The 113,816-nt window shown below is 71.6% G+C and carries 105 protein-coding genes, 1 tRNA gene and 4 pseudogenes (1 of these 110 running past the window's edge); 67 read left to right on the forward strand and 43 right to left on the reverse strand.

Translation table 11 applies throughout. The features are described 5' to 3' along the window. The first annotated feature begins 305 nt into the window (after positions 1–305). Positions 306–2,078 carry a VCBS repeat-containing protein gene (locus tag AB0903_RS01725; protein ID WP_366697907.1) on the forward strand — a complete coding sequence of 591 codons (1,773 nt, stop codon included), beginning with the start codon at positions 306–308 and terminating at the stop codon, positions 2,076–2,078. 272 nt (positions 2,079–2,350) lie between these two features. Here AB0903_RS01725 and AB0903_RS01730 read toward each other — a convergent pair whose 3' ends face one another. The 7 genes from AB0903_RS01730 to AB0903_RS01760 form a co-directional block, all read right to left on the reverse strand. Continuing rightward, positions 2,351–3,565 (reverse strand): acyl-CoA dehydrogenase family protein, encoded by a 1,215-nt coding sequence (locus AB0903_RS01730; RefSeq protein ID WP_366697909.1) that lies wholly within the window; start codon positions 3,563–3,565, stop codon positions 2,351–2,353. Positions 3,566–3,572: 7 nt separating this feature from the next. Beyond that, a complete protein-coding gene (locus tag AB0903_RS01735) occupies positions 3,573–4,592 on the reverse strand; it encodes a phosphotransferase family protein (protein WP_366697911.1) in 1,020 nt (339 codons plus the stop codon). 353 nt (positions 4,593–4,945) lie between these two features. Beyond that, positions 4,946–5,860: an MBL fold metallo-hydrolase gene (locus tag AB0903_RS01740; protein ID WP_366697913.1), complete on the reverse strand. Its 915-nt coding sequence runs from the start codon at positions 5,858–5,860 to the stop codon at positions 4,946–4,948. 98 nt (positions 5,861–5,958) lie between these two features. After that, positions 5,959–6,255 (reverse strand): hypothetical protein, encoded by a 297-nt coding sequence (locus AB0903_RS01745; RefSeq protein ID WP_366697915.1) that lies wholly within the window; start codon positions 6,253–6,255, stop codon positions 5,959–5,961. A gap of 202 nt (positions 6,256–6,457) precedes the next feature. Next, the gene (locus AB0903_RS01750) at positions 6,458–6,766 is read right to left on the reverse strand and encodes a DUF202 domain-containing protein (RefSeq protein ID WP_366697917.1); all 309 of its coding nucleotides are present in this window, start codon (positions 6,764–6,766) and stop codon (positions 6,458–6,460) included. Continuing rightward, positions 6,751–7,140, reverse strand: coding sequence for a DUF202 domain-containing protein (locus AB0903_RS01755; RefSeq protein ID WP_366697919.1), 390 nt, complete (start codon positions 7,138–7,140; stop codon positions 6,751–6,753). Before AB0903_RS01755 ends, AB0903_RS01750 begins: the two co-directional genes overlap by 16 nt. Before the next feature lie 57 nt (positions 7,141–7,197). Continuing rightward, the gene (locus tag AB0903_RS01760) at positions 7,198–7,737 is read right to left on the reverse strand and encodes an NUDIX domain-containing protein (RefSeq protein ID WP_366698381.1); all 540 of its coding nucleotides are present in this window, start codon (positions 7,735–7,737) and stop codon (positions 7,198–7,200) included. 105 nt (positions 7,738–7,842) lie between these two features. Here AB0903_RS01760 and AB0903_RS01765 point away from each other — a divergent pair, with 105 nt between their 5' ends. The 6 genes and pseudogenes from AB0903_RS01765 (at position 7,843) to AB0903_RS01790 (ending at position 13,277) form a co-directional block, all read left to right on the forward strand. Next, positions 7,843–9,498 carry an FAD-binding dehydrogenase gene (locus tag AB0903_RS01765; protein ID WP_366697920.1) on the forward strand — a complete coding sequence of 552 codons (1,656 nt, stop codon included), beginning with the start codon at positions 7,843–7,845 and terminating at the stop codon, positions 9,496–9,498. A gap of 464 nt (positions 9,499–9,962) precedes the next feature. Then, complete coding sequence (locus tag AB0903_RS01770; RefSeq protein WP_366698383.1) at positions 9,963–10,628, forward strand: molybdopterin-dependent oxidoreductase; 666 nt, start codon at positions 9,963–9,965, stop codon at positions 10,626–10,628. Then, on the forward strand, positions 10,570–11,268 hold the full coding sequence (locus tag AB0903_RS01775; RefSeq protein WP_366697922.1) for a cytochrome b/b6 domain-containing protein: 699 nt from the start codon (positions 10,570–10,572) through the stop codon (positions 11,266–11,268). Before AB0903_RS01770 ends, AB0903_RS01775 begins: the two co-directional genes overlap by 59 nt. A gap of 19 nt (positions 11,269–11,287) precedes the next feature. Next, positions 11,288–11,502, forward strand: a pseudogene (locus tag AB0903_RS01780) (GntR family transcriptional regulator); the annotation flags it as partial. Positions 11,503–11,559: 57 nt separating this feature from the next. Beyond that, positions 11,560–12,648, forward strand: a complete 1,089-nt coding sequence (locus tag AB0903_RS01785) for an S-(hydroxymethyl)mycothiol dehydrogenase (RefSeq protein WP_366697923.1) — start codon at positions 11,560–11,562, stop codon at positions 12,646–12,648. Further along, complete coding sequence (locus AB0903_RS01790; protein ID WP_366697924.1) at positions 12,648–13,277, forward strand: MBL fold metallo-hydrolase; 630 nt, start codon at positions 12,648–12,650, stop codon at positions 13,275–13,277. The genes AB0903_RS01785 and AB0903_RS01790 overlap by 1 nt, the downstream gene beginning before the upstream one ends. Here AB0903_RS01790 and AB0903_RS01795 read toward each other — a convergent pair. The 5 genes and pseudogenes from AB0903_RS01795 to AB0903_RS01815 all read right to left on the reverse strand — a co-directional run bounded on the left by AB0903_RS01795 (position 13,250) and on the right by AB0903_RS01815 (position 17,450). Further along, a complete protein-coding gene (locus AB0903_RS01795; protein WP_366697926.1) occupies positions 13,250–14,194 on the reverse strand; it encodes a pseudouridine synthase in 945 nt (314 codons plus the stop codon). The genes AB0903_RS01790 and AB0903_RS01795 overlap by 28 nt on opposite strands. Before the next feature lie 37 nt (positions 14,195–14,231). Then, the gene (locus AB0903_RS01800; protein ID WP_366697928.1) at positions 14,232–14,558 is read right to left on the reverse strand and encodes a multidrug efflux SMR transporter; all 327 of its coding nucleotides are present in this window, start codon (positions 14,556–14,558) and stop codon (positions 14,232–14,234) included. Beyond that, complete coding sequence (locus AB0903_RS01805) at positions 14,558–15,256, reverse strand: TetR/AcrR family transcriptional regulator (protein ID WP_366697930.1); 699 nt, start codon at positions 15,254–15,256, stop codon at positions 14,558–14,560. The genes AB0903_RS01800 and AB0903_RS01805 overlap by 1 nt, the downstream gene beginning before the upstream one ends. Positions 15,257–15,884: 628 nt before the next feature. Further along, positions 15,885–16,245: pseudogene (locus AB0903_RS01810) on the reverse strand (hypothetical protein). Between the two features lie 14 nt (positions 16,246–16,259). Continuing rightward, complete coding sequence (locus tag AB0903_RS01815) at positions 16,260–17,450, reverse strand: transcriptional regulator (RefSeq protein ID WP_366697932.1); 1,191 nt, start codon at positions 17,448–17,450, stop codon at positions 16,260–16,262. A 144-nt stretch (positions 17,451–17,594) separates the two neighbouring features. On the opposite strand from AB0903_RS01815, the gene AB0903_RS01820 reads away from it, so the two are divergent. The 3 genes from AB0903_RS01820 to AB0903_RS01830 all read left to right on the forward strand — a co-directional run bounded on the left by AB0903_RS01820 (position 17,595) and on the right by AB0903_RS01830 (position 19,025). Further along, positions 17,595–18,191 (forward strand): hypothetical protein, encoded by a 597-nt coding sequence (locus AB0903_RS01820; protein WP_366698385.1) that lies wholly within the window; start codon positions 17,595–17,597, stop codon positions 18,189–18,191. Positions 18,192–18,375: 184 nt separating this feature from the next. Further along, positions 18,376–18,603, forward strand: coding sequence for a hypothetical protein (locus tag AB0903_RS01825; protein WP_366697934.1), 228 nt, complete (start codon positions 18,376–18,378; stop codon positions 18,601–18,603). Beyond that, the gene (locus AB0903_RS01830; RefSeq protein WP_366698428.1) at positions 18,600–19,025 is read left to right on the forward strand and encodes a hypothetical protein; all 426 of its coding nucleotides are present in this window, start codon (positions 18,600–18,602) and stop codon (positions 19,023–19,025) included. Before AB0903_RS01825 ends, AB0903_RS01830 begins: the two co-directional genes overlap by 4 nt. A gap of 20 nt (positions 19,026–19,045) precedes the next feature. Here AB0903_RS01830 and AB0903_RS01835 read toward each other — a convergent pair. Together AB0903_RS01835 and AB0903_RS01840 are read right to left on the reverse strand one after the other, a co-directional pair. Beyond that, positions 19,046–19,188, reverse strand: a pseudogene (locus tag AB0903_RS01835) (IS30 family transposase); the annotation flags it as partial. A 176-nt stretch (positions 19,189–19,364) separates the two neighbouring features. Continuing rightward, positions 19,365–19,452 (reverse strand) — tRNA-Leu (locus AB0903_RS01840). A gap of 186 nt (positions 19,453–19,638) precedes the next feature. Between AB0903_RS01840 and AB0903_RS01845 the strand changes: the two genes are divergently transcribed. From AB0903_RS01845 to AB0903_RS01855, 3 genes are all read left to right on the forward strand, one after another. Then, positions 19,639–20,964, forward strand: coding sequence for a M20/M25/M40 family metallo-hydrolase (locus AB0903_RS01845; protein ID WP_366697936.1), 1,326 nt, complete (start codon positions 19,639–19,641; stop codon positions 20,962–20,964). Between the two features lie 270 nt (positions 20,965–21,234). Then, the gene (locus AB0903_RS01850; protein WP_366697938.1) at positions 21,235–21,468 is read left to right on the forward strand and encodes a chaplin; all 234 of its coding nucleotides are present in this window, start codon (positions 21,235–21,237) and stop codon (positions 21,466–21,468) included. A 143-nt stretch (positions 21,469–21,611) separates the two neighbouring features. After that, a complete protein-coding gene (locus AB0903_RS01855; RefSeq protein WP_366697940.1) occupies positions 21,612–22,376 on the forward strand; it encodes a chaplin in 765 nt (254 codons plus the stop codon). Between the two features lie 176 nt (positions 22,377–22,552). On the opposite strand, the gene AB0903_RS01860 is transcribed toward AB0903_RS01855, so the two are convergent. Beyond that, positions 22,553–22,741 (reverse strand): DUF5703 family protein, encoded by a 189-nt coding sequence (locus AB0903_RS01860; protein ID WP_100106356.1) that lies wholly within the window; start codon positions 22,739–22,741, stop codon positions 22,553–22,555. A gap of 47 nt (positions 22,742–22,788) precedes the next feature. On the opposite strand from AB0903_RS01860, the gene AB0903_RS01865 reads away from it, so the two are divergent. Further along, positions 22,789–23,448: a hypothetical protein gene (locus AB0903_RS01865; protein ID WP_366697942.1), complete on the forward strand. Its 660-nt coding sequence runs from the start codon at positions 22,789–22,791 to the stop codon at positions 23,446–23,448. Positions 23,449–23,520: 72 nt separating this feature from the next. On the opposite strand, the gene AB0903_RS01870 is transcribed toward AB0903_RS01865, so the two are convergent. Then, positions 23,521–26,145 (reverse strand): helix-hairpin-helix domain-containing protein, encoded by a 2,625-nt coding sequence (locus tag AB0903_RS01870; protein WP_366697944.1) that lies wholly within the window; start codon positions 26,143–26,145, stop codon positions 23,521–23,523. After that, positions 26,142–27,125, reverse strand: a complete 984-nt coding sequence (locus AB0903_RS01875) for an aldo/keto reductase (protein ID WP_366697946.1) — start codon at positions 27,123–27,125, stop codon at positions 26,142–26,144. The genes AB0903_RS01870 and AB0903_RS01875 overlap by 4 nt, the downstream gene beginning before the upstream one ends. Before the next feature lie 131 nt (positions 27,126–27,256). Between AB0903_RS01875 and AB0903_RS01880 the strand changes: the two genes are divergently transcribed. From AB0903_RS01880 to AB0903_RS01890, 3 genes are all read left to right on the forward strand, one after another. Then, positions 27,257–28,306, forward strand: a complete 1,050-nt coding sequence (locus AB0903_RS01880) for an LLM class F420-dependent oxidoreductase (protein ID WP_366697948.1) — start codon at positions 27,257–27,259, stop codon at positions 28,304–28,306. A gap of 234 nt (positions 28,307–28,540) precedes the next feature. Continuing rightward, the gene (locus tag AB0903_RS01885; protein ID WP_366697950.1) at positions 28,541–29,326 is read left to right on the forward strand and encodes a ferritin-like domain-containing protein; all 786 of its coding nucleotides are present in this window, start codon (positions 28,541–28,543) and stop codon (positions 29,324–29,326) included. Position 29,327: 1 nt separating this feature from the next. Further along, positions 29,328–30,854 (forward strand): hypothetical protein, encoded by a 1,527-nt coding sequence (locus AB0903_RS01890; RefSeq protein ID WP_366697951.1) that lies wholly within the window; start codon positions 29,328–29,330, stop codon positions 30,852–30,854. Between the two features lie 42 nt (positions 30,855–30,896). Here AB0903_RS01890 and AB0903_RS01895 read toward each other — a convergent pair whose 3' ends face one another. Continuing rightward, on the reverse strand, positions 30,897–31,889 hold the full coding sequence (locus tag AB0903_RS01895; protein WP_366697953.1) for a magnesium and cobalt transport protein CorA: 993 nt from the start codon (positions 31,887–31,889) through the stop codon (positions 30,897–30,899). Between the two features lie 68 nt (positions 31,890–31,957). Here AB0903_RS01895 and AB0903_RS01900 point away from each other — a divergent pair, with 68 nt between their 5' ends. The 5 genes from AB0903_RS01900 to AB0903_RS01920 all read left to right on the forward strand — a co-directional run bounded on the left by AB0903_RS01900 (position 31,958) and on the right by AB0903_RS01920 (position 36,623). Then, positions 31,958–32,659, forward strand: coding sequence for a histidine phosphatase family protein (locus tag AB0903_RS01900; RefSeq protein ID WP_366697955.1), 702 nt, complete (start codon positions 31,958–31,960; stop codon positions 32,657–32,659). A 114-nt stretch (positions 32,660–32,773) separates the two neighbouring features. Beyond that, entirely contained in the window at positions 32,774–33,364 is a 591-nt protein-coding gene (locus tag AB0903_RS01905) for a DUF3090 domain-containing protein (protein ID WP_366697957.1), read from the forward strand. Beyond that, on the forward strand, positions 33,328–34,155 hold the full coding sequence (locus AB0903_RS01910) for an SCO1664 family protein (protein WP_366697959.1): 828 nt from the start codon (positions 33,328–33,330) through the stop codon (positions 34,153–34,155). The genes AB0903_RS01905 and AB0903_RS01910 overlap by 37 nt, the downstream gene beginning before the upstream one ends. A gap of 102 nt (positions 34,156–34,257) precedes the next feature. After that, positions 34,258–35,487 (forward strand): cysteine--1-D-myo-inosityl 2-amino-2-deoxy-alpha-D-glucopyranoside ligase, encoded by a 1,230-nt coding sequence (gene mshC / locus AB0903_RS01915; RefSeq protein WP_366697961.1) that lies wholly within the window; start codon positions 34,258–34,260, stop codon positions 35,485–35,487. Positions 35,488–35,657: 170 nt separating this feature from the next. Then, complete coding sequence (locus AB0903_RS01920; protein WP_366697963.1) at positions 35,658–36,623, forward strand: superoxide dismutase; 966 nt, start codon at positions 35,658–35,660, stop codon at positions 36,621–36,623. 48 nt (positions 36,624–36,671) lie between these two features. Here AB0903_RS01920 and AB0903_RS01925 read toward each other — a convergent pair whose 3' ends face one another. Further along, complete coding sequence (locus tag AB0903_RS01925) at positions 36,672–37,700, reverse strand: PAC2 family protein (protein WP_366697965.1); 1,029 nt, start codon at positions 37,698–37,700, stop codon at positions 36,672–36,674. A 268-nt stretch (positions 37,701–37,968) separates the two neighbouring features. Between AB0903_RS01925 and AB0903_RS01930 the strand changes: the two are divergent. Further along, positions 37,969–38,461, forward strand: a pseudogene (locus AB0903_RS01930) (fuconate dehydratase); the annotation flags it as partial. A 217-nt stretch (positions 38,462–38,678) separates the two neighbouring features. On the opposite strand, the gene AB0903_RS01935 reads toward AB0903_RS01930, so the two are convergent. The 5 genes from AB0903_RS01935 to AB0903_RS01955 all read right to left on the reverse strand — a co-directional run bounded on the left by AB0903_RS01935 (position 38,679) and on the right by AB0903_RS01955 (position 44,495). Further along, positions 38,679–39,350 carry a FadR/GntR family transcriptional regulator gene (locus tag AB0903_RS01935; RefSeq protein ID WP_366698387.1) on the reverse strand — a complete coding sequence of 224 codons (672 nt, stop codon included), beginning with the start codon at positions 39,348–39,350 and terminating at the stop codon, positions 38,679–38,681. Between the two features lie 134 nt (positions 39,351–39,484). Continuing rightward, positions 39,485–41,110 (reverse strand): glycerol-3-phosphate dehydrogenase/oxidase, encoded by a 1,626-nt coding sequence (locus AB0903_RS01940; RefSeq protein ID WP_366697967.1) that lies wholly within the window; start codon positions 41,108–41,110, stop codon positions 39,485–39,487. A gap of 12 nt (positions 41,111–41,122) precedes the next feature. Beyond that, entirely contained in the window at positions 41,123–42,649 is a 1,527-nt protein-coding gene (glpK, locus tag AB0903_RS01945; RefSeq protein WP_366697969.1) for a glycerol kinase GlpK, read from the reverse strand. A gap of 52 nt (positions 42,650–42,701) precedes the next feature. Beyond that, positions 42,702–43,496: an MIP/aquaporin family protein gene (locus AB0903_RS01950; RefSeq protein ID WP_366697971.1), complete on the reverse strand. Its 795-nt coding sequence runs from the start codon at positions 43,494–43,496 to the stop codon at positions 42,702–42,704. A 234-nt stretch (positions 43,497–43,730) separates the two neighbouring features. Then, a complete protein-coding gene (locus AB0903_RS01955) occupies positions 43,731–44,495 on the reverse strand; it encodes an IclR family transcriptional regulator (RefSeq protein ID WP_366697973.1) in 765 nt (254 codons plus the stop codon). A gap of 239 nt (positions 44,496–44,734) precedes the next feature. Here AB0903_RS01955 and metH point away from each other — a divergent pair, with 239 nt between their 5' ends. The 3 genes from metH (at position 44,735) to AB0903_RS01970 (ending at position 51,167) form a co-directional block, all read left to right on the forward strand. Next, the gene (metH, locus tag AB0903_RS01960; RefSeq protein WP_366697975.1) at positions 44,735–48,244 is read left to right on the forward strand and encodes a methionine synthase; all 3,510 of its coding nucleotides are present in this window, start codon (positions 44,735–44,737) and stop codon (positions 48,242–48,244) included. Between the two features lie 109 nt (positions 48,245–48,353). Continuing rightward, complete coding sequence (locus AB0903_RS01965; RefSeq protein ID WP_366697977.1) at positions 48,354–49,055, forward strand: HAD family phosphatase; 702 nt, start codon at positions 48,354–48,356, stop codon at positions 49,053–49,055. A gap of 510 nt (positions 49,056–49,565) precedes the next feature. Then, entirely contained in the window at positions 49,566–51,167 is a 1,602-nt protein-coding gene (locus AB0903_RS01970) for an ABC transporter substrate-binding protein (RefSeq protein ID WP_366697979.1), read from the forward strand. A gap of 135 nt (positions 51,168–51,302) precedes the next feature. On the opposite strand, the gene AB0903_RS01975 is transcribed toward AB0903_RS01970, so the two are convergent. Continuing rightward, positions 51,303–51,974: a response regulator transcription factor gene (locus AB0903_RS01975; RefSeq protein WP_366697981.1), complete on the reverse strand. Its 672-nt coding sequence runs from the start codon at positions 51,972–51,974 to the stop codon at positions 51,303–51,305. Positions 51,975–51,987: 13 nt separating this feature from the next. After that, positions 51,988–53,013: a RecB family exonuclease gene (locus tag AB0903_RS01980; RefSeq protein ID WP_366697983.1), complete on the reverse strand. Its 1,026-nt coding sequence runs from the start codon at positions 53,011–53,013 to the stop codon at positions 51,988–51,990. 144 nt (positions 53,014–53,157) lie between these two features. Here AB0903_RS01980 and AB0903_RS01985 point away from each other — a divergent pair, with 144 nt between their 5' ends. The 3 genes from AB0903_RS01985 to AB0903_RS01995 all read left to right on the forward strand — a co-directional run bounded on the left by AB0903_RS01985 (position 53,158) and on the right by AB0903_RS01995 (position 56,128). Further along, a complete protein-coding gene (locus AB0903_RS01985; RefSeq protein ID WP_366697985.1) occupies positions 53,158–54,402 on the forward strand; it encodes a site-2 protease family protein in 1,245 nt (414 codons plus the stop codon). An 18-nt stretch (positions 54,403–54,420) separates the two neighbouring features. Then, entirely contained in the window at positions 54,421–55,308 is an 888-nt protein-coding gene (locus AB0903_RS01990) for a tRNA (adenine-N1)-methyltransferase (RefSeq protein ID WP_005319518.1), read from the forward strand. Positions 55,309–55,546: 238 nt separating this feature from the next. After that, positions 55,547–56,128 (forward strand): hypothetical protein, encoded by a 582-nt coding sequence (locus tag AB0903_RS01995; protein WP_366697987.1) that lies wholly within the window; start codon positions 55,547–55,549, stop codon positions 56,126–56,128. A gap of 4 nt (positions 56,129–56,132) precedes the next feature. On the opposite strand, the gene AB0903_RS02000 is transcribed toward AB0903_RS01995, so the two are convergent. Further along, on the reverse strand, positions 56,133–56,444 hold the full coding sequence (locus tag AB0903_RS02000; RefSeq protein ID WP_366697989.1) for a ferredoxin: 312 nt from the start codon (positions 56,442–56,444) through the stop codon (positions 56,133–56,135). A 264-nt stretch (positions 56,445–56,708) separates the two neighbouring features. On the opposite strand from AB0903_RS02000, the gene arc reads away from it, so the two are divergent. From arc to prcA, 5 genes are all read left to right on the forward strand, one after another. Beyond that, positions 56,709–58,475 (forward strand): proteasome ATPase, encoded by a 1,767-nt coding sequence (gene arc / locus AB0903_RS02005; RefSeq protein WP_366697991.1) that lies wholly within the window; start codon positions 56,709–56,711, stop codon positions 58,473–58,475. Between the two features lie 257 nt (positions 58,476–58,732). After that, positions 58,733–60,244 carry a depupylase/deamidase Dop gene (gene dop / locus AB0903_RS02010; protein WP_366697993.1) on the forward strand — a complete coding sequence of 504 codons (1,512 nt, stop codon included), beginning with the start codon at positions 58,733–58,735 and terminating at the stop codon, positions 60,242–60,244. Between the two features lie 120 nt (positions 60,245–60,364). Further along, the gene (locus AB0903_RS02015; protein WP_366697995.1) at positions 60,365–60,583 is read left to right on the forward strand and encodes a ubiquitin-like protein Pup; all 219 of its coding nucleotides are present in this window, start codon (positions 60,365–60,367) and stop codon (positions 60,581–60,583) included. A gap of 145 nt (positions 60,584–60,728) precedes the next feature. Continuing rightward, positions 60,729–61,574, forward strand: a complete 846-nt coding sequence (prcB, locus tag AB0903_RS02020) for a proteasome subunit beta (RefSeq protein WP_366697997.1) — start codon at positions 60,729–60,731, stop codon at positions 61,572–61,574. 44 nt (positions 61,575–61,618) lie between these two features. Then, on the forward strand, positions 61,619–62,467 hold the full coding sequence (prcA, locus tag AB0903_RS02025) for a proteasome subunit alpha (RefSeq protein ID WP_366697999.1): 849 nt from the start codon (positions 61,619–61,621) through the stop codon (positions 62,465–62,467). Between the two features lie 74 nt (positions 62,468–62,541). On the opposite strand, the gene AB0903_RS02030 is transcribed toward prcA, so the two are convergent. Next, positions 62,542–63,591, reverse strand: a complete 1,050-nt coding sequence (locus AB0903_RS02030; RefSeq protein WP_366698001.1) for a LacI family DNA-binding transcriptional regulator — start codon at positions 63,589–63,591, stop codon at positions 62,542–62,544. 157 nt (positions 63,592–63,748) lie between these two features. Here AB0903_RS02030 and AB0903_RS02035 point away from each other — a divergent pair, with 157 nt between their 5' ends. From AB0903_RS02035 to AB0903_RS02085, 11 genes are all read left to right on the forward strand, one after another. Beyond that, positions 63,749–65,032: an MFS transporter gene (locus AB0903_RS02035; protein ID WP_366698003.1), complete on the forward strand. Its 1,284-nt coding sequence runs from the start codon at positions 63,749–63,751 to the stop codon at positions 65,030–65,032. 9 nt (positions 65,033–65,041) lie between these two features. Continuing rightward, the gene (gene pafA, locus AB0903_RS02040) at positions 65,042–66,403 is read left to right on the forward strand and encodes a Pup--protein ligase (RefSeq protein ID WP_366698005.1); all 1,362 of its coding nucleotides are present in this window, start codon (positions 65,042–65,044) and stop codon (positions 66,401–66,403) included. Between the two features lie 152 nt (positions 66,404–66,555). Next, positions 66,556–67,497 (forward strand): FKBP-type peptidyl-prolyl cis-trans isomerase, encoded by a 942-nt coding sequence (locus AB0903_RS02045; RefSeq protein WP_366698007.1) that lies wholly within the window; start codon positions 66,556–66,558, stop codon positions 67,495–67,497. 65 nt (positions 67,498–67,562) lie between these two features. Then, on the forward strand, positions 67,563–67,937 hold the full coding sequence (locus AB0903_RS02050; RefSeq protein WP_366698009.1) for an FKBP-type peptidyl-prolyl cis-trans isomerase: 375 nt from the start codon (positions 67,563–67,565) through the stop codon (positions 67,935–67,937). A 126-nt stretch (positions 67,938–68,063) separates the two neighbouring features. After that, positions 68,064–69,023 carry a WYL domain-containing protein gene (locus AB0903_RS02055; protein WP_366698011.1) on the forward strand — a complete coding sequence of 320 codons (960 nt, stop codon included), beginning with the start codon at positions 68,064–68,066 and terminating at the stop codon, positions 69,021–69,023. A gap of 16 nt (positions 69,024–69,039) precedes the next feature. Continuing rightward, positions 69,040–70,044: a WYL domain-containing protein gene (locus tag AB0903_RS02060; RefSeq protein ID WP_366698012.1), complete on the forward strand. Its 1,005-nt coding sequence runs from the start codon at positions 69,040–69,042 to the stop codon at positions 70,042–70,044. Continuing rightward, positions 70,041–70,313, forward strand: a complete 273-nt coding sequence (locus AB0903_RS02065; protein WP_366698014.1) for a hypothetical protein — start codon at positions 70,041–70,043, stop codon at positions 70,311–70,313. Before AB0903_RS02060 ends, AB0903_RS02065 begins: the two co-directional genes overlap by 4 nt. Before the next feature lie 44 nt (positions 70,314–70,357). Next, positions 70,358–70,555, forward strand: a complete 198-nt coding sequence (locus AB0903_RS02070; protein ID WP_366698016.1) for a hypothetical protein — start codon at positions 70,358–70,360, stop codon at positions 70,553–70,555. Positions 70,556–70,708: 153 nt separating this feature from the next. Next, entirely contained in the window at positions 70,709–70,993 is a 285-nt protein-coding gene (gene tatA / locus AB0903_RS02075) for a Sec-independent protein translocase subunit TatA (RefSeq protein ID WP_366698389.1), read from the forward strand. A gap of 73 nt (positions 70,994–71,066) precedes the next feature. Continuing rightward, positions 71,067–72,017 (forward strand): twin-arginine translocase subunit TatC, encoded by a 951-nt coding sequence (tatC, locus tag AB0903_RS02080; protein WP_366698018.1) that lies wholly within the window; start codon positions 71,067–71,069, stop codon positions 72,015–72,017. A 178-nt stretch (positions 72,018–72,195) separates the two neighbouring features. Beyond that, positions 72,196–75,024, forward strand: a complete 2,829-nt coding sequence (locus AB0903_RS02085) for a DEAD/DEAH box helicase (RefSeq protein WP_366698020.1) — start codon at positions 72,196–72,198, stop codon at positions 75,022–75,024. A 143-nt stretch (positions 75,025–75,167) separates the two neighbouring features. On the opposite strand, the gene AB0903_RS02090 is transcribed toward AB0903_RS02085, so the two are convergent. Genes AB0903_RS02090 through AB0903_RS02105 form a run of 4 tightly spaced genes read right to left on the reverse strand, consistent with a single transcriptional unit; the run spans position 75,168 to position 78,122 of the window. Further along, on the reverse strand, positions 75,168–75,563 hold the full coding sequence (locus AB0903_RS02090) for a nuclear transport factor 2 family protein (RefSeq protein ID WP_366698022.1): 396 nt from the start codon (positions 75,561–75,563) through the stop codon (positions 75,168–75,170). 44 nt (positions 75,564–75,607) lie between these two features. Beyond that, positions 75,608–76,576, reverse strand: coding sequence for an ADP-ribosylglycohydrolase family protein (locus tag AB0903_RS02095; protein WP_366698024.1), 969 nt, complete (start codon positions 76,574–76,576; stop codon positions 75,608–75,610). 23 nt (positions 76,577–76,599) lie between these two features. Continuing rightward, positions 76,600–77,082: an ABA4-like family protein gene (locus tag AB0903_RS02100; RefSeq protein ID WP_366698026.1), complete on the reverse strand. Its 483-nt coding sequence runs from the start codon at positions 77,080–77,082 to the stop codon at positions 76,600–76,602. After that, positions 77,079–78,122 (reverse strand): hypothetical protein, encoded by a 1,044-nt coding sequence (locus AB0903_RS02105; RefSeq protein ID WP_366698028.1) that lies wholly within the window; start codon positions 78,120–78,122, stop codon positions 77,079–77,081. The genes AB0903_RS02100 and AB0903_RS02105 overlap by 4 nt, the downstream gene beginning before the upstream one ends. 174 nt (positions 78,123–78,296) lie before the next feature. Here AB0903_RS02105 and AB0903_RS02110 point away from each other — a divergent pair, with 174 nt between their 5' ends. Beyond that, a complete protein-coding gene (locus tag AB0903_RS02110; protein WP_366698030.1) occupies positions 78,297–78,932 on the forward strand; it encodes a MerR family transcriptional regulator in 636 nt (211 codons plus the stop codon). 712 nt (positions 78,933–79,644) lie between these two features. Here the strand turns inward: AB0903_RS02110 and AB0903_RS02115 are convergent. Both AB0903_RS02115 and AB0903_RS02120 read right to left on the reverse strand, forming a co-directional pair. Beyond that, the gene (locus AB0903_RS02115; protein WP_366698032.1) at positions 79,645–80,496 is read right to left on the reverse strand and encodes a siderophore-interacting protein; all 852 of its coding nucleotides are present in this window, start codon (positions 80,494–80,496) and stop codon (positions 79,645–79,647) included. Between the two features lie 91 nt (positions 80,497–80,587). Next, positions 80,588–81,493: a 5'-3' exonuclease gene (locus AB0903_RS02120; protein WP_366698391.1), complete on the reverse strand. Its 906-nt coding sequence runs from the start codon at positions 81,491–81,493 to the stop codon at positions 80,588–80,590. Positions 81,494–81,821: 328 nt separating this feature from the next. On the opposite strand from AB0903_RS02120, the gene AB0903_RS02125 reads away from it, so the two are divergent. Next, positions 81,822–82,415: an XRE family transcriptional regulator gene (locus AB0903_RS02125; RefSeq protein WP_366698393.1), complete on the forward strand. Its 594-nt coding sequence runs from the start codon at positions 81,822–81,824 to the stop codon at positions 82,413–82,415. A 10-nt stretch (positions 82,416–82,425) separates the two neighbouring features. Then, on the forward strand, positions 82,426–83,172 hold the full coding sequence (locus AB0903_RS02130) for a helical backbone metal receptor (RefSeq protein WP_366698034.1): 747 nt from the start codon (positions 82,426–82,428) through the stop codon (positions 83,170–83,172). Here the strand turns inward: AB0903_RS02130 and AB0903_RS02135 are convergent. Beyond that, a complete protein-coding gene (locus AB0903_RS02135) occupies positions 83,069–84,253 on the reverse strand; it encodes a TDT family transporter (RefSeq protein ID WP_366698036.1) in 1,185 nt (394 codons plus the stop codon). The two genes, AB0903_RS02130 and AB0903_RS02135, sit on opposite strands and share 104 nt — an antisense overlap. Before the next feature lie 70 nt (positions 84,254–84,323). On the opposite strand from AB0903_RS02135, the gene AB0903_RS02140 reads away from it, so the two are divergent. Next, the gene (locus AB0903_RS02140) at positions 84,324–85,244 is read left to right on the forward strand and encodes a LysR family transcriptional regulator (RefSeq protein WP_366698038.1); all 921 of its coding nucleotides are present in this window, start codon (positions 84,324–84,326) and stop codon (positions 85,242–85,244) included. Positions 85,245–85,382: 138 nt separating this feature from the next. Here AB0903_RS02140 and AB0903_RS02145 read toward each other — a convergent pair whose 3' ends face one another. From AB0903_RS02145 to AB0903_RS02155, 3 genes are all read right to left on the reverse strand, one after another. Then, positions 85,383–86,081, reverse strand: a complete 699-nt coding sequence (locus tag AB0903_RS02145) for a gamma-glutamyl-gamma-aminobutyrate hydrolase family protein (RefSeq protein WP_366698395.1) — start codon at positions 86,079–86,081, stop codon at positions 85,383–85,385. A gap of 36 nt (positions 86,082–86,117) precedes the next feature. Then, positions 86,118–87,593, reverse strand: coding sequence for an ethanolamine permease (eat, locus tag AB0903_RS02150; protein WP_366698040.1), 1,476 nt, complete (start codon positions 87,591–87,593; stop codon positions 86,118–86,120). Positions 87,594–87,785: 192 nt separating this feature from the next. Further along, on the reverse strand, positions 87,786–88,538 hold the full coding sequence (locus AB0903_RS02155; protein WP_366698042.1) for an FCD domain-containing protein: 753 nt from the start codon (positions 88,536–88,538) through the stop codon (positions 87,786–87,788). A gap of 78 nt (positions 88,539–88,616) precedes the next feature. Here AB0903_RS02155 and AB0903_RS02160 point away from each other — a divergent pair, with 78 nt between their 5' ends. Genes AB0903_RS02160 through AB0903_RS02175 form a run of 4 tightly spaced genes read left to right on the forward strand, consistent with a single transcriptional unit; the run spans position 88,617 to position 93,173 of the window. Continuing rightward, a complete protein-coding gene (locus tag AB0903_RS02160) occupies positions 88,617–89,981 on the forward strand; it encodes a glutamine synthetase family protein (RefSeq protein ID WP_366698044.1) in 1,365 nt (454 codons plus the stop codon). Between the two features lie 8 nt (positions 89,982–89,989). After that, entirely contained in the window at positions 89,990–91,357 is a 1,368-nt protein-coding gene (locus tag AB0903_RS02165; RefSeq protein WP_366698046.1) for an aldehyde dehydrogenase family protein, read from the forward strand. Positions 91,358–91,363: 6 nt separating this feature from the next. Continuing rightward, complete coding sequence (locus AB0903_RS02170; protein ID WP_366698048.1) at positions 91,364–92,146, forward strand: 3-oxoacyl-ACP reductase; 783 nt, start codon at positions 91,364–91,366, stop codon at positions 92,144–92,146. 31 nt (positions 92,147–92,177) lie between these two features. Further along, positions 92,178–93,173 (forward strand): DUF2510 domain-containing protein, encoded by a 996-nt coding sequence (locus tag AB0903_RS02175; protein WP_366698050.1) that lies wholly within the window; start codon positions 92,178–92,180, stop codon positions 93,171–93,173. Between the two features lie 31 nt (positions 93,174–93,204). On the opposite strand, the gene AB0903_RS02180 is transcribed toward AB0903_RS02175, so the two are convergent. Continuing rightward, entirely contained in the window at positions 93,205–94,407 is a 1,203-nt protein-coding gene (locus tag AB0903_RS02180; protein WP_366698052.1) for an amino acid deaminase/aldolase, read from the reverse strand. 1,170 nt (positions 94,408–95,577) lie between these two features. Here AB0903_RS02180 and AB0903_RS02185 point away from each other — a divergent pair. The 3 genes from AB0903_RS02185 (at position 95,578) to AB0903_RS02195 (ending at position 98,584) form a co-directional block, all read left to right on the forward strand. Then, positions 95,578–96,552 (forward strand): hypothetical protein, encoded by a 975-nt coding sequence (locus AB0903_RS02185; protein ID WP_366698397.1) that lies wholly within the window; start codon positions 95,578–95,580, stop codon positions 96,550–96,552. Beyond that, positions 96,549–97,736: a type VII secretion-associated serine protease mycosin gene (mycP, locus tag AB0903_RS02190; protein WP_366698054.1), complete on the forward strand. Its 1,188-nt coding sequence runs from the start codon at positions 96,549–96,551 to the stop codon at positions 97,734–97,736. Before AB0903_RS02185 ends, mycP begins: the two co-directional genes overlap by 4 nt. Before the next feature lie 83 nt (positions 97,737–97,819). Next, positions 97,820–98,584, forward strand: a complete 765-nt coding sequence (locus AB0903_RS02195; protein ID WP_366698056.1) for an SseB family protein — start codon at positions 97,820–97,822, stop codon at positions 98,582–98,584. Here the strand turns inward: AB0903_RS02195 and AB0903_RS02200 are convergent. Then, a complete protein-coding gene (locus AB0903_RS02200) occupies positions 98,575–98,955 on the reverse strand; it encodes a DUF1844 domain-containing protein (protein ID WP_366698058.1) in 381 nt (126 codons plus the stop codon). The genes AB0903_RS02195 and AB0903_RS02200 overlap by 10 nt on opposite strands. 379 nt (positions 98,956–99,334) lie before the next feature. Here AB0903_RS02200 and infC point away from each other — a divergent pair, with 379 nt between their 5' ends. The 9 genes from infC to AB0903_RS02245 all read left to right on the forward strand — a co-directional run bounded on the left by infC (position 99,335) and on the right by AB0903_RS02245 (position 109,671). Continuing rightward, positions 99,335–99,973, forward strand: a complete 639-nt coding sequence (gene infC, locus AB0903_RS02205; protein ID WP_366698399.1) for a translation initiation factor IF-3 — start codon at positions 99,335–99,337, stop codon at positions 99,971–99,973. A 118-nt stretch (positions 99,974–100,091) separates the two neighbouring features. Continuing rightward, positions 100,092–100,286 carry a 50S ribosomal protein L35 gene (gene rpmI, locus AB0903_RS02210; protein ID WP_100106297.1) on the forward strand — a complete coding sequence of 65 codons (195 nt, stop codon included), beginning with the start codon at positions 100,092–100,094 and terminating at the stop codon, positions 100,284–100,286. A gap of 101 nt (positions 100,287–100,387) precedes the next feature. After that, complete coding sequence (rplT, locus tag AB0903_RS02215; protein ID WP_018103794.1) at positions 100,388–100,771, forward strand: 50S ribosomal protein L20; 384 nt, start codon at positions 100,388–100,390, stop codon at positions 100,769–100,771. Between the two features lie 288 nt (positions 100,772–101,059). After that, positions 101,060–101,911 carry an RNA methyltransferase gene (locus tag AB0903_RS02220; RefSeq protein ID WP_366698061.1) on the forward strand — a complete coding sequence of 284 codons (852 nt, stop codon included), beginning with the start codon at positions 101,060–101,062 and terminating at the stop codon, positions 101,909–101,911. A 97-nt stretch (positions 101,912–102,008) separates the two neighbouring features. Further along, complete coding sequence (locus AB0903_RS02225; protein WP_366698063.1) at positions 102,009–103,130, forward strand: ATP-binding protein; 1,122 nt, start codon at positions 102,009–102,011, stop codon at positions 103,128–103,130. Between the two features lie 153 nt (positions 103,131–103,283). Beyond that, positions 103,284–104,405 (forward strand): phenylalanine--tRNA ligase subunit alpha, encoded by a 1,122-nt coding sequence (pheS, locus tag AB0903_RS02230; RefSeq protein WP_366698065.1) that lies wholly within the window; start codon positions 103,284–103,286, stop codon positions 104,403–104,405. Further along, positions 104,405–106,918: a phenylalanine--tRNA ligase subunit beta gene (gene pheT / locus AB0903_RS02235; RefSeq protein WP_366698067.1), complete on the forward strand. Its 2,514-nt coding sequence runs from the start codon at positions 104,405–104,407 to the stop codon at positions 106,916–106,918. The genes pheS and pheT overlap by 1 nt, the downstream gene beginning before the upstream one ends. A gap of 812 nt (positions 106,919–107,730) precedes the next feature. Next, complete coding sequence (locus tag AB0903_RS02240) at positions 107,731–109,089, forward strand: transcriptional regulator (RefSeq protein ID WP_366698069.1); 1,359 nt, start codon at positions 107,731–107,733, stop codon at positions 109,087–109,089. A 51-nt stretch (positions 109,090–109,140) separates the two neighbouring features. Then, entirely contained in the window at positions 109,141–109,671 is a 531-nt protein-coding gene (locus AB0903_RS02245) for an NUDIX hydrolase (RefSeq protein WP_366698071.1), read from the forward strand. A 123-nt stretch (positions 109,672–109,794) separates the two neighbouring features. Here the strand turns inward: AB0903_RS02245 and AB0903_RS02250 are convergent, their stop codons facing one another. Then, a complete protein-coding gene (locus AB0903_RS02250; protein WP_366698073.1) occupies positions 109,795–110,655 on the reverse strand; it encodes a 3-hydroxybutyryl-CoA dehydrogenase in 861 nt (286 codons plus the stop codon). Positions 110,656–110,828: 173 nt separating this feature from the next. Here AB0903_RS02250 and AB0903_RS02255 point away from each other — a divergent pair, with 173 nt between their 5' ends. Beyond that, entirely contained in the window at positions 110,829–112,103 is a 1,275-nt protein-coding gene (locus AB0903_RS02255; RefSeq protein WP_366698075.1) for a family 10 glycosylhydrolase, read from the forward strand. A gap of 25 nt (positions 112,104–112,128) precedes the next feature. On the opposite strand, the gene AB0903_RS02260 is transcribed toward AB0903_RS02255, so the two are convergent. Both AB0903_RS02260 and AB0903_RS02265 read right to left on the reverse strand, forming a co-directional pair. Further along, positions 112,129–112,320, reverse strand: coding sequence for a DUF1918 domain-containing protein (locus AB0903_RS02260; RefSeq protein ID WP_366698077.1), 192 nt, complete (start codon positions 112,318–112,320; stop codon positions 112,129–112,131). Positions 112,321–112,402: 82 nt separating this feature from the next. Continuing rightward, positions 112,403–113,299 carry a DMT family transporter gene (locus tag AB0903_RS02265; RefSeq protein WP_366698079.1) on the reverse strand — a complete coding sequence of 299 codons (897 nt, stop codon included), beginning with the start codon at positions 113,297–113,299 and terminating at the stop codon, positions 112,403–112,405. Here AB0903_RS02265 and AB0903_RS02270 point away from each other — a divergent pair. After that, positions 113,298–113,816, forward strand: the beginning of a protein-coding gene (locus AB0903_RS02270; RefSeq protein ID WP_366698081.1) for a PLP-dependent aminotransferase family protein. It continues 918 nt past the right edge of the window; the window shows 519 of its 1,437 coding nt (coding positions 1–519); its start codon is at positions 113,298–113,300; its stop codon lies beyond the right edge, outside the window. The two genes, AB0903_RS02265 and AB0903_RS02270, sit on opposite strands and share 2 nt — an antisense overlap.

Raw genomic sequence — 113,816 nt, forward strand, 5'->3', positions numbered from 1 at the left:
GGGGGGCCGCGCCGCCCGCCCCCCCCGGGGGGGCGCCCCACCCCCCCCGCGACCGCGATCGCCGCCCGCATACCGCGTCCGGCCCGTCCCGGCAACGTCAAAGGACTTGCCCGTGGCGGACATCTGGATGAAGATCTACTTCACGACCCTGGGGAGGGGCGCCACCGTCGGTGGGGGTTCTGGTTCAGTCGTGCCGCGCGCTGAGGACGTATCGCCGCAGGCCCGCCGTCGACGCCACATATCCGTGGTTCTTTCCGGCATGCGCCGCACTCCTCAGAAGGTCTTCCCTTCCTACTGGAGGCAGCATGCCCACCTCTGCAAGACCCGGGCCCCGCCTGCGCCGGAGAATCGCCACGTCGGCGGTGCTCGGCTGCGCCGGGCTACTGGTCAGCAGTTCGATGACGATCACAGCACACGCGGCCGGGACCGACAGCGGCACTCCCGGGACGGTCGAGCCCCGTGCGACCACCACCGAGCGGCCCGTCTTCTCCGTGCCCGGCCGCTCGGCGACCGTGGGCAAGGACGACCGGGCCCAGGCCCGCGTGGCCGCCGCCGTCGCACCGGCCCAGCGGGCCGACTTCGACAACGACGGAGCCGGAGACCTCGTCTACCGCACCAACTCCGGCCATGTGTGGGCCGACTGGGGCCACGGCGGTACCGCCGTCATCGGCAGCACCGAGTCGCAGGTCAAGGACCTGCTGCTGCCGGGCGACCTCACGGGGGACGGCAGGGCCGATCTGCTGACCCTGACCGCCACCGGCGCGCTCCGGCTGCACAACGGTGAATTCGCCACCTACGAGGGCGGACTCAACGGGTACACGACACTGAGCAAGGGCTGGCAGGCGTACAACAAGCTCGTCGTCCCCGGCGACCTGTCCGGCGACGGCAAGCCCGACCTCCTCGCGCGCAGCACCGCGGGTCTGTTCCTCTTCCCGGGGACCGGCTCCGGTTTCGGTACGGGGATCAAGGTCGGCGGGGCGGGCTGGGGACAGTTCGACCAGCTGGTCGGCGCGGACGACCTCACCGGGGACGGCCTGGCCGACCTGGTGACCCGCAACTCCTCCGGCCTGTTCGTCTACCCGGGGAACGGCAGCAGCACCGGCTACCCGTTCCAGGCGCGGATACAGATCGGCGGTCCGGGCTGGCTCCAGTACAACCAGCTGGTCGGCGGCACGGACTACAACGGCAACGGTACGGCGGACCTCACGGCCCGCTCGTACGACGGCACGCTGTACTTCTACGACGGCACCGGCACCGGCACGTTCCAGGGCCGGGTGTCCATGGGCAAGGGCTGGGGCGTGGTGACCCAGATGGCCGCCGCGGGCAACCAGCCGGGCTTCGGCAAGCAGGGCATCATGGCCCGCACCGGCGACGGCACGCTGTACTACTACGACGGCACCGGCACCGGCCGACTGTCGGAGAAGTTCCTGGTCGGCACCGGCTGGGACCGCTCCGCCGTGCGGCTCACCCACGCGTCGGCGCTCCGGGACGACGGCGTCTCGGACCTGATCGCGCACAGCACGTACGACGGCCGCCTGTACAACACCGCGCAGTACGCCGAGTACGACGAGTACCTCGCGGGCGGCTCGAAGCTGTACAACCGGGTCGTCGGACCCGGCGACCTCAACGGCGACGGCAAGGGCGACCTGATCGCCCGCAGCTCGACCGCGCTCTACTTCTACGCCGGCAACGGCGACGGGCTCTCCATGAAGGGCCGCGTCCAGGTCGGCGGCAGCGGCTGGAGTCAGTACGACAAGCTGGTCGGTTCCGGCGACTTCAACCTCGACGGGCGGGCCGACCTGATCGCCCGCAGCTCCGCCGGCCTCTTCTTCTACGCCGGCACCGGCAGGGCGAGCACCCCGTTCGCCGCCCGGGTCCAGGTGGGTGGCAAGGGCTGGAGCCAGTACAAGACCCTCTCGGCGCCGGGTGACATCAATGGTGACGGCATCGCCGACCTGCTGGCGTCCAGCTCCGCGGGGCTGTTCTTCTACGCCGGCACCGGCAAGGCGTCGACGCCGTTCAAGGCGCGGGTGCAGATCGGCGGCGGTGGCTGGAACCAGTACCCCGACCTGCACTGACCGGCGCGGCGCGGCGATCGGACGCCGCGCCGCCGGGTGACCTCACCGCCCCGTCCCGCCATCGGCGGGGCGGGGCGGCGTGGTCACGGGCGATCGGGGGACGCGCGAACGCGCGGGACCCGGGCCACCCCGGCGGGCGCGGTACGCCACCCGGCGTGCGACACGGCGTCCGGGGCGGTGCCGGGTCCGGGAGCGGCGGAGTGGGGAGCAGCCCGCCGCTCCCGGAAGCGGCGGGGCGGGTCCGGTACCGCGCGGCCCTGTGGGCCTGCGGCTCACAGGTACCGCTTCAGCTCCCGCCGTGCCAGCGACCGCTGGTGAACCTCGTCCGGACCGTCCGCGAGCTTCAGCGTCCGGGCCGCCGCCCACAGCTCCGCCAGCGGGAAGTCCTGGCTGACACCGCCCGCGCCGTGGACCTGGACCGCCTTGTCGAGGATGTCCACCACCGCCCGGGGCGTCGCGATCTTGATGGCCTGGATCTCGGTGTGCGCACCGCGGTTGCCGACCGTGTCCATCAGCCACGCCGTCTTCAGCACCAGCAGCCGCAGCTGTTCCACCGTGACCCGTGCGTCCGCGATCCAGTTCTGCACGACGCCCTGCTGGGCGATCGCCTTGCCGAAGGCGTCGCGGGACACGGCCCTGCGGCACATCAGCTCGATGGCGCGCTCCGCCATGCCGATCAGCCGCATGCAGTGGTGGATGCGGCCGGGACCCAGCCGCGCCTGGGCGATGGCGAAGCCGCCGCCCTCCTCACCGATCAGGTTCGCGGCCGGTACCCGCACGTCGTGGAACACGACCTCGGCGTGACCGCCGTGGGAGTGGTCCTCGTAGCCGTAGACCTGCATGGCGCGGCGGATCTCGACACCGGGGGTGTCGCGCGACACCAGGATCATGGACTGCTGGCGGCGGATGTCGTCGCCGTCGGGGTCGGTCTTGCCCATGACGATGAAGATCCGGCAGAGCGGGTTCATCGCACCGGAGATGTACCACTTGCGGCCGTTGACGACGTAGTCGTCGCCGTCACGGTCGATCCGGGTCTGGATGTTCGTCGCGTCGGAGGAGGCGACCTCCGGCTCGGTCATGGCGAACGCCGAGCGGATCTCGCCGGCCAGCAGGGGCTCCAGCCACTGCTTCTTCTGCTCGTCGCTGCCGAACTGCGTCAGCACCTCCATGTTGCCCGTGTCCGGGGCGGCGCAGTTCAGCGCGGTGGGGGCCAGGTGCGGGCTGCGGCCGGTGATCTCGGCCAGTGGCGCGTACTGGAGGTTCGTCAGGCCGGCGCCGTACTCGGAGTCCGGGAGGAAGAGGTTCCACAGGCCCTGCCTGCGCGCCTCCGCCTTGAGCTCCTCGACGATCGCGGGGGTGTCCCACGGCGACGCCAGCCGCGCGCGCTGCTCGTGCTCGATCTGCTCGGCGGGGTGGACGTGTTCGTCCATGAAGGCGAGCAGCTTGGCACGCAGCTCTTCGGTACGGGCGTCGAATGCGAAGTCCATGGGGTACTCAGCCTTCCTGGAGGGTGGTCAGACCGTGCTCGATGAAAAGGGGGACGAGATCGCCGATCCGGTCGAATCCGGCACCGACGGTCTGGCCGAGGGTGTAGCGGTAGTGGATGCCCTCGAGGATCACGGCGAGCTTGAACCAGGCGAACGCCTCGTACCAGGAGATCGCCGAGGTGTCCCGGCCGGAGCGTTCGGCGTACCGCTCGATCAGCTCGGCCGGGGACGGGTGGCCCGCCGCCCCGGCGGTGGTGCTGACGGGGGAGTCGGGCAGCTCGAGCCGCTTGCTGTACATGACCAGCAGGCCGAGGTCGGTCAGCGGGTCGCCGAGGGTGGACATCTCCCAGTCCAGGACCGCCTTGATCCGGTCGTCGTCACCGATGAGGACGTTGTCGAGGCGGTAGTCGCCGTGGACGACGGCCGCGGCCGGCGAGACCGGCAGCGCACGCCCCAGGGCGGCGTGCAATGCGTCGACACCGGCCAGTTCGCGGCCTCGCGAGGCCGCCAGCTGCTTGCCCCAGCGCCGCAGCTGCCGGTCGAGGAAGCCCTCGGGCCGGCCGAAGTCGCCGAGGCCGACCCCCTCGGGGTCGACGGCGTGGAGATCGACGAGGGTGTCGGTCAGGGAGAGCACCGCGGCGCGGGTGCGCTCCGCGCCGAGCGGCGCGAGCTGCTCCGCGGTGCGGTACGGGGTGCCCTCGACGAACTCCATGACGTAGAACGGCGATCCGACGACCGACTCGTCCTCGCAGAGCACCACGGGCCGGGGCACCGGGACGGCGGTCGGCGCCAGTGCGCTGATCACCCGGTGCTCGCGCTTCATGTCGTGGGCGGTCGCCAGCACGTGGCCGAGCGGCGGCCGGCGGACGACCCACCGTGAGGTGCCGTCGGTGACGGCGTAGGTGAGGTTGGACCGGCCGCCCTGGATCAGCCGGGCGCTGAGCGGTCCGCCCACCAGCCCGGGCCGCTCACGGTCGAGAAAGCCGCGCAGCTGCTCGGGATCGAGACCTGGGGGGACTGAGCTCATGACGGGCACCTCCGGGGGCGGTCCTGGGAAACGCGTTCATGATGACCGACCAGTCGGTATGTCGTCCAGTGGCCCGGTCGAAGCGAAGTCCGGATCACACCCGCCCGGGACGCGTCGGCGGGCCCGGGCCCACCGACGCCTCCCGTGAAAGAGCCCTCCCGTCAGGCGTGACAGGCCCCCGCGGCCCTCCCGCCGAGGGGTGGCGGCAACGTGCCGTGTCGTCAGGGGTGGCCGGCTGCGCGGCCTTCTCGCCAGGGGTGGCAGGGGCCACGTGCCGTGTCGTCAGGAGTGGCGCGGGCCACGTGTACTCCCGTCGACGGTGCCCGTCAGGGGTGGCGGCCACAACTCGTCCGTCAGGCGTGGCAGGCCACCGGCACACCGCCGTTCATCGCCGCCATGTCGGCGAACACCGTCGCGGCGTCGAGCGGCGACCCCTCCGGCAGACCCTCCAGCTCCGCGTAGGCCCGGTGCAGGTTCGCCACCAGCCGCTCGCTCTCCCTCAGCTCGGCGAAGTCTCCCAGGTCCGTCGCCTGTGCCGTCTCCAGCGGGGTGAGCCCCTTTGCCCGCCCCGCCTCCGCCACGTCGGCGACGAACCGCAGATAGCGCTCGGTCGCGTCGTACGCCGAGGGGTCGGTGACCGGCCCGTGGCCCGGCACCACCGTCTCGGCGCCGAGCGCCCGCAGTACGTCGAGCGCCCGCAGCGAACCGCTCAGCGAGCCCATCGGAACGAACGGCGTGCCGCCCTGGAAGATCAGGTCGCCGGTGAAGACGACGCCCTGCCGGGGCAGGTGCACCACCGTGTCGCCGGTCGTGTGGGCGACCGGCCCGGGATGGACGAGCCGGACCTCCACATCCCCGACATGGACGGTCATCCGGTCGCTGTACGTGACGGTCGGCGCGGTGATCCGGATGTCCCCGAAATCGGTCTCGGGCCAGAGCAGGTGGAGCTGGCGGCCCGCTGCGAGCAGCTCGTGGCGGCACGAGTCGTGCCCCACCACCACCGCCTCCGGCTGGAAGACGCCGTTTCCGTACGTGTGGTCGCCGTGGTGATGGGTGTTGACGACGAGGCGGGGGAGCGGGGCGCCGGTGGCCAGCAGTGCCTCGCGCAGCGCCAGGGTCCGCCGTTCGGTGGCCGCGGTGTCGACGAGCAGGGTGGAGTGTCCGTCGCTGACGAAACCCGCGTTGTTCAGGCACCAGCCGCCGTCCGGCTGGACGTAGGCGTGCACGTGCGGCGTGAGTTCGACGGTGTAGGGCTCGTCGGTGGACACTGCGGCTCCTCTGGGTGGTCGACGCCGAATCGGCCCTCACACCCTGCCGGTCGACCCGCCGCGGGGGAAACCCCGGGGCGCGCCTCGGGGTGGTCGGCTCAGTGGTCGTCCCAGTGTCCTTCGTGCTCCGCGTGGCGGTGCCCGTCGTGCACGTAGTCCACGTGATCGCCGTGCACCACGGCGGGGTGGCCGCATCCGGCGCCGTGCACGTGCGTGTGCCCGCTGTGCGACACGTGCTCTCCCGGCTCGCACTCGTCCCAGTGGTCGGAGTGCTTCCGGTGCAGATGCCCGTCGTGCGCGTAGTCGACGTGGTCGCCGTGCGGCACCTCGGCATGGCCGCAGGCCGGGCCGTGGGCGTGCTCGTGCGCGGCGTGTTCCTGGTGGGCGACGGTCATGGCCCTCCCCTCTGGTGCAATTCGTGCCGTTGTGTCCGTTCCAGGGTAGTCGGCGCCGGTGTGCCGGGCCCTGCGCCGCGCACCGCGCCTCGACGGCACGCACGTCCGAGGCGTCACGGCCCGCAGCCGCAGCCGCAGTCGTCCGGGCCGTGCCGGTGTCCGCATCGCGCCACGAAACGGAACGCCGGGCCATGTCGTCACATCACACGACGATCGCGACCGCGAAGGCCGCCAGGGCCAGGACGCACGCCGCCGCGGCGATCGCACCGCCCATCGGCATGGCCGACGGCCGGGCCCCCGCCATCGCCCCGATGCGCCGGTGCGCGACCGCCAGAAAGCCCAGCCAGGCGGCCACGCTCAGCACGACCGCCGCCGCTGTGTCCTGCGCCGCCTGCCTGGCGGCGAGTACCGCCACGACCGTGCAGGTCAGGGTGGTTCGGCGCCACGCGAGCCGCGTCCGCTCCGGCTGCAGGCCGGGGTCGCGGGCGGGGCCGGTCACACGTCGCCCCATGCCACGACCACCACCATGGCGACCGACACCACCGCGACCGCGACCGCCAGCAGCGCGGGGAAACGGGACACCGGGAGGTCCTCACCCCGACGCATCGCCCGCTCGCACTTCACCCAGTGGTTCACGGCCCGTACGGCACACGCCGCCCCGGCCCCGATCAGGGCGAGGGCCAGCCCCGCCCGCACACCCCAGCGCAGGTCCGGCAGGAACTGGTCGACCGCGAAGCCGCCGCCGATGAGCGCGAGCGCCGTACGGATCCAGGCGAGAAAGGTGCGCTCGTTGGCGAGCGAGAACCGGTAGTCGGGTGTCTCGCCCTCGTTCCGGATCCGGGCCGGCGCGAACCACAGCCGCAGGCTCTGTACAAAGTCGCTCACGCCACGCACCCTACGCGGCCGGCCCGGCCGGGCCTCGGCGTCGTGCCCCATGCGGCCTCAGTCCGACCGGTGCGCCCTGAGCCGCTCGTAGGCGGCCAGCCCGTCCGGCACCCAGTCCCACTCGCGCAGCCGTGCCTCGAGCTCGGCCTCCGTGACGAACCCGTGCCAGGCGACCTCCTCCGCCTGAGGGGCCACGGGAAGCTCGCAGCGGACCTCGTAGACGTACGACCACCACGACGGCCGGGGGGCGCCGCCGTCTCCCTTGTCCTTGTCCTCGTCCTCGTACAGGAACTTGAACAGTGGCACCGGCCGTGGGAGCCCGCGTACGCCGAGCTCCTCCTCCGCCTCCCGCAGGGCGGCCTCGTCGTAGCTCTCACCGGCACCGACGACCCCGCCCACGAACATGTCGTACATCGACGGGAAGACCAGCTTCGTGGCCGTGCGCCGGTGCACGAAGATCTGCCCGGCCGCGTCCCTGACCAGGACGAACGCACAACGGTGGCGCAGGCCGCGCGCGTACGCGTCGCCGCGCGCGGCCCGTCCGACCACCCGGTCGTGCTCGTCGACGACGTCGAGGATCTCCTCCGCGGAACGCATCTCCGTCATGGGCCCATCCAAGCACCGCCGGCCGCCGGCATTGACGAGTTACCCACTCGTAAGGAAGATCGGGTCCCACCGGGCCCGACCGACGAATGGAAGACCATGGCGTACGACGCTGATGTGATCGTGATCGGGGCGGGACTCGCCGGCCTCGTGGCCACCGCCGAACTCGTCGACGCCGGACGCAAGGTCATCGTCCTCGACCAGGAGCCCGAGCAGTCCATCGGCGGACAGGCGCACTGGTCCTTCGGCGGTCTGTTCTTCGTCGACTCGCCCGAGCAGCGCCGTATGCGCATCAAGGACAGCCACGCCCTGGCCCTCCAGGACTGGATGGGCACCGCCGGCTTCGACCGGGAGGAGGACCACTGGCCGCGCAGGTGGGCCGAGGCGTACGTCGACTTCGCGGCGGGCGAGAAACGGGCCTGGCTGCACGGTCGGGGCGTACGGTTCTTCCCCGTCGTCGGCTGGGCGGAGCGCGGAGGCTACGACGCGAACGGGCACGGCAACTCCGTGCCGCGCTTCCACATCACCTGGGGCACCGGCCCCGGCCTGGTCGCGCCCTTCGAGCGCCGGGTCCGCGAAGGGGTCGCGAAGGGGCTCGTACAGCTCCGGTTCCGGCACCGGGTCACCGGCCTCGGCGGCAGCGCCGGCGACATCGACACCGTCACCGGCGAGATCCTTCAGCCGTCCGACGCGGAGCGGGGCGCGGCGAGCACCCGCGAGGTGACAGGCGCCTTCGAGCTCAAGGCACAGGCGGTCGTCGTGACGTCCGGGGGCATCGGCGGCAACCACGACCTCGTACGCGCCCAGTGGCCGTCGCGGCTCGGCACCCCGCCCAGGAAGCTGCTCTCCGGCGTTCCCGCGCACGTCGACGGCCTGATGCTCGGCATCGCGGAGCGCGCCGGCGCGTCCCACATCAACCGCGACCGGATGTGGCACTACACCGAGGGCATCGAGAACTGGAACCCGATCTGGGCCAGGCACGGCATCCGGATCCTGCCCGGCCCGTCCAGCCTGTGGCTGGACGCGCGCGGCAGACGGCTGCCGGTGCCGCTGTTCCCGGGCTTCGACACCCTCGGCACGCTCGACCACATCATGCGCACGGGCCACGGCTACACCTGGTTCGTCCTCGACCGGAAGATCATCGGCAGGGAGTTCGCCCTGTCGGGCTCCGAGCAGAACCCGGACCTGACGGGCAAGTCCCTCCGCGACGTCTTCGTACGGGCGAGGGCGGACGTGCCTGCGCCGGTGCAGGCGTTCATGGACAAGGGTGTCGACTTCGTCGTGGAGAAGGACCTCGCCGCACTGGTGCGCGGCATGAACCGGCTCACCGGCGACGACCTGATCGACGAGGCGGAGCTGCGGCGCGAGATCACGGCGCGGGACCGGGAGATCGTGAACCCGTTCACCAAGGACCTCCAGGTCACGGCGATCCGGGGCGCCCGCAAGTACCTCGGCGACAGGCTGATCCGTACGGCCCCGCCGCACCGCCTGCTGGACCCGAAGTCGGGCCCGCTGATCGCCGTCCGCCTCAACATCCTCACCCGCAAGTCGCTCGGCGGCCTGGAGACGGACCTGTCGTCGCGCGTCCTCGACGCGTCCGGTGCGCCGCTGAGCGGCCTGTACGCCGCGGGCGAGGCGGCGGGCTTCGGCGGCGGTGGTGTCCACGGCTACCGGTCGCTGGAGGGGACGTTCCTCGGCGGCTGCCTCTTCTCCGGGCGCGCGGCGGGGAGGGCGGCGGCCGGGGCGGTGGGGTAGCGGGACGACGGGCATGGCCGCCGCACCGGGCCGTTCTCCTCCCCGCCCTTTCCCGCCGGCCCGGTGTGCGCTCCTCCGCGCGGGGGCCCCGCCCGGATCCGCCACGGGGGCCCGCGTCCCCGCACCCCGCGTCTCGGTCACCGGCGGGCAGGCCCCGGCCCGCACCGCCCCCGAGCGACGCGCGGGCCCCTGCGGGCCCGGGGCCTGCCCCGGGCCCGCAGGGAAGGGGAGGGGACAAGCCCGCCGCAGACGGATCCCGCGCCCGCCCCCAGGTGTGACGAAACGCTGACGGACCTCTCACGCCCCTGGCGGCCCGTCCACCCAGGTGCTCGAATCGACGCGTGACCACAGACCGCCCCACCGACCCTGACCCCGGCCCCGCTGCGGACGCGGATCCCGGCCCCGCCGTGGACGCGGACGCGGACCACGCCGGCAAACCCTTCGGCCGCCGCCTCGTCCTCGGCATGCTCGGCCTCGGCGCCGCAGGAGTCGCCGCCGCGCCGTCGCTGCAACGCGGTCTGGAGGGCTTCCTCGGGGCCGCCGCGGACAAGGACCCGACCGGGCTCACGAGCCTGCTCCCGAACGGGGGCGGCTTCCGCTACTACTCCGTCGCCTCCTCCGTCCCCCGCAGGACCGCCGAGAACTACCGCCTCACCGTCGACGGCCTCGTGAGGCACCCGGCCACGTACAGCCTCGCCGACCTCCGCGCCCTGCCGCAGACCCGCGTCGTGCGGGACGTGCAGTGCGTCACCGGGTGGCGGGTGCCGGACACGCCGTTCGAGGGCGTGCGCCTTTCGGACCTGCTGGATGCCGCCGGCGTACGGCCGACCGCCCGTGCGATCCGGTTCACCTGCTTCGACGGCACGTACAGCGAGAGCCTGACCCTCACTCAGGCCCGCCGCGACGACGTCCTCGTCGCGCTGCGGATGCAGGACAAGCCGGTCAGCCATACGCACGGCGGCCCGGTCCGGCTCTACGTGGCGCCGATGTACTTCTACAAGTCGGCGAAATGGCTCTCCGGGATCACGGTCACCGAAGCCGTCCGCCCCGGCTACTGGGAGGAGCGGGGTTATGACGTCGACGCCTGGGTCGGCCGGTCCAACGGCCGTACCGACTCCCCCACCGTCTGAGGTGCCCCCGCCGTCCGAGGTGCGCCCGCCGTCCGAACGGACCGGCCGCAGACGCCGGTTCAGCCGCGGTGAGCGCTGGGTGCACCGCACCACCGCCGCCCTGATGCTGCTGTGCATCGCGACGGCCGCCGTGCTCTACGTGCCCCAGCTCGCCGAACTCGTCGGCCGCCGCCACCTCGTGGTGACCGTGCACCAGTGGTCGGGGCTGCTGCTGCCGGTGCCGTTCCTGCTCGGGCTGGCCTCCCGCCCGTTCCGCGCCGACCTGCGCCGGCTGAACCGTTTCGGGCCGCACGACCGGGCGTGGCTGCATGCCGTTCGCCGCCGCCGGCACGGTCCGGACGCCCGGCCGGCGGGCAAGTTCAACGCGGGGCAGAAGATCTACGCGGCCTGGATCGCCGGCGCGGCACTGGTCATGCTCGGGACGGGACTGCTGATGTGGTTCACCTCGTTGACGCCTCTGGTGTGGCGTACGAGCGCGACGTTCGTGCACGACTGGCTGTCGCTCGCGGTCGGGATCGTGGTCGCCGGGCACATCGCGATGGCGCTCGCCGACCCGGAGGCACGCCGTGGCATGCGCACCGGGTCGGTCGAGCGCCGGTGGTCGCGGGAGCGTCATTCGCGATGGCTAGAGGACGAGTGACAAGAGCAGGACGAAGACGAACGAGATGTTCGCCCGGCTCGGTGACGTCGTCGCAGAGGTGCTCGCGGGCCGCACCCACCACCACGTGATGTTCGACGACCCCGACCCGGCGGCGGTCACCTTGCATGTACGGGTCGCCGAGGCCGTACGCGAGGGCGACGCCGACCGGGCCGAGCGGCTCACCCGGAGATCGCCGTCGGAGCCCTCCAGGAGCTGGACGTCCTCGCACCCTGACGTCACGGGCCATAGTGGGTGGCGACGTCAACTGCGCGAGGAAGGGCAGGTACTGCTATGCCGCAGCAGGTGCAGGGTGTGATCGCACCCGGAAAGAACGAGCCGGTACGGGTGGAGACGATCACGATCCCCGACCCGGGCCCGGGCGAGGCCGTGGTGGAGGTGCAGGCATGCGGTGTCTGCCACACCGATCTGCACTACAAACAGGGCGGAATCAACGACGAGTTCCCGTTCCTCCTCGGCCATGAGGCCGCGGGTGTCGTGGAGTCGGTCGGCGACGGTGTCACCGACGTCACGCCCGGGGACTTCGTGATCCTCAACTGGCGGGCGGTGTGCGGCCGGTGCCGGGCGTGTCTGCGCGGCCGGCCCTGGTACTGCTTCGACACCCACAACGCCCGGCAGAAGATGACCCTCGCCGACTCGGGCACCGAACTGTCGCCCGCGCTCGGCATCGGCGCCTTCGCGGAGAAGACCCTGGTCGCCGCGGGCCAGTGCACCAAGGTCGACCCGGCGGTCTCCCCGGCCGTGGCCGGCCTGCTCGGCTGCGGGGTGATGGCCGGCATCGGCGCCGCCGTCAACACCGGCCAGGTCGGCCGCGGCGACTCCGTGGCCGTCATCGGCTGCGGAGGCGTCGGGGATGCGGCCGTCGTCGGCGCCCGGCTTGCCGGTGCAGCGAAGATCATCGCCGTCGACATCGACGAACGCAAGCTCGAGACGGCGAGGCGGATGGGGGCCACCCACACCGTCAACTCCCGAACCCGCGACGCCGTCGAGGCGATCCGCGAACTCACCGGCGGCTTCGGCGCCGACGTGGTGATCGAGGCCGTCGGCCGCCCGGAGACGTACGAACAGGCTTTCTACGCCCGGGACCTGGCGGGCACCGTGGTCCTGGTCGGCGTCCCGACGCCCGAAATGAAGCTCGAACTGCCGCTCCTGGACGTCTTCGGCCGCGGCGGCGCGCTCAAGTCGTCCTGGTACGGCGACTGCCTGCCCTCCCGGGACTTCCCGATGCTGATCGATCTGCACCAGCAGGGCCGTATCGACCTGGGCGCGTTCGTCACCGAGACCATCGGACTCGGGGACGTCGAGAAGGCGTTCGCCCGGATGCACGAGGGCGACGTCCTGCGATCGGTGGTGCGGTTCTGATGGCCGCCCGTATCGACCACCTGGTCACCTCCGGCACCTTCTCGCTCGACGGCGGCACCTGGGACGTCGACAACAACGTCTGGATCGTCGGCGACGACCGCGAGGCCGTCGTCGTCGACGCCGCCCACGACGCGGAAGCCATCCTCGCCGCGCTCGGCGGCCGTACGCTGCGCGCCGTCGTCTGCACGCACGCGCACAACGACCACATCGACGCGGCCCCCGCGCTCGCCGCCGCCACCGGCGCGCCGATCCTGCTCCACCCGGACGACCTGCCGCTGTGGAAGCAGACCCATCCCGAACGCGCCCCCGACGGCGACCTGGCCGACGGCACGGTGATCACCGTCGCGGACACCGCCCTGACCGTCCTGCACACCCCCGGCCATGCCCCCGGCGCCGTCTGCCTCCACGCCCCCGGCCTCGCCACCGTGTTCACCGGTGACACCCTGTTCCAGGGCGGTCCCGGCGCGACCGGCCGGTCGTTCTCCCACTTCCCGACCATCGTCGACTCCATCCGCGACCGCCTGCTCACCCTGCCGCCGGACACCGTCGTCCGTACCGGCCACGGCGGCACGACCACCATCGGCGCCGAGGCGCCGCACCTTCAGGAATGGGTGGACCGGGGCCACTGAGCCAGGCTCAGCCGGCTCTCGAACCGGCGCCGCTCCCCGGTGACCGGGTCGGTGAACTCCAGGGCCCTCGCCAGCAGTTGCAGCGGGCGGGAGAAGTCCTCCGGTGCCTCGGGCAGCACGACCGGGAACAGCGGGTCGTCCAGGATCGGCAGCCCGAGGCCGTTCATATGGACCCGCAGCTGATGGGTACGGCCGGTGGCCGGCAGCAGCCGGTACCGGCCGATCCCGTCGTCCACCCCGAGCAGCTCGACCCGGCTCTCGCTGTTCGGCTCTCCCGGCTCCTCCCGCGCCGCGAGCACCCCGCGCTCCTTGACGATCCGGCTCCGCACGGTCCGTGGCAGCGCCACCGCCGGGTCGTGGGGCGCGAGCGCCTCGTACTCCTTGCGCACCCGCCGGTCGCGGAACATCGTCTGGTACGCGCCCCGGTCCCCGGGCCGTACGACGAAGAGCACCAGGCCCGCCGTGAGCCGGTCCAACCGGTGCGCGGGCTGGAGCGCGGGCAGCCCCAGGTCGCGGCGCAGCCGGGCCACGGCCGTCTCCTTCACATGGCTGCCGCGTGGCGTGGTGGCGAGGAAATGCGGCTTGTCGGCGACCACGATGTGCTCGTCGCGGTGCACGATCCCGATCCCGAACGGCACCGGCCGCTCCGCGGGGAAGTCCCGATGGAACCAGAGACACCGTCCCGCCGTGTACGGCTCGTCCCCGCCGACCGGGCCGTCCGCGGCCACGAAGCGTCCGTCCCGCAGCATCGACTCCACCCGCGCCGGGCCGATCGCGGCCCCGTACCGGTCCAGCAGATGGTCACGCACGGTGGGCCAGCGGCCGCCGGGGTCTTCCGGCAGCCGCAGCCTCACGGGATCGATGCCGTCGCGCTGGGGGAGCGGGGCTTCGACGGCCGCTCTGCTTCTGCGTCTCACCGAGGCGATCGTATGCCCATGCGAGAGCGTGCCCGCATCAGTGCTCCATCCCGCCGCCGACGTACATCACGACGACGCCGATGATGACGAGGGCGATCCCGATGAGTGTGGCCGGCTTGACCGGTTCGTCGAAGAGGACGACGCCGCCCAGGAACGCTCCCACCGTGCCGACACCGGACCAGACCGCGTACACCGGGCCGACGTTGAGCGTCTTGAGCGCCTGCGCCAGCATCACGAACGCGACACCGTAACCGACGACCACCAGGGCGGTCGGGCCGAGGCGGGTCAGGCCGTGCGAGGCACGGAGCGAGAGGGTCGCGATCACCTCGGAGACGATCGCTCCCGCGACCAGCAGTACCCCCATCAGTGCACCGCCCCGTCCGTGTCCACGGGATCTGCGCCCTTGACGCCCGCGTCGTCGTCGCCTGCGGCATGGCCGCCTGTGCCGACGGGGCCCGCGTGTGCGCTGCCGCCGGGACTTGTGCCGGCATGCCTCGCGCCGCCGGGGCCCGCGCCGGCATGCGCCGTGCCGACCCGCCCCGTGTCGATGAGTTCGCGGACCATTGTGCGCAGTTCGGTGTGCGCCGCGCCTCGGGGTGGCGCGAGGCCGAGCAGTCGCGCGGTCCACCAGCCGTCCACGGTCATGCGCACCAGGGCGCTGACACCGGGCGGCAGCCCGTCCGTGTCCAGCCGTTCCTGCCACTCGCGGTAGTGGCGCTGCAGGACATCAAGCACTTCCGGCCCCGCGGCCGCGGCGAGCAGCGCCATGGGCATCGCATCGGGGTCGGCCCCGCCGTGCTCGGGCGACTCCTGCGGGATCGAGGCGTCGAGCCAGGCGGTGGTGAACGCGCCGGGGGGCGCTCCCGGGCCCGGCAGCCCCGCCTCGAACCTGTCGACCAGCCGCTGCACCACACCTGCGACCAGCGCGTGCTTGCTCGGGAAGTGGTGGAGCAGACCACCCTTGCTCACGCCCGCCTCCGCTGCGACGGCGTCCAGCCGGACGGCGTCCACACCGCCGTTCACCAGCAGTCGCTCCACAGCATCGAGGAGTCGATCGCGCACCGTTCCGCCTGTCTCTCTCGTCCGATCCACCGACCGACCGTCTGGACGGTCTGGTGCAACGTAACACCTGTGCGGCCGCACTGCGGAACCATCGGTTCGCCTGGGGTGTCCCGGGAAACATTCCGGGCCGGGGAGGACAACCGCGTCCTGGACGTCACACGGTACGGCTGCGGGCTCCTCCCGTCGGGTCGGACTGGTGGATGTCCCGAAGCCGGCGAACGTCCGGCACCACTCGCCGGGCTGCGCGACGGCCCGGTACGGGCACTCGCGTAAGGACGGAGCGGGGAAGCTCGCCGCCCGCCTCCGACGCGGCCCGGCCTGTCGCCCCTGGTTCGACCTGGGGATTCGCCGGGCCGTTTGTGGCGCGGGCGGTCACACCACTGCCCGGGAAACAGAAAGACCCCAGATGAACCGGGGTCTCAGCCGGTGCCCGAGGGGGGACTTGAACTCTCCACTCCGGCACCAGCTCATAGGCGTTCTGACCTGCGGGAATACCTGTCGTGGCAGGGGTTCGGCAGTCCTGCTCTTCCTGTCTTTTCCTGCTGCTTCAGGCCGCCTCAGGACGCTCGTTGGTTACCCGTTGGTCACGTGCTCAACCTGGCCGGGACGGGCGATCTCGCCCGCTCGATCAGGCATTCTCGATGGCCTCGAAGATGTCGGCGTCGGTCTCCTGCTGCCACTTAGGCAGGTCGGGCCAGTCGGCCACGTATCCCGGCTTGGGGTCCTCGAAGTGCTTGAACATCTGAGCGGTCCAGCACGTCGCGACGAACCGACTCTTCTGCTCGCGGGACAGCCTCGACGCGTGCCCGCCGCTGATCTCGATGAACTGCCGGACCTGGCTAGTAGACCGAGCCTGCGGCCTCGCGCTCCCACTGCGGAGTGTCATCCCAAGGCGTCACGTACCCGGCCTTCGGCTCCCCTGGGAAGTGCTGGTGCACTCCCGCGATCCAGGCTTCCCGGAAAATCCGGGCGCCTTCGGTCTGCGACATGCCAACCCCTCTCGTCATGGCGTGCTGAGCGCGGCGATCTCCGCCCCCAGCTCCGCTACGCGGTGGTCCCTGTTCAGGGGGCCGAACTCGTCGCACAGGGTCTGGAGTCTACGGGCGACGTATCCGGAGGATGAAGCTTGGGCCAGGAGCAGGGCTTCCCGGCCGTAAGCGACGACGTGTTCGGGGTCTCGCCGCTTGGCGCCGATGGCGGCGAGGTCGGTCAGGACGGCGCCGCGCCGCCGGTAGGACTGCCCGGAGGCAAGGGCGGTCTGCTCCAGTGCCCGCCTCAACGCTTCCTCTGCCAGGTCGAGCCGTCCGAGCTGGACGTAGCGGGCTCCCCGTTCCTCGGCCAATCGCGTCCCGTCGAACCGCAGCCATCCGCCGTTGGTGCTGCCCGCGCTCAGGTTTATGACGTGCTCCGCCAGGTCCAAGGCGCGCTCGCATGCGGGGAGGTCGCCCAAGCCGGCGTACGCCTCCGCCTGGACTGCGGCGACCCGATGCCGCGTGGCGAGGTTACTGTCACCTCGCCCGGCCAGCCGATCAGCGGCGCCCAGGACCTGGGCCGCCTGCCGGTAGCGCTGCTCCGACATGTCCACGTAGGCGTGCCGGACGAGTGCACACGCCCACAGGTCGTAGGCTCCGGCGTCCCTGCTGACGGACGCTGCAAGGGCGTAGGAGGCAGCCGCGTCGGTGTACCGGTTCGCGTCGAAGGCAACTTCCCCGGCCAGTTGGAAGAGGTCTGCTGCCGCGCTCAGGAGCGGGCGGGAGTTGCCTCGGGTGTCGGCCGCGAGGGCCTCGTTCAGGGTGCTCATTTGGTCGCGGACGATGGGGTAGACGGACCCCTTGGACCGGGCCAGTTGGTAGACCTGCCAGAGGTGACCGTTCATCCGCGCGAAGTCGCTGGGTGCGCCCCTGAGGACCCCGTCGGAGAGGGCTTCCGCCTCGTCCAACGGCAGGGTGGTCAGCGCCCCTCTGACGGTGAGGATGCGGAGGAATTCGCGGCGGATCACTTCGTCTGGGTCTCCCGCACTCGGGGGGTCACTGGGCTGCTGCCATCTGGTCGTCCGGCTAATGGCTCGTGGCTGTGTCAGAAGGGCGTTCAGCTCTTGAAGGCTCACTTCGAGGGCGGCTGCCAAGCCTGGCCGCTGAGGCGGCTGCGGTGCGATCCTGCCGCTCTCCCAGCGTCCGACCGTTGTGCGGTCCACGCCAAGTAACTCGGCCAATTTCTCCTGACTGTAACCAGGGTCTTGCGTCGTTCCGCCAGTCCCATGACGCCCCGGGAAGAGGCGGCCAGCCGGCACAGCCTTGAACCGGGGTTCGTCCACTGGCAGACGGAGCGCTCGTTGGCCGTGCTCGGCCGCGTGGACCTGGTGTTCGTGCACAACCCTGAGTACCACGGGCACGGCCTTGACCGGACTGCTCTGCACTGGCGTATGCGGGAAGCCTTCACGGCGTTGGAGGAGTTCTCCCAGGCGGGCAGGATCGGTGGGTACGGCGTCGCCACCTGGACGGGCCTGACCTCCGAAGCGTTCACGGTTCCCGAATTGCTCGCCCTCGCCCGACAGGCGGCGGGCCCCGCCGAGCACCACTTCATGGGGTTGCAGATGCCCGTCAGTCTGATCATGGATGATCTGATCAGGCGGGCGCTGGGCGGCGGCGGACCCTTGGTGCAGGCGAAGGACGCGGGGCTGATCACGTTCGGTTCCGCTCCTTTGCACGGTGGCGAGCTGCTGGAGGCCATGACACCTGAACTGGTGAACTTCATCCGCCCTGGCCTGTCGGCCGCAGCCGCTGCCCTGCTGACTGCCGGATCGTGCCCCGGCCTCGATGTCGTCCTGACTTCCGCGAGCACGCGCGAACACTGGGACGATGCGGCGAAGGCTCTGGCTGCACCCCTGACGGTCGAGGAACTGAGGAGGGTGACCGATGAACTCGCCGCCGAGTGAGGACGTACAGACCCTGATGGAGGCCGCTCACGAACGGGCGGCCACGGCGCTGGGTCTCACATGCACGGGTCCACGGGCGTGGGGCTTCCAGGGTGTAACCCTCGGTCGGCAGTCCGGCGACCGGTGGCTCCGGGTAAGCCGGACCGCCGAGAGGAACGCGGGCAGGAAGCAGGGGGAGGGCATCGTGGGGGCCTCCTTGCTGGTGCCTGACGCGGTCCCGCGCCCGCGCCTGTACGAGGTGTACGACTGGACCGACAGCGAGTGGGCCTTCGAGGCCGAAGTCCTCGACTACGTGACACATCCCGTCGTGTCCTCGGAGCGGGCCGACCTGCACCGCGACCCCCACTTGCCTGACGAGTGGTGGCAGACCTGCGCCGAGCCCTGGCCCTGCTCGCTGAGGCGGAGGGGGTGAAGGCCACTGTCCGGGATGGCTGGATCCAACGCGCCTTCCCCCAGTTCCTCGGCATCCCGGCCCCTGCCAAGATCGAGCGGGTGACTGGTCACGGTGACCCGCACTGGGGCAACCTCACGGCTATGCCCCTCACCCTGCTGGACTGGGAGCGGTGGGGCCGCGTGCCCTACGGCTACGACGCGGGTCTGCTCCACGCGAACAGCCTTTTCATTCCCGACGTGGCGGACCGTATCCGGATGGAGTTCGCTTCGGTCCTGTACACCCCAGCCGGCCGAGTCGGAGAACTCGCTGCCCTGGCGGAGATGCTGCAAGCCGTAGCCCGTGGCTGGTACCCCGACTTGGCCCCGCGCCTTCTCGCTCGGGCGGAGTCACTTACCGGCGTTCGACCACCGGTCCTGTTGCGCTCCGAGGTCAGCACCTGACAGCCCTGTGCATGGCAACGGCCCCCGACGGCCTGGACGTAGATCGCCTGATCGTCTCCGGACTCACCCGCATGCTCTTGTCGTCGGGGAACTCCATGACCAGAGCGTGACAGATCTGCTCGGGCGACCACCGCTGCCGGTCCGGCACCACTCGCCGGGCTACACGATGGCCCGGTAGGGCCACTCACGTAAGGATGCGCCGACCGGCCGCCTTCTGGGCGGGCCGACTCAGCCTGTCATCCCTGGCCTGACCTGGGGAATCTCTGGGCCGTTGGTCACGTGGTTGGTCACGCCGCCGCCCAGAAAAGCAAAAAACCCCTGATGAACAGGGGTCTTAGCTGGTGTCCGAGGGGGGACTTGAACCCCCACGCCCGATAAAGGGCACTAGCACCTCAAGCTAGCGCGTCTGCCATTCCGCCACCCGGACCAGGTGTCTGTCTCGCGGCCCTGGGCCGTTCCGACGTGGAAAACCATAGCAAACATTCGACCCCGCCCGATCACACCCCCGTACCGCCGCCCGCCGGGCGAAGGCCGGTGGCCGCCCTTGGGCGGCGAGGCACGATGGCGAGAGGATGAGCCCCGACCACCAGCAGCGACAGCGGGAGGAATCAGCGTGAGCGAGTCGAACACGGCCCGGGCGGTCACGGGCGAGGACGAGGTCGTCGATCTCTGCCGTGAGCTGATCAGGATCGACACCAGCAACTACGGCGACCACTCAGGACCGGGCGAGCGCGCCGCGGCCGAGTACGTCGCAGAAAAGCTCGCCGAGGTCGGGCTGGAGCCGCAGATCCTCGAGTCCCACAAGGGGCGCGCGTCCACGGTGGCCCGAATCGAGGGCGAGGACCCGTCCCGGCCCGCGCTGCTCATCCACGGCCACCTCGACGTCGTGCCCGCGAACGCGGACGACTGGACCCACCACCCGTTCTCCGGCGAGATCGCCGAGGACTGCGTGTGGGGCCGGGGCGCGGTCGACATGAAGGACATGGACGCCATGACCCTCGCCGTCGTGCGGGACAGGCTGCGCAGCGGTCGCAAGCCGCCGCGCGACATCGTCCTCGCCTTCCTCGCCGACGAGGAGGCCGGTGGCACCTACGGCGCCCGCTACCTGGTCGACAAGCACCCGGGACTCTTCGAGGGCGTCACCGAGGCCATCGGCGAGGTCGGCGGCTTCTCCTTCACCGTCAACGAGAACCTGCGGCTGTATCTCGTGGAGACGGCGCAGAAGGGAATGCACTGGATGCGCCTGACCGTGGACGGCACGGCCGGTCACGGCTCGATGACCAACAACGACAACGCCATCACCGAGCTGTGCGAGGCCGTCGGCCGGCTCGGCCGCCACACCTGGCCGGTCAGGGTCACCAAGACCGTACGGTCCTTCCTCGACGAACTGTCCGACGCCCTCGGCACGCCACTGGACCCCGAGGACATGGACGCCACCCTTGCCAAGCTGGGCGGCATCGCCAAGATGGTCGGCGCCACCCTGCGCAACTCCGCGGCGCCCACCATGCTCGGCGCCGGCTACAAGGTGAACGTCATCCCCGGTCAGGCGACCGCACACGTGGACGGCCGCTTCCTGCCGGGCTACGAGGAGGAGTTCCTCGCGGAGCTGGACCGGCTGCTCGGGCCCCGGGTCAGGCGCGAGGACGTGCACGGCGACAAGGCACTGGAGACCAGCTTCGACGGGGCGCTGGTGGACGCCATGCAAGTGGCGCTGAAGGCGGAGGACCCGATCGCGAGGGCCGTGCCGTACATGCTCTCGGGCGGTACCGACGCCAAGTCCTTCGACGACCTCGGCATCCGCTGCTTCGGCTTCGCCCCGCTCAAGCTGCCGCCGGAGCTGGACTTCGCCGGGATGTTCCACGGCGTGGACGAGCGGGTGCCGGTGGACGGCCTGAAGTTCGGCGTGCGGGTCCTCGACCGGTTCATCGACCAGTGCTGAAGGGGCCGGTGCCGGCCTGCATCGCCACGTGCCTCCCCGGCTCGCCACGTGCCTCCCCGGCTTGCCCGGTGCCGACCCGGATCGACAGGTGCTGAGGCCGGCTCTCCGGGGCGTTCCCGGGGATCTCGGAGGGCGCTCCGATAATCGTCAGCACGTGCGTACGTGACTGGAAAGAGTGAATGGGGGTGACGGGTCGTAGCTCCGGTGGTTCCTCCTCGTTACAGGTATTGCGGTCCGCGGCTGGGACCGCAATTGCCAACAGGAGGAATAATGATCAAGAAGGTCGTCGCGACTGCGGCTGCCACCAGCGGTCTGCTGCTCGCCGGTGCGGGCATGGCCATGGCCGATGCGGGCGCTCACGGTGCCGCTGCGTACTCCCCCGGCGTCCTGTCGGGCAACCTGCTCCAGGTGCCGGTCCACGTGCCCGTGAACGTCTGCGGCAACACGGTCGACGTCATCGGCCTGCTGAACCCCGCCTTCGGCAACACCTGCGTCAACGCCTGACATCGCGGCCCGCCCATAGCGGGCCGGCAGTGAATCCGGGCGGCTCCGGAGTGCGCGCCATGCACTCCGGAGCCGCCCGTTTCTTCCAACCCCGGGCATGGGCCCAGGGGTATTCGTGAAGTGGGAAGGCAGGGCATCAGGACATGCGACAAGTCACGCGCAAAGGTCTGATCACCGTGGCTGCCGCAGGCGGGGTACTCGCCCTCGGCGGCGGCTACGCGCAGGCGGACGCCGGGGCGCACGGAGAAGCGTCGAACTCACCGGGCGTAGCGTCCGGCAACTCGATCCAGGCGCCGGTGCACGTCCCGGTCAACGTCTGCGGCAACACCGTGAACGTCGTCGGGCTGCTCAACCCGGCGTTCGGCAACAACTGCGCCAACGTCTCCGGGGGGTCGGGCCCGGGCGGTGGCGGCTCCGGAGCGGACGGTACGACGAGCAACTCACCCGGCGTCGGCTCCGGCAACAACGTCCAGGCGCCGGTCGACGTCCCGGTCAACGCCTGCGGCAACAGCGTTACCGTCGTCGGGCTGCTCAACCCGGCGTTCGGCAACGCCTGCGCGAACGACTCGGGCGGCACCCCGCCCGGCACGCCGGAGACCCCGGTGACGCCGGAGACGCCGGAGACGCCGGAGACGCCGGAGACCCCGGAGACCCCGGAGACCCCGGTGACGCCGGAGACCCCGGAAACGCCGGAGACCCCGGAGACGCCGGTGACGCCGGAGACCCCGGTGACGCCGGAGACCCCGAGCAAGCCGAACACGCCCGACACGCAGACGGTGACGCCCGGTGGCAGCGGCGGTGAACTCGCGGCGACCGGCATGGACGCGCTCGACATCGCGGCGCCGGCAGGCGTGGGCCTGCTGCTGGCCGGTGCGCTGCTCTACCGCCGGGCCCGCGCCGCCGCCTAGGCGCGCTTCGAAACGGTCCCGGTCATGGACCCGGCCGCGGCCGGGCTCGGCGTACGTCGAGGAGCGGGTCCCGCATCGCGGGGCCCGCTCCTTCCGTCTCCGTGCTCCTGGGCACTGGCCTTGATCGCCCGGCCTGATCACCGGCCTTGATCACCGGCCCTGGGCTCCGACCTTGATCACCAGGTGGCGCGCACCTGGCGGATGATCCGCCGGCGCAGCCGCACTCTGCGGCTGCCGTCGCGGTGCAAGGTCAGTCGGTCCAACTCCCAGTGTCCGTACTCGGCATGGTCGGTCAGCAGACGCGTCGCCTCCTTGCGGGACACCCCGCGCGGTACGTACACGTCGACGAATTCATATTCCGGCATCGCATCTATTGTGCGGGCAGCGCCCCGGTACGGATAGCGTCTGCACTATGTCTGATGCTGCGCAGCCCACCGCTGCCGAGGTACGTGCCGCCGCCGAGGCGGTCAAAGCCGCACTGGACCGTCACCTCGAGGCGGTCGAGAACCGCACCGGAGACGACGACCCGGCCGTCTACGAAGCCTTCAACGCGCTCGCCGCGGCGGCCGAGGCGTACGACGAGCGGCTCTACGACCGCTATGACGAGGTGACCCCGTTCGAGATCCCCGGCGCGGACGACTCCCTGCCGCCGTATGCGGGACCCGAGGAGCCGAACGCCCTGAGCGTGCTGATCCGCCGGGACTACGCCGTGGTGGAGCCGCAGCGGCTGCTGGCGCAGGCGCAGCGCATCGCGGACTTCGATCAGGACGGTGACGAGGACGCGGTGACCGCGCCGGTCGTCGGCGCGAGCGTGCACGCGGCTCTGGGGGTGCTCTTCGGCGAGTTCGAGCCGGACGAAATCGCGTCTCGCCACAAGGAGTTCGGTCTGGAGGAGGGCGACTCCACCCTGTGGGTGGCCGCGGCGGACGAGCTTCCGGAGCCGGGGGAGTGGCTGAGTGTCCCGTTCGACCAGGCCGACCCTGAGCGGATCGTCTGCCGCTTCGACGTCAGCTCTGTGTTCGACGAGGACGAACTGCGCGAGGAGCTGGTGGAACCGGACGACGAGTCCTGACCGGCCTGTGCCGTCCGCCCTTCGCCCGCACCGGCCCGGGACGACCGTGCGGTCGTCCCGGGCCGGTGCCGTTCACCGGGCCTGCCGTGTCTCAGCCGGGACCTGCGACTGCGGCTGTGCCGCCGGCTCGGCGAGCAGGCCCTCCAGCAGGGTCCGCAGCCTTGTGGTGCGCTCCGGGCCCGGGCGCTCGGCGACCGCCTGCGGGAGCGCCCGGTCCACGCCGTGCACCACCGACAGATGCCGCGCGGCCCGGCCGAACGCCGTGTACACCCAGGGCCTGCTCAGAGCCTGTGCCGCGTCTCCCGGCAACACGGCGACCACGGCCGGCCAGCGCATACCGGCGGCCTGGTGCGCGGTCAGCGCCCAGCCGTGGCGCAGCGCCGACTCGACCCGTTCCCTCGGCACGACCGTCCTGATGCCTTCGCAGTCCAAGTGCAGTCCGGCCGCGTCCCCGGAGACGACGGTGCCGGTGAGCGTCCGGCCGGGTGCCGGGGAGTAGGCGACCCGGTCGCCGGGGTCGAAGCCGGCGAAACGTCCGCCGCCGGGATTGAGGCGCTGCTTGAGCGCCGCGTTGAGCTCGCGGGTACCCGCCGAGCCGCCGTGTCCCACGGTGACCACCTGGGTCTGCTCCGCAGGCACCCCGATGGCCCGCGGCACCGAGTCGGCGACGAGCTGGACCGTACGGTGCACGGCCTCGCCGGCGTCCCGCACCGGAACGATCACGACCTCCTTGTCCGGGGCCGCGACCTGGTTCAGCTCGCCGATGCCGATACCCGACACCAGCTCGCCGAGCGGCCCGGGGTCGGGTGTGCGCGACGCGACCTGCGGGCACACCCGGGCCGCCAGCAGGTCCGGGAACACCCGGCCGGCGCCCGCACCGGCGAGCACCCTCGGGTCGCCGCAGAGGACCAGCCGTCCGCCGTCCGGCATGGACTCCACCAGCATCGCGGCGGCCTCCACATCCAGCTGCGGTGCGTCCAGCACGACGAGCAGATCCAGCGCGAACGCGCCGTCCTCGTCGCGGCCGGGCCCCGCGGAGCCGTCCAGCAGCGCCGCGACGGTCACGGCACCGGCCTCCGGTCCGAGCCGGCGCACCCCGTTCTCCGTGTGCACGGCCACGACGGACCGCAGACCGAGGCGGCGAGCGCTCTGCGCGAGGGCGACGGGCTCGGCGCGGGCGGCCTCACCGCCGGTGTGCACGACCAGACCGTGCGCACCCGCGGCCCGCACGAGCTCCGGGCCCTCCCAGCGGTCTGACGGCCCGGTCCTGACCAGTCTGGCCAGGCCGTCCGCGAGGCTCTCCTCCGCCATCGCGTACCGGTCGAGCCCCAGCAGTACGGGCACGGGCACGGCGCCGTGCTCCTCGTCCTCCTCGCCCTCGTCCTCTTCGACCCCGCCTTCTTCGACCCCGTCCTGGAAGACCAGGACGGTGCCGTCCGCGACGGCTTGCTGGACGGCACCGTCCGGATCGGGCACCGACCGCTCGGCAAGCGCGGCCCGGACGGCCGGTGCCTCGAGGGCCGTGTGCCCCAGCAGGGCGGCACGCTCCAGCAGCCAGGTGACGAGCGCCGAGGTCCGGCGCTCGTCACCTGGCCCGGCCTCCGGGCCGAGCAGCGCACGGGCGAACCCGTCCGCCTGCTCCGGCCGTACCCCCGGCACGGAGAGCAGCCGCCAGGGGTCCTCCGCGAGAACGTCGCCGGCCGTCTCACCCAGGACCTCGGCGGCCTGCCCGGCGAGGCCCTCGGGCGCGCCGCCCTTCACGAGCAGCTTGCGCACGGCGGTCACGGTGACAGGGTCCGGCTCGGCCTGCTGCCGACGCACCGGCCGCGCGGCGGGAACCGGTGCGGGAGCGGCCCGCCGCGGCTCGGGCGCCGACGACCCGAAGGAGGCCGGGCTCGGTTTCTCGCCGCTCTCCACCGCCCGCACCGCGGCGAGCAGATCGGCGGCCTTCCCACTGAGCTTCGCCCCACTGGCGATGGGCCCCTCCCGTTCGGCCTTCCGCTGCTCGATCCGCTCCCGCAGCTCCCGCTGCGCGGCGATCTCGGCCTCGACCTCACTCGGCCCCCCGCCCGCGGCGCCCTCCGCGTCGGCGGACGTGCCGGTACCGGAACCGTCGGCCGCGCCGTGCGCGGCGTCGGCCGCCTCGGTGCGGGCGGTCTCGCCGGCGTCTCCGGCCGCCGTGGGAGGGCCTTCGGCCGGGCCGGTTGCCTCGTCGGCGTCTCCGGTCGTTGTCGGGGGGGCTTCGGCCGGGCCAGCCGGGTCCTCGACGCGTGCCGCGTGTGGCCCGCCGGTGCGGGCGGCCTTGTTCTTCGTCCCGGCGGCTGCCTGCGCCGGTGGGGGCGTCTCGTCGGTCGGGGGGACCTGCTCGGCGTGGGCCGTGTGTGCCCCGTCGTCCGGGACGGCTGCCGCTCGGCCCGGTCTGTCCGCCACTCCTTCGGCGTGTGCTCCACCAGTGCCTTCGGCGCCCGCCTCGTCGTCGGCGGCCTCGCCCGCCGGCCGGCCGGCGGGCTGCACCTGCGCAGTCACGACGCCTTCGGTGTCCGCCGCGCCTGCCGCCTGCGCCCCCTCGGCGCCGCCGCCCGCCTGCATGGTCCCGCCCGCGGCGCCTTCGGCGTCCGCCGCGTCCGCGCGGTCGGGCGGGGGAGGGGTGGAGTCGGCGGGGGAACCGGGGGAGTTCCCCCGGGAACGCGCAGTCACAGCGTGCTCCAGTCCTGGTCGGGATAGCGGTGCACGGGCGCCGACACGTCGTCGAGCGCCTGGCAGATCTCGTCAGGAAGACTAAGGGCCTCCACTGACAACGCCGCGCTCAGCTGCTGGGCATTGCGCGCGCCGACGATCGGCGCCACCACACCCGGCCGGTCACGGACCCACGCCAGCGCCACCTCCAGCGGCGTCGCCGCCAGGCCGTCCGCCGCCGTCGCGACCGCGTCGACGATGCTGCTCGCCGCCTGGTCCAGGTACGGCGCCACGAAGGGCGCCATCTGATCAGAGGCGCCCCGCGAGTCCGAGGGTGTGGCGGTCCGGTACTTCCCGGTGAGCACGCCCCGGCCGAGCGGCGACGACGGCAGCAGACCCACCCCCAGGTCGAGTGCCGCCGGCAGCACCTCACGCTCCACGCCCCGCTGCAGGAGCGAGTACTCCATCTGCGTACTCGCCAACCTGGTGCGCACCCCCGGCGCGGCGAGCTGCCAGGTCGCCGCCTTCGCCAGCTGCCAGCCGCTGAAGTTCGACACGCCCGCGTACCGCGCCCGTCCACTGCCGACTGCGATGTCCAGTGCCTGGAGGGTCTCCTCGAGCGGCGTGCCGGGGTCGAAGGCGTGGATCTGCCACAGGTCCACGTAGTCCGTGCCGAGGCGCGCCAGTGACGCGTCGAGCGCGGCGAGCAGATGGCCGCGCGAGCCGTCGAAGCGCCGGTCCGGATCCGGCACGCTGCCGGCCTTCGTGGCTATCACCAGATCGCCCCGGGGCACCAGCCGTTCGACCAACCGGCCCAGCAGGTACTCGGCCTCTCCGCCGCCGTACACGTCGGCGGTGTCGATCAGTGTGCCGCCGGCCTCCCAGAAGACCTTCAACTGGTCGGCGGCGTCGTGTTCGTCGGTGTCCCGGCCCCATGTCAGGGTGCCGAGCCCGATCCGGGACACGCGCAGGCCGGTGCGGCCGAGATGCCTCTGCTCCATGGGCGCTGAGATTACTGGCCAGAGGCGCACCCTGAGAGAGCCTGTGGACAACGTGCCCCCTCCCCGGAAAAACCGCCCGCGCGCTAGAGTCCCGGCACAGGCACGTTACTGATCAGTAAGAGGGAGCGGTTATGCGGCTCGGCATCAACCTCGGCTACTGGGGCGCGGGCATGGACGGCGACAACCTCGCCGTCGCACAGGAGGCCGACAGGCTCGGCTACGACGTCTGCTGGGCCGCGGAGGCGTACGGCTCCGACGCCCCGACCGTGCTCAGCTGGGTCGCCGCCCAGACCGAACGGATCGACGTCGGCTCCGCGATCCTGCAGATCCCGGCCCGTCAGCCCGCCATGACCGCGATGACCGCGGCCACGCTGGACTCGCTCTCGGGCGGCCGGTTCCGTCTCGGGCTCGGCGTCTCGGGGCCGCAGGTCTCCGAGGGCTGGTACGGCGTCAAGTTCGACAAGCCGCTCGCTCGCACGCGTGAGTACGTCGAGATCGTGCGCAGGGCGATGTCCCGCGAGCGTCTCTCCTACGAGGGCGAGCACTGGACGCTGCCGCTGCCCGGCGGTCCGGGCAAGCCGATCAAGCTCACCGTCCACCCGCAGCGCGAGCACATTCCGCTCTACATCGCGGCGATCGGTCCCAAGAATCTCGAACAGACCGGTGAGATCGCCGACGGCGCCCTGCTGATCTTCCCGTCCGCGGACCACATCGAGGACACCGCGCTGCGGCACATCCGCGCGGGCCGTCAGAAGGCCGGCAAGGCGATGGAGGGGTTCGACGTATGCCCGACCCTGCCTCTCGCGGTCGGCGACGACGTCGCCGGCCTCGCCGACATGTTCCGGCCGTACACGGCGCTCTACGTCGGCGGCATGGGCAGCCGGAAGCAGAACTTCTACAACCAGCTCGCGCAGCGCATGGGTTACGAGAAGGAAGCCGCCGAGATCCAGGACAAGTACCTCGACGGCGACAAGGCCGGCGCGGCCGCCGCCGTCCCGCACACGCTGATCGACCAGACCGCGCTGCTGGGCCCGGTCGAGCGGATCGCCGACCGGATGCAGGCGTACGCGGCGGCAGGTGTCACCACCCTGACCCTCGCGCCCGCGGGCTTCACGCTCGACGAGCGGATCACCGCGCTGCGCGCCGGCACCGAGGCCATGGAGCGCGCCGGCCTCGCCTAGGTCCTCCGGGGGAAAGCCTGCGGCCGTGATGGGGGCTCGGGGGTCTTCCCCGCCACGGCCGTCACGTGGTACAACGCGCGACGGCCGTGGCGGTTACTGCCGGGAGCACTGCCTTCTCTCGCCGGACTCTGGTCCGTTCGGTCGATTTGTCCGGGTGAGGTGTTGCCTGGGTGGCGGTATCGCAATTGACTGCTTCATTGCGGATGTCGCGAAGGCCCGTCGGAGGTGGCGTACATGCTCTCGGCCCGGAGTCTCTTCCAGGAGATCGTCGACGACGACGACTCCTTCCGGCTGTTCTGCTCCATCGCCGCCAGCGGCGAGGCCCAGGGAGGCTGGGAGAACGGCCGCATCGCCGCCCTCGTCCCCGAGAGCATGCGCGGCCTCGCGCCGAAGATCGCCCGGCACGGGGCCGACGAGGACAAGCACGGACGCCTGTTCCACGCACTGCTCAAGAAGCGGCAGCTGGAGCCTGTCCCCGTACCGCCGGAGACCGACTACACCGTGCTGCTGGAGCGGCAGGGCATCGGCCTCGCCCACGAGAAGCTGCGTCGCGAGGAGCGGCTGACGGAACACGACATCGTGGTCTACCTCTCGCACAGCCGCGTCACCGAGCAGCGTGCGGCCGACCAGATGGAGATGCTCGTGAAGCACTTCGGCGACCACCCGGAGATCGGCAAGGCGATCCGGATGATCAGCGACGACGAGGACGCACACCTGGCCTACTGCCACGAGGAGCTGCTCCGGCTCGCGGCCGCCGGGCACGGCCGCGCCGTCCGGCGCGTCCTGCGCGAGAGCGCCCTGGCCGAGATCCGGGTGCACCGCGACGTCAGCCTCGCCGTCATGTCGCACCTGGGCAGGCTGCTGCACTGGTCCCGGGCCAAATCGGCGGCCCTGGCCGCCGGCATCCACGCGACGTACGGGTACGAGCGGTTCGCCGGATGGCGTCGCATGGTGGACCTGAGAATGCCGGACCGGCATGGTGCGCTCGACGGCCCGGCCACCGCCGCTACCGCCTGCTGAGGTGAATCACCTCCCCGCCCCGGCACCCGTCCGCCGCCGTGCCCCGCTGTGGCCCGGCGGGGAGCACCCGGCGCACGGGGGTCTGCGGTGGATCGCCGCCGTCGCCGCCGTGTACACGGCCGTCCAACTGGCGCTCGCCGTCAGGGGGACCAGCCTCGGCTGGGACGAGACGGTCTACGTCAGCCAGGTCACGCCCGGCTCGGAGGCCGCCTTCTTCAGTGCTCCCCGCGCCCGCGGCATCGCCTTCCTCGTCGCGCCGGTGACCGCGCTCACCTCGTCCGTCGAGGTGCTGCGGACCTACCTCGCGGTGCTGTCGGGCGCCGGTCTGTTCCTGGCCCTGGCAGCGTGGCGCGGGCTGCTGCCCCAGCGTGTGCTCGTCCTTGCCGGAGGGCTCTTCGCCGGTCTGTGGATCACGGTGTTCTACGGTCCGCAGGTCATGCCGAACCTCTGGGTCGCCCTTGGCGCACTCTTCACGGTCGGCTGCTTCCTGCGGGTCGCCCACGGGAGGTCCGGCCCGGCCGGACTTGCGGGCGTCGGCGCGGGCACGGCCTTCGTCGCGCTCATGCGGCCGACCGACGCCTTCTGGCTCCTCGTACCGCTCGCCGCCGTCGCCCTGCGGTCCCGTGGGGCCCGGCGGCCCGCGCTGATCGTCGCGCTCTTCGCGGGCGGCGTCATCGGCTGCGCTCCCTGGATCGTCGAGGCGTACGTCGCGTACGACGGGCTGTTCGCCAGGCTGCGGCGGGCCGGTGAGATCCAGGGGCACCTGGGCCCGCACTTCGCCGTCGACGACCATGTGCGCGCACTGAACGGCCGGGCGCTGTGCCGTCCCTGCGACGTGCCGTGGAAGCAGCCGATCACGGCACTCTGGTTCTTCGCACTTCCGCTGCTGGTCGCAGGCGGTGTACTGGCGGCGGCGCGCACCCGTCGCGCCGTCACCGCGCAGCCGGTGGCGGGTCACCCCGCCGTCGTGCCGGTGGCGACGCTGGTGGGGGTGTCGATGGCGGTGCCGTACCTCCTGCTGGTCGGCTACGCCGCGCCGCGGTTCCTGCTGCCCGCCTACGCGCTGCTCGCCCTGCCGGTCGCGGTGTGTCTGGCCGCCGTCGTCGGACGGGTGCGGCCGCGCGGCGTCGCCGCCGTCCTGGCAGCCGCCCTGGCCTGCCATCTGGTGGTCCAGTACGTCGTACTCGCCGGCGCCATCGAGCGCAGCCGGGACAACCGCCGGGCCTTCGAGCGGATCACCGCCGAACTGCACCGCCAGGGTGTCCGCCCGCCCTGCGTGATCAGTGGCGCAGAGGCGCCCCGGATCGCCTTCCGGACCGGCTGCGCCTCGCGCCAGGTCGGCGGGCACGACGGCAGCATCACCCGGGACGCGCTCGGCGCGCTGGCGGCCGAGCAGCCGGTGGCCTACATCGGGACGGCCGGCAACCGGCCACCGGAGTTCGCCCGCGACTGGCGGCCCGTCCACCTGTCCGGGCTGCGCGCCCGTCCTGACCTCCGCGCGTATCTGGGCCCCGCGACACACCCCTGACCGGCGGCGCGCCGCCTGCCGGACGGAACGCGCCCGCCGGGGTCAGAGCCAGCCGCGCCGCTTGAAGAGCCGGAAGAGCCCGTACACCGCACCCGCCATCAGCAGCACCGTCGCGGGATACGCCCAGACGGACCTCAGCTCCGGCATGTGCTCGAAGTTCATGCCGTAGATCCCCGCGACCATCGTCGGCACGGCCGCCATGGCCGCCCAGGCCGAGATCTTGCGCATGTCGTCGTTCTGCCGCACACCCATCTGCGCCAGGTGCGCGGCAAGAATGTCGGACACCAGCCGGTCCAACCCCTCCACCTGCTCGTTCGCCCGGGTCAGATGGTCGCTGACGTCCCGGAAGAACGGCTGCGAGTGCTCATGGACGAACGGCACGCCCGCGCCCGCCAGCCGGGCCATCGGAGCGGCGAGCGGCCCGGCCGCCCGGCGGAACTCGAGCACCTGCCGTTTGAAGGTGTAGATCCGCGCCGCCGTGTTCTTGGTGTCCCTGCGACCCGGTTCGAAGACCGCGGTCTCCATCTCCTCCAGGTCCACCTGGAGTTCGGCGGCGACATCGATGTAGTGGTCGACGATGGCGTCGCTGACCGCGTAGAGCACCGCCGTCGGCCCGTGCCGGAGCACCGCGGGCTCGGCCTCCAGCCGTTCGCGGACGGCGCCCAGCGGCGCGCCTTCGCCGTGCCGGACCGTCACCACGAACGAGTCGCCTATGAAGACCATCAGTTCGCCGGTGGTCACCGAATCGCTCTCCGGCTCGTACACCACGGGTTTGAGGACCACGAACAGCGAGTCGTCGTACACCTCGAGCTTGGGCCGCTGATGCGCCTTGAGAGCGTCCTCGACGGCGAGGGGATGCAGCGAGAACTCCTCGGAGACATGGGCGAACTCGTCCTCCGTGGGCTCGTGCAGGCCGATCCACAGGAACGCGTCACCGGTGGTCCGCGCCTCGTCGAGGGCGTCCGAGAAGTCCGACGGGCCTTCGGTGCGGCGTCCGTCGCGGTAGATGGCGCAGTCCACGATCACGGCGCGCATTCTTCCCTGACCGGGGACCCGGCACACCCGCGGCCCGCCACCCGTGCCGGGACCGTAGGCTGGCCCCCATGGCCACGCTGATCCTCGTACGCCACGGACGCTCCACCGCGAACACCGAGGGGGTGCTCGCCGGCTGGACGCCCGGAGTGCGCCTCGACGAGCGCGGCACCGCACAGGCGGCCGGGCTGCCCGCGAGACTCGCGGCCGTGCCGCTCGCGGCGGTCGTCTCCAGCCCGCTGGAACGCTGCCGCGAGACCCTCGCGCCCCTGCTGGAGGCGCGGCCCGCGCTCACCCTCGAGACCGACGAGCGCATCGGGGAGTGTCACTACGGCGACTGGTCCGGCCGCAATCTGAAGGAGCTCGCCCAGGAGCCGATGATGGAGGTCGTCCAGCACCACCCGTCGGCGGTGGTCTTCCCCGGCGGCGAGTCCATGCGGGCCATGCAGGCCCGCGCGGTCGACGCCGTCCGCGACTGGAACGCGCGCATCGACCGGGAGTACGGCGAGGACGCCGCGTTTCTGATGTGCTCGCACGGGGACATCATCAAGTCCCTGGTGGCGGACGCTCTCGGCCTGCATCTCGACCTGTTCCAGCGCATCCACGTCGAACCGTGCTCCGTCACCGCCGTCCGTTACACCCGAAGCCGGCCGTTCCTGCTGCGACTCGGCGACACCGGCGAGTTGGGCGCGCTGGTGCCTTCGGCGCAGGGCCGGCAGGAGAAGGCCGGCGGCGACGACGCGGTCGTCGGCGGCGGCGCGGGCGTCCCGTGATCGCTTCGCGCAGTAGGGTGGACGCGCCGAAAAGCTCAGTTCCGCCCCACCCGTGACTTCGGTACGACCCGCTCGGAAACCCGACCGACCCGACGATCCAAAGGGAGACAGAACGTGTCCCGTCAGGTGTTCCTCTACGACCCGCCGGACCGCTTCGTGGCCGGTACGGTCGGGCTGCCTGGCCGCCGTACGTTCTTCCTGCAGGCTTCCGCCGCAGGGCGCGTGACCAGCGTGGCCCTGGAGAAGACGCAGGTGGCCGCCCTCGCGGAGCGGATCGACGAACTGCTGGACGAGGTGGTGCGCCGCACCGGCGGCAACGCACCGGTGCCCGCCGTCGCCCCGTCCGATGTCGCCGACACCGCGCCGCTCGACAGTCCGGTCGAGGAGGAGTTCCGCGTCGGCACGATGGCGCTGGCGTGGGACGGCGAGGAACAGCGCATGATCGTGGAGGCGCAGGCGCTCGTCGAACTCGAGGCCGAGTCCGAGGAGGACCTCGCGGAGGCCGAGGAGCGGCTGCTGCAGGACGAGGAGAACGGCCCGCCCATGCTGCGGGTCCGGCTCACCGGCGCGCAGGCCAGGGCGTTCGCCAAGCGCGCGCTGGACGTGGTGAACGCCGGCCGGCCGCCGTGCCCGCTGTGCAGCCTGCCCCTGGATCCGGAAGGACACGTATGCCCGCGCCAGAACGGATACCGCCGGGGCGAGTGAGCGCGACCGACGCGCTCACGCTGCTGACCGAGGGCGAGCTGACCGTAGGCGGAAGGGTGCGCCAGGCGTCCAACGCGGTGCTGTACGGCACGGTCTCGCTCGACGGCGACGAAGCCCGCTGCGTCTACAAGCCCGTCGCGGGCGAGCGCCCGCTGTGGGACTTCCCCGACGGCACGCTCGCGCAGCGCGAGGTGGCCGCCTACGAGCTCTCCGAGGCGACCGGATGGGGTCTCGTGCCGCCCACCGTCCTGCGCGACGGCCCGTACGGCGAGGGGATGGTCCAGCTGTGGATCGAGGCCGACCCGGACGCCTCGCTGCTGGCCCTCGTCGAGGACGAGGAGCCGGGTGAGGGCTGGAAGGCGGTCGGTTTCGCGGAGGTGGGCGCCGGCCGTACGGCGCTGCTCGTCCACGCCGACGACCTCCGGCTGCGTCGCCTCGCCGTGCTCGACGCGGTGATCAACAACGGTGACCGCAAAGGCGGACATCTGCTGCCCACCGCCGACGGAGGCCTGTACGCGATCGACCACGGCGTCACCTTCAACGTCGAGGACAAGCTGCGCACGCTGCTGTGGGGATGGGCGGGGGAACCGCTGCCGCCCGAGGCGACGGCGACTTTGACCGCCCTGGCGGCGGCCCTCGGCGACGGCGGGCCGCTCGCCACCCGGCTGGCGCAACTGCTCACGGCGGCCGAGGTGGCCGCCCTGCGCGGCAGGGTGGCGGCGCTGCTCGGATCCGGCACGCACCCGGTCCCCTCCGGGGACTGGCCCGCGATCCCCTGGCCACCCGTGTAGGTGCCGGCCTGCACACCGAAGGCCGCAGCGCAAGAGTGCCCAACCGGCCATGACCGGTGATCCGGTTCGTATGCGGAAGCGGCATCCGGTTAGGCTCATGGCATGCATGCCTGGCCCGCTTCTGAGGTCCCCGCCCTGCCCGGCAAGGGCCGCGACCTCCGGATCCACGACACCGCGACCGACGGTCTGGTGACCCTCGACCCCGGTCCCGTCGCCCGTATCTATGTCTGCGGCATCACACCGTACGACGCGACCCACATGGGTCACGCGGCGACCTACAACGCGTTCGACCTCGTGCAGCGCGTGTGGCTCGACACCAAGCGGCAGGTTCACTACGTCCAGAACGTCACGGATGTGGACGACCCACTGCTCGAACGCGCGATCCGCGACGGGCACGACTGGTCGGAGCTCGCGGAACGCGAGACCGCCCTGTTCCGCGAGGACATGACCGCACTGCGGATGCTGCCGCCGCGCCACTACGTCGGGGCGGTCGAGGCCATTCCCGGCATCGTCCCGCTGGTGGAGCGGCTTCGCGACGCGGGCGCCGCCTACGAGTTGGAGGGCGACGTCTACTTCTCGGTCGAGTCCGACCCGCACTTCGGGGAGGTGTCCCGCCTCGACGCGGAGGCGATGCGCCTGCTGTCCGCGGAACGCGGCGGCGACCCCGAACGCCCCGGCAAGAAGAACCCGCTCGACCCGATGCTGTGGATGGCCGCCCGCGAGGGCGAGCCGAGCTGGGACGGCGGTTCACTCGGCCGCGGCCGGCCCGGCTGGCACATCGAGTGCGTCGCCATCGCGCTCGACCACCTCGGCATGGGCTTCGACATCCAGGGCGGCGGCTCCGACCTCGCGTTCCCGCACCACGAGATGGGTGCCTCCCACGCCCAGGCCCTCACCGGTGAGCACCCCTTCGCGAAGGCTTACGTCCACGCGGGCATGGTCGCGCTCGACGGCGAGAAGATGTCCAAGTCCAAGGGCAATCTCGTCTTCGTCTCCAAGCTGCGCCGCGACGGTGTGGACCCGGTCGGGATACGGCTCGCACTGCTCTCGCACCACTACCGGGCCGACTGGGAGTGGACCGACGCGGTGCTCGATGACGCGGTGGAGCGTCTCGGGCGGTGGCGCGCGGCCGTCTCGCGGCCCGACGGTCCGTCCGCCGACGCCCTGGTCGAGGAGGTCCGCCAGGCCCTCGCCGACGACCTCGACGCGCCGTCGGCACTTGCCGCGGTGGACCGCTGGGCCGCGCTCCAGCAGTCCGAGGGCGGCACGGACGAGGGCGCCCCGGGGCTCGTGTCCCGCACGGTCGACGCGCTGCTCGGGGTGGCCCTCTAGCCTCGGCGTGGCCTTTCAGCGAAGTGCCTCCGGGGGACACGGTCATGGACCGCGTTCCCCGGAGGGTGCTCCTCCACTTGAACGTTCCGGCGGTGCGGGACCCCGGCATGTGGTGAGCTGACGGCCCCAGCCCCTCGGGGCATGTCCACCAGTTGCCGGAAGGACGCACAGTGGAACGTTCCTTCGCACGCAGAGAGGTGCTCGGCGCGGCCGTTGCCCTCGGCTCGGCCGCGCTTCTCGGGCCCGCCGCCGGAGCGGCCCGCGCCGCGTCACCACGGTCATGGCCGACCCGATTCCCGCTTCCGAACGGATTCCAGCCCGAGGGCATCACCATCGGCCGCAGCCCCTATGCCTGGTGCGGCTCCATCGCCGACGGCGACGTCTACCGGGCGAGCCTGGCCACGGGTCGCGGCCGGGTCGTCGTCGGGGGGCTGGGCGCGGGGCACTCCGTCATCGGCCTGAAGATCGACCGGCAGGAGCGGCGGCTGTTTCTCTCGGGCGGATTCAGCCGCGAGATCAGGGTCGCCGACGCGCGCTCCGGTGAGATCGTCAGGCTCTTCACGGTCGGTGCCGAGGGCACGATGGTCAACGACGTGGTCCTCACTCCCGACGCGGCCTGGTTCACCGACTCGTTCCGGCCGCAGCTCTACCGGCTGGCCCTGGACCGGCGCGGCGAGCCCGCGCGCGAGGTGGCGACCGTGCCGCTCGGCGGCGCCTGGGAGCAGGGCGCGGACTTCACCGCCAACGGCATCGCCCGCACGCCGGACGGCAGCGCCCTGCTGGTCGTGAACACCGTGGTGGAGGGTGGATCACTGATGCGTGTCGATCCGCGCGACGGCATCGCCCGGCGGGTCGGTCTCGGGGGCCTCGCCATCCCGTCCGGTGACGGCCTGCTTCTGCTGGGCCGCCATCTCCACATCGTCCAGCAGCGGTTGAACCAGGTGGACGTGGTCCGCCTGAACGCCGCGGGCACCAGAGGCAGGCCGGTCGCCCGTATCACCGACCCGCGCTTCCGGATTCCGACCACGGCCGCTGCCTGGGGCGACCGGATCTATCTGCCCAACGCGAGATTCGACGTACCGCCGACGCCGGACACGCAGTACGACGTGGTCGCCGTCGACCGGGTGACCGGCTGAACGCCGGAGGGGGCCGGTGCCGCCGGCGCCGACCCCCTCCCGTACCGCTCAGTCCTTCGAAGGTTCCTCGGGGCCGTCGCCCTCGTCGTCCCGCGCCTCCGGCTCCGTGGAGCTGCTCTCCTGCGGGCCGCTCTCGGCCTCCGGCCTCTGGGGCATCGGGGGCTTGGTCCGGCCGGCCGGATCGCGCAGATAGGGGCCGGCCTCGCCGCCGTCCGTCGCATGGCCGCCGGGCCCGCCGCCGTCACGCCGGCGCAGATACCGCTCGAACTCGCGGGCGATGGCCTCTCCGGACGCCTCCGGCAACTCGGCCGTGTCGCGCGCCTCCTCCAGCGTCTGGACGTACTCGGCGACCTCGCTGTCCTCCGCGGCCAGTTGGTCGACTCCGAGCTGCCAGGCCCGTGCGTCCTCGGCCAGTTCGCCCAGCGGGATCCGGAGGCCGATGAGGTCCTCCAGCCGGTTGAGCAGGGCGAGTGTCGCCTTGGGGTTGGGGGGCTGCGACACGTAGTGCGGCACGGCCGCCCACAGGCTCACCGCGGGCACGCCCGCATGGGTGCACGCCTCCTGGAGGATGCCGACGATGCCGGTCGGCCCCTCGTACCGCGTCTCCTCGAGATCCATCGTCCTGGCCAGATCCGGGTCGGAGGTGATCCCGCTGACGGGCACCGGCCGGGTGTGCGGGGTGTCACCGAGCAGTGCTCCGAGGATCACCACCATCTCGACGCCCAGTTCATGGGCGAAACCCAGGATCTCGTTGCAGAACGAGCGCCAGCGCATGGACGGTTCGATACCGCGGACCAGGACGAGGTCGCGCGGCTTGTCGCCCCCGATGCGGACCACGGAGAGCCGCGTGGTCGGCCATGTGATCTTCCGTACGCCGCCGTCCAGCCACACCGTGGGCCGGTTGACCTGGAAGTCGTAGTAGTCCTCGGCGTCGAGCGCCGCGAACACCTCGCCCTTCCACTCCCGGTCCAGGTGAGCGACCGCGGTGGAGGCGGCGTCGCCTGCGTCGTTCCAGCCCTCGAACGCGGCCACCATGACCGGGTCGATCAGCTCGGGCACCCCCTCGAGCTCGATCACCCAGTGCCTCCTTCCGAAGTTCCCTTGTCCACGCCCCCAACCTTACGGCTTTCCCCGCCTGCGGCCGCAGCCCCCGTGCACGGCCGGGTGAACTCGGCCGGGGTCGGGCAAACGTCCGAGCGGCAACCGGTAAGGGACGGTAAGGGAGGCAGATTCATCCGAGCAGTGAGCGGAGGATCCCGAGAATCCTCGACTTGGAACGGCCGGTAGCCCGCTATACATCGGATGTCCAGGAGAGGTCCGATCTTCATTGTCACCGGGGGCGTGCATGAATCAGACCGTCGAGGAGTTCGAGGTCCACGACATCCGCTTCCCCACCTCCCGGCAGCTCGACGGCGCCGACGCCATGAACCCGGACCCCGACTGCTCCGCCGCCCGTCTGGTGCTCCGCACCGGTGACGGCAGTGAGGGCCACGGCCTCTGCTTCACCATCGGCCGCGGCAACGACGTCGTCGCCGCCGCCGAGGTGCTGCGCCTCATGTCGTCGGCCGCCCCGCTCCCGCCCGCGCCGGACCCGGCGGCGCTCCACCGACGATCTCACCCACGACTCCCAAGTTTGCCGGCTCAGGCCCGAGAAGGGCGTGGTCCACAAGGCTGTCGGGGCCGTCGTCAACGCGGCGTGGGACCTGGTGGCCGGCCGGGCGGGCCTGACCGTATGGGAGTTCCTCTCCACGATGAGCCCGGAGGAACTCGTCTCCCTGGTGGATTTCCGGTATCTGACGGACGCTCTGGCCAGAGACGAAGCACTCGGCATCCTGCGTGGTGGCCGGGACGGGGCTCGGGCCGGTCCGCCCGGTGGCCAGGGGGTACAGGAGCGAATCCCGGATCTCCGCCCGTGGGGCAGGGCAAGGGGCCGGGGGTGGCCCGGCGGCGGCCCGGAGGGGGGACAGGGCCGGGGCGAAGCCCCGAAACACCGCGGCCGGGGCTTGCCCCGGTATCAAGGGAAGGGCGGGTAGGCGAAAGGGCCCGCCGCGGGCACTACAGCGTCGTCCGCAGCCACTGCTCCACGCTCGCGACGTGCACCGTCGCCCATGCCCGTGCAGCCGCCCCGTCCCCGTCCCGCAGTGCCGCCAGGATCGCGCGGTGTTCACGGAGGGTGCGGCCGACCGCGTCCTCCTGGGTGAGGCCGCGCCAGACGCGGGCGCGCGTCGTCGGGCCGGACAGCCCGTCGAGCAGGGAGCACAGCACCGAGTTCCCCGAGGCGCGCACGATGCCCCGGTGGAAATCCAGGTCCGCCGCCACCAGTTCCTCGACCGACGGCTCCGCACCCAGCGCGTCCAACTGGTCGTCCAGCGCATCGAGTTCGGGACCGGAGATCCGGCCCGCGGCCATCTCCGTGGCGGCCGGTTCCAGGATGCGGCGCACCGCGAGGAACTCCAGCACCGTGTCGTCCCGGTGGAAGTCGACGACGAAGCTCAGCGCCTCCAGCAGGAGCTGCGGATCCAGGCTGGTCACGTACGTGCCGTCGCCCTGCCGTACGTCGAGGATGCGGATCAGCGACAGTGCCCGTACCGCTTCGCGCAGCGAGTTGCGGGACAGGCCCAGCTCGGTCGCGAGCTCGCTCTCCTTGGGCAGGCGGTCGCCGGGACGCAGGACGCCGGAGACGATCATCGCCTTGATCTTCTCGATGGCCTCGTCGGTCACGGCCATGACGTCGCCCCCGTCGTTCACACCATTGCAGCAGAGATCGGATGGGTGAGCGTACAACGAGGGCGGCCCACCGGGGGCCGCCCTCGTCGTGTCCGGTTAGTCCGGTAGTCCGGTGGTCCGGACCACCGGGTCCACTACCGTGCGCGCAGCACGTCCTCCACCCGGCCGCGGATCTCGTCCGTCGCCAGTCCACGGATCGTCAGGGTCGTACGGCGGCGCAGCACGTCGTCCGCCGTCTCGGCCCACTCGTTGTCCCGGGCGTACACGACCTGCGCCCAGATCTCCGGCGCGTCCGGGTGGATGCGCTCGGCGAGCGCCGGGTCCTCGTTCGCCAGACGGGCGATGTCGAACGACAGCGAGCCGTAGTGGGTGGCGAGGTGCCTGGCCGTGTCGGCCGCCATCCGCGGGCCCGGGGTGCCGCCGTCCACCAGCAGCCGGTGCGCGACCGCGTTCGGGTTGGCGATGCCGGGCAGCGGCAGCTTCTTCGGCAGGTGTGCGAGGGGCTCCATGTCCTCGGCGAGCGGACGTCCCGGCAGGGTCGCCAACTTGTTCATCACCGTGCGGCCGATGTGGCGGAAGGTGGTCCACTTGCCGCCGGCCACGGACAGCATCCCGCCGCGCCCCTCGGTGACGACCGTCTCCCGCTTGGCCTTGGAGGTGTCGCCGGGGCCGCCGGGCAGCACCCGCAGACCGGCGAAGGAGTACGTGATCAGGTCCCGGGACAGCTGCTGGTCGCGGATCGAGAACGCGGCCTCGTCCAGGATCTGGGTGACGTCCTTGTCGTTGACGGCGACGTCCGCGGGGTCGCCCTCGTACTCCTCGTCGGTCGTACCGAGCAGCAGCATGTCCTCCCAGGGCAGGGCGAACGTGATGCGGTACTTGTCGATCGGAGTGGCGAGTGCGGCCCGCCAGGGGGCGGTGCGCTTGAGTACGAGGTGCGCGCCCTTGGAGAGGCGGATGGAGGGGGCCGCGTCCGGGTCCTCCATCCGGCGCAGGTGGTCGACCCACGGGCCGGTCGCGTTGAGCACGAGGCGCGCGGTGACGCCGAACTCGGTGCCGTCCGTGCGGTCCTTGAGCTCCGCGCCGGTGACCCTGCCCTTGGTGAAGCGCAGTCCGGTGACCTCGGCGTGGTTGAGGACGGTCGCGCCCGACTGGGCCGCGGCGCGGACCGTCATCAGCGCCATACGGGAGTCGTTCATCTGGTCGTCGCCGTAGACGGCGACCGCCTTGAGGTTCTCCGTGCGCAGCTCCGGCACGTCCCGCTGCGCCTTCGCCGCGGATATGACATGGCCGACGCCGTCACCGAAGGCGGAGAGCGCCGAGTAGGCGAAGACACCCGCGCCGAGCTTGGCGGCGCCGTGCGGGCCGCCCTTGTAGACGGGCAGGTAGAACGTGAGCGGGTTGGCCAGGTGGGGGGCCACCTGGCGGGAGACCGCGCGCCGCTCGAAGTGGTTCTCCGCGACCAGCTTCACCGCGCCGGTCTGCAGGTAGCGCAGTCCGCCGTGGAGCAGCTTGGAGGAGGCGGAGGAGGTGGCGCCGGCGAAGTCGCCGGCGTCCACCAGGGCCACCCGCAGCCCGGACTGCGCCGCATGCCAGGCGGTGGAGATGCCCAGGATGCCGCCGCCGATCACCAGGAGGTCGTACGTCGCCTTGGAAAGCTGCTCCCGGGTTTCGGCGCGGCCCGCTGCTTTGAGGGAAGACACAGCCGAGCCGGAGACCGGGTGCGCCCCGGGGGAGGGGACGCTCTGCAGGGTGGTCATTCTTGCTCCTCGTCAGTTTTCCTCGTCGAGCCAGCCCATGGTCCGCTCCACGGCCTTGAGCCAGCTCTTGTACTCGCTGTCACGCTTGTCAGCGTCCATGCGGGGGGTCCACTCGGCGGCCCTGCGCCAGTTGGCGCGCAGCGCGTCGGTGTCCGGCCAGAAGCCGACGGCCAGGCCGGCGGCGTAGGCGGCGCCGAGGCAGGTCGTCTCGGCGACCATCGGACGCACGACCGGCGCGTCCAGGAAGTCCGAGAGGGTCTGCATCAGCAGGTTGTTGGAGGTCATGCCGCCGTCGACCTTGAGCGCGGTCAGCTCGACGCCCGAGTCCTTGGTCATGGCGTCGGTGATCTCGCGGGTCTGCCAGGCGGTGGCCTCGAGCACGGCGCGCGCGATGTGCGCCTTGGTGACGTACCGGGTCAGACCGGCGATCACGCCGCGGGCGTCGGAGCGCCAGTACGGGGCGAACAGTCCGGAGAAGGCCGGGACGAAGTAGGCACCGCCGTTGTCGTCGACCGAGGAGGCGAGGGTCTCGATCTCGGCGGCCGAGTTGATCAGGCCCATCTGGTCGCGCATCCACTGCACCAGCGAACCGGTGACGGCGATCGAGCCCTCGAGCGCGTACACCGCCTTCTGGTCGCCGATGCGGTATCCGACGGTGGTCAGCAGGCCGTTGTAGGAGTTGACGGGCTCGTCACCGGTGTTCATCAGCATGAAGGTGCCGGTGCCGTACGTGGACTTGGCCTCGCCCTTCGAGTAGCAGGTCTGGCCGAACAGGGCCGCCTGCTGGTCGCCGAGTGCGGAGGCGACCGGGATGCCGTCCAGCGCGCCGCCCTTGGCGAGGCCGTAGACCTCGGCGGAGGACCGGATCTCCGGCAGGATCGCCGCCGGGACGTCCATGGACTGGAGGATCTTGTCGTCCCACTCCATGGTGTGCAGGTTCATCAGCATGGTGCGGGAGGCGTTGGTGACGTCGGTGACGTGGACGCCGCCGTCGACTCCGCCGGTCAGGTTCCAGATGACCCAGGAGTCCATGGTGCCGAAGAGGATCTCGCCGCGCTCGGCGCGCTCCCGCAGGCCCTCGACGTTGTCGAGCAGCCAGCGTGCCTTCGGTCCGGCGAAGTACGAGGCCAGCGGCAGGCCGGTCTCGCGGCGGAAGCGGTCCTGGCCGACGTTGCGGCCGAGCTCCTTGCACAGGGCGTCGGTGCGGGTGTCCTGCCAGACGATCGCGTTGTGGACGGGCTCGCCGGTGTTCTTGTCCCACAGCAGCGTCGTCTCGCGCTGGTTGGTGATGCCGATGGCCTTGACGTCGGCGGAGGTGATGCCGGCCTTCTCGATCGCGCCGGCCACGACCTCCTGGACGTTGGTCCAGATCTCGGCGGCGTCGTGCTCGACCCAGCCCGGCTTCGGGAAGATCTGCTCGTGCTCCTTCTGGTCGACGGAGACGATCCGGCCGTCCTTGTCGAAGACGATGCAGCGGCTGGAGGTGGTGCCCTGGTCGATGGCCGCGATGAACGGGCCGGTGGTGTGTGCGTCGGTCACGGTCTGCTCCTGCTCAGGTCTCGTTGAATACGGCTCGTGCTACTGGTTCGGCTCAGGCGAACGCGACGTTGTAGATACCCGCCGCTATGGCCGCACCGATCAGCGGACCGGCGATCGGGATCCAGGAGTAGCTCCAGTCGGAGCCGCCCTTGTTCGGCAGCGGAAGCAGCGCGTGCACGATGCGCGGACCGAGGTCGCGGGCGGGGTTGATGGCGTAGCCGGTCGGACCGCCGAGGGAGAGCCCGATGGAGACGACGACCAGCGCGACGATCAGACCGCCGAGCGGGCCGAGGCCCTTGCCACTGTCGTTGAGTCCCTGGGTGAGCACCGCCAGGACCAGCACGGTGGTGCCGATGATCTCGGTGGCGAGGTTCTGCCAGACGTTGCGGATCTCGGGGCCGGTGGAGAAGATGCCGAGGACCGGGCCGGCCTGGGCGGAGGTCTCGTCGTGCGGGCCCTCGATGGCCTTCTCGTCGACCGGTTCACTGATGACCTCGCGGTCGGTGAGGTGCGCCTGGAACTGGCCGTAGTAGGCCAGCCAGACCAGGACCGCGCCGATCATGGCGCCGAGCAGCTGTCCCGCGATGTAGACCGGGACATTCGTCCACTCGTTGTCCTTGATCGCGATGCCCAGGGTGACGGCCGGGTTGATGTGGGCGCCGGAAAGGGCACCTGTCATGTAGACCGCCGTCAGCACTGCGAAGCCCCACCCGAAGGTGATGGCCAGCCAGCCGGCGTTCTGCGCCTTGGAGCGCTTGAGTACCACGGCGGCGACGACGCCACCACCGAGCAGGATGAGAACGGCGGTACCGATGATCTCGCCGATGAAGATGTCGGAGTTGGACACCCGCGACTCCTTTGTCCTTCGTCCAGGGGGAAGGCGAACCCCGGGTCCCTCCGGTGGTCCGCGCCCTCAGCAGAGGGCGTTCTCCCGGCCTGGCGTTGTCACACTCTAGCGCGTATTGCCGTTAGCTGTTCGACAATGCCGACCGGTGAACGGCAGTTTTGTCCTCCGATTAACATGACGTCAAGGGTTGTGTCGGGCGAAAACCGGATCGTTACCGATGATGCGCCAGTGCGGTCAGAACCGCCCGGCGCCGAGGTCGCGCGACACGGCGCGGGCGCAGTCCCGCACCGCCGCCACCAGTTCGGAGCGCAGCTCGCCGGCGTCGCAGATCCGCTCCACGGCGCCCGTGATGGCGACCGCTCCCACGGGCATACGGCGCCGGTCGTGGATCGGCGCGGCGACGGCGGCGACGCCGTGCCAGGTCTCCTCCACATCGGCGGCCCAGCCGCGCGCACGGGCGTGGTCGAGCACCGACTCGAATTCCTCGAGGTCGGTCACCGTCCTCGGTGTGAACGCCTTGCGGTCGACCTCGAGCGCCTCGGTGTGGGCGACCGGGTCGTAGGCCGCGAGCACCTTGCCCAGGGCGGACGAGTGCAGCGGGTGCATGGCGCCGACCTCGAGGACCTGGCGGCTGTCGTCGGGCCGGAAGACGTGGTGCACGATCAGCACGCCGTGCTGGTGCAGGACGCCGAGGTGGACGCTCTCACCGCTGGAGCGGGCCAGGTCGTCGGTCCAGACGAGGGCGCGCGCACGCAGCTCGTGCACGTCCAGATAGCTGTTGCCGAGCCGCAGGAGCTCGGCACCGAGCTGGTAGCGGCCGGAGGCGGCGTCCTGCTCGACGAAACCCTCCGCCTGCAGGGTCCGCAGGATGCCGTGGGCCGTACCCTTGGCCAGGTCGAGCGAGGACGCGATGTCCGACAGGCCCAGCCGGCGTTCTCCGCCCGCGAGCAGCCGCAGCATCGCCGCCGCCCGCTCCAGTGACTGGATGTTCTTCGCCATCGGATCGGCCCTTCTGCAACACGGTTCGACAATGCTGAACACTATCGGTCGATGTCGACCTTGGTCACGGCGGACCGAGTATCTCGCGCCTGGAGCCCCTGGAAAAAGCGCGAGACATGCCCCGTCCGCCCCGTGGGACGCCTGGGCCCCCGCGGGGCCTGCCCGGCTACCCTGGCTGCGTGCGCCCTCCACCGAAGGGCGCAAAGCCGACGGCCGTCGCACCCCAGGGAGCTGCATTCATGGCCTCGTTGCCGACCCCCGCCGCTGACAGCCGGACCCGAATCGACGCACTGCGCGAAGCGCTCGCCACCCGAGTGGTGGTGGCCGACGGTGCGATGGGCACGATGCTGCAGGCTCAGGATCCGACGCTCGAGGACTTCCAGAACCTCGAGGGCTGCAACGAGGTCCTCAACGTCACGCGCCCCGACATCGTCCGCTCCGTGCACTCCGCCTATCTCGAGGTCGGCGTCGACTGCGTCGAGACGAACACCTTCGGCGCCAACCACTCCGCCATGGGCGAGTACGACATCCCCGAGCGAGTGTTCGAGCTGTCGGAGTCCGGTGCGCGGATCGCCCGCGAGGTCGCGGACGAGTTCACCGCGTCGACCGGGCAGCAGCGCTGGGTCCTCGGCTCCATCGGCCCCGGCACCAAGCTTCCGACCCTCGGGCACGCCCCTTACACCGTGCTCCGGGACGGCTTCCAGCGGAACGCCGAGGGACTGATCGCCGGCGGGGCGGACGCACTGCTGGTGGAGACCACGCAGGACCTGCTCCAGACGAAGGCCGCGATCCTGGGAGCGCGCCGCGCGATGGAGGCGACCGGCGCCGATCTTCCGCTGCTGTGCTCGCTCGCCTTCGAGACGACCGGCACGATGCTGCTCGGCTCCGAGATCGGCGCGGCGCTGACCGCGCTGGAGCCGCTCGGCGTCGACATGATCGGTTTGAACTGCTCCACCGGCCCCGCCGAGATGAGCGAGCACCTGCGCTATCTCACGCGCCACTCCCGTATCCCCCTGCTGTGCATGCCCAACGCGGGTCTGCCCGTGCTCACCAAGGACGGCGCGCACTTCCCGCTCGGCCCCGAGGGGCTGGCCGACGCCCAGGAACAGTTCGTCAGCGACTACGGCCTCTCCCTGGTGGGCGGCTGCTGCGGTACGACCCCGGAGCACCTGCGTCAGCTCGTCGAGCGGGTACGGGGCATGCAGCCGTCGGAGCGCCGGCCGCGTCCCGAGCCGGGTGCGGCGTCGCTGTACCAGACGGTGCCGTTCCGCCAGGACACCGCCTATATGGCGATCGGTGAGCGGACGAACGCGAACGGGTCGAAGAAGTTCCGCGAGGCGATGCTGGCGGGCCGCTGGGACGACTGCGTGGAGATCGCCCGGGACCAGATCCGCGAGGGCGCCCACATGCTCGACCTGTGCGTCGACTACGTCGGACGTGACGGGGTGGCGGACATGGAGGAGCTGGCGGGCCGTTTCGCCACCGCTTCGACGCTGCCGATCGTGCTGGACTCCACCGAGGTGGAGGTGATCCGGGCGGGCCTGGAGAAGCTGGGCGGGCGTGCCGTCATCAACTCGGTGAACTACGAGGACGGTGACGGGCCCGAGTCGCGTTTCGCGAAGGTGACCACGCTGGCCCGGGAGCACGGCGCGGCGCTCATCGCGCTGACGATCGACGAGGAGGGCCAGGCCCGGTCGGCGGAGCACAAGGTGGCGATCGCCGAGCGGCTCATCGCCGACCTGACCGGCAACTGGGGCATCCACGAGTCGGACATCCTCATCGACACGCTCACCTTCACGATCTGCACCGGGCAGGAGGAGTCCCGCAAGGACGGCCTCAACACCATCGAGGCGATCCGCGAACTGAAGCGCCGTCACCCGGACGTGCAGACCACGCTGGGCCTGTCGAACATCTCCTTCGGTCTCAACCCGGCCGCCCGGATCCTGCTCAACTCGGTGTTCCTGGACGAGTGTGTGAAGGCGGGCCTGGACTCGGCGATCGTGCACGCGAGCAAGATCCTGCCGATCGCACGGTTCGACGAGGAGCAGGTCACCACGGCGCTGGACCTGATCTACGACCGGCGTCGTGAGGGCTACGACCCGCTGCAGAAGCTGATGGAGCTGTTCGAGGGCGCCACGACCACGTCGCTGAAGGCGGGAAAGGCGGAGGAGCTGGCGGCTCTGCCGCTGGACGAGCGGCTGCAGCGGCGCATCATCGACGGCGAGAAGAACGGCCTCGAGGCCGACCTGGACGAGGCGCTGGAGACCCGGCCCGCGCTGGACATCGTCAACGACACCCTGCTGGAAGGCATGAAGGTCGTCGGCGAGCTGTTCGGCTCGGGGCAGATGCAGCTGCCGTTCGTGCTCCAGTCGGCCGAGGTGATGAAGAACGCGGTCGCGCATCTGGAGCCGCACATGGAGAAGTCGGACGCGGAGGGCAAGGGCACCATCGTGCTCGCCACGGTCCGCGGCGACGTCCATGACATCGGCAAGAACCTCGTGGACATCATCCTGTCCAACAACGGCTACAACGTCGTCAACCTCGGGATCAAGCAGCCGGTCTCGGCGATCCTGGAGGCTGCCGAGGAGCACCGGGCCGACGTCATCGGCATGTCCGGCCTGCTGGTCAAGTCCACGGTGATCATGAAGGAGAACCTGGAGGAGCTCAACCAGCGCAAGATGGCCGCCGACTACCCCGTCATCCTCGGCGGTGCGGCCCTCACCCGTGCCTATGTCGAGCAGGACCTCCACGAGCTCTACGAGGGCGAGGTCCGCTACGCCCGCGACGCGTTCGAGGGGCTGCGCCTGATGGACGCCCTCATCGGAGTCAAGCGCGGCGTCCCGGGCGCCGCACTGCCGGAGCTGAAGCAGCGACGGGTCAAGGCCGGCGCCGTGGTCGTGGAGGAACGCCCGGAGGTGGGCGCGGCCCGGTCGGACGTCGCGACCGACAATCCGGTGCCCACCCCGCCGTTCTGGGGCACCCGTGTCGCCAAGGGCATCCCGCTCAAGGACTACGCCTCGTGGCTCGACGAAGGCGCCCTGTTCAAGGGGCAGTGGGGGCTCAAGCAGTCCCGTGCCGGTGACGGGCCCACGTACGAGGAGCTGGTGGAGACCGAGGGCCGGCCCCGGCTGCGCGGCCTGCTGGACCGCGTGCAGACCGACAACCTCCTCGAAGCGGCGGTCGTGCACGGGTACTTCCCGTGTGTGTCCAAGGGCGACGACCTGATCATCCTCGGTGACGACGGCTCGGAGCGGACCCGCTTCACCTTCCCGCGCCAGCGCCGCGGCCGCAGGCTGTGCCTGGCCGACTTCTTCCGGCCGGAGGAGTCCGGCGAGACCGATGTCGTCGGTCTCCAGGTCGTCACCGTCGGCTCACGGATCGGCGAGGAGACCGCAAAACTGTTCGAGGCCAACGCCTACCGCGAGTACCTCGAGCTCCACGGTCTGTCCGTCCAGCTCGCCGAGGCCCTCGCCGAGTACTGGCACGCCCGGGTCCGCGCCGAACTCGGCTTCGGCGGCGAGGACCCCGCCCAGGTGGAGGACATGTTCGCGCTGAAGTACCGCGGCGCGCGGTTCTCACTCGGCTACGGTGCGTGTCCCGACCTCGAGGACCGCGCCAAGATCGCGGAGCTGCTGGAGCCGGAGCGGATCGGTGTCAAGCTCTCCGAGGAGTTCCAGCTCCATCCGGAGCAGTCCACCGACGCGATCGTGATCCACCACCCCGAGGCGAAGTATTTCAACGCACGCTGATCGGGCGAGTCGTACACTGGTCGGTCCAGTGCAGGCCGGTCGCCTGTCCCCGCGGGAATGCCGCCGGGACGAGGTGGCCGGCCTTCTCGTCCCTCCCGGAGGTGTGCCTATGACCAGCACGGTCCCCGCGTCGCTTACCCGTTCGGCGGAAGCGGCCGCACTGCAGGCCGTTTTCCTCGACATGGACGGCACTCTGGTCGACACCGAGGGTTTCTGGTGGGACGCGGAGGTGGAGGTCTTCGCCGACCTCGGCCACCGGCTGGACGAGGCATGGCGGGACGTGGTCGTCGGCGGCCCCATGACCCGCAGCGCGGGCTATCTCATCGAGGCCACCGGCGCCGACATCACCCTCCCGGAACTGACCGTGTTGCTCAACGACAGGTTCGAGGAGCGGATCGGCCGCGGCGTGCCCCTGATGCCGGGCGCCGAGAGGCTGCTCACCGAACTGGCCGCACACAATGTGCCGACCGCGTTGGTCTCCGCCTCCCACCGGCGCATCATCGACCGCGTCCTCGCCTCCCTCGGCCCCCAGCACTTCGCGCTCTCGGTCGCCGGGGACGAGGTGCCGCGCACCAAGCCGCACCCCGACCCCTATCTGCTCGCGGCCCAGGGGGTCGGCGCGGATCCGTCCAGATGTGCCGTCGTGGAGGACACGGCGACCGGCGTGGCCGCCGCGGAGGCCGCGGGCTGCCGGGTGGTCGCCGTCCCGTCCGTGGTGCCGATCCCGCCGGCCGACGGGCGGGTCGTCGTGGCGTCCCTCGAAGAGGTCGACCTTCTCTTTCTACGGACGTTGATCCGCGCCAAGCAGTGATCCGCGCACCGTCCGTGTTTGTCGAATTCGGCACGAACTCGGAGCGGCGGTGCATGCCTTCTCCGTGACCGGCGCGGCATGCTCGCCGAGCCGGTCGCTGATTCGTTCGGGGCGTGACCTTTGTCACCGTGCGTGTTCTCACGCCCTGGGCGATTTGTGCCTGGCGCGCTGTTCGTGCGGATGCCGGGTGGAGCCATGTGTCCCGATTGATGGCAGAGTCGACCGATCTTCCATGGCGGAGCCATCCACTCACAGGTATTGATGATCACTCAGTGATTACGGCTCAACTCGGGCCCGTGCACGCTTTCCTGGCGGTGCCGACTAATCTCGACGCCGAGAGCTTCGCCGCATCACCGTGGTGTCCCCGTCGGCCACCCAGCCGTCGGGAACACAGGACCGATCGTCTGTATCCCCGGCCCGATCGCGCCGCCCAGACCGGGCGGAGGCGGCGGAGTGTCTTGCACACATCGCTGTATCACAGTGCCGGATGGATGAGGGAGAACGTCCAGGATGAACCGTAAGACTTTGGTGCTGCCGGCCGTGGTCGGCCTGCTCGCACCCGTGCTCGTCGCCTGCGGCAGCACGGACGGCGGGTCCGGCGGCGGTGACGCCATAGTCGTGGGCACCACGGACCAGTTCGTCGCCGGCGAGGACGCCCCGGCACCCCTGGACCCGGCCTACGCCTACGACACCGGCGCCTGGAACGTCCTGCGGCAGACCCTGCAGACCCTGATGCACACCCCCCGCGGCGGCGGCGAGCCCGTGCCGGACGCGGCGGAGTCCTGCCTCTTCACGGACACCGTGAGCGAGAGCTACCGCTGCAAACTGCGCAGCGGCCTCCAGTTCGCCGACGGCACGCCTGTGACCGCGGAGGACGTCAAGTTCTCCATCGAGCGCGTGCTCGACATCGACGCCGACAACGGCACCGCCGCCCTGCTCTCGAACATCGACACCATCGAGACCAAGGGCGACGACGAGATCATCTTCCATCTCGCCACGCCGGACGCCACCTTCCCGTACAAGCTCTCGACGCCGGCCGCCGGCATCGTCAGCAAGGCGAAGTACGACGGGAAGAAGCTGCGCGAGGGCTTCCAGGTCGACGGCTCCGGCCCGTACACGATGAAGACCGAGACCGACGGCGACAGGGTTTCCCAGCTCGTCTTCACCAAGAACCCCAAGTACAAGGGTGACTTGAAGCTCAAGAACGACAAGGTCGTCCTGCGTTCGTTCGAGGACGCCGTCTCGATGGGCAAGGCCCTCGAGTCCGGGGACATCGATCTGATGACCCGCGCCATGTCCCCGGAGCAGATCAAGGACATGCTGGAGAACCCCAAGGACGGCATCGAGCTCACCGAGGTGCCCGGCCTGGAGATCCGCTATCTCGCCTTCGACACCACGGACCCGGCGGTGAAGGACAAGGCCGTCCGCCAGGCCATGGCGTCGCTCGTCGACCGCGGCCAGATCGCCGGCGAGGTGTACGGCGCCACCGCGGAGCCGCTCTACTCGCTGATCCCGAAGAGCATCTCCGCGCACACCAACTCCTTCTTCAACAAGTACGGCGAGCCCAGCCGCAAGAAGGCCGCCGCCCTGCTGGCCGAGGCGGGTGTCGACACACCCGTCAAGCTGACGCTGCACTACACCACCGACAAGTACGGCGAGGGAACGGCCAAGGAGTTCGAGGCGCTGCGCGACCAGCTGAACGCGAGCAGGCTCTTCGACGTGACGATCGAGGGCACCGAGTGGTCCAAGTTCCGGCCCGCCCAGAAGCGCGGTGACTACGCCGTATACGGCCTCGGCTGGTTCCCGGACTTCCCGGACCCGGACAACTACACCGCACCGTTCCTCGACGAGGGCAACTTCCTCAACTCGCCCTACGTGAGCGAGAAGGCCCGGCAACTCATCCCGCAGTCGCGGCGCGAGGTCGACCGCACGGCGGCCGCCCCGGCCTTCAAGCAGATCCAGGACATCGTGGCCGACGACATCCCGGTGCTGCCGCTGTGGCAGGGCAAGCAGTACGTCGCGGCACGCGGGGGCGTCATCGGCGTCGAGTCGGTGCTGAACGCGAGCTCCGACCTTCAGCTGTGGGAGCTGTCCAAGGGCGGAGCCGCCTGATCCCGGCGGCCCTGCGGACACCGACGGCCGGCCTCCGGCAACTGCTTCGGGCAGCTGCCGGAGGCCGGCCGTTCCGGTGGCGAACACGATATCGGCGGCGCCCGGGGTGCCGGGCGCCGCTTCCTGCGTCGATTCCTACTGGGCGCCGGGGCGCACCAGCCCGCTCTCGTACGCGTACACCGTCGCCTGGACCCGGTCGCGCAGGCTCAGCTTCGTGAGCACATGGCCGACGTGCGTCTTGACGGTCGTCTCACTGACGAAGAGGTCCGCCGCGATCTCCGCGTTGGACAGTCCGCGGGCGACCAGCTTGAGCACCTCCACCTCACGGTCGGTCAGCGTGCGCAGCGTGTCCGGGGCAGGCTCCTCGCCGGACGGCAGGTGATCGGCGTACTTGTCGAGCAGCCTGCGGGTGATGCTCGGCGCCAGCATGGCCTCGCCCGCTGCGACCACCCGGATCGCCTGGACCAGCTCGCCCGCGGGTGCGTCCTTCAGCAGGAAGCCGCTCGCGCCGGCCCGCAACGCCTCCACCACGTACTCGTCGAGATCGAAGGTCGTCAGCACCAGGACCTTCGCCGGGCCGTCCCGGCCGGGTCCGGTGACCTGCCGGGTCGCCTCCACGCCGTCCATCCGGGGCATCCGGATGTCCATCAGCACCACGTCGGGCTGGAGCGCCCGGACCTGGTCGAGCGCCTGGAGGCCGTCCCCGGCCTCACCGACCACCGCGATGTCCTGCTCTGCCTCGAGGATCATCCGGAAACCGGTGCGCAGCAGTGGTTGGTCGTCGACCAGTAGGACGCGGATAGCCACGGGTACTCCTTTTTTAGACCGGGCCCATTCTGCCCTGATCGTCCTCGGCCGATTCGCGCGGGGAAACACGCAGCGGATAAACCGGGGGAGTGCCGCCGAATTCAGGACACACCGACTGGTGGTCGCACCAGCCGCACAGCTTCGTGGGCCGCGGCCGCCAGTCGCCCGTCTCCGTCGCCAGCCGGATCGCGTCCCACAACGCCAGCAACTTGCGCTCGATGCGCTCCAGATCGGCCGGCACCGGGTCGTACGTCAGCACATCGCCGCTGCCCAGATACACCAGCTGCAGCCGGCGCGGCACCACCTGCTTCAGCCGCCAGATCACCAGCGCGTAGAACTTCATCTGGAACAGGGCGCCCTCGCTGTACTCCGGACGCGGGGCCTTGCCCGTCTTGTAGTCGACGATCCGCACCTCGCCCGTCGGCGCGATGTCCACCCGGTCGATCACACCGCGCAGCCGCAGCCCCGAATCCAGCTCCGTCTCCACGAACATCTCCCGCTCGACCGGCTCCAGCCGTGTCGGGTCCTCCAGCGTGAACCACCGCTCCACCAGCCGCTCCGCCTCACCGAGCCAGCGCGTCAGCCGCTCGCCGCCACCGTCCTCGGCGAAGAGCCCGCCCAGCTCGGGCCGCGACTGGAGCAGCCGGTCCCACTGGCCGGGAATCATCGCCTTCGCGCGGGGCGCCGTCCGCTCGGCCGCCGGATCGTCGAAGAGCCGCTCCAGCACCGCGTGTACCAGCGTCCCGCGTGTCGCCGCCTCGCTCGGCTTCTCGGGCAGTCTGTCGATCACCCGGAACCGGTAGAGCAGCGGGCACTGCATGAAGTCGCTCGCACGCGACGGCGAGAGCGACGCAGGACGCGCGACGCGCGGGGACTCCTCCGCGGCGCAGTCCGCCCCCGCGGACGCCCCCGCGCAGTCCTCGGCGACGGACACGGCTGCCCCGGCGGCGGTCACCGGCACCGGCGGTCCGCCGGACGGGACCGGCACGGAAGGTCCGCCGGGCGCGACCGGCTCCGCGGGCTGCTGACTCGTACTCATGACGCAGACCCTACGGCCCGCCGCTGACAGCGAGCGGCATACCATCGACGACAGAACCCGAGCACTGCATCATTTCGAGCGGACGACGTACGAACGGCACTCTCGCCGACACAGTTGCCGACGCATCTGCAACGAAGGGAACCCGTGAAAGAGGACGACACGAGCGGTGAGCGCGAGCGGGCGCGGACCGGGCCGGACAAGCCGTCCGGCGGTGGCAGGTCCCGGCGCCCCGCCGGGCCGGGCGGTGGCATCCTGATGGGCCGCCCCTTCGGCGTTCCCGTGTACGTCGCCCCGAGCTGGTTCGTCGTCGCCGCGCTGATCACCTGGGTCTTCGGCGGACAGCTCGACCGCGTCCTGCCCGAGCTCGGCAACGCACGCTACCTGGTGTCCCTGTTCTTCGCCGTCGCCTTCTACGCCTCCGTGCTCGTCCACGAACTGGCCCACACCGTCGCGGCCCTCCGCTTCAAACTCCCGGTCCGCCGCATCCAGCTGCAGTTCTTCGGCGGAGTCTCGGAGATCGAGAAGGAGACGGAGACCCCGGGCCGTGAATTCTGGCTCGCCTTCGTCGGACCGCTCCTCTCGCTCGTCCTCGGCGGCGTCTTCTACCTCGGCCTGTACGCGGTGGAGCCGGACACCGTGCCCGGCGTGCTCCTCGCCGGTCTGATGATCTCCAACCTGATCGTGGCCGCCTTCAACCTGCTGCCCGGCCTCCCGCTCGACGGCGGCCGGATGCTGCGCGCCGTCGTGTGGAAGATCACCGGCAGGCCCATGGCCGGCACCGTCGCGGCCGCCTGGGTCGGCCGGGCCCTGGCCGTCGCCGTCCTCATCGGCCTGCCGCTGCTCACCCACACCGGTGCCCTCGGGAACTCCACCGAGGACATCGGGGGCATGGAGACCGTCACCGACGCCCTGCTCGCCGCCATCCTCGCCGCGATCATCTGGACCGGGGCCGGCAACAGCCTGCGGATGGCCCGTCTGCGTGAACACCTGCCCGAGCTCGCGGCCCGCGCCCTGACCCGCCGTGCCGTGCCCGTCGAGTCCGGCACCCCCCTGTCCGAGGCCCTGCGCCGCGCCAACGAGGCCGGAGCCCGAGCCCTCGTCGTCGTGGACGGCCAGGGCGACCCGACCGGAATCGTCCGCGAGGCGGCCATCGTCGGCGTCCCCGAGCACCGCCGCCCCTGGGTAGCGGTCGGGGGCCTCTCCCAGGACCTCACCGAGGGTATGAAGGTTCCCGCGGAACTCGCCGGCGAAGCCCTGCTCGACACCCTGCGCACCACCCCCGCCAGTGAGTACCTCGTCCTGGAGGAGACCGGCGAGATCTACGGTGTCCTGTCCGCCGCGGACGTCGAACGGGCCTTCGTCGCAGCCATGGCACGCCCCGGTTCCTGAACCCCATACACTGGTCACATGTCCGAACCGACCGGTGCCGCCCGCCGTCGCGGGCCCTTCAAGGTCGGGGACCAGGTCCAGCTCACCGACCCCAAGGGACGCCACTACACGTTCACGCTCGAGGCCGGAAAGAACTTCCACACCCACAAGGGTTCTTTCCCGCACGACGAGCTGATCGGCGCTCCCGAGGGCAGTGTTGTCCGAACCACGGGAAACGTCGCCTACCTCGCGCTGCGCCCCCTGCTCCCCGACTACGTCCTGTCCATGCCCCGCGGCGCCGCCGTGGTCTACCCCAAGGACGCGGGGCAGATCCTGGCCTTCGCCGACATCTTCCCCGGCGCCCGCGTCGTGGAGGCCGGGGTGGGCTCCGGCTCGCTCAGCAGCTTCCTCCTGCGCGCCATCGGCGACCACGGCATGCTGCACTCCTACGAGCGCCGTGCGGACTTCGCGGAAATCGCGCAAGCGAACGTCGAACGCTACTTCGGTGGCCCGCACCCCGCCTGGCAGCTCACCGTCGGCGACCTCCAGGACAACCTGACCGACGCCGACGTCGACCGGGTCATCCTGGACATGCTCGCCCCCTGGGAGTGCCTCGAAGCCGTCTCCAAGGCACTCGTCCCCGGCGGCATCCTGTGCTGCTACGTGGCCACCACAACCCAGCTGGCGCGCACGGTCGAGTCCATCCGGGAGATCGGCTGCTTCGCCGAGCCGCAGCCGTGGGAGTCGATGATCCGCAACTGGCACGTCGAGGGCCTGGCCGTGCGCCCCGACCACCGGATGATCGGGCACACCGGTTTCCTGGTCACCGCCCGCCGCCTCGCCGACGGAGTCGAGCCCCCGATGCGCCGACGCCGGCCCGCCAAGGGTGCCTACGGCGAGGACTACGAGGGCCCCAACAAGGGCTGACGGGCCGTACCCGAAGGTCACGAGGCCGTACCCGATACAACGCACCGAAGCCGCCGCCGAGTTCCCGTGCCCCGCACGGAACTCGGCGGCGGCTTTCTTGTGTTGGGCCGGGAACCCGGGCTCGAGCGGCCTCGTGCCTCTACCCGAGCCTTACGGACCCCGCTGTTCCGGTCCCGTGTGACGTATGGCACGATGCTGGCCACCCCCGCCGGCACAGCCCTCCCAGGAGACCCCTCGCGTGCAGAACTCGGCAGCCGTCCCGGACCTCGCGCACACCCACGCCCGCCCGGTGCACTGGCTGGCCACGGCAGCGGCGATGGCCGCAGTGGTGGCGGGCGCAGGACTGACGCAGCCCGAGACCGCCACGGCCTCCCAGCCCGGCGGCGGCCGGGAGACCACCACGGTGGCGGCCCCCGTTCCCGCGCCCGACCCCGCGGCCGTGCGGCTGCCCCTCGAATGCGGCGGCCTGGGCAGCGTCGTCGTCAAGAAGGCGACGGGCGACCTCGACGGCGACGGCACGCCGGAGACCGTGGTGGCCGCGCGGTGCGACGCGGGCTCCGGCACACCCCCCAGCGGCGTCTACGTACTCGCGAACGGACGGGACTCCGGTCCCAGGGTGGTCGCCACTCTCGTCGAGCCCGGCGAGAAGCAGAGCGTCGGCGCGCTCGCGGTGCGTGACGCCGCCGTTACGGCGACCCTGTTCGGCTACTCGTCGGCGGCCGTGCCCGGCTGCTGTCCCGACGAGCGCCGACAGGTCAAGTGGCAGTGGCAGGGCGGGAAGTTCGTCCGTGGCGCGCAGCCCGAGGCGCGGAGTATGTGATCCGTCACTCCGCGTCGGGGCCGTAGACCTCCACCTTGTCCGAAACCCGGCGGACGTGGATGCAGTCGCCCGGGCACTCCTTGGCGGAGTCCACGACGTCGGTCAGCAGCGGCAGCGGCACCGGCGTTGTGGCGCCCGGGCTCTGGAGCAGTTCGTCCTCGCCGGACTTCACATATGCCAGTCCGTCGATGTCGAGCTCGAAGACCTCGGGCGCGTACTGCGCGCAGATTCCGTCCCCCGTGCACAGGTCCTGGTCGATCCAGACCTCGAGTGCCTCCGCGGCACCGTCGGTGGGAACCTCGTGCTGCACGGTCATATCTCCTGCCGTTTCCTTCGTCGGGTGTAGCTCTGTGAAGCAAGTCGTGCCACCCCTGACGGGTGTTGAACGCTTCGACGATACAACCGCCCGCTTCCCGATGTTGCGGGGTGGGTATCCGGTGGGTATTCCCCTCGCAGGAGGAAGAGCGCAAGGGTGAAGATCGGACACACCCCTTCCGTCTTTGTGATCTAGGGGTTTCAATCACCACCCACACAGGTAGGGTCAGGAAGCGTCCAGCTCCCCTTGGAGGAGGTGAGGACCGTGGCAGCCCACGACGACGACATCAACCGCGGCATCCGGCCGGGGCGGGGGTCTGAAGACCCAGCCGGCCAGGTTGCCTATCTCGAGCAGGAAATCGCCGTCCTGCGCCGCAAGCTCGCCGACTCTCCGCGACACACGAGGATTCTCGAAGAGCGGATCGTCGAGTTGCAGACAAACCTGGCCGGCGTGTCCGCTCAGAACGAGCGGCTCGCCAACACGCTCCGTGAGGCCCGCGACCAGATCGTGGCCCTCAAGGAGGAGGTCGACCGGCTCGCCCAGCCGCCGGCCGGCTTCGGTGTCTTCCTGCAGGCCAACGAGGACGGCACCTGCGACATCTTCACCGGGGGCCGCAAGCTCCGGGTGAACGTCAGCCCCAGCGTCGAGCTCGAAGAGCTCCGGCGCGGCCAGGAAGTCATGCTCAACGAAGCGCTCAATGTGGTCGAGGCCATGGAGTTCGAGCGCGCCGGGGACATCGTCACTCTCAAGGAGATCCTTGAGGACGGCGAGCGCGCCCTGGTGATCGGCCACACCGACGAGGAGCGCGTGGTCCGGCTCGCCGAGCCGCTGCTGGACATGAGCATCCGCCCCGGTGACGCCCTGCTGCTCGAGTCGCGCTCCGGATACGTGTACGAGGTGATCCCCAAGAGCGAGGTCGAGGAGCTGGTCCTCGAGGAGGTCCCCGACGTCGACTACACCAGGATCGGCGGCCTCGGCGGCCAGATCGAGATGATCCGGGACGCCGTAGAGCTTCCGTATCTGCATCCCGACCTCTTCAAGGAGCACGAACTGCGGCCGCCGAAGGGCATCCTGCTCTACGGCCCGCCGGGATGCGGCAAGACACTGATCGCGAAGGCCGTCGCCAACTCCCTTGCGAAGAAGGTCGCCGAGGTGACCGGCCGGCCCGCGGGGAAGAGCTACTTCCTCAACATCAAGGGCCCCGAGCTCCTCAACAAGTACGTCGGTGAGACCGAGCGGCACATCCGCCTGGTCTTCCAGCGTGCCCGCGAGAAGGCGAGCGAGGGTACCCCCGTCATCGTCTTCTTCGACGAGATGGAGTCCCTCTTCCGCACCCGCGGGTCCGGTGTCAGCTCGGACGTGGAGAACACCATCGTCCCGCAGCTCCTCGCCGAGATCGACGGTGTCGAGGGCCTGGAGAACGTGATCGTCATCGGCGCCTCCAACCGCGAGGACATGATCGACCCCGCGATCCTGCGGCCGGGCCGGCTCGACGTCAAGATCAAGATCGAGCGTCCGGACGCGGAGGCCGCCAAGGACATCTTCGCCAAGTACCTGACCCCCTCGCTCCCGCTGCACGCCGACGACCTCGCCGAGCACAGCGGATCGAAGGAGGCCGCGGCCCACGCCATGATCCAGTCGGTCGTGGAGCAGATGTACGCGGAATCCGAGGAGAACCGCTTCCTCGAGGTCACGTACGCCAACGGTGACAAGGAAGTCCTCTATTTCAAGGACTTCAATTCCGGCGCGATGATCCAGAACATCGTCGACCGGGCCAAGAAGATGGCCATCAAGGCATTCCTCGACCACAACCAGAAGGGCCTTCGGGTCTCCCACCTCCTCCAGGCTTGCGTGGACGAGTTCAAGGAGAACGAGGACCTCCCCAACACCACCAACCCCGACGACTGGGCCCGCATCTCCGGCAAGAAGGGCGAGCGGATCGTCTTCATCCGTACCCTTGTCACCGGAAAGCAGGGCGCGGACACCGGCCGGTCCATCGACACGGTGGCGAACACCGGTCAGTACCTGTAAGGGCACACCGGCTGCGGATGCGCCGCCCCCTCCCGTAGGCGGGGGCCGGCGCATCCGCAGCCGGCTGCTTTCCGGTCAGGGTCCGGCCACACTGCAGTAATGACGAAATTGATCTCCCCAGCCACGCAGCGGCGTTCTAGGCTCTTTCGTACCGCCGGGTCGCGCAGTGCGGGGACGGGCACCGCGCACGCACCGGAGCACCCGCGGTACTTGAGCGCCGTTCCCGGAGGGGGACGCCGCCGGGCAAGGAGGGCCGCATGACCGTACGGCGAGTAATGGGCATCGAGACGGAGTACGGGATCTCCGTCCCCGGCCACCCGAACGCCAATGCCATGCTCACCTCGTCCCAGATCGTCAACGCCTACGCGGCGGCGATGCACCGGGCGCGCCGCGCCCGCTGGGACTTCGAGGAGGAGAATCCGCTGCGGGACGCCCGCGGCTTCGACCTCGCCCGCGAGGCCGCCGACTCCAGCCAGCTCACCGACGAGGACATCGGCCTGGCCAATGTCATCCTCACCAACGGCGCCAGGCTCTACGTCGACCACGCCCACCCCGAGTACAGCTCGCCCGAGGTCACGAACCCGCTCGACGCCGTCCTCTGGGACAAGGCCGGGGAGCGGATCATGGCGGAGGCGGCCGAGCGGGCCGCACAGCTTCCCGGCGCCCAGCCGATCCACCTCTACAAGAACAACACCGACAACAAGGGCGCCTCCTACGGCACGCACGAGAACTACCTGATGAAGCGGGAGACCCCCTTCTCTGACATCGTGCGCCACCTCACCCCGTTCTTCGTCTCCCGGCAGGTCGTCACCGGCGCAGGCCGGGTCGGAATCGGCCAGGACGGCCATGAGCACGGGTTCCAGCTCAGTCAGCGCGCGGACTACTTCGAGGTCGAGGTCGGGCTCGAGACCACGCTCAAGCGCCCCATCATCAACACCCGGGACGAGCCCCACTCCGACGCGGAGAAGTACCGCCGCCTCCATGTGATCATCGGCGACGCGAACCTCTCCGAGATCTCGACGTACCTCAAGCTGGGCACCACGGCCCTGGTGCTCTCGATGATCGAGGACGGCTTCATCGCGGTCGACCTCGCCGTCGAGCAGCCGGTGCGGACGCTGCACCAGGTCTCGCACGACCCGGGTCTCAAACAGCTGATCACGCTCCGCAGTGGCCGCACACTCACCGCCGTGCAGCTCCAGATGGAGTACTTCGAGCTCGCTCGCAAGTACGTCGAGGACCGTTTCGGCGCCGACGTGGACGAGCAGACCAAGGACGTTCTGGCTCGCTGGGAGGACACCCTGGGCAGGCTCGAGACCGATCCGATGAGCCTGGCCGGCGAACTGGACTGGGTCGCCAAGCGTGAGCTGATGGAGGGCTACCGCCGCCGTGACCAGCTGGAGTGGGACGCCGCCCGGCTCCACCTGGTGGACCTCCAGTACGCGGACGTGCGCCCTGACAAGGGCCTGTACAACCGCCTGGCGGCCCGCGGCAGGATGAAGCGCCTGCTGGATGAGAGTGCGGTGGAACGGGCGCAGACGAAGCCTCCTGAGGACACCAGGGCCTATTTCCGTGGCCGCTGCCTCGACCAGTACGCGGACGACGTGGCCGCGGCCTCCTGGGACTCGGTGATCTTCGATCTGCCGGGCCGTGACTCTCTGCAACGGGTCCCCACGCTGGAGCCCCTGCGCGGCACCCGCAACCACGTCAAGGAGCTGCTGGACCGCTGCCGTACCGCGGAAGACCTGCTCCGGGTGCTCTCCGGGGGCTGAAATGGCCTCCGGCCGGGAATCATGAAAGTGGGCCCCGGACGTTGGAGGAAGTGCGGGGCCGATGTCGGACCCCGCGAGTAGGGTCTGATCAGATACATCGAACCGAGCGGGGTGAGGTGCATGGCGACCAAGGACACCGGCGGCGGACAGGAGCGCGCGACGCGCTCCACGGAAGAGGTCGAGGAGCAGGCGCAGGACGCGCAGGCCGCGGAGGACCTCAAGGAGCGCCAGGAGAAGCTCTCGGACGACGTCGATTCCGTGCTCGACGAAATCGACGACGTCCTTGAGGAGAATGCCGAGGACTTCGTGCGGTCATTTGTGCAAAAGGGCGGTCAGTAGCCCTGGTCGTCCCCCTGGTGCCGTCGGCGAAGGCCGGGGGCACCGGGGCGGATGACCGGCGTCGGCGCGGGTAAGGTCCGTGCACAGCTTGAAAGATCGGCCCGCGCGTGAAGCGGCGGGCCGCCGCCAATCCGGAAGGAAACGCGTGGAAGCCAACACTCGTAGCACCGGGCGTCTGCCGGCTGCCTTCCTGACGCCCGGGTCCTCGTCGTTCATGGACTTCCTGGGCGACCACTCGCCCGACCTGCTGCCCGGCAAGCGTGCCCTGCCGCCCCTGCAGGGTGCCATCGAGGCGCCGCACGGGACGACGATCGTCGCCACCACCTTCCCCGGTGGTGTGGTGCTCGCCGGTGACCGGCGGGCGACGATGGGAAACATGATCGCGCAGCGCGACATCGAGAAGGTCTTCCCGGCCGACGAGTACTCGGCGGTGGGCATCGCGGGCACCGCCGGTCTCGCCGTGGAGATGGTCAAACTGTTCCAGCTGGAGCTGGAGCACTTCGAGAAGGTCGAGGGGGCCCAGCTCTCGCTCGAGGGCAAGGCGAACCGCCTCTCCACGATGATCCGCAGCAACCTCGGCATGGCGATGCAGGGCCTCGCCGTCGTCCCGCTCTTCGCCGGTTACGACATCGACCGGGAGAAGGGCCGTATCTTCTCGTACGACGTGACGGGCGGCCGCTCCGAGGAGCACGGGTTCGCGGCGACCGGCTCGGGCTCGATCTTCGCCCGCGGGGCGATGAAGAAGCTCTACCGCGAGGATCTGACCGAGCAGCAGGCCACCACTTTGGTGATCCAGGCGCTGTACGACGCGGCGGACGACGACTCGGCCACGGGCGGGCCGGACGTGGCCCGGCGTATCTATCCGATCGTCACCGTCATCACCGACGAGGGTTTCCGCCGGCTCACCGACACGGAGTCGTCCGAGATCGCGCGCTCGATCCTCGAGGGCCGCCTCACCCAGCCCGACGGTCCGCGCGCCGCGCTCCTGTGACGGCTCCGATGTACTCGCCTCTGACAGAAAGGGACGGATAGCCGGTGTCGACGCCGTTCTATGTCTCACCCCAGCAGGCCATGGCCGACCGGGCGGAGTACGCCCGCAAGGGCATCGCCCGTGGCCGCAGCCTCGTCGTGCTGCAGTATGCCGACGGCATCGTCTTCGTCGGCGAGAACCCGTCCCGTGCCCTGCACAAGTTCAGCGAGATCTACGACCGGATCGGCTTCGCCGCCGCCGGCAAGTACAACGAGTACGAGAATCTCCGCATCGGTGGCGTGCGCTACGCGGACCTGCGCGGTTACACCTACGACCGCGACGATGTGACGGCCCGCGGCCTGGCGAACGTGTACGCGCAGACCCTCGGCACCATCTTCTCGAGCGCCGGTGAGAAGCCGTACGAGGTGGAGCTGGTGGTCGCCGAGGTCGGCGCCTCCCCGGAGGGTGACCAGATCTACCGGCTGCCGCACGACGGTTCGATCGTGGACGAGCACGGCTCGGTCGCGGTCGGCGGCAACGCCGAGCAGATCAGCGGTTTCCTCGACCAGCGGCACCGGGACGGCATGTCGCTGGCGGAGGCCCTGAAGCTGGCCGTGCAGGCGCTTTCCAGCCAGTCGAACGGGAACGACCGTGAGATCCCGGCGGAGCGCCTGGAGGTCGCGGTGCTGGACCGTACGCGGCCGCAGCAGCGGAAGTTCAAGCGGATCGTGGGGCGGCAGCTGGCGCGGCTGCTCGAGGCCGACGGCGCCGCTTCCACGCCGACGGACGCGCCGTCCGACGAGGAGACGGACGAGTCCCGGGGCACCTCCGGAACGAGCACTCCCGGCACCGGCGGTGCCGGCTCCGGCACTCCCGGCACCAGCACCCCGGACTCCCCGGACCAGTCCGGCTGACCGACGGCTGTGCCCCGGGCCGCACGGGCGGTCCGGGGCACAGTCATGTCCGGGCACGGTGAGGCCGGGGAGTGTCAGACCGGCGGGGGCGCGGAGGAGCCCCGCACGACGAGTTCGACGGGCAGGCGGCCCTCCTCGGGGCTCCGGCCGTCAAGGGTGTCCAGCAGCGCGGTCATGCCGCGCTCGCCGACCTGTTCCGCGGGCAGTCGGACGGTGGTGAGTTCGGGTTCGACGGCGGTGGCGAGGGCGAGGTCGTCGAAGCCGGTGACCGAGACGTCCTCGGGCACTCGCAGCCCGAGCCGGCGGGCCGCCTTGCAGGCGCCGGCGGCGAGGATGTCGTCGTCGCACACGATGGCCGTGGGACGGGGGCCGGGGGCGGTGAGCGCCCGCACGGCGGCCTCCCGGCCGCTGTCCACGTCCAGCGGAGCGGTGACCGTGCGCACCCGGGCGCCGGCCACGGCGTCCGTCGCGGCGTGGAGCGCGCCGGCGCGTACGTCGAAGGTCCAGGAGGCCACGGCGGAGGCAAGGTGCACGATCCGCCGGTGGCCGAGCGTGAGCAGGTGGTCGGCGACCTGGCGCATCCCGTCGGCGACGTCGAGGTTGACGTGGGCGGCCGCGCCGGTGTCCGCGGGATCGCTGTCGAGCATGACCAGGGGCAGGTCGGTGCCGCGGATGGCGGTGAGTGCCCGGACGGCCATCGAGGACGCGATCACGCCGTCCAGGGCGGTGCGGGCGGACGCGAACGGGTCCCTGGCGGGTCCGACGCCTTCCGGTGAGGGGTACAGGACGACGCCGAAGCCGTGCTGTGCGGCGACGGCGGCCGCGCCGGTGTAGACGCGGGCGAAGAAGTCGTTGGTGAGGGCCGGGACGACGAGGAGCGCGGTCCTGGTACGGCCGAGGCGGAGACTGCGGGCGGCGAGGTTGGGCCGGTAGCCCAGCTCCCGGGCCGCGTCGCGGACGACGGCGGCGGTCCGTTCGGAGACCCGGCCGCGCCACTTGTCGCCGAGCACGAGGGAGACGGTGGCCTGGGAGACGCCGGCGGCGCGGGCGACGTCCCGGCTGGTGGGGCGGTTGGTCTCCGCTCCGGCGGCGGGGGGACGGTCCTGCGGGGCCCGGTGTGCCATCTGCTCCCGTCCTCGGCCGCCCGTCGGTGGTGTCACGGGAGTCCGGGGCGGCGGCGCTGTGGACCCGCGGACTGTCGACATGGTACTTATGGAGCTCACGTTATACGTAAAACCTCGCCCATGGTCGCAAGCCCGGAGACGGGGGAGAGGGGACGGCATGGCCGCCGGCTACGCAGACATTCTCAAGGCGCCGCACGCCGCACGGCTGCTCACCGGCACCCTCGTCGGGAGGCTGCCCAACGCGACCGCCCACATCGCCATCGTGCTCTTCACCCGCGCCGAGGGCGGCAGCTACACCCTCGCAGGCGCCCTTGCCGCCGTGTACGGTCTGGCCACCGCCGTCGGCCAGCCGCTGCTGGGCCGGGCCGTGGACCTGTACGGGCAGCCCAGGGTGCAGCTGCCGGCCGCCGTCGTCTCCGCGCTGGGTATGTTCCTGTTCGCCGCGGCCGGTACCGGATCGCTGCTCGTCGCGTACACCGGCGTGGCCGTCGCCGGGCTGTTCACGCCTCCGCTCGAGGGAGGTCTGCGCGCCCTGTGGCCCGGCGTGCTGGGCGGGGAGGAACGGGTGCACCGGGCCTACGCCCTGGACGCGGTGGCCCAGGAGATCATGTTCACCGTCGGTCCGCTGCTGGTGACGCTGCTCGTGTCGCTCTGGTCGCCCGCCGCCGCGCTGCTGGTGATCAACGCCATAGGTGTCGTCGGCGCCCTGTCGGTCGTTCTGTCGGAACCGTCCCGGGCCTGGCGCTCCGCGCCGCGCGAGGCGCACTGGCTGGGCGCGTTGCGCTCGCCGGGTCTGCTCGCGCTGCTCGGTGCGTTCTTCTTCGTCGGTCTGGCCCTCGGGTCGATCACGGTCGCGGGTGTGGCGTACGCCGACGACCACGGGCGCGAGTCCGTGTACGGCTGGCTGATGGCCGCGCTCGGTCTCGGCGCGCTCATCGGCGGTACCGCGTACGGGGCGCGGCAGTGGGCCGGGGCGCCGGAGCGGCGGCTGCGGATCATCGTGGCGCTGCTGGCCGCCGGCTACCTCCCGTTGGTCCTCACGCCCGGCGTGGTGGCGATGACGGCGCTGTCGGGGCTCGCTGGCGTGTTCCTCGCGCCCGCGATCGCCTGCGCGTTCATCGTCGTCGACCGGCACGCGCCGCGCGGCACGGTCACCGAGGCGTTCTCCTGGCTGGTGACCACCTTCGGCGTGGGCGCGGCCGCCGGCACGGCCGTCGCGGGCCCGGCGGTCGAGATCGGCGGTACGGCATGGAGTTTCGCCGTCGCGGGGGCCGGAGGAATCGCCGCCCTTGTGGTCCTGACGGCCACTCAGCGGGTACTCGCGGTTCCCGGCCGGACCGAGGACGTCACGGGGTCGGGGCCCCGTGTCGTCACCCACTCATCGGAAAACGATCGAAACGGTGCCGCCCAACCCGGTTTCAGCTCAGGCCCTGAGGCGTAATGTTCAGACATGGACCGCCGCATTTTCGGGCTGGAGAACGAGTACGGCGTCACGTGCACGTTCAGGGGACAGCGCCGACTGTCACCTGACGAAGTGGCGCGCTACCTCTTCCGCCGTGTCGTGTCATGGGGCCGCAGCAGCAATGTCTTTCTGCGGAACGGCGCCCGCCTGTACCTCGACGTGGGTTCGCATCCGGAATACGCAACACCCGAATGCGACAATGTGACCGAGCTGGTCACGCACGACAAGGCCGGCGAGCGCATTCTCGAGGGCCTTCTCGTCGACGCCGAACGCCGCCTGCACGAGGAAGGAATCGCGGGCGACGTCTATCTCTTCAAGAACAACACCGACTCGGCGGGAAACTCCTACGGCTGCCACGAGAACTATCTCGTCGCGCGGCACGGCGAGTTCTCGCGGCTGGCCGACATCCTCATTCCGTTCCTGGTCACCAGGCAGCTGATCTGCGGCGCGGGAAAGGTGCTGCAGACGCCCCGCGGAGCGGTCTACTGCGTCAGCCAGCGCGCGGAGCACATCTGGGAGGGCGTCAGCTCCGCCACGACCCGTTCGCGCCCCATCATCAACACCCGTGACGAACCGCACGCGGACGCCGAGCGGTACCGCCGGCTCCATGTCATCGTCGGCGACTCCAACATGTCGGAGACGACGATGCTGCTGAAGGTCGGCGCGACCGACCTGGTGCTGCGCATGATCGAGGCGGGCACGGTCATGCGCGACCTCACCCTGGAGAATCCGATCCGGGCCATCCGCGAGGTCAGCCACGACACCACGGGCCAGCGCAAGGTGCGCCTCGCCAGTGGCCGGGAGGCGTCCGCGCTGGAGGTGCAGCGCGAGTACTACGAGAAGGCGGTCGACTTCGTCGACCGGCGCGGCATCCGCACCGGCACGGTCGAGCAGGTCCTGGAGCTGTGGGGCCGCACGCTGGACGCGATCGAGCAGGAGGACCTCGACCGGATCGGCACCGAGATCGACTGGGTCATGAAGTACAAGCTGCTGGAGAGGTATCGCGCCAAGCACAACATGTCCATGTCGCACCCCAGGGTCGCGCAGATAGACCTCGCCTACCACGACATCCACCGCCGGCGCGGCCTGTACTACCTGCTGGAGAAGAAGGGCCAGGCCGCCCGGATCTGCAACGACCTGAAGATCTTCGAGGGCAAGTCGGTGCCCCCGCAGACCACCAGGGCTCGGCTGCGAGGCGACTTCATCCGGCGGGCGCAGGAGCAGCGGCGGGACTTCACCGTCGACTGGGTGCACCTCAAGCTCAACGACCAGGCACAGCGCACGGTGCTGTGCAAGGACCCCTTCCGGTCGGTCGACGACAGGGTGGAGAAGCTCATCGCCGGTATGTGATTCCGCTGCGATCCCACCACCGGCCGCCGGTCTCCGGGCGTGTCGCACGTGTGTCGGAACGTCACCCGGGCCCCGTACGTTTCTCGTGCGGGGCCCTCGGCACGGCCTAGAGTGTCCCGCATCTACCGAGCCGTTAGAGATCTGAGGACCACGTGCGCCGACTTGCCGGCCTGCTCGTCGTACCCCTGCTGCTGTTGACGACAGCGGCGTGCGGCGACGACAAGGGCTCCGATTCCGCTTCCACCTCGATGACGAACGGGCTGCCCACGATCACCGAGGGCGCGAAGTTCGGGGAGAAGCCGACTCTCGCCAAGGGTGAGGGCGAGCCCCCCGAGGACCTGAAGGTCAACGTCGTCAGCGAGGGCAAGGGGCAGACGCTCAAGAAGGGCGATGTCGCCCAGGTCGACTACCTGGGCCAGGTGTGGGACGGCGAGGAGCCGTTCGACAACAGCTTCGACCGCGGCGAGCCGTTCACCGTGACGCTCGGCGGAGGCGGTGTCATCGAGGGATGGCAGCAGGCGCTCGACGGTCAGAAGGTCGGCAGCCGCCTCGAGGTGTCGATCCCGCCGGATCTGGGTTACGGCCCGCAGGAGCAGGGCAGCATCCCGGCCAATTCCACGCTGGTGTTCGTCATGGACATCGTCAAGGGCACCACGCTCCCGGTCTCCGCCGAGGGCAGCGAGGTCGCCCAGGACAACATCGACCTGCCCAGGGTCGGCACGAACACGGACGGCGAGAAGCCGTCGCTCACCGTGCCGGAGAAGGATGCGCCGGCGAAGCTCGTGTCGAACTACGTGATCGAGGGCAAGGGGCCCGCGGTCAAGGCCACGGACACGCTGTCCGTGAAGTACCAGGGCGTCCTGTGGAAGGACGGCAAGGAGTTCGACAGCAGCTACGCCAGGGGCAACGCGCCGGTGAGCTTCCCGCTCGCGCAGGTCATCCCGGGCTGGCAGAAGGGCCTCGAGGGCAAGAAGGTCGGCAGCCGCGTGCTGCTCGTCGTCCCGCCGGACATGGGCTACGGAGACCAGGAGCAGCAGGGCATCCCGGCCAAGTCCACCCTGGTCTTCACGGTCGACATCCTGGCCGTTCAGTAGGCGGGCCGGGACATTCTGCAAGACTGTCCCGGTTGATCGCTGAGAGAACGCAAGGAGCAGCATCCGTGAGCATCGAGAAGCCCGAGATCGACTTCCCGGGCGGCGAACCGCCGGCCGACCTGGAGATCAAGGACATCTGGGAGGGCGACGGCCCGGTGGCGAAGGCGGGTGACGCCGTCTCGGTCCACTACGTGGGCGTTGCCTTCTCCACCGGCGAGGAGTTCGACGCCTCCTGGAACCGCGGCACGCCGCTGCAGTTCCAGCTGGGCGCCGGCCAGGTCATCTCCGGCTGGGACCAGGGCGTGCAGGGCATGAAGGTCGGCGGGCGCCGCCAGCTGACCATCCCCCCGCACCTCGCTTACGGGGACCGCGGCGCCGGCGGCGGCCGTATCGCCCCCGGTGAGACGCTGATCTTCGTCTGCGACCTGGTCGGAGTCTGAGACCGACCGCCGGTGACGGCGCGAGGGCCCGTGCCCCAGGGCACGGGCCCTCGCTTTTGTCCGGACACCCCGGGGCGGTACGGTCGACAGGCATAAGGAACTTCATAAAAGAGGTGAAGGGCGTCGATGGCCATTGCCAAGGCCGAGCGGCTGATGAATCTGGCGCTGTGCCTGCTCGGGACGAGGCGCCCGCTCAGCAAGCGCGAGCTGCGCGGGTCCATCGAGGCATACCTGGAGGCGGGCTCCGACGACTCCTTCAACCGGATGTTCGAGCGCGACAAGGATGATCTGCGCGAACTCGGCCTGGTGATCGAGACGGTGGAGAACCTCGACGGGGACGTCGGCTATCTGGCGCGCCGGGACAGCAACCGGCTGCCGCCCATCACCCTGGACGCCGAGGAGGCCGCCGCGCTGGGCCTGGCCGCCAAGGTGTGGCAGCAGGCGAGGCTGGCGGGGGCCGCCAGCGGCGCCCTGCAGAAGCTCCGGGCCGCCGGAATGCCGGAGACCGAGGACGCGTACGAACTCCACCACAGCGCCCTCGAACCGCGCATCCCCGTGCACGAGGCGGCCTTCGAGCCGCTGATGCTCGCCTGCCGTGACCGGCGGCCGGTCCTCTTCGACTACCGCAAGGCCAACTCGGCCCGCCCCGAGCAGCGCCACGTCGAACCGTGGACGCTCGAATGCTGGCGCGGACACTGGTATCTGGCCGGTTTCGACCGCGGCCGGGGCGCCGAGCGCGTCTTCCGCCTCTCCCGTATCGCCGGCAAGGTCCGGTCCTCCCGCTCGGGGGCGTTCACCGTGCCCGTGCCCGACGTCGTCACCGTCCGGGAGACCGTCGAGAGCTGGGCCGGGGAGACGGCGACCCGCTCGGCGCTGATCCGGCTCAGGACCGGCTGCGGCTATCCGCTGCGTTCCCGGGCCACCGCCGTACGGGAACTCGGCGACGGGTGGGACGAGTTGGAGATTCCGTACGGACACGGTCTGGACGCCTGGCTCGTCGAGTTCGGGCCGGACGTCGTCGTGCAGGAGCCCGCGGACCTGCGGGCGGACGTGGTCGACCGGCTGCGTGCCGTGGCCAAGGGCTGAGGGGGAGTCGCGGACCATGGCGGCCAATGCCATCGACCAGACGCGGCGGATGCTGTCGCTGGTGACGTATCTGCGGGAGCGCCCCGGCGCGCACATCGCGGACGTCGCCCGCGCCTTCGGCATCACCGAGGACGAGCTGATCTCCGACCTCGACGTGCTGCCCATGTGCGGGACCAGCTTCCGCGGCGGCGATCTGCTGGACATCGACACCGACGGCGAGCGGATCTGGTGGCGCAACCCGGACGCGTCCGGGGAGTCCACCGCGGAGCCGCTGCGGCTGGCCGCCGACGAGGCGACCGCCCTGCTCGTCGCGGCCCGTGCCGTGGCGACGCTCCCCGGGCTTCGGGAGGGCGACCGCGAGGCGCTGCTGCGGGCCACCGCGAAGGTCGAGGGCGCGGCCGGTGAGGCGGCGGGCGCCAGCTCCCGGCTCTCGGTGACCTTCGAGTCGGAGGGCGGGGTGTTCGCCGACGTCGACCGGGCGATCTCGGAGCGCCGGCGGCTCTGGCTGCGCTACTACTCGCCCGCCCGCGACGAGCTCACCGAGCGCGAGGTGGACCCGATCCGGCTCTTCGCCGTCGGCCATACGTACATGGAGGCATGGTGCCGCCTCTCCGAGGCGCGCCGCACCTTCCGGCTCGACCGGGTCGCGGAGATCCGGCTGCTCGACGCACCGGCCGCACCGCCCGAGATCGAACTGCGGGACCTCTCCGAGGGCTTGGTGCAGCCGTCCGCCGACGACCCGGAGGTCGTCGTCGAGGTTGCCCCCGGCGGGCGCTGGGTCGCCGAGTACTACCCGCACGACCGGGCGGAGGAGCTGCCCGACGGTGGTCTGCGCATCACGCTGCGTACGCCCTCGCCCGCGTCGCTGCGCAGGCTCGCGCTGCGGCTCGGCGGGGACGGACGGATCGTGTCGCCGCAGGACCTCGCGGACAGCGCCCGCACGGCGGCGCGTGACGCCCTGGCCGCGTACGAGTGCCACGAACGGCAGGAACCCGAGCCGCAGGGAGTCGGCGCATCATGACCGTGACACCGTGGACCCCCGCGATGTCGCCGGTCCCCGCCCGCGTCGGGCCGGTGCTCTTCAAGGCCGCCTGCCCCGACTGCCGGGCCCGCTTCGAGCTGTCCGCGGGGGCACTTCGCCTCGCCATCGGCGGCAGCCGCCGCACCACGTTCTACTCCTTCACCTGCCCGGAGTGCGGTTCCTCGGTCCGCAAGCCGGCCGGTGAACGCATTGTGGAACTGCTCACGGACGGTGGGGTGCGGACCCTGCGCCTGCACTCCACCGTGTGACGTCCTGTTCGAGAACCGCTACGGGAACGGTCTAGGCTCTGCGCATGTTCTGGCCCATGCTCGCCATCGCACTCGGCTTCCTGGGGATCGCGGTCCTCGGGGTCCTCGGTATCAAGGTCTTCATCGAGGCACAGCGCCTGGGCCGTGAGGTGGCCCGCACCGCGGAACGCGTCAACCGGGCCGCCGAGGACCTGGAACGCGCCGCCACCGGCCTCGCCCGCTCCGGCGAGACACTGCGCTGACCGGCCGGGCGGGGCCTGGCCGGACGGACGGAAGATACGCGGGCATTGCTATGCGTTCACTCACCAGGGTTACGATGACTTCTCGTGCGGGCCTTCACGCAGTCCTGCTCCATAGCGTCCGCTAATCATGTGACCTCGGTCAGAAGGTAGGCAATCATGGGTCAGGTAGGTGTCTGGCAACTGGCCATCATCGTGGGGCTCGTCGTGCTCCTCTTCGGGGCCAAGAAGCTCCCCGAAATGGCACGCTCGCTGGGCAAGTCCGCCCGCATCCTCAAGAGCGAGGCCGCCGCGATGAAGAAGGACGGCTCTGCGACGGACGACACCCAGAACGACTCCGGGAGCACGGCACAGAGCGCGCCCAAGACCATCCAGGCCGCTCCCGGTGACGTCTCCACGGCCCGTCCCGTCGACGAGACGAAGCACACCTCCCAGGGCTGACGCCCCACCGGATCACCGCAGGCACCGGGTGGTCGTCCTGGTGGCCGGCTGCTCCCCGAGATGAGGACCTGGGTTGCTCAAGTCTGCCCAAAAGAAGGCCAGGGATCCTGAGGGCCGCATGCCCCTGGTCGAGCATCTGCGCGAACTGCGCAACCGACTGCTCAAGGCTCTGCTGGCCGTCGTGCCGCTGATGATCGTGGCGCTGTTCTTCGCGAAGGACATCGCCGAGTTCCTGAGCGCGCCGGTGCCGCGGTGCACGAGTGACCAGGACCCGGCTGCCCAGGCCGGGAAATGCGCCGTGCTCTCCCAGATCGGCATCACGTCGCCGTTCACCACCTACGTCAAGGTGGCCGTGATGGCCGCGCTCGTGGGCGCGGCGCCGGTGTGGCTGTACCAGGTCTGGGCCTTCGTGGCCCCCGGCCTGCACAAGAACGAGAAGAAGTACGCCGTCTCCATCGTGGCGGTCGGCACTCCGCTGTTCCTGCTCGGTGCCTACCTCGCCTACTGGATCCTGCCGCTCGCCGTTCCGGTTCTGATCGGGTTCAGCGTCGAGGGCTCGATCAACTACATCACGGTCGACGACATGATCGGCATGTCGATCAAGCTGGTGCTCGCCTTCGGACTGGCCTTCCAGTTGCCGCTCATGCTCGCTCTGCTCAACGTCAGTGGTGTGATCAGCGGCGAAAGGATGCTCGGCTGGTGGCGGGGCATGGTGATGGCGATCGCCGTGTTCGCGGCCATGGTGACGCCCACCGATCCGCTGTCGATGATCGCCCTCGCGGTGCCCATGACCGCCCTGTACTTCGGCGCGGTCGGTTTCTCCCTGCTCAACGACCGCCGCAGACGGCGTGCCGAGGGTCCCGGGCTGAGCGACGACGAGGCGTCCGATCTCGACCTCGCCCCCTCTGCCCTCGGCGAGGTGGAACCGGTCGCCACCGCGGCCGCGGCCCTGCCCGAGCAGGCCACCGGCGAGGCCGACGGCGGCCGCACGCACCGGCGGGGCAGCTACGACGACATCACCTGAGGCACGGCCGACGGACGGAAAGCGGGGCACGCCACGGCGGCGGGCCCCGCTTGCGCATGTAGCGGCGGGCCCCGCTTGAGCATGTATCGGTGCCCGCCCGGCGGGTACTCCGGTAGGTGTTCTCATCCGATTAAAGATCGGCTCACTGTCAGAGGCGGCGGGTAGGCTCGTGAACAAGATGACCGAGGATCTCTCTCCCGCAGAGCGCTATGCCGCCGCCCGCGTCCGCGCCGTCGAGGAAGCCACAGCGCTGGCCCCCTTCCGCGCGATGTACGACTTCGATCTCGATCCCTTCCAGATCGAGGCATGCCAGGCCCTGGAGGCGGGCAAAGGTGTGCTCGTCGCCGCGCCCACCGGCTCGGGCAAGACCATTGTCGGCGAGTTCGCCGTCCATCTCGCCCTCGAGCAGGGCCGCAAGTGCTTCTACACCACGCCGATCAAGGCGCTGTCGAACCAGAAGTACACCGACCTGGTCAAGCGGTACGGCGCCGCCAAGGTCGGCCTGCTGACCGGTGACAACAGCGTCAACGCCGGGGCGCCGGTGGTCGTCATGACGACCGAGGTGCTGCGCAACATGCTGTACGCGGGCTCCCAGTCGCTGACGGGCCTCGGCCATGTCGTCATGGACGAGGTGCACTACCTCTCCGACCGCTTCCGCGGCGCCGTGTGGGAGGAAGTGATCATCCACCTCCCCGAGTCGGTGACCTTGGTGTCACTCTCGGCGACCGTGTCGAACGCGGAGGAGTTCGGCGACTGGCTCGACACCGTCCGCGGTGACACCGAGGTCATCGTCTCCGAACACCGCCCCGTTCCGCTGTGGCAGCACGTCATGGCCGGGCGGCGGATGTACGACCTCTTCGAGGAGGAGAGCGACCACGGCGGCCGCGGCGTCGCCCGCCGCGAGGTCAACCCCGATCTCGTGCGGCTCGCCCGGATGGAGAACAGCCGTACGTACAACCCGCGCGACCGCCGCCGCGGCAAGATGGTGCGCGAGGCGGACCGGGAGCGCGAGCGGCGGCAGCGCGGCCGTATCTGGACCCCGGGCCGGCCCGAGGTCATCGACCGGCTGGACGCCGAAGGGCTGCTGCCGGCCATCACGTTCATCTTCAGCCGCGCGGGCTGCGAGGCCGCCGTACAGCAGTGCCTCTACGCGGGCCTGCGGCTCAACGACGAGGACGCCCGCGCGAAGGTGCGCGAGATCGTCGAGGAGCGGACCTCCTCCATCCCCGGCGAGGACCTCCATGTCCTCGGCTACTACGAATGGTTGGAGGGTCTGGAGCGGGGTATCGCCGCGCACCACGCCGGGATGCTGCCGACCTTCAAGGAGGTCGTCGAGGAACTGTTCGTACGCGGCCTGGTGAAGGCCGTGTTCGCGACGGAGACGCTGGCGCTCGGCATCAACATGCCGGCCCGTTCCGTGGTGCTGGAGAAGCTCGTCAAGTGGAACGGCGAGCAGCACGCCGACATCACCCCTGGCGAGTACACCCAGTTGACGGGCCGTGCCGGACGCCGCGGCATCGACGTCGAGGGCCACGCGGTGGTCCTGTGGCAGCGGGCCATGGACCCGGGCGCGCTCGCCGGACTCGCGGGGACGCGTACGTACCCGCTGCGCTCCAGTTTCAAGCCGTCCTACAACATGGCGGTCAATCTGGTGCAGCAGTTCGGGCGGCACCGCTCGCGCGAGCTGCTGGAGACGTCGTTCGCCCAGTTCCAGGCCGACAAGTCGGTCGTGGGCATCTCCCGCCAGGTGCAGCGCAACGAGGAGGGCCTGCAGGGCTACCGCGAGGGAATGACCTGCCACCTCGGCGACTTCGAGGAGTACGCCAGGCTGCGCCGCGACCTCAAGGACCGCGAGACCGAGCTCGCCAAGCAGGGCGCCGCGCAGCGCCGGGCGGAGGCCGCCACGTCGCTGGAGCGGCTCAAGCCGGGCGACGTGATCCATGTGCCGACGGGCAAGTTCGCCGGCCTGGCGCTGGTCCTCGACCCGGGACTGCCCGCCGGGCGGACGGGCGGCCACCGCGGCTTCGAATACCACGACGGGCCGCGCCCGCTGGTGCTCACGGCGGAGCGTCAGGTCAAACGGCTGGCGTCGATCGACTTCCCGGTGCCCGTCGAGGCGCTGGAGCGGATGCGTGTCCCGAAGTCCTTCAACCCCCGCTCCCCGCAGTCGCGTCGGGACCTGGCGTCGGCGCTGCGCACGAAGGCGGGGCACATCGCGCCCGAGCGGCACCGCAAGGGCCGGTCCCCGGCGGCGGACGACCGTGAGATCAGCGGGCTCCGCGCCGCACTGCGCGCCCACCCCTGCCACGGCTGCGACGAGCGCGAGGACCACGCCCGCTGGGCGGAGCGCCACCACCGGCTCCAGCGTGACACCCGCCAGTTGGAGCGTCGTATCGAGGGCCGTACGAACACCATCGCGCGGACCTTCGACCGGATCGTCGCCCTGCTGACGGAGATGGACTACCTCCGTGGCGACGAGGTCACCGAGGACGGCAAGCGCCTCGCCCGGTTGTACGGCGAACTGGACCTGCTGGCCGGCGAATGCCTGCGCGAGGGGGTCTGGGAGGGGCTGAGCCCGGCGGAACTGGCCGCGTGCGTCTCGGCGTTGGTGTACGAGGCACGCCAGTCGGACGACGCGCTGCCGCCGAAGGTGCCGGCCGGGAAGGCGAAGGCCGCGCTGGGCGAGATGGTCCGCATCTGGGGCCGGCTGGACGCCTTGGAGGAGGAGTTCAGGATCAACCAGGCGGAGGGCGTGGGGCAGCGCGAGCCGGACCTCGGTTTCGCCTGGGCCGCGTACGAATGGGCCTCCGACAAGGGCCTCGACGCGGTGCTGCGCGAGGCGGGGATGCCCGCGGGTGACTTCGTGCGCTGGTGCAAGCAGGTCATCGACGTGCTCGGCCAGATCGCCGCGGCCGCGCCCCGGGAGAACAGCACCGTCGCGAAGAACGCCCGCAAGGCCGTCGACGCGCTTCTGCGCGGTGTGGTGGCGTACAGCTCGGTCGGCTGACGTGAGCGTTCGCGTGGGCGTTCACGTTCGCGTGGGCGTTCACGTTCACGGCAGCAGGACGGGCCACGGCTTGTGCGGCCGGGGCCCGTCCTGCTGCCGGAGGACGTCTCACTCGTCGGCGCGGGCCGTCACTTCCAGTGCCGTCACTTCCAGAAGGCGTTCATCTCGTCGATGTCCTCGACGCACTGGTCGATGTCGGTGACCTTTCCGCCCACGATGGTGAAGAACAGACCTTCGCGTAGCTCGATCCCGCGGTCACCCCGGTCCGCCCGCGCGGTGTGGAACGACATGACGTGCCCGCGACCGTCGGCGAGTACGGCCTCGACCTGGATCTGCATCGTGCCGGCGGTCTCCTCGCCGAGGCGGCGGAACATGCCCATGATCGCTTCCCGGCCCTTGTGGTGCCCGGAGACGATGTGGTTGCCCGGGACGTGGTAGACGGCGTCGGAGGCGATCAGCTCACCGAGAGTGTCCATGTCGCCGGCGACGAATGCCGTGTAGCCCCGGCGGACCAGGGCGCAGTCTGGGTGTTCGGACATGGCGATCCGCACCTTTCGTCCGTATATTTCCCGTTTGGTGTCCATCATCCGCCGGGGCGGATGCACTGTCCACGGCGGAGAGCGACGGCCAGGTCGGTGAGCTCCGGGAGGCGCAGCGCCCGGTCGCCGGACCCCGGCAGGGGTACGTGCAAGGGTTCCGTCCACCGCTTCGGCACCGCGTCGATCCCGTACATTGCGCCTGCGAGCGCGCCCGTCACCGCGGCCACCGTGTCGGTGTCGCCCCCGAGGTCGATCGCCGCCGCGAGGGACTTTTCGAACGAGGACGTCGTTCGCAGTGCCCAGAGCGCGGACCCGAGGCAGGGCCACACGGCGCCGTTGAACTCGGTCGCGTCCCCGGGCTGCCAGTCGGGAGCCAGGACCGTGGCCCAGCGGGACCGGTGGTGTGTGTCGACATGGCCGAGTGTCTCCGGGACGGCGGCGAGTGGATCCCCGCCGTCCAGGGCGACACGGATCAACTCGTGGAGCACCGCCGTGCCCTCCCAGGCTGCCCGGTCGCCGTGCGTGAGTGCGGCGATGCGGCGGGCGGCGGCCATCGTCGCCGAGCGGCCGGCCCCCGCGTAGTACACCGCGGAGGTGGCCGCCCGCATCAGCGAGCCGTTCCCGGCCGCCCGGCCCGTCATGGCGAAGTGCAGCGCCGCGGCGGTGTCCCAGGGGTCGCCGCTGCCGAGCACCTGCTCCGTCTGGAGGCCGATGTCCTTGGGGTCGCTCGCCGCCCAGCGCTGGAACCTGCGGAAGACGTCCGCCGGTTCCAGCCCGCCGTGCGCAAGGAGCGACTCGCCGACCAGTACGGCCATCTGCGTGTCGTCCGTCGCTTCGCCCGGATCCCAGCCGCCTCCGCCGCACATCTCGCCGCCCAGCCCGCCGAACCGGGCCCGGAACACGCCCGGTTCACCGAACTCGAAGGGTGCGCCCAGCGCGTCCCCCACGGCCGAGCCGACGACCGCGCCGACCGCGTGGGCCGTGACGGCGGGGGAGCAGGGAGAGCCTGGCATGCCGTCACCCTATGGTGCCGCAGTCACTTGGCCGTCGGCGAACGGTCCCACGTCCGAGCGAGGTCCTCGCGCCCGGCGCCTTCGCGAAGCGCCGCCGAACGGACGGCGCGCAGCACCAGGAAGAAGAGCAGGCCGATCGGCGACAGCAGGATCGTCAGCACCAACAGTGGGCCCATCACCGCGGGATGGACGCCCAGCCGACGCGCCTCGTGGTACATCCACTGGCCGACCAGCAGGTCCCAGGCGATGACCTGCGCCCAGACGGCGCCCGCGCCGTTCGCGCGGGCGGTGAGCTCGCGGAACACGTCGATGTCGGGGCTGCTGACCGCGGACCACAGCTCGGGTGCGACCGGCACGGCCAGTGTCACGTACACCAGCAGTACCGGGACGACCGTCAGCGGTGAGGCGGCGACGCGCTCGGTGAGGCGCCACCGGGGCGCGAAGATCAGCAGCAGCCACACCGGGGCGGCAAGCAGGAAGGACAGTTCGAAGAGGAAGCCGGTCATGCCGCGAACTCCTTGCCTGCGCCCGCGCCTGCGCTTACGTCTGCGCCTGCGCTGACGCCTGCGTCTGAGCCGGGGCCTGGGCCGGGGCCGGGGCCTGCGTCCGTGTCGGTGGCGGCGGGCCTGTCCCTGCGTTCCGTACCGCCCGCCGGCGGGGACGCCCCGCGCAGCGCCGCCCAGGTGCCCGCCGCCGCGGCGAGCAGGATCGCGGCGGCGGCGCCGAGCGTCGCCCCGTCCGGGGAGAGAAGCGCCTGACCGCGCAGCGCCTGCCAGGTGACGAGGGCGAACAACGCGCTGTACGCCCCCGAGGCGACGAGGACGAGTCGCAGCCGGACGCGTTCGTCCCGCAGCCGGGCGAAGCGCGGGGCCAGCATCAGCAGGGCCAGGAGCGCGAACGGGAGGATCTGCAGCGCGTGCAGGCCGACGAAATGCGGCACTCGCAGATCCCCGCCGGCCGACTCCCACCCCGTCAGCGCCATCGACGGGCCGCTGCCGTCCGTCACGCCGACGCCGTGCGCGCCGAGGACCTCCGGCGAGCCCGTCCGTGCCTCGGCGCGCTGCGCCGGCGTCGGCCGCGCCATCTGGAACCCGATCGCGGCTCCCATCAAGGAGAGGGCCGAGCCGACCCTGAGAGACCAGGCCAGGGCGCGGTCGGCCTGGTGGGTGCGGAACAACAGGACCGCGATGACCAGCGCACCGGCCCACAGGGCCACGACGGTCACCGCCATCGTGTCGAACAGCGCCTTGTCGAAGGGGGTCTCGTTGTTGAAGTGGCTGCGCCTGCCGCGCGCCGCCTGACCGGTGATCAGCAGCATCTCGATCCCGCTGGTCACCGCCACGACCGTGCCGGCCCACCAGCCGGTGCGACGGTGGCGCGGCAGAAGCGACAGCATCCACGCGAGCGAGAGCGCGTAGGCAGCGAACGACACCGAGAACTTGAAGGGCTTGAACCAGACCGGCGACCCGGCGACGGTCCGGTCGTCCACGGCCAGACCCACCGCCGTGATCACGGTGAGCACCGCCATCGAGGCGGCGAACACCATGAGCGGCCGATGCCAGGAGGTCCAGCGAGGGGCCGATACGGGTGCGGGTGAGGAAGAAGACATGACGCATACCCCCAGAGAAAGCACTATGGATAGTGGCACTTACTGCTATCCGATAGCGACACTATCTATGATGGGGGTACGGGATGGCAAGGGCGGAAGGACGAACAAGCGGTGCGCATCGGTGAATTGAGCCGCAGGACCGGGGTGCCGGTACCGACGATCAAGTACTACGTACGCGAAGGGCTGCTGCCGACCGGGGAGCTGACCAGTCCCAACCAGGCCAGCTACTCCGACGTGCACGAGCGCAGGCTGCGGCTCGTCCGCGCGCTGCTGGAGGTCGGCGGGCTGTCCGTCTCCACGATCAGGGATGTGCTCGTCGCCGTCGACGATCCGGACCGGTCGGTCCACAAGGTGCTGGGCGCGGCCACGGACCCTCTCGTACCGCGGTACGAGACGGGCGACGAGTCGTCGGGACCCGCCCGGAAGAAGGTCCGCGAGCTGATCGCGCGCCGCGGCTGGGCGGTCGAGGACGACCACCCGGCGGCGGAGGCACTGGCGGAGGCGCTGGCGGCGCTGGAACGGGTGGGCCACGGCGCGTTCGCCGAGGTCCTCGACGACTACGCCGCCGCGGCGGAGCAGGTCGCCGCGGCGGATCTGGCCCATGTGGGCCGGCGGTTCGGCCTGGACGACCTGGTGGAGAGTGTGGTCGTCGGCACGGTGATCGGCGACGCGATGCTGGCGGCGCTGCGGAGGCTGGCGCAGGTGGACGGGTCGGCGCGGGTGTTCGGCGGGGGGCGGGGCGGGTAGGGGTGCCGCTGCGCTGTGCCGTTCCCCTCGCCGCCCCTTTCCGGAACCGGGGCCGGCCCCGGGCCCCGCGCCTCAATCGCCGGCGGGGCTGGAGCCGCCCTGCCGGCGTCCTGCCTTTTCGCGGGCCGGAACCCGGCCCGCCGGCGGCATTTCCAGCCGAGCCGGGGGAGTTCGAGGTCACCGCGTGCAGCGCGATACCGGGCACGGGCGGAGCCCGGCACGGGTACGGCAGTCGGGGCGCGGCAGAGGCACGGCAGCCGGGGCGGAGCCCGGACACGCGGCGCGGAGCCCCGGGCGCACCGGCGGAGCGAGGGGCCCGGGACCGGGCGAGCGTGGTGCCCGGTCCCGGGCGGACCCCGGTACTCGCGAGGGGCGGGGAGGGGGGCAACTTGCCGCAAGTGCCCGCACGTGCCGTCGTCTGTGGCCGCCAGGCCCGCCGTGTTGCCGCCGGGCCCGTTGCCGCCAGGCCCGCCGCCCCGCCCGTGCCCGCCGGCCCGTCGCTCCGTGAGCCGTCTGTGGCCGCCAGGCTCGCCGCGTTGCCGCCGGGTCCGTGCCCACTGGTCCGTGTCCGCCGCCCCGTTCACGCCCGTCGCTCCGTGGGCCGCCCGTGCCCCGTAGGCTCGCCGTATTGCCGCCCCGTCCGTGCCCGCCGGAGCGCCCCGCCAGGCTCGCATCCGCCGGGCCGCCGGCCACGCGCCCGCGCGTCAACGCGTCACGCCATGCCCTCCTGCTCCCGCTCCACCTGCTCGTTCCACTCGCGCTTCACCGCGCGCCACGCCTCGTCCGTCTTGCCCAGGCGCCAGTAGCCCGAGATCGACAGCTGGTCCTTCGGGATCTGGCGCTCCACCCGCAGCAGGCGGCGGAGCTCCTTCACGCAGGCCGCCTCGCCGTGCACGAACGCGCAGACCCTGCCCTCCGGGAAGTCCAGCGTCGCCACCGCCTCTACGAGGGCCTCGCCGACCGGACGGTCTCCGCGGTGGAGCCAGGTGATCTCCGCACCGTCCGGTGTGGCGGTCTTCTGCTCGTCGTCGGGGCCGTCGATCTCCACGAAGGCGTGGACGACCGCGCCCGGCGGCATGTGCTCCATCGCCGCCGCGATCGCCGGCAGCGCGCTCCCGTCGCCGGCGAGCAGGTGCCAGTCCGCCTCCGGGGCGGGGGCGTAGCCGCCTCCGGGGCCGAGGAGACGCATCCTGTCGCCGACGCGGGCCCGGTCCGCCCACGGCCCGGCCAGGCCCTCGTCACCGTGGACGACGAAGTCGATCGTCAGCTCCCGGGTGGCGGCGTCCCAGCTCCGCACCGTGTAGGTACGGTTCGCGGGCCACTGGTCCCGCGGTAGTTCCTCGCGGATCCGGTCCATGTCGAACGGCTCCGGGTAGCTGACGCCCTCGGCGGGAAAGACCAGCTTGACGTAGTGGTCGGTGTATCCGCCGAGTTCGAACGCGGCCAGCCCCTCGCCGCCGAGCACCACCCGCACCATGTGGGGGGTGAGCCGCTCCGTGCGCACCACCTCGGCCTCATGGATCTTCGGTGACGTGCGGGCCGGTCGTTCCGCTCGGTCTGCCACGGTGCTGCTCCCCTGGACGTACGGACGAAGGTGGTCGCTTAGGCTTACCTAAGTTAACATCTTCGTTCCGTGGCCCGGGTGGTCCGCCGCCTCAGCGCTTCAGTGCGTTCAGCAGCCGCACCACCGCGCCGCCCAGCCCCCACCGCTCCGCCAGCTCCCCGACGGCTGCCGGATCGCGCGGGGCGGCGGGCAGCGCCGCTTCGAAGTCGGGCAGCGCGACGTCCGTGGCGACTCGTACCACCTTCGGCGCGACGGCGAGATAGGCCCGCGCCTCGTCCAGTCGCCGCCGCTGCGCGGGTGTCAGTTTCGAGGTGCGGTCGCCGACGGCGGCCATGATCCCGTCCAGGTCGCCGTACGTGTCGAGCAGCTTCGCCGCGGTCTTCTCGCCGATGCCGGGCACGCCGGGCAGTCCGTCGCTGGGGTCGCCGCGGAGCAGCGCCAGGTCGACGTAGCCCGGCCCGTTCACCCCGTACCGCTCGCGCAGCCACGCCTCGTCCGTGACCTGTAGGGTCCCGACTCCCTTGAGCGGGTACAGCACGCGCCGCTCGCGAGCGTCGTCGACCAGCTGGAACAGGTCGCGGTCGCCGGTGACGATGTCCACTGGGCCGGGCGCCCGGTCGGTGAGCGTGCCGATGATGTCGTCCGCCTCGTACCCGTCGGCGCCGACGCGGGCGATACCGAAGGCCGCCAGCGCCGCCTCGATGACCGGGACCTGCGGAGTGAGGGTGTCGGGGACCTCTTCCTCGTCCGGCCCGAGGTCGTGCTCCTGCGCGACGCGGTGCGCCTTGTACGACGGGATGAGGTCGACGCGCCACTGGGGGCGCCAGTCGTTGTCCCAGCAGGCGACCAGATCGTCGGGCCGGTGGTCCTGGACCAGCCGGGCGACGAAGTCGAGGAAGCCTCGTACCGCGTTGACCGGCGTGCCGTCGGGGGCCCGGACCGAGTCCGGGACGCCGTAGTAGGCACGGAAGTACAGGGAAGCGGTGTCGAGGAGCATCAGGCGTCGGGTCACGGGCACGATGATGCCGTACCCCACTGACAGCCGGCCCCCGAGCCGGTGACCGGCGTTGCGGCGCGCCGGGGGCCGCCGCCGACCCAAGGGAAGCGGGACGGGCTCACCCGGCCCCGGCCCTCACGCGAAGGTGTGGATCCGGCCGACACGGGGGGATCCACCCCGTCCCGGCGCCCGTCCGCTCCGCTCGGGACCCTCGGAGCCCTTTGCTCACGCGCTTGTCGAGTACGTGTGGACCGATGGTGCGTATGGTGAGACAGGACCCAGGGGAACCCAGGGGAGGGGAGCCCGGCCCATGGACACGATGGACGCGATGGACGCCAAGGACGCCAAGGACGCCAAGGAGAGGGAAGAACCTCTCCGGGTGGGCGCGGCCGTGCGCAAACGCCGCAGGAACCTCGGCCTCACACTGGCCGCCGTCGCCGCACGCAGCGGTCTCTCGGTGCCCTTCCTCAGCCAGATCGAGAACGAGCGGGCCCGGCCCAGCATGCGCTCCCTCCAGCGGGTCGCCGACGCCCTCGACACCACCGCGCAACGGCTTCTCGCCGCCTCCGACGCGGGACGCACCGTCGACCTCGTACGCGCCGGCGACGACGCCCGCACCTCCGGGCCCGGCGACGGCATCCGCGCCCTGGTCCGCGGACGGCACCAGCTGAACGCCCTGGAGTTCACCGGGGAGCACGAGACCGGCCGCGAGTTCGAGCACCGCAACGACGAGCTGCTGTACGTCGCGGACGGCGCCGTAGAGGTGGAGGCGGAGGGCCGGGCCTACCGGCTGGGCCCCGGCGACGCGCTCTTCCTGTCCGGCGGCGTACGGCACCGCTGGCGCGCCACCACCCCCGACACCCGCATCCTCGTCGTCGCCGTCTCCGAACACGTCGCCACGACCAGCGACCCGCGCGGCTGAGGCGGCCCCGGTGCGCGTCGTGTCCCTGGTGCCCTCGCTGACCGAGGCGATCGCCGTCACCGCGCCCGGCCTCCTTGTCGGCGTCACCGACTGGTGCAGCCATCCGCCCGCTCTCGACGCCCGGCGGATCGGCGGCACGAAGAACCCGGACGTGGCGGCGGTGCTCCGCCTTCGGCCCGACCTGGTGGTCGCCAACGAGGAGGAGAACCGCGCGCCCGACCTGGCCGCGCTGCGTGACGCGGGCGCCGAGGTGCTCGTCACCGAGGTGCGGGACCTCGACCAGGCTTTCCGGGAACTGGAGCGGGTGCTGGTGACCGGATGCAACCTCGCGCGACCGCGCTGGCTGGACGCGGCGGAGGAGGCATGGGCGGCGGTCGAACCACTGCCGCGGCTGCGGGCCGTGGTGCCCGTGTGGCGGCGGCCGTGGATGGTGCTCGGCCGCGACACGTTCGCCGGCGACGTGCTCGCCCGGCTCGGCGTCGTCAACCTGTACGCCGGGCACGCCGAGCGCTATCCGCGCATCCCGCTGGACGAGTTGCGGGCCGGCGGCGCCCAGGCCGTCGTCCTGCCCGACGAGCCGTACCGCTTCACCGCCGACGACGGCCCGGAAGCCTTCCCGGGGCTGCCCGCCGCGCTCGTCGACGGGCGGCATCTCACCTGGTACGGGCCGTCTCTCGGCCAGGCGCCCGCGGTGCTGGGCGCGGCCCTCCGCGCGGCGCGGCAAGCAGTTCCCGGCGCAGCAGACCGCGCACGGTGAGCGTTCCGGCGACCGCCCACGCCGTGGCCAGGAACGCGTAGAGCGCGACGGCAAGCCACTCGTACGCCACCAGACCCGTACGCTCGGCGAGCGCCGCCGAGCCCGTCACGCACGTGCCGACCGGGAAGGTGAACGCCCACCAGCCCATCGTGAACGGCATGCCGCGCCGGGCGGCCCGCAGGACCATCGCCGCCGCCGGCACCAGCCACAGCAGGGCGAACCCCATCACCGGCACACCGTGGACGACGGCCAGCACGCCGAACCCGGACGCGTACCCCGGGCCGAGCGCGAGCGGCGCCGCGTCCGCCAGCTTGTCGGCGGCGGTCGTCGACTGGCCGAGCGGGCCGAGGACGAGAAACAGCGAAGGGGTCAGGGCGAGCGGCAGCGGGCCGTGGTGCACGAGCCGCGCGAAGACCACCGGCAGGACGAGCAGGGTCGCCAGCAGACTCAGACCGAACACGGTGCAGCTCGCGAGCAGCACCGCCTCCCGCCACTGGCCGGGCGGCAGACGCGGCACCAGCAGTGGCCCCGTCGAGGCCGAGACCATCGGCCCGACGACCGGCAGCAGCCACACCGGCGACGCGCCGCCCGGCGCGATCCGGTGACGCGCGATCATCAGATACGGCACGGCGACGGCGATCACCAGGCCGAGCAGTGCCCCCGTCGCGAACAGGACGAACCCGGCCGTGGTCGCCGCGCCCGGGCCCACCACGTCTCCGCCGAGCGTCAGCGTGCCGGCGCCGACGGACGACAGCGCCATCGAAAGGCATCCGTAGAACGGGGCCACGGCCGGATCGAGGAGATGGGCGCGGGCCTGGTCCCGGTGGTGGACCCAGTGCGCCGCCCGGGCGGTGAGCACGACGGCCAGCAGTGCGGCGGACAGCGCCCAGACACCGGTGCACGCCGCTCGCAGACCCGGGACGTCCACGGGAAGCGCGACCCCGGCGCTCGCGATGATCGCCGTCCCCATGACGGCGGCGTACCAGTTCGGTCCGAGATGCCGGAGCGACGGCACACGGTGCGCGTCAGGGGCCCGGACCGGCCGGGGAGCGAGGGGGCGGGGCTGTACGGCGGTGACCATGAGCTCACGTTCGCCGACGCGGTCCCACCCCACCAGGGAGCCTGTCGCTATCGCCTCATAAGCTGGTCTTATGACCGAAGAGCCGCGCGTGCCGCTGAACCACCGGGTGCCGGACCTGGGGGCGCTGGAACTGCTGCTCGCGGTGGCCCGGCACGGAAGCCTCGGGCGGGCCGCCCGCGAGGTCGGCATCACCCAGCCCGCCGCGAGCAGCCGCATCCGCTCGATGGAGCGCCAGCTCGGCGTCGCCCTCGTCGACCGCTCCCCGCGCGGCTCCCGGCTGACCGAGGCCGGAGCCCTGGTCACCGACTGGGCACGGCGGATCGTGGAGGCGGCGGAGGCGTTCGACGCGGGCGCCCAGGCGCTGCGGGGCCGCCGCGACTCGCGGCTGCGGGTCGCCGCGAGCATGACGATCGCTGAGTACCTGCTGCCCGGCTGGCTGATCGCGCTGCGCGCGGGCCGCCCCGACACGGCGGTCTCGCTGATCGCGGGCAACTCCTCGGCGGTGGCGCAGCGGCTGCTGTCCGGCGAGGCCGACCTCGGCTTCGTCGAGGGCCTCTCCGTCCCGGAGGGCCTCGACGGCACGGTCATCGGCCACGACCGGCTGTTCGTCGTCGTGGCCCCCGGCCACCCCTGGGCCCGTCGGCGCCGGGCCCCGCTGACACCGGAGGAACTGGCCCGGACGCCGCTGGTGCTGCGGGAACGGGGGTCCGGTACGCGGCAGGTCCTCGACTCCGCGCTCTCCGGGTACGGCGGGCTCTCCGCGCCGCTGATGGAGCTCGCCTCCACGACGGCGGTGAAGGCGGCGGCCGTCAGCGGGGCGGGCCCGGCGGTCCTGAGCGAGCTCGCGGTGACGGAGGAGCTGTCCTCGCGCCGCCTGACGCGGGTACCGGTGGAGGGCGTGGCCCTCGAACGAGACCTGCGCGCCGTCTGGCCCCACGCCCAGCGGCCGACCGGTCCGGCGCGGGACCTGCTGGGGCTGACGCGGGGCTGACGCGGGGCGCGGGGTTCGGGAAGGAGCCTTGAGCGGACCGGCGGACACAGCCCCGCCGGCGGTCCAGGCACGGGTTCGGGCGGAGCCAGGTTCGTTCGCGAAGGGCGGGGGCGGGGGACGGCACCGCGCAGCGGAGGGTTACGCGGAGGCCGCCCGTACCAGGCCCGCCATCACCCGGCCGTCCGTACCCATCTCCGGGTGCCACTGCACCCCCAGCACCCACCCCGCCCCCGCCTCGGCCTCCGCCCGCTCGACCGCCTCCACCGTCCCGTCCTCCTCCGCGTACGCACTCGGCACGAGCCCCCGGCCCAGCCGGTCCACGGACTGGTGGTGGTACGTCGGGACGGCGGAGGTCTCCGGAACCAGCGAGCCGTACAGCGTGCCCGGCACCGGCTTCACCGTGTGCGTGCCGAAGACGCCGACGCTCTCGGTGTGCCCGTCGAGATGCTGAACCAGCGTCCCGCCGAGTGCGACGTTCAGCAGCTGCATACCGCGGCAGATGCCCAGCAGCGGCGTTCCGGACGCGAGGGCCGCCCGGATCAGGGCGAGTTCCCAGGCGTCCCGTTCGGGCGCCGGCGGGCCCGTGCGGGGATCGCGCTCCGCGCCGTACCGCTCAGGCGCCACGTCCGGGCCGCCGGCGACGACGACGCCGTCGAGGCGGTCCACCACGGACTCGGCGAGGGCCGGCTCGTCCGGCGGGAGCATCGCCGCGAGGCCGCCCGCCGCCTGGACGAGGCGCGGATATCCGGCCGGCAGCAGCGCGGCGGGCAGCTCCCACACGCCCCACCGCGCGGCGCCCTCCCAGTACGTACTGATCCCGATCAGTGGCTGCGACACCACCACCACCGCCTCCGTCTTCGTCCGGCGTCCGGTCTACTTCCGTTCCAGTTCGGCCTCCGCGGCCGCCAGCGCCGCGAACTCCTCCTCCGGCGCCCTGGCCACCAGATGGTGGCGGCTGTAGAACGCGAAGTAGGCGAGCGCCACGGCGTACACACCGAGCGCCAGGAACGCCGCGTCCTTGTCCACGAGGAATGTGGCCACCAGTGCCGACAGCGCCAGCACGAAGGCGACCGAGGAGGTGGCGACACCGCCCGGCGTGCGGTAGGGGCGCGGCAGCCGCGGCTCCCGGCGGCGCAGGACGATGTGGGACAGGGCCATCAGCGCGTAGCTGATCGTCGCACCGAAGACGGCGATGTTCAGCATCCGCGCGCCGTTCCCGGTGCCCGCCGCCAGCGCGAAGCCGATCGCGCCGGGGATGAGCAGCCCGAGGTAGGGGGACTTGCGGCGGCTGGTCAGGGACAGGAAGCGCGGCAGGTACCCGGCGCGGGAGAGGGCGAAGAGCTGCCGGGAGCCCGCGTAGATCAGGGAGAAGAACGAGGCCACGAGACCGGCGAGGCCCGCGTAGTTCACGAAGCGGCTCAGCGCGGTGGGCTCGCCGTCGCCCTGCAGTGCGACGACCAGCGGATTGCCGGCTTCCTGGATCGCTGCGGAGCCGCGGGCGCCGCTCGCCGCGAAGAAGGTCAGCAGCGCGAGCAGCACCAGGACGCCCATGGAGATCGACAGCGCCTTCGGCATGGAGCGCACGGGGTCCTTCGCCTCCTCCGCGGCGAGCGGCACGCCCTCGACTCCGAGGAAGAACCACATGCCGAAGGGGAACGCGGCCCAGATGCCCAGCAGGCCGAAGGGCAGCCAGGAGTTCGCACCGAACGCCTCCGTGTCGACGGGGATGTCGTTCAGACCTCCGCCGCTGAACTCGGTGAACGCGCCCACCGCGAAGATCAGCAGTGCCGCGACGGCGATCGCGGTCACCACCAGGCTGAAGCGCAGCGCCTCGCCGACACCCCACAGATGGATGCCGATGAAGATCGTGAAGCAGGCCAGGTAGACCGGCCAGCCGGACTCCAGGCCGAAGAGCCCCAGGGATTCGACGTAGTCGCCGATGAAGATGGAGATCGCGGCGGGGGCGAGGATGTACTCGATGAGGATGGCCGTGCCGGTGAGGAAGCCGCCCCAGGGGCCGAGTGCGCGGCGGGCGAAGCCGTAGCCGCCGCCGGCGGTGGGCAGGATCGCGGACAGTTCGGCGAGTGCGAAGACGAGGCAGGCGTACATCGCGCCCATGAGCAGGGTGGCGACGGCGAGCCCGCCGAAGCCGCCCTTGGAGAGTCCGATGTTCCAGCCGGAGAAGTCGCCGGAGACGACGTACGCGACGCCGAGGCCGGTCAGCAGCAGCCAGCCGGCGCTGCCCCGGCGCAGGGTGCGCCGGTTCAGATACGCGTCCCCTTCGGGGCCTTCGGGCCCGGACGACGGGAGAGCGGGGGACGGGGTGCGCGATGTGGTGCCGTCGGCCATGGTCGCTCCTGGCTCGGTCAAAGGTTTGTGCGGACACCTTTGCGGCCGGGCGGCGGCAGCGCAAGCCCTCTGCGTAAAGCCGGCGTTACGGATCGCCGTCCGGCGCCGACCGCGCCCCACCCGTCCCGCCGCGCCCCGCTCGTCCCGCCACGCCACCGGACGCAGGTGCACCCGCCCGGCCCCTGCGCCCCGTCACGGCAGGAAGCCCCGCAGCAGTGCGGCGGTCCCCTCGCAGTGCTCCCGCATCACCTCGCGCGCCGCGTCCGGGTCGCCGTCCAGTACCGCCTCGACGAGGGCCGTGTGCTGGTGCTGCGAGTGCTCCAGGTTCCGTACCAGCAGCGGGATGCAGTCGAGCAGGTCGTTCAGGGTGGCCCGCACGGCCGCGTACTGGGCGGTGAGCGAGGCGGAGCCGGAGAGTTCGGCCAGCGTGAGATGCAGCAGCGTGTCCTGTCTGCGGTACTCCGGCAGCGGGGCGTCGTGCGTCGCGGTCAGCGCGTTCCGCAGTTGCCCGGCCCCTTCGTCCGTCAGGCCGTGTGCGGCGCACAGCCCGGCCGCGCCCACCTCCAGCACCTCGCGGAAGCGCAGCGTGTCCTCGACGTCCACGCCGGCCACCCGGCGCCGCAGCTCGGCCTCGCCGGGGCTGTCGGGGCGGTGGAGCACGAACGTTCCCCCGTAGCGGCCGCGCCGGCTCTCCACCAGGCCCTGCTCGGTGAGGACCTTGAGCACCTCGCGGAGTGTGACGCGGCTGATTCCCATGCGCTCGGCCAGCTCTCGCTCCGCCGGCAGCCGCTCCCCGCCGGGGACCAGTCCGAGGCGCAGCAGCTGGAGGATCTGTTCGAGCGCCTCCTCGAAGCCGTTGCCCGCGCGCACGGGGCGCAGGACGGGCGTCAGCCGGTCCTGCGGCCCGTCCGCCGGTCCGTCCGTCGTGCCCTCTGTCTTCGTCACCTCGCCGTTTCCCCTTCCCAAGCAATGGTCTTCAGCAATACCTTATGACTCCCGGCTGACCCAAGGAGGAACAATCCCGTGGCAGACCGACAACCACCGCTCGCCCTCGAAAAGCTGCGGGCCCTCGTGGCGAGCGGCGAGATCGACACCGTCGTCCTGGCCTTCCCCGACATGCAGGGACGTCTCCAGGGCAAACGGTTCGCCGCCCCCTTCTTCCTCGACGAGGTCGTCGCACACGGCACCGAGGGCTGCAACTACCTCCTCGCCGTCGACACCGAGATGAACACGGTCGACGGGTACGCGATGTCCTCCTGGGACCGCGGCTACGGCGACTTCGCCATGCACCCCGATCTCACCACGCTGCGCCGCATCCCCTGGAACGAGGGCACCGTACTCGTCGTCGCCGACCTGGCCTGGAACGACGGCTCGCCCGTCGTCGCCGCCCCCCGCCAGATCCTCCGCCGCCAGCTGGAGCGCCTCGCGGAGCACGGATACACGGCACACGTCGGCACCGAGCTCGAGTTCATCGTCTTCAAGGACACCTACGAACAGGCATGGGACAGCGGCTACCAGGGCCTCACGCCGGCCAACCAGTACAACATCGACTACTCGGTCCTCGGCACCGGCCGTATCGAACCCCTGCTGCGCCGCATCCGCAACGAGATGACCGGCGCCGGTCTCACCGTCGAGTCCGCCAAGGGCGAGTGCAACCCGGGCCAGCACGAGATCGTCTTCAAGTACGACGAGGCCCTCGTCACCTGCGACCAGCACGCCGTCTACAAGACCGGCGCGAAGGAGATCGCCGCCCAGGAGGGCGTCTCGCTCACCTTCATGGCCAAGTACAACGAGCGCGAGGGCAACTCCTGCCACATCCACCTCTCCCTCCAGGACGCCGACGGCCGGGGCGTCATGGCCGGTGACGGCCCCGGCGGGATGTCACCCGTCATGCGCCACTTCCTGGCGGGCCAGCTGGCGGCACTGCGCGACTTCTCGCTGCTGTACGCGCCGACCGTCAACTCCTACAAGCGCTTCAGGCCCGGTTCCTTCGCCCCCACCGCCGTCGCCTGGGGCGTCGACAACCGCACCTGCGCGCTGCGCGTCGTCGGCCACGGACGCTCGATGCGTTTCGAGAACCGGCTGCCCGGCGGTGACGTCAACCCGCACCTCGCCGTCGCGGGACTCGTCGCCGCCGGACTGCACGGCATCGAGCAGCGGCTCGAACTGCCCGACGCCTGCACCGGAAACGCCTACTCCGCCGACTACGAACACGTCCCCACCACCCTGCGCGAGGCCGCCGAACTCTGGGAGACCAGCCCGATCGCCAAGGCCGCCTTCGGCGACGAGGTCGTCGCCCACTACCGCAACATGGCGCGCGTCGAACTCGACGCCTTCGACTCCGCGGTGACCGACTGGGAGCTCCGCCGCTCCTTCGAACGCATGTGAGGCACCCCTTGGCGTACACGCACCACGACGTACTCGACCCCGCCACCGAAGAGATCGTGCGCACCGTCCCCGCGACCACGCCGGCCGAGGTGGACACCGCCGTCGCCCGCGCCGCGAAGACTCAGCGGCAGTGGGCGGCCGCCGCCCCCGCGGACCGGGCGCGGCTGCTGCGCCGCTTCGCCGCCGTCGTCGACGGCCACATCGAGGAACTGGCCCGGCTGGAGGTTCGCGAAGCCGGCCACACCATCGGCAACGCCCGGTGGGAGGCGGGCAACGTCCGCGATCTGCTCGACTACGCCGCCGGGGGAGTGGAGCGGCTGAACGGCCGTCAGATCCCCGTGCCGGGCGGCATCAACATCACCCTGCTCGAACCGCTCGGCGTCGTCGGCGTGATCGCACCGTGGAACTTCCCGATGCCGATCGCCGCCTGGGGCACCGCCCCCGCCCTCGCCGCCGGGAACGCCGTGCTGCTCAAGCCCGCGGAGACCACGCCCCTGACAGCCCTGCGCCTCGCGGAACTCGCCCTCGAGGCCGGTCTGCCCGAACACCTCTTCCAGGTGCTGCCCGGCGCCGGTGACGTGGCCGGGAACGCGCTCGTCGAGCACCCGGGCGTCGCGAAGATCGTCTTCACCGGCTCCACCAGGGTCGGGAAGAACATCATGGCCAAGTGCGCCGACCGCGTGAAGCGGGTGACCCTCGAACTCGGCGGCAAGAGCCCCAACATCGTCTTCGCCGACAGTGATCTCGACGCCGCCGCGGCCGCCACCCCCATGTCGTTCCTCGACAACAGCGGCCAGGACTGCTGTGCGCGTACCCGCATCCTCGTGCAGGCGTCGGTGTACGACCGGTTTCTCGACCTGCTCGCCCCCGCCGTCGAATCGGTCGTCGTCGGTGACCCGTCCGACGAGAAGACGCAGATGGGCCCGCTGATCTCACGCGCCCAACTGGACCGGGTGCGCGGTTACGTCCCCGACGACGCGAAGGCGATCCGGGGCACCGCGCCCGACGGGCCGGGCTTCTGGTTCCCGCCGACCGTGCTCACCGACCTCGCCCCCGATGCCCCCGCCGCCTGCGAAGAGGTCTTCGGGCCGGTGGCCGTGGTCCTCCCCTTCGAGGACGAGGAGGACGCCGTACGGCTCGCGAACGCCACCGAGTACGGCCTGTCCGGATCGGTCTGGACGCGCGACGTGAGCCGTGCGCTGCGCGTCTCCGGCGCCGTCCGCGCGGGCAACCTCTCCGTCAACTCCCACTCCAGCGTCCGCTACTGGACCCCGTTCGGCGGCTACCAGCAGTCCGGCCTGGGGCGCGAGCTGGGCCCCGACGCCCTCACCGCTTTCACCGAGACCAAGAACGTCTTCATCAGCACGGAGGACTGAGACACCATGACCGAGACCCCGCTCTGCCGCCGCCTCGCAGGCCGCACCGCAGTGATCACCGGCGCCGGCAGCGGCATCGGCCTGGCAGCCGCGCGCCGGCTCGCCTCCGAAGGCGCGAACGTCGTCTGCGGCGACATCGACGAGACGGCGGGCAAGGCCGCAGCCGACGAGGTGGGCGGCACCTTCGTACGCGTCGACGTCACCGACGCCGAGCAGGTAGAGGCGCTGTTCAAAACGGCGTACGACACCTACGGCAGCGTCGACGTCGCCTTCAACAACGCCGGCATCTCGCCCCCCGACGACGACTCGATCCTCACCACCGGCATCGACGCGTGGCGGCGCGTCCAGGAGGTCAACCTCACCTCCGTCTACCTCTGCTGCAAGGCCGCCATCCCCTACATGCAGCGCCAGGGCCGGGGCTCCATCATCAACACGGCGTCCTTCGTCGCGATCATGGGCGCCGCGACCTCCCAGATCTCCTACACGGCCTCCAAGGGCGGCGTGCTCGCCATGTCGCGCGAACTCGGCGTCCAGTTCGCCCGCGAGGGCATCCGGGTCAACGCGCTGTGCCCGGGGCCGGTCAACACCCCGCTGCTCCAGGAGCTGTTCGCCAAGGACCCCGAGCGGGCCGCACGCCGCCTGGTGCACATCCCGGCCGGTCGCTTCGCGGAGGCGGACGAGATCGCCGCCGCCGTCGCCTTCCTCGCCAGCGACGACTCGTCGTTCGTCAACGCCACGGATTTCCTGGTCGACGGCGGGATCTCCGGGGCGTACGTCACCCCTCTTTAGCCCGTCCCCAGGCCGCCCATAGGGTGGCGGGATGAGCATGACGATCCCTCCCGGCTGGTATCCGGACCCCCAGGCGCCGCACACCGAACGCTGGTGGGACGGCACGGTCTGGACCGCGCACTCCCGCGCGGCCCAGGCCGGCGCCGCCGCGCAGGGGCCCGCTCAGCCGTACGGTCCGGGCCAGTCGTCCGGGCCCCCGCAGCCGCACACGGTACCGATGCGGCAGGCGGGCGCCACCGGGACCCGGGGCGGCGGCAACAGGAGGCTGATCGCGCTGTCCGTCACCGGCGTGGTGCTGGTCGCCGCGGTCGCGGGCGGCGCCGTACTCCTCGGCCGGGACGACGGCGGCTCCGCACCCGAAGCCACCCCGAGCAGCAGCGCCGGGCCCACCGCGGCGACGGACGACCCGCAGGACCCGGAGAGCAGCGACGGTCCCTCGCCCGGCGCGTCCGAGGACGCCACCGTCCTCGAGGACCAGCTCAACGGCATCACCCTCGCCATCCCCGACGGGTGGGTCCGGGCGAACAGCTCCCTCGAAGAGGGCGCGACGATCTACACGGACGACACCTACGACTGCCCGGCGGGCGGGTCCTCCCTCTGCCGCCACGCCCGGGTGTCGTCCGTCGCGGCGAACGTGCCGTCGGCGGACACCACGGCCAAGACCCTCGCCGAACAGGACGTCGCCGAGACCGCGGAGGCCGTGTACGGGGAGGACAGGCTCGGCGGCCGTCCCCACGGCGGCATCGAGTCGCACACGGTCCTCGAGTCCCAGAACTACGCCGTCGCAGGAAAGGCCGGCTACCTGGTGCGCTGGCGGGTCGTCACCGGCGAGGGAACCGGCGGCTACGTCCAGACGATCGCGTTCCCCTCACCCGCGGGCACCGGTGCGCTGATGGTCGTCCGCTTCGCCTTCGACGCGGCCCCCTCGGCACCCGGGCTCGAAGTGATGGACCAGATCGCGGCCGGCATCCGCCCCGTCAAAGACGCCACCGGAGGCGGCGTCGGCAGCAGCATCGGCCCCGGCTGACGGCCGCCCCGGCGCCTGCCGCGCTCCGTCTTCACAGGAAAGTGCGTCCCTCACCCCGGTACGTCGGCGCGGTGCCCGTCACCCGGTCGCCCTCCACGAGGTGGAGCGCCTCGAAACGCTCGCACAGCTCACCCGCCTTGGCGTGGCGGAACCACACCTTGTCGCCCAACAGCAGGTCGTCGGCGGCGGCCCCCAGCAGGGGAGTCTGCACCTCTCCGGCCCCCTCCTGAGGGTCGTAGCGCAGCCCTTCCGGCAGATACGGCGCGGGCAGCCGGTCCCGGCCTGCCGCACCCGAAGCCGGGTACCCGCCGCCGAGCACCGTCACCGCGCCCACGCCGGGGCGGCGCACCACGGGCTGGGCGAACAGGGCGGCCGGGCGCCCCGTGAACGACGTGTAGTTGTCGAACAGCCGCGGTACATACAGCCCGGACCCGGCCGCGATCTCGGTGACGGAGTCCTCGGCGGCCGTGTGCTGCACACTCCCGGTGCCGCCGCCGTTCACGAACTCCAGCTCCGGTGCCACGGCCCGCACCGCCCGTACCACCGCGGCCCGCCTCGCCGCGAGCTCCTTACGGGCCGCACGCTGCATCAGCCGCACGGCACGCGAACGCACCGGCGAACCCGCGACCGAGTCGCCCACCCCGGCGACATGCCCCTCGTACGCCATCAGCCCCACCAGCCGGAAACCCGGCCGACGCGTGACGGACCGGGCCAGCTCGGCGAGCTGAGCGGGCTCGCGCAGCGGAGAGCGCCGCGCGCCGACCCGGACGCGGCCGCCCAGCAGGCGCAGCGCGGTGTCCAGTTCGAGACAGACCCGGATCTCCTCCGTGCCGCCCGCGCGGGCCCGGTCGATGAGCTCCAGCTGCGCCGGGTCGTCGACCATCACCGTCACGGTGGCGGCGAGCTTGGGGTCGCCCGCGAGCTCCGCGAAACCCGCGCGGTCCGCGGACGGGTAGGCGAGCAGCACGTCCTCGAAACCGGCCCGTGCCAGCCAGATCGACTCGTCCAGCGTGAACGACATGGTCCCCGCGAACCCGTCCATGGCCAGAACCCGTTCGAGCAGCGCCCGGCAGCGCACCGACTTGCTGGCGACACGAACCGGCTTGCCGCCCGCTCTGCGCACCAGATCTCGGGCATTGGCGTCGAACGCCTCGAGATCGACGATCGCGAGCGGTGCGTCGAGATGGGCGGTGGCCCTGTCGTAGCGGGCCCGGTCAGCGGCACGGGGAGTCATGGACCGAGCTTGCCAGACACGATTACCCCGGGGTAGGGGATGTTCTGGGCAGATCCCCACGGACCACCGGCGCGTGGCCGAGGTGGTCGGCCGTGCCCGTTAGAGTGACGGCACGAAGTGATGAACGGCCCTGCCCCGGGCGGTGGTAGGCCGGCGGGACGTGGTCGAGCAACAGGGGGTGGCATGAGCACGGAGGCACAGCGCCCTTCCGGCCCGCAGCCCCCGCCCCGCTCCCGCATCTCGGACGCGCTCCTGCCTCCGGACGCCGCCGGCCCGCCGTCGCATCCGTCGTCCCGCGATGACGGCGCAACCGGGTCCGCGCCCGGTGCGGCCCGCCGCCCGGCATCCGGCGACCGGCCACCCCCCGGTGCGGCCCCCCGCCATGACGACCCCGTCGCACCAAGGCGCGCCCCGGACACTCCCGCACCCGGTCGGCCGGCATCGCTCCCGCGCCCGTCCAACAGCACCACCGACACCCGCCTCCCGCCGACCCCTCAGCGGCCGACGGCTCCATCCCCGCCGCACGCGGAAGGTGCTCAGCCGTCCCGTCCCGGCCGGGCCGTCGGCGCGCCTGAGCGGCCGGCGGCTGCGGACCGCGGTCGTGCCGTGCCTGCGTCGCGCGCCGAAGGCGCGGGGAACGCCCGTCCCGGTCAGGTGTCCGGCACACCCGGGCGTCCGAGCGCTCCGGGCTCCGGGCCGGCGGCCCCCGGGCCCCGCAGGTCCGATTCCGCGGGCAACCCGGAGCACCCGACGGGTCCGGTCACGCCTTCCGTGGGGCAGGCTTCCCGTGCCGCGCAGCCGTCCGCCGGGCGGCCGGCTTCCCCGCCGAGTCACCCCGCTCCGCCGCCGCGTACCGCAGGGGCAGGGGCTTCCCGGCCCGACCAGGCCGGCCGGGCACCCGGGTGTCCGACTGGCCCCGCCGGGCCGCAGCCCCCCGCCGTGCCGCAGGCCCGCGTCGAAGGCGCGACGGCGGCCCCGCGCGAGGCGGGTGGCTCGGCCCGGCCTTCAGGCGGAACGCCGCCGCCCGCACGGCCGGTGACGCCACCGGTCCGTGCCGACGGGGCGATCCCCGAGGTCGAGACCACCACCCGGCTTCGCCCCGTCACCGACCGGCCACCGTCCCGGCCGCTGCCCCCGCCACGGCCACCGCGCCCCGTCGGCAGCGTCGACATGACGCCGCGGCCCGATGCGCCGCGGCCGCCCGGGCAGCTGTGGATCCCGCCGGAGACACCGGCCGAGATGACCACGCGGCTGCGACCCGTCCCCGCACGGCATCCCGCGCGGACCGTCGGGGCCCTCGTCTCCGTCGTGCTCGGGCTCGGTCTGATCGGCGGTGCCGTCACCGGCACCTGGCTGACCGGCGACTCGAGCGCCGACACCGCGGACGGCGCCACCTACGCACAGGTGCGCGCCGCCTGGCACAGCGTCCCCGTGGACACCCTGTTCCCCCGTACCCTCACCGGCGACGACGCCGGCCCGGGCGGTGCCGACCGGATGTGGACGCGGATCGCCGTCGCACCCGACGGCGACTGCGCGGCCGCCCTCGACCCGCTGCTCACCAAGGCGCTCGAGCCCGTGGGCTGCGCCCGTGTGCTGCGCGCCACGTACACCGACGCGACTGCCAGCAGCGTCATCACCGTCGGGCTCGTCTTCACGGAGGCGGACCGGCAGGGGATGCTCGCTCTGCACAACCGGTTCACGACCGAGTCGCTCGGCGAGCGCACCGACCTGATGCCCGGAACCTTCCCGGCGAAGGGCACCGTCGCCGCCGGTTTCGGCAGCGCCCAGCGTGCCAGCTGGACGGTCAAGGTCGTGACCGAGGCCCCCGTCGTCGTCTACGCGGTCTCCGGATTCGCCGACGGCCGTGCCGTCAGCGACCCGCAACCCGCCGACGACGCCCGGGCCAAGGGCGCGACGAGCGCCCCCGCCCAGGCCGGGCTCGGCCATGAGGCCGCCGGTGTCGCGAAGCGCATCGAGGAGGGCCTGCGCCGCGCCGTCGGCGAGGGCAAGGACGGCAGCGTGGGCGGGAACGAGGTCGGGGACGGGAGCCAAGACGTGGACGCGAGTCAGGACCGCGCCACGGCCGGCGCCACCGGCCACGGCACGGACCACGGCACGGACCACGGCACGGAGAGGTCCCCATGAGACGCCTGCCCACCCGCCGTCCCCTCGCCCTCCGCTTCGTCGCCGCCTTCGCCGCCACCGCATTCGTCGTGCTGCCCGCCACCCCCGCGCACGCCGACGGCATCCGGGCCCAGCAGTGGAGCCTCGAGGCGATGCACACGGAACAGGCGTGGCAGACGACCAAGGGCGAGGGCATGACCGTCGCGGTGCTCGACACCGGCGTGGACGACCTGCACCCCGACCTGGCCGGTTCCGTACTGCCCGGCAAGGACTTCATCGGCTTCGGCGCCGCCCGCGGCGACCGCGCATGGGCGCGGCACGGCACCGCGATGGCCGGCATCGTCGCGGGCCACGGCCACGGCCCGGGCCGGGAGTCCGGCGTGCTCGGTATCGCCCCGGAGGCGAAGATCCTGCCGGTCCGGGTCATCCTCGAGGGCAGTGACAAGGCCCGCGACCGGGCCCGCAAGTCCCGCGGCACCGCCCTGGCCCAGGGCATCCGCTGGGCGGCAGACCAGGGCGCCGACGTCATCAACCTCTCACTCGGCGACGACAGCGAGTCGGCCCACCCCGAGGCCGCCGAGGACGCGGCCGTCCAGTACGCCCTCTCGAAGGGCTCGGTCGTCGTCGCCTCCGCCGGCAACGGCGGCGAGAAGGGCGACCGCGTCTCGTACCCCGCGGCCTACCCGGGCGTCATCGCGGTGACCGCCGTCGACCGGTGGGGCACCCACGCCTCGTTCTCCACCCGCCGGTGGTACGCCACCGTCAGCGCCCCGGGCGTCAACATCGTGATCGCCGACCCCGACGGCCGCTACTACGAGGGGTGGGGCACCAGCGCCGCCGCGGCCTTCGTGTCCGGCGCGGTCGCCCTCGTACGCTCGGCGTATCCCGAGCTGACGCCCGCCCAGGTCAAGCAGCTCCTCATGGACACCGCACGCGACGCCCCCGAGGGCGGCCGCGACGACGCCAAGGGCTACGGCATGGTCGACCCGGCGGCGGCGATCACCGAGGGCGCGAAGCTGCGCCCCGGCGACCTGAAGGCGGCCACCGCGGGATACGGCAAGGAGTACTTCGGCCCCGGCCCGACGCCGGCCGACGAGGACGCCGGTGTCGGCGGCTGGCTGGCCGCGGCCGCCGGTGGCGCCGGCGCTCTGCTGTTGGCCACAGCCGTCGCCCTCTGGCGCGGCGGCCGCACCCGCCGTCCCTGACCGGCGCCGTCCCCGACCGGCGCCGCGTACCCGCGTCCTCGACCGGCCGCAGGCCCGAACCGGCAGGACGCTAGGCTCGTCGGGTGGCGCTCAAGAACATTCCCGATCCCGGTTTCTCCGACGACGACGGCACCGCCGACCCGGCCCTGGAGGCGGCACTCGCCGCCTGGGCCGAGGACCGCACCGCCGAACAGCCGGTCCTGGAGGCGCTGCGTGGCGCCCGGCTCCTGGTTCCCGTGGTCGCCGTGCTCGGCGAGGTAGAGGAGGACGCGGCGACCGGCCTGCGCCGCGAGAAGACCAGCGACATGGCCGTGCCGACGCTCACGGCCGGCTCCCGCCGCGCCCTCCCGGCGTTCACCTCGATCGCGTCACTCGCCCGGTGGGACCCGGAGGCCCGCCCCGTCGCCGTGCCTCTGCACCAGGCGCTCCAGGCCGCCGCCCACGAGAAGGCGGACACCCTTGTCCTCGATCTGGCCGGGCCCGTGACGTACCAGCTGAACGGTCCCGCGCTGCTCGCTCTCGCCGAGGGCCGCACGAGCACCGACCCGCTCGTCGACCCCGCGGTCACCGGAGCGCTGCGGACGGCGCTCGCCGCGGAACCCGCGGTGCTGCGCGCCCACCTCGGTCGCGGCCGGGACTCCGACGGCACGCTGGCGCTGGTCCTGGCGGCGGACACGGCGCCCGTGGAGGCCGGCCGGCGTGTCGCGCAGGCGCTGGCGGCCGACGACGTACTGAGGGCCCGCCTGGTACGGGGCCTCGACCTGGCGCTGCTGCCGGCCGGGGCCGCCGCACCGGGCGAGCCCTTCTACGTAAGGGAAGCGGAACAGGAGGAGCCGGGTCAGCCGTAGACGGGGCCGGTGTACTTCTCGCCGGGGCCCTGACCCGGCTCGTCCGGCACCAGCGACGCCTCACGGAACGCGAGCTGGAGCGACTTCAGACCGTCCCGCAGCGGCGCCGCGTGGAAGGAGCTGATCTCCGTCGTACTGGCGTCGAGCAGTCCGGCAAGGGCGTGGACGAGCTTGCGTGCCTCGTCCAGGTCCTTGTGGTCCTCGGCGTCCTCGGTGAGGCCGAGCTTCACCGCTGCCGCACTCATCAGGTTCACCGCGACCGTGACGATCACCTCGACGGCCGGGACCTCGGCGATGTCACGCGCCATGGCATCGAAGTCGGGCGATTCGGGTGATCCGGGTGTTTCGCTGGGGGAGGTCGCGTCACTCATGAGGCACACGATATGCCCCGCTGCGCGCGCCCCGGCCCCGACCGCCGGTTAGCAGCGGCCCCCGGGAGCTGCTAACCTTGTGTGATGACCGGCTGGACACGTCCGTGACCAGCCCACAAGTGGAGGCTCCGATTCTCCCACCTGGCCGTCCCCTGGGGACGGCGGGTCACCGGTCAGGCGGCCACCATCGTTCCGTACGGACGATGGAGTCGCCCGATGTGCGCCCCGCGGTCGACCGCGGCGGTGCTCCGGTATCCACGGAGCTGCCGCCTGTGTCCCGTCCGGGGCGTTTTTGACGTCTCGGCGCGGTTGGTCTGACGAAACAGACGTGTGCGCGGCTGTCTGCCAGACATCCGCGTGATGCTACTTAGGAGGATCCATCAGCGCCGAGCCCCGCATCAACGACCGGATTCGCGTTCCCGAAGTGCGACTTGTCGGTCCCAGCGGCGAGCAGGTCGGGATTGTTCCGCTTGCCAAGGCCCTTGAGCTTGCTCAGGAGTACGACCTCGACCTCGTCGAGGTGGCGGCGACCGCCCGCCCGCCCGTGTGCAAGCTCATGGACTACGGGAAGTTCAAGTACGAGTCGGCCATGAAGGCCCGTGAGGCGCGCAAGAACCAGGCGCACACGGTCATCAAGGAGATGAAGCTCCGGCCGAAGATCGACCCGCACGACTACGACACCAAAAAGGGTCACGTCGTCCGGTTCCTCAAGCAGGGTGACAAGGTCAAGATCACGATCATGTTCCGTGGTCGCGAGCAGTCCCGCCCCGAGCTTGGCTTCCGTCTGCTGCAGCGTCTCGCGGCGGACGTCGAGGACCTCGGCTTCATCGAGTCGAACCCGAAGCAGGACGGCCGAAACATGATCATGGTTCTCGGCCCCCACAAGAAGAAGACCGAGGCCATGGCCGAGGCGCGTGAGGCCCAGGCCGCACGCAAGGCGGAGCGCCAGGGTTCGCACGAGGACGAGGGCGAAGGCGTCGACGCCGCCGCCCCGACCGACACACCGTCCGAGGCATGACCGACGGGCTGCCCCTGCGGCAGCCCCGGTCCACCACGGAATCCATAACCACGATCTGACGCTCCCGCAGTCCGGTGCCCGCACCGGGGGAGCGCCACTGATGAGGAGATACGGCGCTATGCCGAAGAACAAGACGCACAGCGGTGCCAAGAAGCGCTTCAAGATCACCGGCTCCGGCAAGGTGCTCCGTGAGCGTGCCGGCAAGCGCCACCTGCTCGAGCACAAGCCGTCCACGCTGACGCGTCGCCTCACCGGCAACGCGGAGATGGCTCCGGCCGACGCCAAGAAGATCAAGAAGCTTCTCGGCAAGTGACGTTCCGCGTCCCCGGTGACGGGGACGGGACGCCGAGACCGGGACCAATTCGTTTTCGGGCCGTGTGAGCACACCCGCGGCCCCGCTACAAGGAGTCAAAAGTGGCACGCGTCAAGCGGGCAGTCAACGCCCACAAGAAGCGCCGGGCGATCCTCGAGCAGGCCAGCGGTTACCGCGGTCAGCGTTCGCGCCTGTACCGCAAGGCCAAGGAGCAGGTCACCCACTCCCTGGTCTACAACTACAACGACCGCAAGAAGCGCAAGGGCGACTTCCGTCAGCTGTGGATCCAGCGCATCAACGCCGCTGCCCGCCAGAACGGCATGACGTACAACCGCCTCATCCAGGGTCTGAAGGCCGCCAACATCGAGGTGGACCGCAAGATCCTGGCCGAGCTCGCCGTGAACGACGCCAACGCGTTCGCCGCGCTCGTCGAGGTCGCGCAGAAGGCCCTGCCGAGCGACGTCAACGCCCCCAAGGCTGCCTGACACCCGCACAGAGCCGACCGGACCCGCAGGCCCTCGGCCTGCGGGTCCGGTTTTTCTTGGGGGCTCGCTTCACCACCGGGGCGCTTTATGCGGAGTGTCGACGGTCGATCATGCTCGGTCCCTCGTTCCTCGGGACCTCCGCGTGTCCTCCACTTTCGACACTCGCGCGCCCCCTCGGCACGCTCGCCGAGGCCCACGGCCGGGTGCCGAAGCCCCGCGGCGCCCGCCCGGCCGCACGCAACGAGACACTTCCCGAAACCGGACCGTGAGAGAGGGCCGTCGAGCCGCATGCCGACCCCCGAGCTGATCTCCCCCCGCTCCCCCCGCGTCGTCGCCGCACGGCGGCTAGCCAAGCGCAACTTCCGGGGGAAGGACCGCCTGTTCATCGCCGAGGGGCCGCAGGCCGTCCGAGAGGCCGTCGCCCACCGCGGGCCCGACGGCGAAGCGACACTGGTCGAGCTGTTCACCACCGTCGAGGCCGCCGAGCGCCACGCCGACATCGTCGACGCCGCCCTCGCTGCCGGAGCCCGCGTCCACCACGCCGCGGACACCGTGCTGGCCGAGGTCTCCCAGACCGTCACCCCGCAGGGGCTCGTCGGTGTCTGCCGGTTCCTCGACTCCCCCTTCGAGGACATTCTGGAGGCCCGGCCCAGGCTCGTCGCGGTACTCGCCCACGTACGCGACCCCGGTAACGCCGGCACCGTGCTGCGCTGCGCCGACGCGGCGGGGGCGGACGCGGTGATCCTCACCGACGCGTCCGTGGACCTCTACAACCCCAAGTCCGTGCGGGCGTCCGTCGGCTCCCACTTCCATCTGCCGGTCGCCGTAGGCGTACCCGTCGAGCAGGCCGTCCGGGGGCTGCGCGAGGCGGGCGTACGCGTCCTCGCCGCCGATGGGGCGGGCGAGGACGACCTCGACGACGAACTCGACGCCGGCACCATGGGCGGCCCCACCGCCTGGATCTTCGGCAACGAGGCATGGGGGCTGCCGGAGGAGACCCGCGCGCTCGCCGACGCCGTCGTACGCGTCCCCATCCACGGAAAGGCCGAGAGCCTGAACCTGGCGACCGCCGCTGCCGTATGTCTCTACGCGTCGGCGCGCGCCCAGCGCGCCGGGGCCAAGGGTGCCCCCGCGACCTGAGGACCACTCGCTCAGGGGGTCGGCGACGTCACTTTCAGCTAGTAGGGTGACGCACTCGGGGGCCCACTGCGCCGGCGGAGAGGTGGGGTACGGGGACATGACGGTCGGGACCAGCAGGCCGGCAGCAGAGCCACAGGACGCGGCCCCGTGGGGCCACGAGCCGTCCCGGGTCGACCCCGACGACCTCCCCGACGGTCTCGTGATCGCCGACGAGCGCGGCCTCGTCGTCTGCTTCAACGAGGCCGCCGTCCGCATCACCGCCGTCACCAGGACCGACGCCATCGGGCTGCCGCTGGAACGCGTACTGCCGCTCGAGGACCTCAAGGGCCGCCGCTGGTGGGCCCTGACCGACCCGTACGGCGGGCTCGCCACCCGCGTCGGCCAGCCCGAGCGCAATCTGCTGCTGCCCGGCGGCCGCGAGGTCCTCGTCTCGGCCCGCTATGTGCGCGACCTCCCCACCGGGCCGCTGCGGCGGCTCGTGGTCACCCTCCGCGGCACGGAGGCCCGCCGCCGCAGCGAACGCAGCAACGCCGAGCTCATCGCCACCGTCGCCCACGAGCTGCGCTCCCCCCTGACCTCCGTCAAGGGCTTCACGGCCACGCTGCTCGCCAAGTGGGAACGGTTCACCGACGACCAGAAGCGGCTGATGCTGGAGACCGTCGACGCCGACGCAGGCCGTGTCACCCGCCTCATCGCCGAACTCCTCGACATCTCCCGCATCGACTCCGGCCGCCTCGAGGTGCGCCGTCAGCCGGTCGACCTCGGTGCCGCCGTACGCCGCCACGTCGACGCGCACGTGGCCGCCGGCCAGGCCCCCGACCGGTTCCGCGTCCGGGTCACCGGCCCGCTGCCCGATCTGTGGGCCGACCCCGACAAGGTCGACCAGGTGCTGGGCAACCTGCTGGAAAACGCGGTGCGGCACGGAGAGGGAACTGTCACCATCGACATAGCGCCCTCGCAAGCCGCAGGCGAGCAGACCGGTGCCGGCACAGCCGTCACCGTGACCGACGAGGGCCCGGGCATTCCGGAGGAGTCGATGAGCCGAGTCTTCACCCGCTTCTGGCGGGGGAGCAAGCGCGGCGGCACCGGCCTCGGTCTGTACATCGTCAAGGGCATCGTCGAGGCGCACGGCGGGACGATCACCGTCGGCCGGGGACCCGGCGGCGGTGCCGAGTTCCGATTTACGTTGCCCGTCGGCACCCCGGCACACCTCCTCTAGCGGTCGTCCAAGGCCGCCGCAGGAGGGTCCGGGCGGCCCGCGGGCTCATTCGCCGCACCACACCCCGTTAGACTCGACCTTTGGCACCTTTGCGTCCTCGGTCGTCCCTGACGTGCGGGGTCCCCAGCCAGACCATCGGAAGTACGGGAAGAGATGTCCGCACCCAATAAGTCGTACGACCCTGTTGAAGTCGAGGCACTGAAACCGGAAGAGATCGAGCGCATGCGGGACGAGGCGCTCGCCGCCTTCGCCGCCGCAGACTCCCTCGAGGCGCTCGCACACGCGAAGTCCGCGCACACCTCCGGCACCTCGCCGCTCTCCCTCGCCAACCGCGAGATCGGCGCACTGCCGCCGCAGGCCAAGGCGGAGGCCGGCAAGCGCGTGGGCCAGGCCCGCGCCGAGGTCGGCAGGGCGTTCGCCGCCCGCCAGGCCGAACTCGAGGCCGAGCGCGACGCCCGGGTGCTCGTCGAGGAGGCCGTGGACGTCACGCTGCCCCACGACCGCGTCCCCGCCGGTGCCCGCCACCCGCTGACCACGCTCTCCGAGCGCATCGAGGACGTCTTCGTGGCCATGGGCTACGAGGTCGCCGAGGGCCCGCAGGTCGAGGCCGAGTGGTTCAACTTCGACGCGCTCAACATCGGCCCCGACCACCCGGCGCGCGGCGAGCACGACACCTTCTTCGTCAAGGACGAGCAGGGCGGCGCGGACTCCGGTGTGGTGCTGCGCACCCACACCTCACCCGTCCAGATCCGCTCGCTCATCGACCGGGAGCCCCCGGTCTACGTGATCTGCCCCGGCCGGGTGTACCGCACCGACGAGCTGGACGCCACGCACACCCCCGTCTTCCACCAGGTCGAGCTGCTCGCCGTCGACGAGGGCCTGACCATGGCCGACCTGAAGGGCACCCTCGACCACATGGTCCAGGCGCTGTTCGGCGAGGGCATGAAGACCCGGCTGCGGCCCAACTTCTTCCCCTTCACCGAGCCGTCCGCCGAGATGGACATGGTCTGCTACGTCTGCCGCGGCGAGTCCGTCGGCAACCAGGACCGGCCCTGCCGCACCTGCTCCAGCGAGGGCTGGATCGAGCTCGGCGGCTGCGGCATGGTCAACCCGAAGGTGCTCACCGCCTGCGGCGTCGACCCCGCCAGGTACAGCGGGTTCGCCTTCGGATTCGGCATCGAGCGGATGCTGATGTTCCGCCACAACGTCGAAGACATGCGAGACATGGTCGAGGGTGACGTCCGGTTCACCCGGCCGTTCGGGATGGAGATCTGATGCGGGTCCCGCTTTCTTGGCTGCGGGAGTACGTCGACCTGCCGGCGACGGAGACCGGCCGCGACGTCCAGGCCAAGCTCATCGCCGCCGGCCTCGAGGTCGAGACCGTCGAGCAGCTCGGCGCCGGGCTCAAGGGCCCCCTCGTCGTCGGCCAGGTCCTGACCATCGAGGAGCTGACGGAGTTCAAGAAGCCGATCCGCTTCTGCACCGTCGACGTCGGTCGGGCCAACGGCACCGGCGAGCCGCAGGAGATCGTCTGCGGCGCCCGCAACTTCTCCGTCGGCGACAAGGTCGTCGTGGTCCTCCCGGGCGCCGTGCTGCCCGGCGACTTCGCGATCGCCGCCCGTAAGACGTACGGCAAGACGTCCCACGGCATGATCTGCTCCGGCGACGAGCTCGGCATGGGCGACGACGGCAGCAACGGCATCATCGTGCTCCCGCCCGAGCACGAGGTCGGCACCGACGCGATCGAGCTGCTTCAGCTCGTCGACGAGGTCCTCGACATCGCCGTCACCCCCGACCGCGGCTACGCCCTGTCGATGCGCGGGGTCGCCCGCGAGGCGGCCACCGCCTACGGGCTGCCGCTGCGCGACCCGGCGCTGCTCGACGTACCCGGCCCCAATTCGTACGGCTACGGCGTCAAGGTCGACGACCCGGTCGGCTGCGACGGCTTCACCGCGCGCACCGTCGTCGGCCTCGAGCCCGAGGCACGCTCGCCGATCTGGCTGCAGCGCCGGCTGCAGAAGGCCGGAATGCGCCCGATCTCCCTCGCCGTCGACATCACCAACTACGTGATGCTCGAACTGGGCCAGCCGCTGCACGCCTACGACCGCTCCCGTCTCGACGGGCCGATCGGGGTGCGTCGCGCCGAGCCCGGCGAGAAGCTCACCACCCTCGACGGGGTCAAGCGCGTGCTCGACGCGGAGGACCTCGTCATCACCGACAACCGCGGGCCCATCGGCCTCGCGGGCGTCATGGGCGGCTCCGACACGGAGATCGCCGACCACGACGACACCGCCGGTGCCACCACCGAGGTCGTGATCGAGGCCGCGCACTTCGACCCGGTCGCCATCGCCCGCACGGCGCGCCGCCACAAGCTGTCCTCGGAGGCGTCCAAGCGCTTCGAGCGCGGCGTCGACCCGCAGGCCGCGGCCGCTGCCGCGCAGCGCACGGTCGACCTGCTGGTGCTCCTCGCCGGCGGCACCGCGGAGGGCGGCGTCACCCAGGTCGTCGCGCCCGGCGTGCCGCGGACGATCGCCATGCCCGCCGACCATCCCGACCGGGTCGCCGGCGTCACCTACGGCCGCGAGACCGTGGTGCGCCGCCTCCAGGAGGTCGGCTGCGACGTGTACGGGCAGGACGAGCTCATCGTCACCGCCCCCTCGTGGCGGCCCGACCTCACCGAGCCCAACGACCTCGCGGAAGAGGTCATCCGGCTCGAGGGCTACGAGAACCTCCCGTCGACGCTGCCCACGCCGCCGTCCGGCCGCGGGCTCACCGCCCGCCAGCGGCTGCACCGGCGTGTCGGCCGGGCCCTGGCCGGTGCGGGTTACGTCGAGGCGCCGAACTATCCCTTCATCGGCGAGCCGGTCCTCGACCGGCTCGGCCTGGAGGCGGACGACGCCCGCCGCCGGGTCGTGGGGCTCGTCAACCCGCTCTCCGACGAGGAGCCCGCGCTGCGCACCACGCTGCTGCCCGGCCTTCTCGGCGCGCTACGCCGCAACGACGGCCGCGGCAGCCACGACCTGGCGCTCTTCGAGACCGGTCTGGTCTTCCGCCCCACCGGCGAGGAGCGCCCCGCGGTACGGCTCCCCGTCGACCGCCGCCCCACCGAGGAGGAGATCGCCGGGCTCGACGCCGCACTGCCCCGCCAGCCGCGCCGCGTCGCCGTCGTCCTCGCGGGCGCCCGCGAGCAGGACGGCTGGTGGGGCAAGGGCCGCCCGGCCGACTGGGCCGACGCGATCGAGGCCGGCCGACTGGTCGCCCGTGAGGCGGGCGTCGAGCCGACGATCCGCGCCGACCGGCACGCGCCGTGGCACCCGGGCCGCTGCGCCGCGCTGTACGCGGTGGTGGACGGCGAGGAGACCCTCGTCGGCCACGCGGGCGAACTGCATCCGCGCGTCGTCAAGGCGCTGCATCTGCCGGACCGCACCTGTGCGATGGAGCTGGAGCTCGACGTGCTGGAGCGGGCGGCGACCGGCGTCGTCCAGGCTCCGCGGATCTCCACGTTCCCGGTCGCCACGCAGGACGTCGCGCTCGTCGTCTCCGACGACGTGCCCGCTGCGGACGTCGAGTCCGCGCTGCGCGAGGGCGCGGGTGAACTGCTGGAGTCCATCCGTCTGTTCGACGTCTTCACCGGCGAGCAGATCGGGGCCGGCCGCAAGTCGCTCGCGTACGCGCTGCGCTTCCGCGCGGCGGACCGCACGCTGACCGTCGACGAGGCGTCGGCCGCGCGGGACGCGGCGGTGGCACTGGCGTCGGAGCGCACAGGAGCGGTGCTGCGGGGCGCGTGAGCCCCGGTCGTCTCTTCGGGGCCCGGTCCGCCGACGCGTGTGCGCCGGCGGACCGGGCCCTTCGCTTGCCCCGGTTGCCGCTGCGCGGGGCGTTCTCCCCTCCCCGCCCCTTCTCGAGGCCGGGGGCTCCGCTCCGGACTCCGAACGGGTTCCGCCCCGGGCCCCGAACGGGGCTTAGGTCCGCCCTTCGGGCGGTGTTCGGGCTTCGCCCCGGACCGGGTACCGCGCTTCGCGCGGTGGCCTCAATCCCCGGCCGGGCTGGACATGCCGCTGCGCGGCAATCAGCCCGGCCGGGCGACTTCAGCCTCGCTGGAGGGCCTCCCACGGCTGCCGCGTAGGGGGAGTTCGAGGCGCGGGGTTCGGGGCGGAGCCCTGACGGGACCGGCCACACTCAGCCCCGCCGGCGATTGAGGCGCGGGGGGCGCGGGGGGAGCCCCCGGAACACCGCGCGAAGCGCGGTACGGGGTCCGGGGCTTGCCCCGGTTTCGGGAAGGGGTGGGGAGGGGACAAGCCCGCCGCAGGCGCCACCCGCACCCGCAGGCGCCACCCGGCCAAGACCCAACGGCACGCGCGCCGTCCGCCCTGCCGCGGAGTGTCGGGCAGATCAGCAGGACGAACGGCGCGATCAAGGCCGCCGCACTGTACGAGGGGGAGCCGGCGGCCCGGCCGCCTCCCGGGGAGAGGCAGTTCAGTCAACAGCCCCCGGCCCGCCGTCGGCAGGGCACGCAATCCATGGAAAGGCACACTCTTTTCGCACCCCGTGCGAATCGGTCTCCACTACCCTGAGCGGACGCGAGCCACCGGAGCGTGCCATGCAGCCCAACACCCTGCTCGACGCCCTGCTCGAAGAGGCGGGCTTCTCCCACGCGGGGCTCGCCGCCCGTGTCAACCGGGCGGGTTCGGCCAGGGGAATGGCGCTGCGTTACGAACACACCGCCGTGGCCCGGTGGTTGAAGGGGCAGCGGCCCCGCGGCCAGGTGCCCGATCTGATCTGCGAGGTGCTCGCGGGACGGCTGCGGCGCGTGGTCACCCTCGACGACATCGGTCTCGGCGTACCGGCACCGGACCGGGCCGTGCCGCACGGCTCGTCGCTTTCCGGGTTCGTGGAGCGCGCCACCGCGCAGTGGCGGTACGAGGCCCAGCAGCGACAACGGCCGCAAGGCGCGGGGGAAGCCGCCGAGCCCGCCGTCACCGGCACCCCCGCGGTGATGCCGGTCTGGGAGTGGGAGAACCCGCCGGAGGACTCGGACGTCTCGCGCGACGGCCGTACCCGTGTCGGCACCGCCGACATCGAGATGCTCCGGGCGGCCCGTGCGCACTACGAGCTGATGTACCGGCGGACGGGAGGTGTCGCGACCCGCACCCGCGTCGTCGGCTTCCTCAACGCGGAGACGGCACCGCTGCTGCGCGGCTCGTACGGCGACGCGCTGGGCCGCCGGCTGCACCGTGCCGCCGGGGGCCTGGTCGCGGTGGCCGGCATCTGCTCCTACGACTCGGACGCGCACGGCCCGGCGCAGCGCTACTTCCACCAGGCACTGCGCCTGGCGAAGGCGAGCGGGGACCGGGGGCTCGGTGCGTACGTCGTCGCGCTGCTGGTCAACCAGTCGCTGTTCATGTCGGAGCACCGGCAGGCCGTCGCCTTCGCAGAGGCGGCGCTGCGCGCGGCAGGCCCTCGGCTCACTCCGGCTCTTGCCGCCGACCTGTACGCGATGCAGGCCAAGGCGTACGCACATCTCGGCGATGCCACCGGGGCGCTGACCTGCATCCGGCGTGCGGAGTCGGAGGCGGCGCGGATCCGCCCGGGGCATGAGCCGGAGGAGACGGGTTATGTCCAGCCGGGTCTGGTCGACGTACAGGTCGCGGAGGCGCTGCTCGGTCTGGGTGATCTCACGGCGGCCAGGGCACATGCGGCGGCCGCCGTCGGCACGCCGGCGCACGACCGCGGCCGGGTGCACCGGCTCGCCATGCTGTGCCACATCGAGCTGCGGCAGGGTGAGCCGGACCGTGCGGCGCGGACCGCGGCGGAGATGCTGGAGCGGGCCGGGGGGATGGAGTCGCAGCGGTTGCGGGACCGGCTGCGGGCGGTGCGTGAGCATCTGGCGGCAAGCGGCTGCGCCGGCGCGAGGGAGACCGCCGAACTCATCACAGGAGCGCTGCGCGTTCCCCTCTGACCGCGCTCCTGCTGCCATGTTGCCATCCTCTTGTCGAAAGGTGGCAGAAACGTGCAGTGGACGAACTTAAGCGAACAAACCGTGTACGAGAATCGCTGGTTCAGGGTCAATCTCGCGGATGTCGAGTTGCCCGACGGCCGGCGCCTGGACCACTTCCTGGTCCGCCTCCGCCCGGTCGCCGTCGCGACGGCGGTCAATGACGCCAACGAGGTACTGATGCTCTGGCGGCACCGGTTCATCACCGACAGCTGGGGATGGGAGCTCGCCGCCGGTGTCGTCGAGGAGGGCGAGGACGTTCGGGCGGCGGCGGCCAGGGAGATGGAGGAGGAGACGGGCTGGCGGCCCGGCCCCCTCCGCCATCTGCTGACCGTGGAGCCGTCCAACGGCCTCACTGACGCCCGCCACCATCTCTACTGGGCCGAGGACGCCGCGTACACCGGCCACCCTGTGGACGACTTCGAGTCCTCGCGCCGTGCCTGGGTCCCGCTCAAGCTGGTACCCGACATGATCGCCCGCGGCGAGATCCCGGCCGCCGGTATGGCGGCCGGGCTGCTGATGCTGCACCACCTGCGACTCGGCTGACGGCCGACCCCGGCGGCAGCGCTCGGGCCGGCCGCCGAAGGGGCCGGGCCCCGCGGCCGGACACCGCGCCGGACGGCCCCCGCGGGCGCCGGACCGGGCCGGCCGCCGGAAGGGCCGGCTGCGTCAGGAGTACGGGTAGAAGCCGGATCCCGTCTTGCGGCCCAGCCGGCCCGCGTCCACCATCCGCTGCAGCAGCGGAGGAGCGGCGTACAGCGGCTCCTTGAACTCCGCGTACATGCTGTCGGCGACCGAGGCCACGGTGTCGAGGCCGATCAGGTCGGAGAGCTTCAGCGGTCCCATCGGGTGGGCGCAGCCCATCTCCATGCCGTTGTCGATGTCCTCGCGCGACGCGATGCCGGACTCGAACATCCGGATCGCGGAAAGGAGGTACGGGATGAGAAGGGCGTTGACCACGAAGCCGGAGCGGTCCTGGGCGCGGATCGGGTGCTTGCCCAGTACCTGCTGCACCACTGCCTCCGACCGCTTGACGGTCTCCTCGGAGGTGGTCAGCGCCGGAATCAGCTCGACGAGCTTCTGCACCGGGGCCGGGTTGAAGAAGTGGATGCCGATGACCTGGTCGGGGCGCGAGGTCGCGACGGCCAGCTTCACCAGCGGGATGGAGGAGGTGTTGGAGGCGAGAATCGCGTCCTGGCGGGTCACCACCTGGTCCAGTACCTGGAAGATCTCAGTCTTGACCTGCTCGTTCTCGACGACGGCCTCGATGACGAGGTCGCGGTCGGCGAACTCCCCGAGATCGGTCGTGAAGCTCAGCCTGTCCAGAGTGGCGTCGCGCTCCGCCTCGCTGATCTTGCCGCGTTCAGCGGCCTTGGAGAGGGAGTTGAACAGCCGGGTGCGACCGATCTCCAGGGCCTCGCCCGTGGTCTCCGCCACCTTCACCTCGAGGCCGCTGCGGGCACACACCTCCGCGATGCCCGCGCCCATCTGGCCGCAACCCACCACTCCGACGCGTGCAATGTCGGCCATTGAGTCCGTCACCTCGTGCCTTTCGCTGATCCTTCGGCCGGCAGGTCCCCCGTGTGGTTCCGGCGCCCGCCCGACCCCACGACGTTACTCCGGATGTGTGGATGCCCGAGCGCCCGGGGCGGGCATGATCTGCGGACACGGCGGTGCAGGCCGAGCCCGACAGAGGTGGGTATATGGGGCGTATCGGTAGAAGAGGGTTCGTGGTGTCAGCGGTCGGCGCGCTCGCCGCGTTCGCGACGGCCGGGGACGCGGCCGCCGGGCGTGCGGTGTCCGAGGGCCTGTCGCGGGGCCGGAAACGGGGCAGGGAGGGCCGGGAGGCGACGCGCGAGTTCCGCGGGATGTGGCTCGCCACCGTCGCGAACCGGGACTGGCCCTCGCGGCCGGGCCTCACGGCCGACCGGCAGCGTGCCGAACTGCTCTCGTACCTCGACACCGCGGTGGAGCGCCGGCTGAACGCCGTGGTGTTCCAGGTGCGGCCCACCGCGGACGCCCTGTGGCCCTCGCCGCACGAGCCGTGGAGTCAGTACCTGACCGGCGTCCAGGGCCGGGACCCGGGCTGGGACCCGCTCGGCACGGCGGTGCGCGAGGCACACCGGCGAGGTCTGGAGCTGCACGCCTGGTTCAACCCGTACCGCGTGGCCACGCACACCGACCCGACCCGCCTGGTCGAGAACCACCCGGCCCGGCTGCATCCGGAGTGGATCACCGCGTACGGCGGGAAGCTGTACTACGACCCGGGCGTCCCGGAGGTCAGGCGCTTCGTCCAGGACGCGATGATGGACGCCGTCGTCCGCTACGACGTCGACGCGGTCCACTTCGACGACTACTTCTACCCGTACCCGGTCCCCGACCTGGTCTTCGACGACGACGCGACCTTCGCGCGGTACGGCGGCGGGTTCGCCGACAAGGCCGCATGGCGCCGCGACAACATCGACCGGCTGGTGAGGGAGACGGCCGCGCGGATCAAGGCCGCGAAGCAGCACGTCCGTTTCGGGATCAGCCCCTTCGGCGTGTGGCGCAACGCCGCGACCGACCCGCTCGGATCGCGTACGGAGGCCGGTGTGCAGACGTACGACGACCTGCACGCGGACACCCGCCGCTGGGTGAAGGAGGGCTGGATCGACTACGTCGTGCCCCAGGTGTACTGGCACATGGGCTTCCCGCCTGCCGACTACGAGACCCTCGTGCCCTGGTGGGCCGAGGTGGCGAGCGGCACCGGTGTCGACCTCTTCATCGGGGAGGCCCTGTACAAGGCCGGTGCGCCGGGCCAGCCGGAAGCCTGGCAGGACCCTGCGGAACTCTCCCGGCACCTGACGTACGCCAAGAGGTTCCCGGAGGTCGGCGGTCACTGCTACTTCTCCGCGACGGAGGTCGTGGCCGACCCGATCGGCGCGATGTCCGAGGTCGTGGCCGACCACTACCAGGCCGAGGTTCCGCCGCCGGCCTGAGACCGGCGCCGGAGCGGCGGCGGATTCAGGTCTTCTCGTGGTGCCTGACGACGGTGTCGGGCCCGGGGGACATGAGCGTTTCGTGCCCGTCCTCGAAGCGGACGCGGAAGGGCGGACTGCCCTGCGGGCCCAGCACCTCGACGACTTCGGCGACCTTGTCGTGCTGTCCCACGGTCCTGCCGTGCACCAGCAGCGTGTCGCCCACGTTCGCTTGCATCGGGAGTGACCTCCTCGAGGCGGCTCGATGTGTCGAATAGTCCGTTTCCTCGAGTCTACGGCCGGGGGAGCCCACTGCACCTTCAGCTGCGCGACCGCTGAGTGACGGCGATGCACACCAGGACGGCGAGCGCCGCCGGCGTGGCCGCGGGCGACAGGTCCTCGCCGAGCAGCAGCACCGACCAGACCAGGGTCAGCAGCGGCTGGGCGAGCTGGAGCTGGCTCGCCCTGGCGACGCCGATCTCGGCCATGCCGCGATACCAGACGTACAGACCGAAGAACGTGGACCCGGCGGCGACCCAGAGCAGTCCGATGACGCCGTGCGCGCCCAGGTGGACCGGCTCGTACGCCAGGGCCACGGCGGAGCCGGCGAGGGCGAGCGGCAGGCACAGCACCAGGGCCCAGCCGATCACGTGCCAGCCGGGCATCTGCCGGGCGAGCCTGCCGCCCTCGGTGTAGCCGGCGGCGCACACCAGCAGCGCGCCGAACAGGTACAGGTCACCGGTGTGCAGGGTCCCGCCGCTCTGCTGCACCGTGAACGCGATCACGACTGCCGCGCCCGCGAGGGCCGCGGCCCAGAACATACGGGACGGCCGTCCTCCGGTGCGCAGAGCGGCGAACGCGGCCGTCGTCAACGGCAGCAGCCCCACGACCACGGCGGCGTGCGAGGAGGTCGACGTCTGCAGCGCCAGCGTCGTCAGCAGCGGGAAGCCCACGACCACGCCCCCGGCGACCGTCGCGAGGCCCACCCAGTGGCGGCGCTCCGGCAGCGGTACGCGCAGCGCGAGCAGGAACGTGCCCGCGACCGCCGCGGCGAGCACGCCGCGCAGAGCGGTCAGGGACCAGGGGCCGAAGCTCTCGAGGCCCCAGACCGTGGACGGAAACGTCAGGGAGAACGAGACGACGCCGAGGGCGGCGAGCAGGGTGCCCTTGCTGACCGCTATCGGCGTCCCGATGGTAGCGCTATCCTGTGCTGTCATGTACGAGCGTAGCAGTGTGGCTGACCTTGCGTCTTCTCTGAAGAGTGAGCTGAATCGCTATCCAGAAGGTGGAAAGCTGCCGTCGAGTCGAGCATTGGTCGAGCGCTTCCGGGTCTCCCCGGTGACGGTTTCCCGGGCACTCGCGCAGCTCGCCGCCGAGGGCCTCGTCGTCACCCGGCCCGGCGCGGGCGCCTACCGGGCGCGGCCGCGCCCCGACGCGCCACCCGCCGGCGACACCTCGTGGCAGGAGGTCGCACTCAGCGCCGACGCCGCGCCGGACATCGTGCCCAGAGCGGTCGACGCGGCAGGTGTCCTCGTCACCCTCGCCGCGCCGCCGACCGGTGTCGTCGAGTTCAACGGCGGCTATCTGCACCCCTCCCTCCAGCCGGAACGCGCCATGGCCGCCGCGCTCGCCCGCGCCGGGCGGCGACCGGGGGCCTGGGGCCGCCCGCCCACCGACGGGCTTCCCGAACTGCGTGAATGGTTCGCCCGGGGACTCGGCGGCACCGTCACAGCC

It is taken from the genome of Streptomyces sp. NPDC048389, from assembly GCF_040706335.1.
GTDB lineage: Bacteria > Actinomycetota > Actinomycetes > Streptomycetales > Streptomycetaceae > Streptomyces.

Excerpts from the sequence above, each read along its gene's own strand:
- AB0903_RS02030 (WP_366698001.1), bottom strand. The coding sequence starts at position 63,591 with ATGGCACACCGGGCCCCGCAGGACCGTCCCCCCGCCGCCGGAGCGGAG.
- AB0903_RS02100 (WP_366698026.1), bottom strand. The coding sequence starts at position 77,082 with ATGACCGGCTTCCTCTTCGAACTGTCCTTCCTGCTTGCCGCCCCGGTG.
- AB0903_RS01970 (WP_366697979.1), top strand. The coding sequence starts at position 49,566 with ATGAACCGTAAGACTTTGGTGCTGCCGGCCGTGGTCGGCCTGCTCGCA.
- pafA (WP_366698005.1), top strand. The coding sequence starts at position 65,042 with ATGGACCGCCGCATTTTCGGGCTGGAGAACGAGTACGGCGTCACGTGC.
- AB0903_RS01790 (WP_366697924.1), top strand. The coding sequence starts at position 12,648 with ATGGCCGCCCGTATCGACCACCTGGTCACCTCCGGCACCTTCTCGCTC.
- AB0903_RS02070 (WP_366698016.1), top strand. The coding sequence starts at position 70,358 with ATGTTCTGGCCCATGCTCGCCATCGCACTCGGCTTCCTGGGGATCGCG.
- AB0903_RS01735 (WP_366697911.1), bottom strand. The coding sequence starts at position 4,592 with ATGAGCTCAGTCCCCCCAGGTCTCGATCCCGAGCAGCTGCGCGGCTTT.
- AB0903_RS01765 (WP_366697920.1), top strand. The coding sequence starts at position 7,843 with ATGGCGTACGACGCTGATGTGATCGTGATCGGGGCGGGACTCGCCGGC.
- rpmI (WP_100106297.1), top strand. The coding sequence starts at position 100,092 with ATGCCGAAGAACAAGACGCACAGCGGTGCCAAGAAGCGCTTCAAGATC.
- AB0903_RS01900 (WP_366697955.1), top strand. The coding sequence starts at position 31,958 with ATGGCCACGCTGATCCTCGTACGCCACGGACGCTCCACCGCGAACACC.
- AB0903_RS01865 (WP_366697942.1), top strand. The coding sequence starts at position 22,789 with ATGTCTGATGCTGCGCAGCCCACCGCTGCCGAGGTACGTGCCGCCGCC.
- AB0903_RS02240 (WP_366698069.1), top strand. The coding sequence starts at position 107,731 with ATGCAGCCCAACACCCTGCTCGACGCCCTGCTCGAAGAGGCGGGCTTC.
- AB0903_RS02250 (WP_366698073.1), bottom strand. The coding sequence starts at position 110,655 with ATGGCCGACATTGCACGCGTCGGAGTGGTGGGTTGCGGCCAGATGGGC.
- AB0903_RS01730 (WP_366697909.1), bottom strand. The coding sequence starts at position 3,565 with ATGGACTTCGCATTCGACGCCCGTACCGAAGAGCTGCGTGCCAAGCTG.
- AB0903_RS01965 (WP_366697977.1), top strand. The coding sequence starts at position 48,354 with ATGACCAGCACGGTCCCCGCGTCGCTTACCCGTTCGGCGGAAGCGGCC.
- AB0903_RS02180 (WP_366698052.1), bottom strand. The coding sequence starts at position 94,407 with ATGACTCCCCGTGCCGCTGACCGGGCCCGCTACGACAGGGCCACCGCC.
- AB0903_RS02265 (WP_366698079.1), bottom strand. The coding sequence starts at position 113,299 with ATGACAGCACAGGATAGCGCTACCATCGGGACGCCGATAGCGGTCAGC.
- AB0903_RS02220 (WP_366698061.1), top strand. The coding sequence starts at position 101,060 with ATGCCGACCCCCGAGCTGATCTCCCCCCGCTCCCCCCGCGTCGTCGCC.
- AB0903_RS01885 (WP_366697950.1), top strand. The coding sequence starts at position 28,541 with ATGCTCTCGGCCCGGAGTCTCTTCCAGGAGATCGTCGACGACGACGAC.
- pheT (WP_366698067.1), top strand. The coding sequence starts at position 104,405 with ATGCGGGTCCCGCTTTCTTGGCTGCGGGAGTACGTCGACCTGCCGGCG.
- AB0903_RS01990 (WP_005319518.1), top strand. The coding sequence starts at position 54,421 with ATGTCCGAACCGACCGGTGCCGCCCGCCGTCGCGGGCCCTTCAAGGTC.
- AB0903_RS02200 (WP_366698058.1), bottom strand. The coding sequence starts at position 98,955 with ATGAGTGACGCGACCTCCCCCAGCGAAACACCCGGATCACCCGAATCG.
- AB0903_RS02000 (WP_366697989.1), bottom strand. The coding sequence starts at position 56,444 with ATGACCGTGCAGCACGAGGTTCCCACCGACGGTGCCGCGGAGGCACTC.
- AB0903_RS01725 (WP_366697907.1), top strand. The coding sequence starts at position 306 with ATGCCCACCTCTGCAAGACCCGGGCCCCGCCTGCGCCGGAGAATCGCC.
- AB0903_RS01745 (WP_366697915.1), bottom strand. The coding sequence starts at position 6,255 with ATGACCGTCGCCCACCAGGAACACGCCGCGCACGAGCACGCCCACGGC.
- AB0903_RS01940 (WP_366697967.1), bottom strand. The coding sequence starts at position 41,110 with ATGACCACCCTGCAGAGCGTCCCCTCCCCCGGGGCGCACCCGGTCTCC.
- AB0903_RS02125 (WP_366698393.1), top strand. The coding sequence starts at position 81,822 with ATGGACGCCAAGGACGCCAAGGACGCCAAGGAGAGGGAAGAACCTCTC.
- AB0903_RS01875 (WP_366697946.1), bottom strand. The coding sequence starts at position 27,125 with ATGGAGCAGAGGCATCTCGGCCGCACCGGCCTGCGCGTGTCCCGGATC.
- AB0903_RS01800 (WP_366697928.1), bottom strand. The coding sequence starts at position 14,558 with ATGGGGGTACTGCTGGTCGCGGGAGCGATCGTCTCCGAGGTGATCGCG.
- AB0903_RS01850 (WP_366697938.1), top strand. The coding sequence starts at position 21,235 with ATGATCAAGAAGGTCGTCGCGACTGCGGCTGCCACCAGCGGTCTGCTG.
- AB0903_RS02185 (WP_366698397.1), top strand. The coding sequence starts at position 95,578 with ATGACGCCGCGGCCCGATGCGCCGCGGCCGCCCGGGCAGCTGTGGATC.
- AB0903_RS02035 (WP_366698003.1), top strand. The coding sequence starts at position 63,749 with ATGGCCGCCGGCTACGCAGACATTCTCAAGGCGCCGCACGCCGCACGG.
- AB0903_RS02095 (WP_366698024.1), bottom strand. The coding sequence starts at position 76,576 with ATGCCAGGCTCTCCCTGCTCCCCCGCCGTCACGGCCCACGCGGTCGGC.
- AB0903_RS02090 (WP_366698022.1), bottom strand. The coding sequence starts at position 75,563 with ATGTCCGAACACCCAGACTGCGCCCTGGTCCGCCGGGGCTACACGGCA.
- pheS (WP_366698065.1), top strand. The coding sequence starts at position 103,284 with ATGTCCGCACCCAATAAGTCGTACGACCCTGTTGAAGTCGAGGCACTG.
- AB0903_RS01750 (WP_366697917.1), bottom strand. The coding sequence starts at position 6,766 with ATGGGGCGACGTGTGACCGGCCCCGCCCGCGACCCCGGCCTGCAGCCG.
- AB0903_RS01980 (WP_366697983.1), bottom strand. The coding sequence starts at position 53,013 with ATGAGTACGAGTCAGCAGCCCGCGGAGCCGGTCGCGCCCGGCGGACCT.
- AB0903_RS02255 (WP_366698075.1), top strand. The coding sequence starts at position 110,829 with ATGGGGCGTATCGGTAGAAGAGGGTTCGTGGTGTCAGCGGTCGGCGCG.
- AB0903_RS02105 (WP_366698028.1), bottom strand. The coding sequence starts at position 78,122 with ATGGTGTTCGCCGCCTCGATGGCGGTGCTCACCGTGATCACGGCGGTG.
- mycP (WP_366698054.1), top strand. The coding sequence starts at position 96,549 with ATGAGACGCCTGCCCACCCGCCGTCCCCTCGCCCTCCGCTTCGTCGCC.
- AB0903_RS02015 (WP_366697995.1), top strand. The coding sequence starts at position 60,365 with ATGGCGACCAAGGACACCGGCGGCGGACAGGAGCGCGCGACGCGCTCC.
- AB0903_RS02120 (WP_366698391.1), bottom strand. The coding sequence starts at position 81,493 with ATGCTCCTCGACACCGCTTCCCTGTACTTCCGTGCCTACTACGGCGTC.
- dop (WP_366697993.1), top strand. The coding sequence starts at position 58,733 with ATGACCGTACGGCGAGTAATGGGCATCGAGACGGAGTACGGGATCTCC.
- AB0903_RS02060 (WP_366698012.1), top strand. The coding sequence starts at position 69,040 with ATGGCGGCCAATGCCATCGACCAGACGCGGCGGATGCTGTCGCTGGTG.
- AB0903_RS01770 (WP_366698383.1), top strand. The coding sequence starts at position 9,963 with ATGCTCGGCCTCGGCGCCGCAGGAGTCGCCGCCGCGCCGTCGCTGCAA.
- AB0903_RS02170 (WP_366698048.1), top strand. The coding sequence starts at position 91,364 with ATGACCGAGACCCCGCTCTGCCGCCGCCTCGCAGGCCGCACCGCAGTG.
- metH (WP_366697975.1), top strand. The coding sequence starts at position 44,735 with ATGGCCTCGTTGCCGACCCCCGCCGCTGACAGCCGGACCCGAATCGAC.
- AB0903_RS01775 (WP_366697922.1), top strand. The coding sequence starts at position 10,570 with ATGACGTCGACGCCTGGGTCGGCCGGTCCAACGGCCGTACCGACTCCC.
- AB0903_RS01760 (WP_366698381.1), bottom strand. The coding sequence starts at position 7,737 with ATGCGTTCCGCGGAGGAGATCCTCGACGTCGTCGACGAGCACGACCGG.
- AB0903_RS02135 (WP_366698036.1), bottom strand. The coding sequence starts at position 84,253 with ATGGTCACCGCCGTACAGCCCCGCCCCCTCGCTCCCCGGCCGGTCCGG.
- AB0903_RS01855 (WP_366697940.1), top strand. The coding sequence starts at position 21,612 with ATGCGACAAGTCACGCGCAAAGGTCTGATCACCGTGGCTGCCGCAGGC.
- AB0903_RS02065 (WP_366698014.1), top strand. The coding sequence starts at position 70,041 with ATGACCGTGACACCGTGGACCCCCGCGATGTCGCCGGTCCCCGCCCGC.
- AB0903_RS01910 (WP_366697959.1), top strand. The coding sequence starts at position 33,328 with ATGCCCGCGCCAGAACGGATACCGCCGGGGCGAGTGAGCGCGACCGAC.
- AB0903_RS01880 (WP_366697948.1), top strand. The coding sequence starts at position 27,257 with ATGCGGCTCGGCATCAACCTCGGCTACTGGGGCGCGGGCATGGACGGC.
- eat (WP_366698040.1), bottom strand. The coding sequence starts at position 87,593 with ATGGCCGACGGCACCACATCGCGCACCCCGTCCCCCGCTCTCCCGTCG.
- AB0903_RS01895 (WP_366697953.1), bottom strand. The coding sequence starts at position 31,889 with ATGCGCGCCGTGATCGTGGACTGCGCCATCTACCGCGACGGACGCCGC.
- AB0903_RS02175 (WP_366698050.1), top strand. The coding sequence starts at position 92,178 with ATGAGCATGACGATCCCTCCCGGCTGGTATCCGGACCCCCAGGCGCCG.
- mshC (WP_366697961.1), top strand. The coding sequence starts at position 34,258 with ATGCATGCCTGGCCCGCTTCTGAGGTCCCCGCCCTGCCCGGCAAGGGC.
- AB0903_RS01860 (WP_100106356.1), bottom strand. The coding sequence starts at position 22,741 with ATGCCGGAATATGAATTCGTCGACGTGTACGTACCGCGCGGGGTGTCC.
- AB0903_RS02225 (WP_366698063.1), top strand. The coding sequence starts at position 102,009 with ATGACGGTCGGGACCAGCAGGCCGGCAGCAGAGCCACAGGACGCGGCC.
- AB0903_RS02085 (WP_366698020.1), top strand. The coding sequence starts at position 72,196 with ATGACCGAGGATCTCTCTCCCGCAGAGCGCTATGCCGCCGCCCGCGTC.
- AB0903_RS02260 (WP_366698077.1), bottom strand. The coding sequence starts at position 112,320 with ATGCAAGCGAACGTGGGCGACACGCTGCTGGTGCACGGCAGGACCGTG.
- AB0903_RS01955 (WP_366697973.1), bottom strand. The coding sequence starts at position 44,495 with ATGGCGAAGAACATCCAGTCACTGGAGCGGGCGGCGGCGATGCTGCGG.
- AB0903_RS02055 (WP_366698011.1), top strand. The coding sequence starts at position 68,064 with ATGGCCATTGCCAAGGCCGAGCGGCTGATGAATCTGGCGCTGTGCCTG.
- AB0903_RS02140 (WP_366698038.1), top strand. The coding sequence starts at position 84,324 with ATGACCGAAGAGCCGCGCGTGCCGCTGAACCACCGGGTGCCGGACCTG.
- AB0903_RS01785 (WP_366697923.1), top strand. The coding sequence starts at position 11,560 with ATGCCGCAGCAGGTGCAGGGTGTGATCGCACCCGGAAAGAACGAGCCG.
- AB0903_RS01935 (WP_366698387.1), bottom strand. The coding sequence starts at position 39,350 with ATGGCCGTGACCGACGAGGCCATCGAGAAGATCAAGGCGATGATCGTC.